Annotated in this window: 76 protein-coding genes, 3 tRNA genes and 1 rRNA gene (1 of these 80 only partly in view); 8 read left to right on the forward strand and 72 right to left on the reverse strand. The window is 41.0% G+C overall.

The window, feature by feature from the left end; translation table 11 throughout:
• The 9 genes from asnS to yaaA form a co-directional block, all read right to left on the reverse strand.
• A protein-coding gene (gene asnS, locus QK890_RS18325) for an asparagine--tRNA ligase (protein ID WP_005782430.1) crosses the window boundary here: on the reverse strand, window positions 1-1228 show its 5' portion. 176 nt of this gene lie to the left of the window's left edge; 1228 of the gene's 1404 nt are visible here — the first part of the coding sequence; it begins with the start codon at window positions 1226-1228; its stop codon lies off the left edge, out of view.
• A 107-nt stretch (window positions 1229-1335) separates the two neighbouring features.
• On the reverse strand, window positions 1336-2736 hold the full coding sequence (locus tag QK890_RS18330; protein ID WP_005782428.1) for a pseudouridine synthase: 1401 nt from the start codon (window positions 2734-2736) through the stop codon (window positions 1336-1338).
• Window positions 2737-2817: 81 nt separating this feature from the next.
• On the reverse strand, window positions 2818-4164 hold the full coding sequence (gene purB / locus QK890_RS18335) for an adenylosuccinate lyase (protein WP_005821980.1): 1347 nt from the start codon (window positions 4162-4164) through the stop codon (window positions 2818-2820).
• Between the two features lie 227 nt (window positions 4165-4391).
• Window positions 4392-6278 carry a beta-galactosidase family protein gene (locus QK890_RS18340; protein ID WP_005811179.1) on the reverse strand — a complete coding sequence of 629 codons (1887 nt, stop codon included), beginning with the start codon at window positions 6276-6278 and terminating at the stop codon, window positions 4392-4394.
• A 168-nt stretch (window positions 6279-6446) separates the two neighbouring features.
• Window positions 6447-6521: transfer RNA gene (locus QK890_RS18345), tRNA-Val, on the reverse strand.
• Between the two features lie 50 nt (window positions 6522-6571).
• Window positions 6572-6646: transfer RNA gene (locus tag QK890_RS18350), tRNA-Val, on the reverse strand.
• Between the two features lie 29 nt (window positions 6647-6675).
• Window positions 6676-6750 (reverse strand) — tRNA-Val (locus tag QK890_RS18355).
• Between the two features lie 686 nt (window positions 6751-7436).
• Window positions 7437-7997 (reverse strand): sugar O-acetyltransferase, encoded by a 561-nt coding sequence (locus QK890_RS18360; protein ID WP_217738110.1) that lies wholly within the window; start codon window positions 7995-7997, stop codon window positions 7437-7439.
• A 5-nt stretch (window positions 7998-8002) separates the two neighbouring features.
• The gene (yaaA, locus tag QK890_RS18365; RefSeq protein ID WP_234191244.1) at window positions 8003-8776 is read right to left on the reverse strand and encodes a peroxide stress protein YaaA; all 774 of its coding nucleotides are present in this window, start codon (window positions 8774-8776) and stop codon (window positions 8003-8005) included.
• 121 nt (window positions 8777-8897) lie between these two features.
• Here yaaA and QK890_RS18370 point away from each other — a divergent pair, with 121 nt between their 5' ends.
• Window positions 8898-11117 (forward strand): beta-N-acetylglucosaminidase, encoded by a 2220-nt coding sequence (locus QK890_RS18370; protein ID WP_234191249.1) that lies wholly within the window; start codon window positions 8898-8900, stop codon window positions 11115-11117.
• A gap of 194 nt (window positions 11118-11311) precedes the next feature.
• Here the strand turns inward: QK890_RS18370 and QK890_RS18375 are convergent, their stop codons facing one another.
• The 11 genes from QK890_RS18375 to carB form a co-directional block, all read right to left on the reverse strand.
• Window positions 11312-11695, reverse strand: a complete 384-nt coding sequence (locus QK890_RS18375; protein ID WP_220576108.1) for a hypothetical protein — start codon at window positions 11693-11695, stop codon at window positions 11312-11314.
• Between the two features lie 14 nt (window positions 11696-11709).
• Window positions 11710-13368, reverse strand: coding sequence for a FimB/Mfa2 family fimbrial subunit (locus QK890_RS18380; protein WP_234164587.1), 1659 nt, complete (start codon window positions 13366-13368; stop codon window positions 11710-11712).
• Window positions 13369-13401: 33 nt separating this feature from the next.
• Entirely contained in the window at window positions 13402-16038 is a 2637-nt protein-coding gene (locus QK890_RS18385) for a BACON domain-containing carbohydrate-binding protein (protein WP_044301753.1), read from the reverse strand.
• Window positions 15977-18439: a Calx-beta domain-containing protein gene (locus QK890_RS18390; RefSeq protein ID WP_005811193.1), complete on the reverse strand. Its 2463-nt coding sequence runs from the start codon at window positions 18437-18439 to the stop codon at window positions 15977-15979. Before QK890_RS18390 ends, QK890_RS18385 begins: the two co-directional genes overlap by 62 nt.
• Window positions 18440-18462: 23 nt before the next feature.
• Window positions 18463-20313: an OmpA family protein gene (locus QK890_RS18395; RefSeq protein WP_032541016.1), complete on the reverse strand. Its 1851-nt coding sequence runs from the start codon at window positions 20311-20313 to the stop codon at window positions 18463-18465.
• 24 nt (window positions 20314-20337) lie between these two features.
• Entirely contained in the window at window positions 20338-20934 is a 597-nt protein-coding gene (locus QK890_RS18400) for a DUF3575 domain-containing protein (protein WP_005811199.1), read from the reverse strand.
• A gap of 29 nt (window positions 20935-20963) precedes the next feature.
• Complete coding sequence (locus QK890_RS18405) at window positions 20964-21875, reverse strand: FimB/Mfa2 family fimbrial subunit (protein ID WP_005782402.1); 912 nt, start codon at window positions 21873-21875, stop codon at window positions 20964-20966.
• A 110-nt stretch (window positions 21876-21985) separates the two neighbouring features.
• Window positions 21986-23239, reverse strand: a complete 1254-nt coding sequence (locus QK890_RS18410) for a FimB/Mfa2 family fimbrial subunit (protein ID WP_032536213.1) — start codon at window positions 23237-23239, stop codon at window positions 21986-21988.
• A gap of 394 nt (window positions 23240-23633) precedes the next feature.
• Window positions 23634-24578: a Tsr15 family tyrosine-type DNA invertase gene (locus QK890_RS18415; RefSeq protein ID WP_032541014.1), complete on the reverse strand. Its 945-nt coding sequence runs from the start codon at window positions 24576-24578 to the stop codon at window positions 23634-23636.
• 216 nt (window positions 24579-24794) lie between these two features.
• Window positions 24795-25223 carry a polymer-forming cytoskeletal protein gene (locus QK890_RS18420; RefSeq protein WP_005811209.1) on the reverse strand — a complete coding sequence of 143 codons (429 nt, stop codon included), beginning with the start codon at window positions 25221-25223 and terminating at the stop codon, window positions 24795-24797.
• A gap of 198 nt (window positions 25224-25421) precedes the next feature.
• On the reverse strand, window positions 25422-28643 hold the full coding sequence (gene carB / locus QK890_RS18425) for a carbamoyl-phosphate synthase (glutamine-hydrolyzing) large subunit (RefSeq protein WP_005811211.1): 3222 nt from the start codon (window positions 28641-28643) through the stop codon (window positions 25422-25424).
• Window positions 28644-28966: 323 nt separating this feature from the next.
• On the opposite strand from carB, the gene trpS reads away from it, so the two are divergent.
• Entirely contained in the window at window positions 28967-30058 is a 1092-nt protein-coding gene (trpS, locus tag QK890_RS18430; protein ID WP_005782386.1) for a tryptophan--tRNA ligase, read from the forward strand.
• A 67-nt stretch (window positions 30059-30125) separates the two neighbouring features.
• On the opposite strand, the gene QK890_RS18435 is transcribed toward trpS, so the two are convergent.
• The 22 genes from QK890_RS18435 to QK890_RS18540 all read right to left on the reverse strand — a co-directional run bounded on the left by QK890_RS18435 (window position 30126) and on the right by QK890_RS18540 (window position 52489).
• Window positions 30126-31313 (reverse strand): OmpA family protein, encoded by a 1188-nt coding sequence (locus tag QK890_RS18435; protein ID WP_005811214.1) that lies wholly within the window; start codon window positions 31311-31313, stop codon window positions 30126-30128.
• Between the two features lie 169 nt (window positions 31314-31482).
• On the reverse strand, window positions 31483-32802 hold the full coding sequence (locus QK890_RS18440; protein WP_032531427.1) for an HlyD family secretion protein: 1320 nt from the start codon (window positions 32800-32802) through the stop codon (window positions 31483-31485).
• 2 nt (window positions 32803-32804) lie between these two features.
• Window positions 32805-35015: a peptidase domain-containing ABC transporter gene (locus QK890_RS18445; RefSeq protein ID WP_022011532.1), complete on the reverse strand. Its 2211-nt coding sequence runs from the start codon at window positions 35013-35015 to the stop codon at window positions 32805-32807.
• 35 nt (window positions 35016-35050) lie between these two features.
• Window positions 35051-35434, reverse strand: coding sequence for a hypothetical protein (locus QK890_RS18450; RefSeq protein ID WP_233481206.1), 384 nt, complete (start codon window positions 35432-35434; stop codon window positions 35051-35053).
• A complete protein-coding gene (locus tag QK890_RS18455; RefSeq protein WP_233481207.1) occupies window positions 35410-35649 on the reverse strand; it encodes a hypothetical protein in 240 nt (79 codons plus the stop codon). The genes QK890_RS18450 and QK890_RS18455 overlap by 25 nt, the downstream gene beginning before the upstream one ends.
• Before the next feature lie 12 nt (window positions 35650-35661).
• A complete protein-coding gene (locus QK890_RS18460; RefSeq protein ID WP_234191250.1) occupies window positions 35662-36327 on the reverse strand; it encodes a sulfotransferase family 2 domain-containing protein in 666 nt (221 codons plus the stop codon).
• A gap of 67 nt (window positions 36328-36394) precedes the next feature.
• Complete coding sequence (locus QK890_RS18465; RefSeq protein ID WP_032541012.1) at window positions 36395-37390, reverse strand: glycosyltransferase; 996 nt, start codon at window positions 37388-37390, stop codon at window positions 36395-36397.
• Window positions 37387-38274, reverse strand: a complete 888-nt coding sequence (locus QK890_RS18470; RefSeq protein WP_032541011.1) for a glycosyltransferase family 10 — start codon at window positions 38272-38274, stop codon at window positions 37387-37389. Before QK890_RS18470 ends, QK890_RS18465 begins: the two co-directional genes overlap by 4 nt.
• A gap of 7 nt (window positions 38275-38281) precedes the next feature.
• Window positions 38282-40798 carry a hypothetical protein gene (locus QK890_RS18475; RefSeq protein ID WP_032541010.1) on the reverse strand — a complete coding sequence of 839 codons (2517 nt, stop codon included), beginning with the start codon at window positions 40796-40798 and terminating at the stop codon, window positions 38282-38284.
• 11 nt (window positions 40799-40809) lie between these two features.
• On the reverse strand, window positions 40810-41481 hold the full coding sequence (locus QK890_RS18480) for an acylneuraminate cytidylyltransferase family protein (RefSeq protein WP_032541009.1): 672 nt from the start codon (window positions 41479-41481) through the stop codon (window positions 40810-40812).
• A gap of 13 nt (window positions 41482-41494) precedes the next feature.
• A complete protein-coding gene (locus tag QK890_RS18485) occupies window positions 41495-42736 on the reverse strand; it encodes a TIGR04150 pseudo-rSAM protein (protein WP_032541008.1) in 1242 nt (413 codons plus the stop codon).
• A 13-nt stretch (window positions 42737-42749) separates the two neighbouring features.
• Window positions 42750-43997 (reverse strand): radical SAM peptide maturase, encoded by a 1248-nt coding sequence (locus tag QK890_RS18490; protein ID WP_032534069.1) that lies wholly within the window; start codon window positions 43995-43997, stop codon window positions 42750-42752.
• A 3-nt stretch (window positions 43998-44000) separates the two neighbouring features.
• Window positions 44001-45320 (reverse strand): radical SAM protein, encoded by a 1320-nt coding sequence (locus QK890_RS18495; RefSeq protein ID WP_010993585.1) that lies wholly within the window; start codon window positions 45318-45320, stop codon window positions 44001-44003.
• Window positions 45321-45350: 30 nt separating this feature from the next.
• Entirely contained in the window at window positions 45351-46607 is a 1257-nt protein-coding gene (locus QK890_RS18500) for a PDZ domain-containing protein (RefSeq protein WP_032534071.1), read from the reverse strand.
• A gap of 122 nt (window positions 46608-46729) precedes the next feature.
• Window positions 46730-47041, reverse strand: coding sequence for a TIGR04149 family rSAM-modified RiPP (locus QK890_RS18505; RefSeq protein ID WP_010993587.1), 312 nt, complete (start codon window positions 47039-47041; stop codon window positions 46730-46732).
• A 143-nt stretch (window positions 47042-47184) separates the two neighbouring features.
• On the reverse strand, window positions 47185-48414 hold the full coding sequence (locus QK890_RS18510; protein WP_032534081.1) for a tight junction protein ZO-3: 1230 nt from the start codon (window positions 48412-48414) through the stop codon (window positions 47185-47187).
• Between the two features lie 72 nt (window positions 48415-48486).
• Window positions 48487-48780, reverse strand: coding sequence for a TIGR04149 family rSAM-modified RiPP (locus QK890_RS18515; protein WP_010993589.1), 294 nt, complete (start codon window positions 48778-48780; stop codon window positions 48487-48489).
• A 278-nt stretch (window positions 48781-49058) separates the two neighbouring features.
• On the reverse strand, window positions 49059-50288 hold the full coding sequence (locus QK890_RS18520) for a TIGR04157 family glycosyltransferase (protein ID WP_032541007.1): 1230 nt from the start codon (window positions 50286-50288) through the stop codon (window positions 49059-49061).
• On the reverse strand, window positions 50285-50935 hold the full coding sequence (locus QK890_RS18525; protein WP_010993591.1) for a hypothetical protein: 651 nt from the start codon (window positions 50933-50935) through the stop codon (window positions 50285-50287). Before QK890_RS18525 ends, QK890_RS18520 begins: the two co-directional genes overlap by 4 nt.
• 13 nt (window positions 50936-50948) lie before the next feature.
• Complete coding sequence (locus QK890_RS18530; RefSeq protein WP_010993592.1) at window positions 50949-51716, reverse strand: galactosyltransferase-related protein; 768 nt, start codon at window positions 51714-51716, stop codon at window positions 50949-50951.
• Window positions 51713-52345: a hypothetical protein gene (locus QK890_RS18535; RefSeq protein WP_032529683.1), complete on the reverse strand. Its 633-nt coding sequence runs from the start codon at window positions 52343-52345 to the stop codon at window positions 51713-51715. Before QK890_RS18535 ends, QK890_RS18530 begins: the two co-directional genes overlap by 4 nt.
• A gap of 12 nt (window positions 52346-52357) precedes the next feature.
• Window positions 52358-52489 (reverse strand): hypothetical protein, encoded by a 132-nt coding sequence (locus QK890_RS18540; protein WP_255469918.1) that lies wholly within the window; start codon window positions 52487-52489, stop codon window positions 52358-52360.
• A gap of 189 nt (window positions 52490-52678) precedes the next feature.
• On the opposite strand from QK890_RS18540, the gene QK890_RS18545 reads away from it, so the two are divergent.
• The 3 genes from QK890_RS18545 to QK890_RS18555 are packed head-to-tail and all read left to right on the forward strand — an operon-like array spanning window position 52679 to window position 56785.
• Entirely contained in the window at window positions 52679-54037 is a 1359-nt protein-coding gene (locus tag QK890_RS18545) for a sensor histidine kinase KdpD (protein ID WP_032541006.1), read from the forward strand.
• 10 nt (window positions 54038-54047) lie between these two features.
• Window positions 54048-54710 carry a response regulator transcription factor gene (locus QK890_RS18550; RefSeq protein WP_014299476.1) on the forward strand — a complete coding sequence of 221 codons (663 nt, stop codon included), beginning with the start codon at window positions 54048-54050 and terminating at the stop codon, window positions 54708-54710.
• A 38-nt stretch (window positions 54711-54748) separates the two neighbouring features.
• Complete coding sequence (locus tag QK890_RS18555) at window positions 54749-56785, forward strand: glycosyltransferase (protein ID WP_101603904.1); 2037 nt, start codon at window positions 54749-54751, stop codon at window positions 56783-56785.
• 305 nt (window positions 56786-57090) lie between these two features.
• On the opposite strand, the gene QK890_RS18560 is transcribed toward QK890_RS18555, so the two are convergent.
• The 22 genes from QK890_RS18560 to tig form a co-directional block, all read right to left on the reverse strand.
• On the reverse strand, window positions 57091-57966 hold the full coding sequence (locus QK890_RS18560; RefSeq protein ID WP_032541170.1) for a thiopeptide-type bacteriocin biosynthesis protein: 876 nt from the start codon (window positions 57964-57966) through the stop codon (window positions 57091-57093).
• An 8-nt stretch (window positions 57967-57974) separates the two neighbouring features.
• The gene (locus QK890_RS18565; protein ID WP_080715649.1) at window positions 57975-60137 is read right to left on the reverse strand and encodes a lantibiotic dehydratase family protein; all 2163 of its coding nucleotides are present in this window, start codon (window positions 60135-60137) and stop codon (window positions 57975-57977) included.
• Window position 60138: 1 nt separating this feature from the next.
• The gene (locus tag QK890_RS18570; RefSeq protein ID WP_080715648.1) at window positions 60139-61347 is read right to left on the reverse strand and encodes a lanthionine synthetase C family protein; all 1209 of its coding nucleotides are present in this window, start codon (window positions 61345-61347) and stop codon (window positions 60139-60141) included.
• A complete protein-coding gene (locus QK890_RS18575; RefSeq protein WP_032541167.1) occupies window positions 61298-63070 on the reverse strand; it encodes a S41 family peptidase in 1773 nt (590 codons plus the stop codon). The genes QK890_RS18570 and QK890_RS18575 overlap by 50 nt, the downstream gene beginning before the upstream one ends.
• 66 nt (window positions 63071-63136) lie before the next feature.
• A complete protein-coding gene (locus QK890_RS18580; protein ID WP_005782335.1) occupies window positions 63137-63370 on the reverse strand; it encodes a TIGR04149 family rSAM-modified RiPP in 234 nt (77 codons plus the stop codon).
• A 709-nt stretch (window positions 63371-64079) separates the two neighbouring features.
• The gene (locus QK890_RS18585; RefSeq protein ID WP_233481210.1) at window positions 64080-64460 is read right to left on the reverse strand and encodes a hypothetical protein; all 381 of its coding nucleotides are present in this window, start codon (window positions 64458-64460) and stop codon (window positions 64080-64082) included.
• On the reverse strand, window positions 64393-65343 hold the full coding sequence (locus QK890_RS18590; RefSeq protein WP_233481211.1) for a 6-bladed beta-propeller: 951 nt from the start codon (window positions 65341-65343) through the stop codon (window positions 64393-64395). The genes QK890_RS18585 and QK890_RS18590 overlap by 68 nt, the downstream gene beginning before the upstream one ends.
• 206 nt (window positions 65344-65549) lie before the next feature.
• Complete coding sequence (locus tag QK890_RS18595; protein WP_032541166.1) at window positions 65550-66758, reverse strand: 6-bladed beta-propeller; 1209 nt, start codon at window positions 66756-66758, stop codon at window positions 65550-65552.
• A gap of 102 nt (window positions 66759-66860) precedes the next feature.
• Window positions 66861-68105: a 6-bladed beta-propeller gene (locus tag QK890_RS18600; protein WP_032541165.1), complete on the reverse strand. Its 1245-nt coding sequence runs from the start codon at window positions 68103-68105 to the stop codon at window positions 66861-66863.
• Between the two features lie 21 nt (window positions 68106-68126).
• Window positions 68127-69356: a 6-bladed beta-propeller gene (locus tag QK890_RS18605; protein ID WP_032541164.1), complete on the reverse strand. Its 1230-nt coding sequence runs from the start codon at window positions 69354-69356 to the stop codon at window positions 68127-68129.
• Window positions 69357-69629: 273 nt separating this feature from the next.
• Window positions 69630-70856, reverse strand: coding sequence for a 6-bladed beta-propeller (locus tag QK890_RS18610; RefSeq protein WP_032541163.1), 1227 nt, complete (start codon window positions 70854-70856; stop codon window positions 69630-69632).
• A 371-nt stretch (window positions 70857-71227) separates the two neighbouring features.
• On the reverse strand, window positions 71228-73108 hold the full coding sequence (gene mutL, locus QK890_RS18615; RefSeq protein WP_005782324.1) for a DNA mismatch repair endonuclease MutL: 1881 nt from the start codon (window positions 73106-73108) through the stop codon (window positions 71228-71230).
• Window positions 73109-73143: 35 nt separating this feature from the next.
• Complete coding sequence (locus QK890_RS18620; protein WP_005782322.1) at window positions 73144-73440, reverse strand: hypothetical protein; 297 nt, start codon at window positions 73438-73440, stop codon at window positions 73144-73146.
• A gap of 2 nt (window positions 73441-73442) precedes the next feature.
• Window positions 73443-75146, reverse strand: a complete 1704-nt coding sequence (locus QK890_RS18625) for an OstA-like protein (protein WP_032541162.1) — start codon at window positions 75144-75146, stop codon at window positions 73443-73445.
• A 12-nt stretch (window positions 75147-75158) separates the two neighbouring features.
• Entirely contained in the window at window positions 75159-76529 is a 1371-nt protein-coding gene (locus QK890_RS18630; protein WP_005811273.1) for a peptidylprolyl isomerase, read from the reverse strand.
• 9 nt (window positions 76530-76538) lie between these two features.
• Window positions 76539-77381: a peptidylprolyl isomerase gene (locus tag QK890_RS18635; RefSeq protein ID WP_005811274.1), complete on the reverse strand. Its 843-nt coding sequence runs from the start codon at window positions 77379-77381 to the stop codon at window positions 76539-76541.
• A 56-nt stretch (window positions 77382-77437) separates the two neighbouring features.
• Window positions 77438-78991 (reverse strand): peptidylprolyl isomerase, encoded by a 1554-nt coding sequence (locus tag QK890_RS18640; RefSeq protein ID WP_220576093.1) that lies wholly within the window; start codon window positions 78989-78991, stop codon window positions 77438-77440.
• Between the two features lie 187 nt (window positions 78992-79178).
• Window positions 79179-80654: an IMP dehydrogenase gene (guaB, locus tag QK890_RS18645; RefSeq protein WP_005811276.1), complete on the reverse strand. Its 1476-nt coding sequence runs from the start codon at window positions 80652-80654 to the stop codon at window positions 79179-79181.
• 87 nt (window positions 80655-80741) lie between these two features.
• On the reverse strand, window positions 80742-82922 hold the full coding sequence (recQ, locus tag QK890_RS18650) for a DNA helicase RecQ (protein ID WP_005811277.1): 2181 nt from the start codon (window positions 82920-82922) through the stop codon (window positions 80742-80744).
• Window positions 82923-83093: 171 nt separating this feature from the next.
• Window positions 83094-84341 (reverse strand): ATP-dependent Clp protease ATP-binding subunit ClpX, encoded by a 1248-nt coding sequence (gene clpX / locus QK890_RS18655; RefSeq protein ID WP_250712297.1) that lies wholly within the window; start codon window positions 84339-84341, stop codon window positions 83094-83096.
• A 2-nt stretch (window positions 84342-84343) separates the two neighbouring features.
• Window positions 84344-85006, reverse strand: a complete 663-nt coding sequence (clpP, locus tag QK890_RS18660) for an ATP-dependent Clp endopeptidase proteolytic subunit ClpP (protein ID WP_005782306.1) — start codon at window positions 85004-85006, stop codon at window positions 84344-84346.
• 139 nt (window positions 85007-85145) lie between these two features.
• Window positions 85146-86501 (reverse strand): trigger factor, encoded by a 1356-nt coding sequence (gene tig, locus QK890_RS18665; RefSeq protein ID WP_005782303.1) that lies wholly within the window; start codon window positions 86499-86501, stop codon window positions 85146-85148.
• A gap of 1239 nt (window positions 86502-87740) precedes the next feature.
• Between tig and QK890_RS18670 the strand changes: the two genes are divergently transcribed.
• Complete coding sequence (locus QK890_RS18670; protein WP_005811280.1) at window positions 87741-87986, forward strand: RNA-binding protein; 246 nt, start codon at window positions 87741-87743, stop codon at window positions 87984-87986.
• A 117-nt stretch (window positions 87987-88103) separates the two neighbouring features.
• Here the strand turns inward: QK890_RS18670 and lptB are convergent, their stop codons facing one another.
• On the reverse strand, window positions 88104-88865 hold the full coding sequence (gene lptB / locus QK890_RS18675) for an LPS export ABC transporter ATP-binding protein (RefSeq protein WP_005811281.1): 762 nt from the start codon (window positions 88863-88865) through the stop codon (window positions 88104-88106).
• A gap of 75 nt (window positions 88866-88940) precedes the next feature.
• Between lptB and QK890_RS18680 the strand changes: the two genes are divergently transcribed.
• Together QK890_RS18680 and QK890_RS18685 are read left to right on the forward strand one after the other, a co-directional pair.
• On the forward strand, window positions 88941-89684 hold the full coding sequence (locus QK890_RS18680; protein WP_005782292.1) for an ABC transporter permease: 744 nt from the start codon (window positions 88941-88943) through the stop codon (window positions 89682-89684).
• Window positions 89681-90451: an ABC transporter ATP-binding protein gene (locus QK890_RS18685; RefSeq protein ID WP_005782291.1), complete on the forward strand. Its 771-nt coding sequence runs from the start codon at window positions 89681-89683 to the stop codon at window positions 90449-90451. The genes QK890_RS18680 and QK890_RS18685 overlap by 4 nt, the downstream gene beginning before the upstream one ends.
• A 232-nt stretch (window positions 90452-90683) precedes the next feature.
• On the opposite strand, the gene QK890_RS18690 is transcribed toward QK890_RS18685, so the two are convergent.
• The 7 genes from QK890_RS18690 to rrf all read right to left on the reverse strand — a co-directional run bounded on the left by QK890_RS18690 (window position 90684) and on the right by rrf (window position 96118).
• Window positions 90684-91331 (reverse strand): response regulator transcription factor, encoded by a 648-nt coding sequence (locus QK890_RS18690; protein ID WP_005782290.1) that lies wholly within the window; start codon window positions 91329-91331, stop codon window positions 90684-90686.
• 176 nt (window positions 91332-91507) lie between these two features.
• Window positions 91508-92821 (reverse strand): ribosome biogenesis GTPase Der, encoded by a 1314-nt coding sequence (gene der / locus QK890_RS18695; protein ID WP_005782289.1) that lies wholly within the window; start codon window positions 92819-92821, stop codon window positions 91508-91510.
• 52 nt (window positions 92822-92873) lie between these two features.
• Complete coding sequence (gene era / locus QK890_RS18700; RefSeq protein ID WP_005782288.1) at window positions 92874-93755, reverse strand: GTPase Era; 882 nt, start codon at window positions 93753-93755, stop codon at window positions 92874-92876.
• A gap of 87 nt (window positions 93756-93842) precedes the next feature.
• On the reverse strand, window positions 93843-94847 hold the full coding sequence (locus tag QK890_RS18705; protein WP_005811282.1) for a beta-ketoacyl-ACP synthase III: 1005 nt from the start codon (window positions 94845-94847) through the stop codon (window positions 93843-93845).
• Window positions 94848-94945: 98 nt separating this feature from the next.
• A complete protein-coding gene (gene rpmF / locus QK890_RS18710; protein ID WP_002562387.1) occupies window positions 94946-95131 on the reverse strand; it encodes a 50S ribosomal protein L32 in 186 nt (61 codons plus the stop codon).
• Window positions 95132-95144: 13 nt separating this feature from the next.
• Window positions 95145-95720, reverse strand: coding sequence for a DUF177 domain-containing protein (locus QK890_RS18715; RefSeq protein WP_005782286.1), 576 nt, complete (start codon window positions 95718-95720; stop codon window positions 95145-95147).
• A 287-nt stretch (window positions 95721-96007) separates the two neighbouring features.
• Window positions 96008-96118, reverse strand: a 5S ribosomal RNA gene (gene rrf, locus QK890_RS18720).
• Window positions 96119-96125: the final 7 nt, after the last annotated feature.

Here is a 96125-nt window from a genome sequence, read left to right on the forward strand (position 1 = left end):
CTTCGATACGTGTCATCAACTTATTGTAATCCGACTCACGCTCCGAACCACCGATAATCTCCCCGATCTTCGGGAAAAGCACATCCATGGCGCGTACAGTTTTGCCGTCTTCATTCTGTTTCATATAGAATGCCTTTATTTCCTTTGGATAGTCGGTCAAGATCACCGGACGTTTAAAGTGGTCTTCCACCAGATAACGTTCATGTTCAGAAGCCAGGTCAACTCCCCAATAAACCGGGAACTCAAACTTATGCCCTTTGGCAACAGCTTCTTCCAGGATCTTGATACCTTCCGTATATGGCAAACGCACAAAGTCTTCTTTCAGTACACCTTCCAGACGTTCTATCAACCCCTTATCGAACATATCGTTCAGGAACTTCACATCGTCGGCACAGTTATCCAAAGCCCACTTCACACAATATTTAATGAACTCTTCAGCTAAATCCATATTCTCCTGAATTTCATTGAAAGCCACTTCCGGTTCGATCATCCAGAACTCGGCCAAATGGCGCGGAGTGTTAGAATTTTCTGCACGGAAAGTAGGACCGAACGTATAGATAGCTCCGAGAGCAGTGGCAGCCAATTCGCCTTCAAGCTGACCGGAAACAGTCAAGCTGGCCTGTTTGCCAAAGAAGTCGTCATCGTATATGATAGAGCCGTTTTCATCTTTTTTCAGGTCATACAAGTTCATGGTAGTCACTTGGAACATCTGTCCTGCACCTTCACAGTCAGATCCCGTAATGATGGGGGTATGAAAATAGAAGAATCCCTTTTCATGAAAGAATTTATGGATGGCAATAGCCATATTATGACGAATACGGAATACTGCTCCAAAAGTATTGGTACGTGGACGCAAATGAGCAATCTCACGCAAGAACTCCATTGAGTGACCTTTCTTCTGTAGCGGATATGTATTGTCACAAGCACCCAGCACTTCAATCTCACGAGCTTGCACTTCAGCCTTCTGACCGGAACCTACCGACTCCGTCAATACACCGTTCACGCTCAGACAAGCGCCGGTAGTGATTTGCTTCAGCATCTCTTCATTAAAGTTTGCCAGATCGACTACGACCTGCACATTATTTATTGTAGAACCGTCATTCAGTGCGATAAAGTTAACTTGTTTGCTACCTCTGCGGGTGCGAACCCATCCTTTCACATTGACCATAGCGCCAAAATCTTCACGCTTTATCAGGTCGACAATTTTTGTTCTACTAATCTTTTCCATAAAACTATTTTATATACATTATTATATATAGTAGTCAGAAGCCAGTAGCTGGAGAACAACAAACACCAGACTATCGGCTTCCGACTACCATCTTTTAAATTCCTTTATTATTCAAAAGATCCCATCCGGAGGAAGTTTACTTCCTGTTCCGTAAGGTAACGCCACTCACCGCGACGCAATCCTTTCTTAGTCAGTCCGGCAAAGAATACACGGTCGAGTTTCACCACCTTGTAGCCTAATGATTCAAATATACGGCGTACAATACGGTTCTTTCCCGAGTGGATCTCGATACCCACCTGATCGCGTTTCACTTCATCGGAATAGCTGATAGCATCTGCATGAATCTCGCCGTCTTCCAACTGGATACCGGCTGCAATCTGATCCATATCCGCCTTTGTCAGGTTCTTGTCCAGATATACATGATAAATCTTCTTCTTCAGGTATTTCGGATGTGTCAACTTCGATGCCAAATCACCGTCATTGGTCAGCAGCAATACACCTGTTGTGTTACGGTCCAGACGTCCTACCGGGTAAATACGTTCAGCACAAGCTCCTTTCACCAGATCCATAACAGTCAGACGAGCCTGAGGATCATCCGAAGTAGTCACACAATCTTTCGGTTTATTCAGCAACACGTACACTTTGCGTTCAATACTGACTGTTTCGTCATGGAACTTCACCACATCGGCACGCTTGATCTTTGTACCCAATTCTGTAACGACTTCGCCATTAACAGAAACCACACCTGCTGTGATAAACTCATCTGCTTCACGACGAGAGCAAACTCCCGCATTGGCCAGAAACTTATTCAGACGAATCGGCTCATTCGGATCAACAAACTGTTCTTTGTATTCAATCTGTTTCTTCTTACTGTATTTAGCATTCGGATCGTAATCTCCCGTACGGCGCACCGGACGTGAGAACCCTTGCGATCTGTTATCGTTATTGAATCTCGGACGATAAGGACGGTCGCCACCTTCACGATTGTATGAAGGACGTTGCGGACGGTCTCCATAAGAACGCTGCGGACGGTCGCCACCTTCGCTGTTAAAGCGCGGACGGTAAGGACGGTCGCCACCTTCACGGTTGTATGAAGGACGTTGCGGACGGTCGCCATAAGAACGCTGCGGACGGTCACCACCTTCGCTGTTAAAGCGCGGGCGGTAAGGACGGTCGCCACCTTCACGGTTGTATGAAGGACGTTGAGGACGGTCGCCATAAGAACGCTGCGGACGATCACCACCTTCGCTGTTAAAGCGCGGGCGGTAAGGACGGTCGCCACCTTCACGGTTGTATGAAGGACGTTGAGGGCGGTCGCCATAAGAACGCTGCGGACGATCTTCACTATTACTATTAAATCTCGGACGATAAGGACGGTCGCCACCTTCACGATTGTATGAAGGACGATTGTATCCACCTTCTCTGTTATAACTTCTGTTACCATCACGGCCGGCGTCTGTATTCTCGCTCTTGGAGTCTTCGCGCCATTCTTCGTTTTCTGTGCTCATTTTCTTATTCAAATAAAAATTAAACTTTTGGCCTCACGGCCTGATTTCAAACACTTATATTATATATAACAATAATCACCCTTAAATTCCCGTATACGAATGGGGAGTGATTACTCTTAATTCTTTTTTTATTTCTTCACTGACATCCAGTCCTTCGATAAACTCCTTGATCGAAGCTTCTGTAATAGCCTGATTGGTACGAGTCAATGCCTTCAGGGCTTCGTACGGATGCGGGTAAGCCTCACGACGAAGAATAGTCTGAATAGCCTCAGCCACTACACTCCAACAGTTATCGAGGTCACGGCAGATTGCGGTCTCGTTCAGCAACAGCTTGCGCAATCCCTTCAACGAACTCTGGATAGCGATCACAATATGTCCGAACGGAGTACCTACATTACGCAATACGGTAGAATCCGTCAAGTCACGCTGCAAACGTGATACGGGAAGTTTCACTGCGAGGTGTTCCAGAATAGCATTAGCCATACCCAAGTTACCCTCCGCATTTTCAAAGTCAATCGGATTCACCTTATGCGGCATTGCGCTCGATCCTACCTCTCCGGCCTTGATTTTCTGCTTGAAATATTCCATTGAGATATATTGCCAGAAGTCACGGTTCATATCAATCATTACCGTATTAATACGTTTCATGGCATCGAAGATAGCCGACAGGTTATCATAATTTGAAATCTGTGTTGTATATTCTTCGCGTTCCAATCCCAGTTTCTCTGCAACAAAGCGATTTCCGAATGCTTTCCAATCATATTCGGGATAAGCCACATGGTGTGCATTATAATTTCCGGTTGCACCACCGAACTTAGCTGTTACAGGACATGCCTTCAGAGTTGCCAACTGGCGTTCCAGCCGGTAAACAAAAACCATGACTTCTTTACCCAAGCGTGTCGGAGATGCCGGCTGACCGTGAGTTTTGGCAAGCATCGGAATAGTTTCCCATTCGGCAGCATATGTCTTCAACTGAGCAATCAGTTCCTCAATCAGCGGATAATAAACCTGCTCCAACGCCTCTTTGATAGAGAGAGGAATTGAAGTGTTGTTAATATCCTGCGAGGTCAGTCCGAAATGGATAAATTCCTTGTATTTGTCCAACCCGCCTAACTTATCAAACTCTTCTTTCAGGAAATACTCTACGGCCTTTACATCGTGATTGGTCACACTTTCAATATCTTTAATGCGCTGTGCATCGGCTTCCGTAAAATTACGATAGATATTGCGTAATGACTCGAACACACTCTTATCAATTCCTTTCAGTTGCGGCAACGGAAGTTCACACAAAGTAATAAAATACTCTACTTCTACCTGCACGCGGTATTTAATCAACGCATATTCGGAAAAATATGCCGCTAAAGCTTCAGCCTTGCCTCTATATCGGCCGTCAATCGGAGATATGGCCGTAAGTAAATCAAGTTTCATATTGTCGTTTAGATAATTATCAGGTTGCAAAATTAACTCTTTTTCCTGAGTTATAAGGCATAAGGAGTGAGAAAGTTTGTATAAAAGAGACTAAAATAACGATGAGTGATCTATGACAAACGGTGAACAGCCCGCATTATAATATTGCCGCAAGCAGTTCACCGTTCCTCATTTATCGTTGATCACTTATTATTCCGTGTCGATCACAGTCCGTCAATCATTCATCATCAATTATTCAGTTTCATCAGCACCGGTGTCTTCACCGTCTTCACCTCGGCCTGAGGAACTTCATTCAATTGTTCAAAAATAACAATCTTATTTGTTCCTTTCTTCAACCACACTCCCGGGATATAAAGGGTTTGCTGCGGTCCCACCTTCCAATAACGCCCGATGTTGACACCATTTACAAAGATGATACCTTTTCCCCAATTTTCCATATCGATAAATGTATCTCCGACGTTATCCAACGTAAAGGTCCCTTCATAAAGCACCGGACAACCTTTCAGTTTTGCGGCCTCAGCAGGCACATTCGCATGTGCATCAGCTTTCAGTTTTGCCAGGTCGGGCATTTCGCTCATCGGCAACTGATACATATCCCACTCACCTGTAATTTCCTTACCCGCTATCTTGACCGGACTAATGATACCCTTGGTATTATGCACAATTTCACTACCATAATTAATACGTCCCATATTTTCAACCAGTATCTGCAAAGTAGCATTAAACGGCACCTCAATCTCCATTGAATAAGTCTTGGTATTCCGGTTCAACACACCTACCTGCTCTCCATCCACATACACAACCGCATAGTCACGCAGTCCCGGTATCTCAAGCGTTCCACTGATAGGTTGATTAAAATGACGGGTATATAACACATATCCATACCCTTGATTCAACTGCTCAAAAGTCAAAGGAGTATCGGCCGACACCGGCTTTTGCTTTTCGGCGAATGCCAATACATCAGCAACTTTGGTCAATTTGATAGAGGGGATCTCAATAACCGGATTTGGAGCCGGAGCCTCGGGAACCGTGTATTTAACGTATTTTCTGATCACGTTACGGATTGAATCATACTTCGGAGTCACCCAACCAGCTTCACTGATAGGAGCATCATAATCATAACTGGTCAGATCCGGCTGAATATCACGTTTCTTATCATAATTAGCACCACTTGTAAAGCCGAAATTAGTTCCTCCATGCACCATATAGAAATTGAAAGATACGTCATTCTGCAGATATTTCTCGGTCTGACGTGCAATTCCGGAAGCACCCACCTGTGGAAACGGTTCCGCCCAATGCGACAACCAACCCGGATAGAACTCAGCAACCATATACGGTCCCTTACCATCATGATATTGATTAACCACCTTTTTCAAGTTCTCAATATCACTTTCGCCATTCGCTGTAGGCAAGGCACCCGGTGTAGCTCCGCCTTCAAAAAGCCAGCTGCCATCAGAGGTAAACAAGGGTACATTAAATCCTGCGTCAGCCAATTGCTGTTTAATTTTGGCATTATAAGCACGATGCTCTTCCAAAGGTATATCTTTTCGTTGGGCAACGTACGAACCAAACTCGTTCTCACACTGCACCATCACGATCGGGCCACCTTTTGTGCACTGCAAATCGCCCACTTCCTTATAAAGCCGGTCAATATATGCCTTTGTATATTTCAGAAACTCCGGATTATCTCTCCTGATTTCCATTCCTTTCACATTCTGCAGCCACCAGGGATAGCCGCCAAATTCCCACTCGGCACAAACATAAGGGCCGGGGCGTAAAATAACCATCATTCCCTCTTCACCGGCTGTTTTTATAAACTCGGCCAAATTCTTGTCACCGGTAAAATCCCACTTCCCCGGCTCCGGTTCATGAAGATTCCAGAAAACATAAGTCGCAACCGTATTCAACCCCATACCTTTCATCATCTGTAAACGATGACGCCAATATTGATGAGGGATACGGGCATAGTGCATTTCACCAGAAAGAACAGGTGTCACTTTTCCATTACGATAGAAATGTCCGTCTTTGATTTCAAACGCAGACTTTGACTGCGAGAATGCACATAATGGCATGATAGCCAATAGCAAAAGTAAATAAATAGATTTTGTTCGCATGGTAGCATTAATAGGTTTGTTGATGAAGCAAAGTAAAGAAATAAATCACTTTTTCACCAACTTTCCCGTCGTTTTCTTATAAAAAATAACTTGAATTAATACACCGCAACCAGATCAGCCATAAAAAAGAAAGTCCTCACAGAAATATTCTGCAAGGACTCTATGTTGTGGGCGTTGACGGATTCGAACCGCCGACCCTCTGCTTGTAAGGCAGATGCTCTGAACCAGCTGAGCTAAACGCCCGATGTATCTTTCTCAAAGAATATATAGCAAAATTGAATCTCTTTTCAATGTGGGCGTTGACGGATTCGAACCGCCGACCCTCTGCTTGTAAGGCAGATGCTCTGAACCAGCTGAGCTAAACGCCCATATATTCTTCTTCGAAAGTGTTCGGCTGTGGGCGTTGACGGATTCGAACCGCCGACCCTCTGCTTGTAAGGCAGATGCTCTGAACCAGCTGAGCTAAACGCCCGTACACTTTCCTTTTAAAAGCGATGCAAAGGTATCGCTTTTCTCGAAATCTACAAATTATTTACGATCTTTTTTTTCAAAAAGTTTCCAACATCATCAGTAAGTCTCTGTTTTTCAAACAATAGAATCCATTTTGTTTTACTTCGTTTGTTTTCTCAGTAACTATAGGATTCTTCTTCAAATTAGGTGGTAAATTCTTTATTTCTTTATTTTCAAGTTGATAATTGTCCTCTTTGCTTGCTTTAATAGGAAAAAACAGACACCGGCTGAATAAGATTGCTCAAGTCTCGGAAGTGAATTTACGCCGTCCGGACCGGTATCTTCATCCTTATACCTTTCTTCAATTAACATTGTTAACGCCTTTTGCAGGTTGTCAGGTTCTTATGCGTAAATAACAAGTCTTTTGCATTTAAAGAACTTGTTATTCACATCCAAAGAACAAGCTTTAACTCTGTGTTAAAACAAAGTTTTTGAGGATAGAAATCTTACTTTTTAAAGATATTGATTTTCAGATGGTTTATTCTAAGATTCGCTTCTTCATCTCACGGATGGACTCTTCGGGGGAAAGCCGGGATACTTGCTTTTTTGTCAACTATAAACGAGGGCTTACACTTCCGAAAACTGAATTAGATTTCCATGAGTAAAAGAAAACTTACCACCAAATTTTGAAGAAGAACCTAACTTAGGTTATCCGTCCGATGCCTGCCGCCGAATAACACGTGCGGGATTGCCTACCGCCACACAATCATCCGGTATATCTTTTGTAACCACGCTACCGGCTCCAATCACGCAACGGTCACCTATCGTCACCCCAGGGCAAATGACCGCTCCGCCCCCAATCCAGCAATCTTCACCAATAGTAACCGGATAAGCATATTCCTTGGGATTACGGCGTTCCAGATAGTCCATCGGATGATGTGGAGTATAGATTTGCACACACGGACCTATCAGTGTATGACTTCCGATAGTGATGAATGCTCCGTCAAGGAAGGTACAATTGGCATTAACAAATACATGTTCGCCCAGACGGATGCCGTCACCATGGTCACAATGAAAAGGCGGGCAAATAACAGAGGTAGGCGGAAGGTCGGGCACCAGCTCCTCAAGTAACTCCGTGTAAGTATCGTCATACGTACTCAGTCCCCGCATCTGTGCCAATAACTTTTTAGCATGCTCAAACCGTACCTGCAACTCGGGTGCTGACATATCAGCCAGTTCGCCACTACGCATTTTTTCTATTTCAGTCATTTGGATTATTCTGTTTTTCCGTTCGTAAATACATATTTCTTTTCATCCGAAAGCTGTTCGTTGAACTCAAATCCTTCCCAAGCAAATGTTTTCAACTGGTCAACGGATTCTATCCGGTTTTTCAGGATGTAACGAGTCATCTCTCCCCTCGACATTTTAGTGTAGACCACTACTGTAGCCAGTTTCCCGTTTTTCCAGACGTGAAACTCAGGAGTCACCACACGGCTCTCTCTCTCCACCCGTTTCCAATCAAAAAGTCCCCGCATCTCGTCACTCGCCAGATTACAAAGTATCCCACCGGCTTTTTTAATATCTTCTATAAACAAGTCGGTAAGAACCGGCTTCCAATACTCAAACATGGTTCGGGTACCGGGTTCGGGCAATCGGACATCTCCTTCGAGCCTGTAAGGTCGAATCACGTCGAGAGGACGCAGCAGCCCATAGCAAAACGAAGTCAACCTCAAATGGTCCTGAGCATATCGGAAATCTTCATCCGAAAAATCTTTGGGAGAAAGTCTTTTAAAAACAATCCCGGTATAAGCCAACAGCGCAGGCAGCTCCCGAGTCGCTTCGGAATGAAAGTCCTGATAGCGCTTATAATTCTCAACAGCAATCTTAGCATTTACCCGCAACAGGCGCTCCAACTCTCCGACAGAGAATTGAGACATTTGCAAAGCTACCTCCGCTGCCTCCTTCCGGAAGCGGGGAAATGTGGTGAGAGGCGTTTTCACTTTCGAAACGTCACTCATGGTTTTGGCGCAAGATAAAAGTATCAGCATAGGCTTCTTTCCTTATTTCAATGTTTCAAAGGAACAAAATTAATAGAAAAACGGGAGTATGCACTTTTTTTCTTACTTTTGTACTGTCACTAAAACCTGAAAAACTAACATTTTACCTAAAATGAAGATTAAACGACTCTACTTACTGGGAGCCTGGCTCCTTTTGGGCGTCAGTGCTTCGGCCCAGAACACAAGTATTCAACCACAACCACAACAGATTCTTTCGGAAACGCAGGCTCTGAGTCTGCCGGATACCTATCTGATTGTCGGAGAAACAGAAGCAAACCCGCATGCCGTCAGTGCACTGAAAGCTTTACTTGCCGGAAAAAAGACAGATAAGGACGGAATTCGCATCTATATCGGTGAAAAAGGGGATAAAGCTATCCGTAAATTCGCCCGGCAAATTCCCAATCAGAAAGAAGGATATTATTTAGCTGTCAACGACAAAGAAATCGTATTGGTCGGACAAGACGAACGGGGAACCTTCTATGCTTTGCAAACCCTATCACAACTGCTGAACAATAACCAATTGCCTGTAGTTGAAATCAAGGACTATCCTTCCATCCGCTTCCGCGGTGTAGTCGAAGGATTCTATGGAACTCCATGGAGCCACGAAGCCCGTCTCCGTCAGTTGAAATTCTACGGAGAAAATAAGATGAATACCTATATCTATGGTCCTAAAGACGACCCGTATCACAGTTCCCCCAACTGGCGCTTGCCTTATCCGGAAAAAGAGGCGCTTCAGTTACAGGAGTTGGTAAAAGTGGCCAATGAAAACGAAGTGGACTTTGTATGGGCCATTCACCCGGGACAAGATATCAAATGGAATCAGGAAGACCGTGATCTGCTGCTGGCTAAATTCGAGAAGATGTATGATCTGGGAGTACGTTCGTTCGCAGTATTCTTCGATGATATTTCGGGGGAAGGAACCAACCCAAACAAACAGGCTGAACTACTGAACTACATTGACGAGAAATTTGTAAAGGCCAAACCGGACGTTACCCCGCTGGTCATGTGCCCTACCGAATATAACAAAAGCTGGTCGAACCCGAAAGGTAATTACCTGACTACTTTGGGTGAGAAACTGAACCCTTCTATCCAGATTATGTGGACGGGCGACCGTGTGATTTCCGACATAACCAAAGATGGTATTGCCTGGATCAACAAGCGCATCAAGCGCCCGGCGTATATCTGGTGGAATTTTCCGGTATCCGATTACGTACGCGACCATTTGCTGCTCGGACCGGTTTACGGCAACGACACCCAGATTGCCGATCAGATGTCAGGCTTCGTCACCAACCCGATGGAACATGCCGAAGCATCTAAAATAGCAATTTACAGTGTAGCCAGTTATGCATGGAATCCGGAAAAATATGACAGCGAACAGACATGGAAAGATGCCATACGCACCATTTTGCCGAGTGCTGCGGAGGAACTGGAATTCTTCGCAGCACACAACTCTGACCTGGGTCCGAACGGACATAAATACCGCCGGGACGAATCGGTTGAATTACAGCCTGTAGCTAAGCTTTTTCTCGACAGCTATCTGAAAAACGGCTCGTATACCGAAGCAGACTTCAACTCCTTGAAAGCAACCTTCGGCAAGATGACAGAGTCCGGTGATATTCTGATGACCAACACCGAAAACCAACCTTTGATTGCAGAAATGATGCCTTGGCTCCGTCAATTCAAATTATTGGGTGAAACCGGACAAGAAGTATTGTCTATGGTCAAAGCTTACAAAGAAGGCGACAACTCACTTTTTATCCGGAAGTACCGCCATGTGAAAGCACTGCAACAACAGATGTTCCAAGTGGACCAGACTTATAACCAAAACCCTTACCAGCCGGGTGTAAAAACAGCAACTAAAGTGATCAAACCACTGATCGACCAAACGTTCACTACGGTGACCGAATGCTATAACAAGCAAAACGGTACACAGCTGGATGCCGCAACGGACTATATGCCTCACAAACTGACGAGTGACGTAGAGCAACTACGCAATCAGCCGTTACAGATCAAAACAAACCGTATATTGGTATCGCCTGCCAACGAAGTAATCAAATGGGGAGCGGGACGTACGTTGACCATCGAACTGGATCAAGCCTATCCGGGACAGAGCCTGGATATAGATTTCGGCAAACCGGATGTAGCCGCCTGGGGACGACTTGAAGTTTCAGCCGATGGCAAAGAATGGCAAAAAGCTGACTTCAAACAGGAAAAGAACCGGATCACGCTTAACCTGAAACAAGCTCCGGTGAAAGCTGTCCGTTTCAGCAATACCGGCAATACGGAACAAGAAGTTTATCTTCGCCGTTTTATCATTACTCTGGACAAATAAAAACTTATTCAATCTGTGTAAAAAGCCCCTTCCGGTATTTTCGCTAAAATACGGAAGGGGCGCACACAAACAAAACAAACAATAATTCATCAACAGCCTTCACAGGCTATACCGATGAATATCACTAAAGATAGCATACAAAGAGTATGCTCGTGAAAAAGCTGCCTTTTCAAGGCTACAGAGGATAAGATTAATCATTCAGCATGTCCATTTACCTTCGTACAAGAGCTTTCTCTTTCCTGTAATACACGAAATTTCATTTGCTGCTGTTCCCGCCAGTAGTAAAAACCTCCACACGAAATTTTGCATAAAACAACATATTCAGTTTTACGCTTCCGCATCAGACGCAATAGAGGTGTACATAAAAACTTATCCGGTTCGGAAACACGCACCCTGATTGTTTTTCGTCCGGAAGTAGTTCCGTCCGGACAGGGCAACCAGTCTATATCAAGTATGCCCAGAAGAGAATAACAATAAAAGGCAGAATGTTCATAGGCATACCATGCTCCTTCTTCCTGATACAGGAAAATACAATCAACATTCTGTGCTTCTATTTGCAATATCTCTTCCAGGGTCATACTACCGCAACGTTCTATTGAATAACTACTATCTTACGGGCTACAGTTTCCCCGCCGGAGGCGGAAGTCATCAGTACAGTCCCTCTCCTGTTCGCTCCGAAAGCTACGTGCAAATAAGCATGCGAACTATATTTGCTACTGAGTTCCGACACCATACCGTCTCCCGGAAATGCTCCGGGAGATGCGGCGGATGGGTGCAGAAAGAGCCAGCCGGCAGACGTCGGATTCAATACCCGGACCGTCCAGTTACGGTCGGTTGAACCAACCAAATCGAAAACAAACGAATCGGTATCTTTCTGGTCCGATATAATGGGATTCCAACTGACACGAACCGGCTGAGACAGATTATCACACGTCATAGTCAAGGTTGTAGATACGGCACTATTGGCCGGTGAGGTAAAATCTCCTGTTATTTTATACTTATTACTTCCTAAAGCTTGTGCAGACAGATTGGTCAGCCAATTACAATCGGCAGGTAGGGTCAGAACCGGCTGAACACCACGGCTGGAATATACGGTACAAATATCTACGCCCGTCGCCGATGTAGTCACACCTGTTTTTCCATATAGGCTGAATACATTATTAGACGATGCCATACGGTATTCACCGTCGGCCACAATACAGGGCAAATCCGTGTCTTCATCCGTCAACTCCACTTTCAGAGCATTCGAAGGTGCAGAAGCCACAGCAATATCCGGATTTTCATATCCCGGACCATTGACGCCCACCACCGTAACAATATAACGGTGGTTACGTACAATGTTCAGAGGAGCTCCGTTGTTACCGGTCATTACTACCTTATAATAGCCTTTTTTTCCCTTATACCGGGCTGCAATGACTACTCCCATATAGTCGGAAGCCGAACAATTGCGCTCATAAATGTATAAAGATGGTTCCGCACCATTAACCCAACCCTTACGATAATCCAGATAGGTTCCACCGGTAACCGGATTTGCGGTAACGGGAGTGTTAACTTCTCCTGTGCAATCGGTCGGAGCCAGAAAGCCATGACAGGCTCCCTGATGTACGGTAATTCCTTCGATGACAAAATCATCCAGTTCGGTATTTACACCCCCACTACCCTTCTTCACTTGTATACAGGCAGTGGAACGCAACAGTTTCACACCCTCTGCTTTCGTCACGATATTGATTCCGTTGAGAGCAAAACGTCCCCACATGACCAAAGGCATCACATGGTTTAACAATGTGCTCTCTCCTTCATTCACATGTTCGAGCGAGGCTGTCTGCAAAGAAGAGATAGCCGCATTTTCTGCCATACCCGGAGTTATATCACCAAAGTTCAAGCGATCCGAAGTGCCATCAGCACTCCGCCCGTTTGCAACCAGATGAATGATACGCCGTTCCGAAGTGGCATCCAAACGGACTGTGAAATTAATCCCCGTTCCGGTAACAACCAACCTGTCATTCTCTACTTTGACACGCTCCATAAACTTTGCGTCTTTGTCGAATATCAGCAAGTCTACGTTCTTAATATCGGTATCCGTATACGGGCCACCGGCACGAGTAAGCGTATTCACTGACTCCGGCTGCGGCAAGGTTACCGAAACAGCAACATCTATCTTCCCATAAGCGGGTTTCTGTTCCTCTTCCTCATGACTACACGAGACAAACAGAAGGGCAACCAGTATACCTATTATATATTGTATTTTCATACTATAGCGCATTTTCATTGTTTACACTAAAATCTATTTCCTCTCCCCCTGATAATTATCGGAATAGGTATTCACGATTACGGGAGTCCAGAAGGGCTTTTCTTCCGGTCGGAACGGCACCTTTACCGAATGAGATGAGCGAGTATTGGCAGGGGCAGCAGCAAGTACTGTTACAGATGCCGAATGTTTAATACGGTCATATACAATTGTTGCAACTTTTGTATAACCTCCTTGATCATACGTTCCATTACCTCCGGTAGTAGTAATAAGTACCCGATAAGTATCATTATACAACCTTTCACCACCTTCATTATAATAATTATATTTATTATAATCCCCGGTTTCAGCAGTTCCTTTAGACATTGTTCCTCCTTTATAGGCAGTCATTTCAAAAGTCATAGGAGCAGGTGCTATCCCTGAACTATACCATGTTGCATAAACATCCAATTTTATTTTTCGGGGAGAGTTTACATCGCCTTCCAATACAGGGGCATTAAAAAATGCAGTTTCTCCCTGTCCTTGACGTGCATCACCACCCCACTGTAGCAGCAGTTTGCCATTATAATTAACAGTCTGATTCTTGCTCCATCCAACAGGCTTTTTATCATAAGAAGAATTATTACTTCCATCACCAGATACATTATTACCTTGGAATTCAACCGCAATATCCACATCAGCCCCATCCCACATAAATTTAACAACAAAATAGTCGAAAGGAGGAATTGTCACTATAATATCCTGGTGTACTTTAACCGTAACCTGATAATCCGGGCAATCGGCATGATGGAAAGTTAATGATCCGTCACGAGCCTCATCGGAAGGTTCACGGTCGGTTGTCATAGTCAGCACTTGCGTTAACGGATTCCATCTCAAATCACTATGAATCCAAGACTCCCATGAATCGAAAATAATATTTCTACTACCACCCAACACAGTCACATCTTGTGAATTAGTAACTGCAGTCTGCGCTGAACCTGTTGGAGCAAGTGCATTTATTACCCCATCATCCACATGGATATAGCAGTTCATTAACGAAATCGTATCCGTATCAAGCGTTGTTTTATTCTTCACAACAATCTGACCATCTCCATAACAAGTATCAAAATCATCCGGCTTAATCGTCGAAGTACGTGTAAAGTTGACTGTGGTATTTCCTTTCACCCCACTCTGTATGTCTGAAGTCGCTTTGGGACTACTACCTAAGAATATCCAGTCACCTCCAATACTCTTAACCTCCACCGAGCGATTTTCATGTGCTTTAGGACAAAATATAAGTTTATGTTCACTAACTTTGATTGTACCTCTATCCGGTCTTTGTGTAACCGGTATTTTCTTGGTCACATTATTTGCTTTAATGGTAATATACGAAGTACGCGGATGATTATCCACATAGCTATCCAGATCAGCAGTAATTTCCACCGCATTCCCATCCAACTTTTTCACCGAAGTAATCCACGTGGCCTCAGGTGCCTTCTCCACTGTATATTCCCGGGCATTGGTATTTACATGTATCGTGTCTTTGAATGCCAGCCCAACGGAAGCTTTATCCGTATAAAGCTGGGTCTGTGACAAATCGGCTTCCAACTGTGTATCTTGCCAGTTCAATATCTCAGTAGAGACATCGAGCTTTCCACCAAGGAAAATGCGTACCAACAAAATTCCGTTTACTCGTGGAACCCGAGGAATTACCACATCCGTCTTCTCGAAACGTGTACCTCCTTCACTGGCCAGATCGACACTCAGTTTAAGATGGCTGGTAGTCGTGTCTGTCGGAAGCGCATTCAGATAATCAGTTCCTTTATGGGCCGGCACAATAAACCGAAGCGTATCACTATACTGATGACCCGCCATTGCAGTATTATTATGTATAGTAAAGGTACCGGTCATAGGTTCCGCACTCACAGTAGGGTTGTTTTTATTGGGGTATAACCCTCCTTCCCAATTAAGAGTCGTAGGCACATTACTCAATTTCATCGTGTGGGTGCCATTGATATCCAGTCCTCCGGCATCAGCTATCACGACTTTGACCAATGCAACGTTCCGTGAAAGTAATGCTGTTTCGGAAGCGACATTATCCTGACCGGCAATAACCTGCTGTCCGGTAATATAAGCCGTACGCAACTCAGGCATAGACGGCAAATTTCCACCGGAGGAACGGGTTTCCCACATTTTCAGTGATGAACGCCCCTGGCCACGGACAGGCTGAACCAATTCACTGTTTATATCCCTGTCGGCACTGACCAACGTAATATCCCACGTACCTGCCGCAACCGGCATGGTAAGGCGGTCTGCAGCGTAAGTCACATCCGGCACTTTCTGCCTGAACTGTCCGGCAGCAGCCCCATCTCCATCAAACAGATAGACTTGCGTATTATTGATAATATCAGCAGAAGCTCTCGTCATCCTGAAAACCAATGAAGGATTACCATTGGTTCCCCCTGGCGATTCCCTGTCATCCGTACAAGCAAACGCCAGAAAAAGCAGCAAGCCCATCAACCCTGTATATATTCTTTTTCCTGTCATAGTTCTTTTTTCATCCATTTTCTTCTGAGCAGACAAGAAGACCTTGCATTTGAAATGCAAGGCACTCTTATCCCTAAGAATCATTTTATTTCCGGATCGTAAACTCTGCCATACGTTCTGCGTCAGACACACTGATCGGCTGTGCACCCGTAGGCTGGTTTACAGATTTGATTTTCAGTTTCACCTGTTTTTCCAAAGCATCCGTACTGAACAATACTACTCCATTCACATTAGCCGAACTATGGTTGCCGTCTCCACTGATGCGTAGGTCATGCAGGTTGGTAAAGACAAAGTCTTTTCCTTCTTTTGCCGTAGCATCGGGCAATGTCACACAGTTAACAATAATATCACTACCTGTGGCATTAGTCAGTAAGGCTCCGTCTGAAGCACGCAACAGCGAAACGGTGAAGAAGCCCGACACCACATTATTATTTACTCTGTGGTCGCCAAGTGAAGTTATGGCCAGGCGTGCCGGCTGATCAACAACAATTCCGCTGCAACTCAACAATTCACCATCAAAAGCGACATTGGAACCACTCAGGCTATGTACTTTATTGAAATTCACCACCACGGTTTTAGGAAGTTCATAGCGGGTATCCTCCAATGTTCTGACATTAAAAGATGACTTTTGCGAACCATTGGCAAATATCACTCTCGGCGTCAATCCCATATCGAAATCAAGCGCATCGGCTGTGCCTTCCCCATAAATGCCATCCACTATAATATTGGCTCCCGTTGCATTAGTCAAAGGAGTTCCGTCGGTCTTAAATAATCCCAGTTCATATAAAATATCTTTGGATCCCTCTTCTCCGCGCTCCGTACGTACCAACTTTACAACCGCCTGCTGATCTTCGATAACCGCTTTTCCTACAGGCTTCACCAGATAACTCTGCTGAACATCCGACAATAGCAATTCAAAGTCCTTCACACCTTCGATCAGATCATTCGCCTTTACCGGAACCTCAATATCCTGTTTCACCAGATAGCGGTCAGCCGTTCCGCGTGAGGGAGTGAAAGAGAGCTTTCCCTTCACCGGAGTAAAGTTATTGGCCGTTGTAGCCGATGCTTCGCGAGTGGCATAACCTACACTCACAGGAACAGGCGCTCCCTCTTTCGTGGTGGCATATCCGGTCAGTGTCACAGTAAACACAGCGGTGGCTGTTCCGTTTACCGGCTTGGTTATTTTCACGTCCGAGACATAGAGTCCATGTCCGAGCTTGACAAGACGGCTACCACTACCCAGAAAAAGTAACTCCCCGGATGATGCAGTCAAGGCCTGACGGTAAATGGTAGGTTTATTATCCGTCACATAACGGTCAAACTCTTTCTCACCCGTAGCAGAATACATACAAACCCGGCCCTCATCCGAAGACAGCAGCAACACTTCACCGTTGTTAGTCACCTTAATCTTATCAAAGTTACCATCAATCGTTCGGTCAAACTCAGCTTTTCCTGTCGGCAATATACGGACAAATGTTCCTCTGCGTGCGTTGACGTCATAAGTGGTTACCACTGATTCGCCGGTAGTCCGGTTCATACCCACACCTCTCACACTTCCGTTCGAGGTACCCGAGTACAAAGCTGTTCCGTCATTTCGCAATAAAGCGTAATATCCTTTATTACCACTGCCTCCTACTAATATATTACCATTGCGGGCCACCCGTAGATGGTTGAGCGTTGCCAATCCCTGGTTGGCAGGTATCAGTGTTTTAGCAAAAACAATATCACCTTCCGGACGAATCTTATAAATAATACCTCCATCTGTCGATGAATTACCGGTAACAATCACCGAACCGTCATTGATATTGGCGTTCAGGCCTGTCACTATAAATCGTTTAGCCGGAATGGCAGTCACATAATAAGGTTTCCCTTTATCATCTAACCGGACCACCACCGTCTGTTCTTTTTCTCTGTCTCCGGAGAAAGCCGCACAGATATATTCAGTCGTGTTGCCCAACACCTCAAACTGGTCACAATAGCCACTTCCGGTGTTCTTATACTGATAAATCACTCTACCCGATTTATCTACTTTCAAGAGAATACCTTGCCGACCGCTTCCTCCTTTCGGCTCCATACCGGAAAGTATCAATGATCCGCTTCGTAGCAGGGCACCTTTCAGAAACTCGCTTCCTTGTCCTCCCGCATAAATATTGGTAACAATATGACCACTACGGTCTAATATGACCGCCCGTCCGCTCAGCGTCACATTATCCTTTCTGCCTTTTGTATTCATCACAGCAGATTGTCCGACAAGCAGGATACGATTGTCCTCCAACTCTGTCAGCTCATTAACAGCAGTAAACCCGGCCAACGGTAACGAAAAGAGTACCTCACCTTCTCTTCCTATCCAGGTCAGATTGTACTTCTGTCCCTCTTTGCCTACCATAGCCACTTCGTCACCGGCCAACGGGCATACCAGTTGTATCTGGTTCTTATCGCCATATTTCTTATCGAAAACCACCGGCATATATTGGGCTCTTACCTGCAGACAGGCCATGATGCTCAGCAGGAACAGTATCCACACTCTATGAATTCTTGTCTTCTTCATATATCGTTTACTTTTTTATATTTCTACCTCTTATTATATATTTCGACACGCCTTGCCCGACGGTTCACTTGTATCCAGTCGATACCTCCCTCCGGCCAGCGATGATACTCAATTTCCTCTTTCACCTCTTCCGGAGAAAGTTTTATCCTACCATGGGCCTGTATACCGAAACGTACATTTAAACCATGATTGCGCAGGAACTCTGCAACACTCTCTGCCCTTCGTTCTGACAATGAATAGTTATAACTGTCACTTCCTATCTCATCGGCAAAACCATCGAACCTCAGTTCCGAAAACTGGTAGGTACCCATTTCATTGATAAACTGCTCAAGCCTCCGTACAGATTCATCGGTCAGTTCATCCGAATCGAAATCAAAATAAAGAGTCATCAGCAAACCTTCAGGTGCATATTGCTTCAATGCAACAGACTCCGGAGAAACTGTTTCCGTAGCTCCGTTCAACAACAAAGCGCCACCCAAAATCGCATTCTCCTCACTCATCCCGTAAAAGGGCATCCCCTGCTGAGTACCTAAATCTTCTACCGTACGGAGATAATAAATATCATCTCTTGAAGCCATCTCACGATCGGATACAAAATAAGCAGTTCGTAAATCGAGCGGACACATATAATAATCGTTGAAGACGGAATTTACCGGATGGGGAAAATGACTGATACTGCCCGGCACTACCCCATCCTTATCATAATAAGCACTGAACAGGTCATAACCACCGAATCCCGGCAGCCCGTTAGACGAAAAGATGAGACGTCCTTTATAGATTACAGGAAAGATCTCATCACCTTCCGTGTTGACATCCGGTCCCAGATTTACAGGGGTTCCCCATGTCCGGGCCTCGTCATCCCAATGAACAACATACAAGTCAAACCCTCCGTATCCTCCCGGCATGTCGGAAGTGAACAATAATGATCTACCTTCATTGAATAAGTAAGGATGGGCATACGAAGACATCTCCTCCTGTGGAAAAGCCGGAACATACTTCGTAAACCGTTTCTTTTTATTCTTTAGCACAGAATAGAACAACTTTGTACGGAAAGGGCGTAGTTTCCGGTCTGCCATCTCCACTGTTGTCTTCTCTTTATCGTACTCAATGACTGTAGCTACCATTGACTTCATATCCGGCGAAAAGGTCACCGGACCATTCTGCAAGTCAGCAGGTATCTTCCGAAAATATCCATAATATCTCGGAGGTTTCTGAGCCTCGGCACCGGGTTCACCGGTTTCGTCAAGTGCATAATAGTGAGTACGATGAAAGAACAACTTTCCCGGATCATTGAATTTACTGTAGCTAATGGCATAAAACGGCTGCTCACCATAATTTCCAACCCAAAATTCAGCATTCGGTGTATTCAGTGATAAACGTTTTGCCGAAAATCCGGGGTCTTCCTGAACCGAATGGCGCATGGCAAGTGCCTCTAACGTATTCTGATAACGCTGATAGCGACTATATATATCCTTATAGGCATTATCCAGGCAGATAGCTTCTGCTTTGCGGGCCTGTCCCTGAAAGCGCAAGGCATCTATATAGTCACAGACATCATCTACCCCGAGCAGATCCGGACGCAACCCCATTGCTTTATCATAATGTTCTGAGGCGCGACCGTATTCCCTCACCATGAAATACAAACGTGCTGTTTTGAGATGAAGCGCAGCCTGACTGTCCTCATCTTTTTCACGCCTGATAGCCGTTTCGTACTGGGCCATCGCTTTATCAAATTTCTGCCTGATAAAATTACGGTCTGCCCGCCGTTCTATCCGCCCTATCTTCCGCTCCTGCGCAACGGAAGGCATAGTTCCTCCCATTAAAAAAAGGAATGCGGCAGCCGACAGGAGAATCTGTATCTTCTTCTTTCTCATTTCAGCAACTTTTTATCAGTAACATTAGCGGAATATATTATAAGTAAGATTTACACCAAACTTAGTCGGACCAATCCATCTCTTGGTTTTCTTACGTTCCAAAGGGAAATTTACATACTCTCCGCCCAAATAATATTTATTATATTGGAGGTGCGCATATCCCAGCCCAATATTCAGATCCAGCCCCCAACGAGAGTTGAAAGCAAATTTATATCCGGTTGAGATACCACCTGACACTCCCCAGCCTTTACGACGATAACTCTGTAACGGATCATTATGCTTCAACAAACCAATATTAAAGTTACCGTACATGGCATAAGGACCTATGTAAAATCCATCCCACGAATCATTAGTATAGAAGTTACGCGGATTCACATAATAGCGCAATTCAACACTGCTTTGGAGTGCCCGAAACACTTCTTCATGTTTCTTGAATAAATACGGCATCCATAGCACTTCACCGTTCACCGTGAGTTGCCTCGTCAATGTATACTCAAAGCCAACGTTAGGCGAACCGGTCAGCCAAAAAGGAATATTCACTTTGACACTTTGTGCCTGTACTCCGCTGATTAAGCAAAATAAAACGGCGACACTCAAAATATGTCGTATAACTGATTTCATTCTAATTCTCTTTTATATGTATATATGTATCATTCCATGTCCGTATCTCCACTCTCGATATCTTCGTTCCATCCTACAACCGATATCTTAATAACGGTATAAGATTCGATTTCAATAATTATACGTTTACCATGCAATAGCCGTAACGGCAATCCTGTCTCCCTTTCCGTAACTTCCACGGGCAAATGGTTGACAACTGCTCCATTTTCATCGAGAAATGTATAATTCAACCTCATCGGTTCATTCTCCACAGAAGGAATAAAACGATGATCTACCTCTAATACATCGGCTTTCTCCTGTACGGGTAATGTTCCGAAATGAAACATTTTATCCTCAGGAGTCAATCGGCCGGTCAGAGTATCATTTTTGAGGTATTGCATCACAGGTGCTCCTTCCGCAAGCAATTGTACCTTCTTTATATGCGATACATCACCGGGAAATTTCTTAAACCGAACCGTTATACGTCCGGTATAGCGTTCCAGTGCTGCGGTATCGGTCTGTAAAATGCCCGGATGTACAATTGCGGGTACGAACTTCTGGAATAATATATCCGAAGGCTGTACATATCTGTTCGGTCCGGTAGAACTGCTTTTCAGAATAAAAGCAGAAGCATCCAGATGTTGCCCGTCCACAAACGTAAGACTGTCCGTATTGGTATAACAGTATACTTTATATTCGCCGGGAGTTAACCTAAAACTAAACAAGCCCGCCTCCATGCGCGGATCTTTATCCCATGGAGAGGTTGCATAACGTGCGCCGACCAATGTTCCGGCATCGTTATAGACCAGCACTCGACAATCACTGACAGTCTTGTTCAGAACCTCGGGTACAAAAACCTGATAATTCGTTTCATCTTCAAAATAATCATATGTACACGACGCAAGCGAAAGTAAGACTGCTACACCAGTAAATAATACTATGAGAAGTCTGTTTTTTCTCATGTTCTATAGTTTATTTCATTATCCTCCCCCGAGGCCCTCAGGAGCAGCAAACACACCCTCTTGCTTCCTGCTCCCAGACCATGACTCCAAGGGGAGTAAAAAGAAAGTTTTTACATTATAATATCTGAATTTACAATATTGCTATCCCAAGGTGTAGGAGCCCCTACAGTAATTGTCAGGCCACCATATTCCGTAGGAGTTACAGGTACAGTCGTACTTCCGCCGGTACGTAAAGTCAGGTTTACTTCACGAATCACATTCGGTACAAAATTCTCTTTAACCACTCCGGACCAATAAACGGTAGCTTCATCGGAAAGTGCAGTACCATCTCCCAAAATATGTCCGGCTTTACCACGTCCTGATACCACTATAAAATACTGACGCTGTCTGTCAGCCGTACCGGTAGTTGCAGAATCATTAACGCGTCCACCATTATTGGGGAATACAACCACATCTCTCCACATCGTGAAGTTTCCGTTTAAAATCGTTCCTCCAGGGTTATAACCGGATCCGGGCTCAGCCGTTTTAAAGACTTCACCATCCGAAATAGACAATATGTTAGTAGCAGTCGAGGTAGCACTTACTCCTCCGTCATTCCCTGCCATCACTTTCAGATAATCCGGCAAGCGATAAATCATAATAGAAGCGTCTTGTGTAAAGTCAACCCCTTTGGCGGTATTCTCATTATTCGTATTTCCTTCTTTATCCTTTACGTTCAGACGGACACGCATCAAAGAGACTTCACGTTTCAAAGCAATCGGAGATGGAGTTGCAGTAGCATCCGAAGAAATGACTACACCTGAAACAGCTCCCATAAAAATCTCGGCAGGTTCCGTATAGGCCGTATTGCCTGCCAAGGCAGCAGAACAAAAAGTAGGGAATGCACCTGGCTTATATTTCATCACCATGTTCTGCACCTGTTTCTGACGTACATTCCACATTCCCCATTCTACAGGAGTTGTGCCCCCATCCAAATAGGTATTGATAGCATCCGCTGAACTTTTCGCATTTGCTATAGCAACCATCGTATATGTACCAGCAGGCACATCTGTATAAGTAAAAGTAGTATTCCCGTCTGTTGGATTAACTACATCTGAAAACCGCACGATATTGCTTGCGTCATACAGCAAAATCTGCACCTGACGGATTTTACTCCACGATGTTTCCGGCACTGCAGTAGATTGCGCAGCTCTCGTCTTACCTCCTTGTTCCATACTTGTTCCTTCAAAGTTCAACTTAACTATAAAGTTAGTCTTCGAGTTCCCACCAGGAACTTCTCCTGAAGGAAGTTCATTGTGCTCTGAACAAGCACTCATGGCCATTGCAGCGAGCAAAGACCATAAAAACACAGATTTCTTTTTCATAAATAATTCACTTTAGTTTCTACTTAATATTTGATTCAGACAGAATGTTGGTTTCTTATCTCAATCGATCTGCCCGTTACTTCGTAGGTAACGGGTCTACACAAATTCCAAGACAAAGAGGCGTCTTTCAAGGAGTTGTTTTTACTAAAATGAATCTTTACGGTCTCAAAAAAGACAATAAAATCCTTTCCCATCTTTCAACCTGAAAAATGGAAGAATCTTTTGTTGTCTTTTTCGAAGAACAACCCAATAAAAATGTTCAGTTATTTAATATCTATTGCAAAAATAATTGTTTTATTATGCGTATTTCAAAAAATATATTTAAATTTGCCGCCGATATCACCTTCCGTTACCTACGAAGTAACGGATAATATTTCAACTAATAATCAACTGATTAGCTTCTAATATTTTTATCTATTCCTCTTTTCTTCTTCGATAAAATATATGTAATAAGAGAACGATTCATCCGGTTTACCTCATCATCCCTGTAAGGTTGAAAATAAGTCTCAGTCACTTTCACCGAAGAATGCCCCATAGCATTACAAATCAAATTTGAATTATAATTCTGCCGGAGTGCCGTAGTCGCCCAGGTATGACGTGCCACATAAGTACTTAGCCGTTCCCTGATTCCCAAGGTATTTGCCACCTGTGTCAGGCGATGGTTCAGAAGACGCAACATACGGGTATATTGCCCATATTCATTCTCACCGGGATTTTGGATAATAGGAAAAAGATAAGGTGAATCCGGAATCGCATACATATACCTCCGTATAATTTCCATTGCCTCTTTGCCCACCACCACAGTCAGTTTACGACTGGTTTTGCGCCGGTGATACGTAATTACATTTCCCTGTAAATCGCATCTGCGCAAAAAAGCAAGATCTACAAACGGCATCCCGCGAAGCAGAAACAAAAGAACAAACAAATCCCGGCTGAAAGCTAATTTTTCCGGCAATGGTTTCTGGTCCGTCATCAGTTTACATATCACCTCCGGCGAAACAGCCCTTTTTACGGGACAGTCAATTCCGGTATGCACTTTATTGAAAAGACGTGGCACATAAGTTGCCACTCCCCGCTCCAGCGCCTGATTATACACAGATCTCAGCATACGCATGTAAGTAGAAATAGTGTTCCATTTAAGTTGATCAGCCAGCAGTTTCTGTTCAAACAAAGCTAACCATTCGGGAGTCAGTTGGCTAAAGGTGATTTCACGTCCATTCATAAATTTTTTCAGTCGATTTAAAGTGCTCTGATATACATGGGCAGTACCATTACGTTGCTCTTTTTTCAGTTCGACTATTCGCTTCTCCATAAATCGAGTCAAAAGTTCTTTTTTCATTTTAAGTCTGTTAAGATTACAAATTAGATTATTGCAAGCTTTTGCTTATCCATTTCATATATCAGACTGATATTTCAACAAATTGCAAAAAGCGTAGTGCCATAACAAACCAACTGCATAATTATCTCTTTTTTTTAGATAACTTTGCAGCCTTCGAAAAAATTTTAACCACAATTGGAATAGACAAAACCGATTCTTCTCAAGAAGCCGTTTCAATCATTTCTCAGTATTCACAGTCTCAGGCTTCGCAACCTGACTTGTCACAAGTGTATTTTTCTCAGTAGTATTACAAGTACCGTTAAATCTGGCTTTCGATTCTATTTCAAGTTTACATGTATAAACATCGCCATTCATTGTACATCCCGATTTCATAACCAAATCTTCTGCCACCTGAATATCTCCCTGTAACATCCCGTGTAACACAGCACCGGTACACGTCACATTTCCTTTGATTCTTCCCTGAGGACCAATCACTACTTTCCCTTTACAGGAAACATTTCCTTCTATTATTCCATCTAAACGCAAATCCCCTTCTACCGTGATTGCTCCTTTCACCATTGTTCCCAATGCTATTGTAGTCAGTTTATCAATACCGACTTTCACAGTCTTTACAGAATAATCTTCATTCTTTTTCTTTCCAAACATATTAAAATCTGAATTATGTAAATTAAAAAAGGACGAACATTCTTCTGATACCAAATATTAAGTAGATTACAAATATAAGTTAATTATAAGACAGGCAGAAGAAAAAGACGAGAAAAAGACAACAGGTCACTATAAAAAGGGGAGAAACTGTTTCCAAGTTTCCCCCCTCTCCCTTATTATTTATCGCTACGGACAGTACTATTTATATTCCTGCCAGCTCTTTATCTGAATATCTTCAAGCTTCAAATCACAGAATGCTTCGATAAATGCACTCGCCAGACGCGCGTTGGTTATCAATGGGATATTATGATCGATCGCGCCACGACGGATACGATAACCATTTGTCAGCTCACGTTTCGAATGATTCTTGGGAATATTCACAATCAAGTCGAACTTATGGTCGGCAATCATCTTCATCACATTGTTCTCGGCCCCCGGTTTTTCATCCGGCCAGTAAACCGGAGTAGTATCTACACCATGTGCATTCAGAAAAGCAGCAGTTCCGGCTGTTGCATAAATCTTATATCCCTGGTTGAACAACATGCGGCTTGCTTCCAGCAAATCGACTTTCGACTTCATTGCACCTGAAGAGAACATCACTCCCTTTTCAGGAATTTTAAAGCCGGTAGCAATCATTGCATTCAGCAGTGCTTCAGAAAAGTCGTCACCAATGCAGCCCACCTCACCGGTAGACGACATATCTACACCTAAAACCGGATCGGCTTTGTGCAAACGTGAGAAAGAGAATTGAGAAGCTTTCACTCCAATCCAGTCGATATCAAATGCCGACTTATCGGGACGGCTGTATGGAGCGTCGAGCATAATGCGGGTAGCAGTCTCGATAAAGTTACGTTTCAACACCTTAGAAACGAACGGGAAACTACGTGAAGCACGTAAGTTACATTCGATAACTTTAACTTCGTTGTTGCGAGCCAGGAATTGAATATTGAACGGTCCCGAAATATTAAGCTCTTTCGCAATCTGGCGGCTGATTTTCTTAATGCGGCGCGCTGTTGCAAAATAGATTTTCTGTGCCGGGAATACCAGCGTAGCGTCACCCGAGTGCACTCCGGCAAACTCGATATGTTCTGAGATAGCATATTCTACCACTTCTCCATTCTGTGCCACTGCGTCGAATTCAATTTCCTTGGTATTCTCAAGGAACTGAGAAACAACTACCGGATACTCTTTCGATACCTCAGCAGCCATCTTCAAGAAGTTCTCCAACTCCTCGTCATCATAGCAAACATTCATTGCAGCACCCGACAATACATAAGACGGACGAACCAGCACCGGATAACCTACTTTCTCCACAAACCCTTTCACATCTTCCAAGCTGGTCAGCTCCTGCCATGCCGGCTGGTCGATACCCAACTGATCAAGCATTGCAGAGAACTTATTACGGTTTTCTGCCCGGTCGATAGAAACAGGAGAAGTACCCAATACCGGAACAGACTGACGATACAGTTTCATGGCAAGGTTATTCGGAATCTGTCCACCTACGGATACAATCACACCGCGAGGTTGTTCCAGATCGATCACGTCGAGCACACGTTCGAACGAAAGTTCGTCGAAGTACAGACGATCACACATATCATAATCAGTAGACACCGTTTCGGGATTATAATTGATCATAATCGATTTATATCCCAGTTTGCGAGCAGTCTGCACAGCATTTACCGAACACCAGTCGAACTCAACCGAGCTACCAATGCGATAAGCACCCGATCCTAACACAACTACTGACTTTTCATTTTTATAATAGTTCACATCATAACCCTGAACCGCATAAGTCATATAAAGGTAGTTTGTCAGTTCCGGATGTTCGGAAGCAATGGTATTGATGCGTTTCACGGCCGGAAGGATACCCAGTTCTTTACGACGGGCACGTACCATCAGGTTCTCTTTCTCCATATTTCCTGCCGGATTCAACACAAAGCGCGCAATCTGGAAGTCAGAGAAGCCCAGCACTTTGGCCTCCCTCAATACGTCTGCAGGAATATCCTCTACCTTATCATAAGCAGACAACTTCGCTTTATAGTCAACGATATTTTTCAGTTTGCCCAAGAACCACGGGTCAATCTTTGTCAGTTCATGGATACGCTCTATCGTATAGCCATCTTCCATGGCCTGAGCCAGAGCGAAAACACGTAAATCCGTCGGGTGAGAAAGCTCCTTATCCAGATCCTCAAAATGCACATCGTCGTTACCGACAAACCCATGCATACCTTGACCGATCATGCGAAGACCTTTCTGGATAATCTCTTCAAACGAACGGCCTATCGACATGATTTCACCAACCGATTTCATGCTTGAACCAATCTCACGAGATACACCGGCAAATTTAGTCAAGTCCCAACGAGGAATTTTACAAATATAGTAATCAAGTTGCGGAGCCACATATGCCGAGTTGGGAGTGCCCATCTCACCTATCTGATCGAGTGTGTAGCCTAATGCCACCTTAGCGGCCACAAATGCCAGCGGATAGCCGGTTGCCTTCGAGGCCAAAGCCGAAGAACGGCTCAGACGTGCATTCACCTCAATCACACGATAATCATCCGTATCCGAATTGAATGCATACTGAATGTTACATTCACCTACAATACCCAGATGGCGGATACATTTAGTTGAAAGTTCCTGCAACATTTTCAGTTCCTTGTCATCCAATGAGCAAGTCGGAGCTACCACGATCGATTCGCCGGTATGAATACCCAGCGGGTCAAAGTTTTCCATGCTTGCTACCGTAAAACAGTGGTCATTCGCATCACGGATCACCTCAAACTCAATTTCTTTCCATCCTTTCAACGACTCTTCCACCAGAATCTGTTTAGAGAAAGCAAATGAGCTCTCAGCCAATTTGAGGAATTCCTCTTCATTGGCACAAATACCACTTCCGAGTCCTCCCAGCGCGTAAGCCGAACGAACCATCACCGGATAACCAATGCGACGTGCAGCAGCAATAGCATCTTCCATGCTTTCTACAGCCTGGCTGACCGGAGTTTTCATATCAATCTCGTTGAGCTTCTTCACAAACAGGTCACGGTCTTCCGTATACATGATAGCCTCAACCGAAGTACCCAATACTTTCACACCATATTTATCCAGAATACCTTGTGTATAAAGCTCTGCACCGCAGTTCAAGGCAGTCTGTCCGCCGAATGCGAGAAGAATGCCGTCGGGACGTTCTTTCTTAATAATCTCCTCTACAAAATAAGTAGTCACGGGAAGGAAATACACCTTATCAGCAATTCCCTCGGAAGTCTGAATGGTTGCGATGTTCGGGTTGACCAATACCGAATTGATGCCTTCTTCTTTCAAGGCCTTCAGTGCCTGTGAACCGGAATAATCAAACTCTCCGGCTTGTCCGATTTTGAGTGCGCCTGAACCCAAAACAAGGACTTTTTTCATTTCCTTTTCCATTTCTTTTATTGTCATTATAAGTTGTTATTTCTACGTATCCGCACAAAAAAAATGCGTTACCCTCAATAAAGGACTAACGCATTACCAAAGAACTAAATATCGTTTTTGGAGAAAAGAGAAGAAGTAGGCTGATTCCGGGTGAAATACACTCGAACGGAGATAATACTTGCTTCTGATTTCCTGTTGATTCATTGCTATTTCAAAGTTTGTGCAAAGTAACGACTTATTTCTATAATTACAAAGGAATCTGGTAAGAATATTCGTTTTATTTGTTACTTCAGCTGATTCTGACTATCTTTGTCCTTCGATTAAAAATAAAAATAATGGGAAAAGAAAAAATCATATTGACAGGTGACCGTCCTACCGGAAAACTCCATATCGGACACTACGTAGGTTCACTGAAACGAAGAGTCGAACTACAGAATTCCGGCTTGTTTGACAAAACTTTCATCTTCATCGCCGATGCGCAGGCATTGACCGATAACATCGATAACCCCGAAAAAGTACGCCAAAACGTAATTGAAGTAGCCCTCGATTATCTGGCTTGCGGACTCGATCCGGAAAAGTCGACAATCTTCATCCAGTCCCAGATTCCGGAACTGTGCGAATTGACATTCTATTATATGGATCTCGTCACCGTATCACGCCTGCAACGTAACCCTACCGTGAAGACGGAAATACAGATGCGCAACTTCGAAACCAGCATTCCTGTAGGTTTCTTTACTTATCCCATCAGCCAAGCTGCCGATATCACTGCCTTCCGTGCCACTACAGTACCGGTAGGTGAAGATCAGGAGCCCATGATCGAGCAGGCCAGAGAAATTGTCCGCCGTTTCAATTATATCTACGGAGAAACATTAGTCGAACCGGAAATTCTTCTGCCGGACAACGCAGCCTGCCTGCGCCTGCCGGGTACCGATGGAAAAGCCAAAATGAGTAAATCGTTAGGCAACTGCATTTACCTTTCCGAAGAAGCGGACGAGGTACAGAAGAAAGTAATGAGCATGTTCACCGACCCCGATCACTTACGGGTGCAAGACCCGGGAAAAATCGAAGGTAATACCGTATTTACATATTTGGATGCCTTCTGCCGTCCCGAACATTTCGAACGTTATCTGCCCGACTATCCGAGCCTCGATGAACTGAAAGCTCATTATCAACGCGGCGGCCTGGGAGATGTAAAGGTGAAACGCTTCCTCAACGCTATTATGCAAGAAGAACTGGAACCTATCCGTAATCGCCGGAAAGAATTTGAGAAAGACATTCCTGCCATCTACGAAATGTTGAGAAAAGGCTGTGAAGTGGCAAGAGCTGCCGCTGCCGATACGTTATCCGATGTTCGTAAGGCCATGAAGATAAACTATTTCGATGATGCCGAACTGATTAACGAACAAGTAAAGCGATTCAATAAATAAAAAAAGAAACGCCCTGTTACCAGTCCGGCAACAGGGCGCTTTCTTTTAAAGAAGGTTGAGTCTGAATTTATTTAGCAGACTCTACTAATACAACGCGGTTTAGGTAAATAGGTTTACCGAATTTATCCACACCACCTCCGGCATCAACTTTCAAGCGGCTGGAATCTACTCCGTATTTCTTAACCAATGCATTGACAACAGCCTGAGCACGTTTCTGGCTCAACTCCTTATTGAATGCAGGAGTACCGGTTGCCGAGTCAGCATATCCGTATACGGTATATTGTGTATCCGGGAATTCTTTCATCTTAGCAGCCAGATAAGACAAGTTCATCTCTTCACGCGGAGACAGTTCAGAAGAACCGATTGTGAAGAATACAGTACGCGGAGCAATATTAGCATCCGTTACAACTACTTGTTCGGCAACTTCTGCCACCGGCTGGTTCTGTGCATCAACCAACTGCTGTTGCAGTGACTGGTTGGCAGCAGCCATTTCATTCATCTGGCGACGCATATTGGCCAATTCTATTTCAGAGATAATCTGTGGCATCGGACGGGCAAATCCACGGGCCGGGAAGCGGTAAGTCAGACCTGCAGTCAGGCTGGCAACGCCATCATACCCATGTTTTCCACCAATTTCTCCGTCAAACTTATCTTCAGCCAGCATACCACCGATTTCGATATTGATATCTACCGCACTCGATACGCGGAAACGGTTGATAATACCTGCGTTCATAGCAAATGCCTCACGATGAGGTTTAGAGTATGAATGAGTAAAACCGGCTCCCAAATAAGGGATAATTTCATATACACGGTGAGAGTTGTATCCGCCAAACAGAGCATTCAAATTGAACATCACGTCACCGTGAAGATTCATATAGTTGAATTTCTGTTTATAATACCCATTGGCCAGTTTACCACTCTTCACAAAATCGGCTGTTTCCGAATGGGCAAAGCCGCGCCCCTGCAAGCCACTGTACTGCAATCGCAATCCCAACCCGGGAGTAAACCATTTACCGACAGCCACATTCAATGTCGGACTGATACGGTCTCTGAACTTTCCGGCATGGTCGTTGTCACCAAACATGGCTTCGGCACCGCCACCGATAGAAAAGAACCAGTTATCCCAGAAGGAGTTAGTGATCACTTGATATTTGTCTTGTACCTGGATAACTTCGTATCCCGTAATCGTAGTTTGTTGCGCTGAAGCAACAGATGTAACGCCGGCTAAAGCCAGCAGCATTAGAATCTTTTTCATATACCTTAATAGTTAAAGTGGTTATTACAAATCTTCCTATTTATTATTGAAACTATTTAAATAACACCAACGAAACTAAAAGGTTTTGGATAAATGAAAATTTCCGAAGCATTTTCTACAAAGATCCGGAGATACACCTTATTATATATAGCTCCAAAGCTACTTTGACCTATTTTTGTTCCATGAAAATTTTTCGTAGCGGCATAATCAATCTTTCCAGCAGCCGAAGATCGTCCGTGATAATTTCCGCACTTCCCTTCATCTCACGAGTCAACGGCAGCATCTTTCCATAGTTGGTTGTCAACCCATCCGGCAAAGCAATATCGACCACATACATGCCTTCCGCCGTCGGCAGAGGCGAAACACTTCTCACCTCCCCCCTTACATAACCAAACTCCTGGTCCGGATAATTATTCAGACGCAAATTCACACGCTGTCCGGCCTTTACTTTACCCGATCCCTGTAAAGGCAGCAATGCCGTCCCTACAGGCAAGGATTCCTCTTTCGGGGCAACCACAAAAACGGTAGCCCCCGACTCCACATACTGATTCACGCTCCACACATTCAGAAAAGTAACTTTTCCTCCGACCGGACTTCGAAGCAGGTAATGTTGTTCCCACGCCACAAGCTGACCCAACAACTGATCCGTAGCATTTCTCAGATTCACCTCCTGCGTCTGCTGCTCTTCAAACGCCTGTTTTTCCAGATCAAGCAATGCCTCTTCCGATTGCTCTATCTGCATATCTACCTGAGTTAACTGCATACGGGCCGATTCCTTTGACTGAAGGCTTTGCAAGTAGCGACTGCCGGACTGTTCAAACTCCGTAATAATCATCGCCTTACGATGATAAAGAATCGAATCTCTTGCATATGAGGCATGAGCTAAAGCATATTCTTTCTCTATCAGAAAATATTGCCTCCGAACCTGATCATAATATTTCTTCTGTGTAGCCAGCAATTCTTTCTGTGACTGCAACTTCTTTGCATAATATCCTAACTCTTTCATACGAACCACCTCGGAGAGGGTACTCACAAATCCTGCATAAGCCGACTGTATCTCACCCAGCCGCCAGCGGTCGGTCTCCGAAAGCAGAAAAAGGTTTTTCCCCGATTCCGGTGTATATCCTTCCTGCTTCCACTTCTGCATCTTCCCCTTCAAAGAAAACACATCCACCGCACGAGCCGTATTCTCTATTACACCCAAATTCATATCCGGCTTCACCTCCTGGCCGTTCTGTACATACAGGTCCGCCAATCTACCGGCCGAACGTGCCATTACATAAGATGGAGGCTCCTGTGTACTCACCGTCACCTCTGCAGTTATCACATCCGGATATTTAAACCAATAGCTGCCTGCCACCAACACCACTACGATGATAAACAATACCGTAATGCCACTACGCAGAATCCACGCCGGAACACGGTTCATCACCTCCTGTACCTCTTCACTGCGAAGCTCGATTTCTTTATGTGTGTGCTCCTTTTCCATACCTAACTTCCTAACTCCAGCTGATTCTTTACCAACTGATAATACAATCCTTTCTTCTCCGTCAGTTCCCGGTGAGTGCCCTCTTCAGCCACAGCACCTTTATCCAGCACCACGATCTTATCCGCATCACGAACCGTACTCAAACGATGTGCTACCACTACAACCGTCTTACCCCGATAGAATGTATGGAGGTGTTCCATAATCTCACGCTCGTTATTGGCATCCAGTGCATTCGTCGCCTCATCGAAAAACAGGAACTCCGGATTCTTATAAACCGCACGGGCTATCAGCAGGCGCTGTCGCTGTCCCTGACTGATGCCGTTCCCCTCCATTCCGATCTTCGTATTATAGCCCAAAGGAAGAGAATCGATAAAATCACGGATATTGGCAACCGTCACAGCATGGCGCAAACGTTCCACATCCACCTGCTCCTCACCAACAGCAATGTTGTTCGCAATCGTATCAGAGAAAATAAAGCCATCCTGCATCACCGAACCACTCTTCGCACGCCAGAGATGCGGATTCACCACATCCAGAGGAGTCTCACCTATTTTGATATCCCCCTTATTCGGAGTATAAAAACCGAGCATCAACTTAATCAGTGTAGTCTTACCACTACCACTCGCCCCCACGATCGCTGTCACTTTATGTTCGGGTATATCCAGATTCACATCTTTCAGCACATAGTCACGGTCCGCCCCGTCATAGCTAAACGACAGATTTTCAATACGAATATCACGCCGATCCGGAAGAACCGTCAGTTTTGAAGTGATATCCTGTTCTTCATCTTTCTGACCGTGAATCTCGTTCAAGCGTTCCAGACTGATCTTTGCATCCTGAAGTTGTTGGGCAAAGCCGATAAAAGAGCCGATGGGGCCACTCAGCTGACCGATGATATACGTCAAAGACATCATCATACCCAGAGTCATATCCCCTTCCACAACCGATTTGGCAGCAATAAAGGAAATTACGATATTCGTTGTCTGATTAAAAAAGACAGAGCCCACTTGCTGAACCTGCCCCAATGCCAGTCCCTTCACGCTGATCTTGAAAAGCTTCACCTGAATGCGCTCCCACTGCCAGCGCTTTTGCTTCTCGCAGTTGTTCAGCTTGATTTCCTGCATGGCAGTCACCAGCTGAATCAAACTGCTCTGTTCGCCCGCCGCCTGGGCAAAACGCCGGATATCCAGTTCGCGCCGGTACTTCATGAACACAAGAATCCAGCAGATATAGAGTGAATTGCCTACCAGAAAGATGGCAAGAATACCCAGATTATAATAAGCCAATACAAAAGCAAAAATAAAGAAGTTTACGAAAGAGAAAAGCGTACTGATGGATGAGCCTGTCAGAAAGCTCTCGATACGTCCGTGGTCACCGATACGCTGCATAATGTCACCGATCATCTTCGTATCGAAATAATGGAGCGGTAGTTTCATCAACTTTGCCAGGAAGTCAGAGATCAGCGAGATGTTGATACGTGTGTTCATGTGAAGCATGATCCAGCTACGGATAAACTCGACCGAAAGTTGCGAAACGGAGATTACCAGCTGTGCAATCAGGATCAGAGTGATAAAGTTCAGGTTACCGTCACGGATACCCACATCCACCAACGACTGTGTCAGAAATGGGAAGATAAGTTGCAGCAAGCTCGCTGTCAGCATTCCCAGAACCAGTTGAATCAGTTGTTTACGATAAGGAGACAAATATTTAAGAAAGAAACGAAGACTGCGACTGCCGGACTCTTCCTCGTCTCCCTGCCCTTGGAATTCCGGGCCCGGTTCAAGCGCAAGTGCAGCTCCTTTCTCTTCTCCATTCACCTTGGTAGACAACCAACACTTTTTAAATTCTTCCTCACTGTACGAAATCAACTGACGTGCCGGATCAGCGATATAGAAACGGTAGCCACTGCGCTTCTTCTTTATATCATAACAGACCACAAAGTGGTTCTGGTTCCAATGCAGGATGCAAGGCAACGGTACGTCCTCTTTCAGTTGCTCCAAAGAGATACGGACCCCCGAAGTACGGAAACCGATGGATTCCGCCGCATCACTGATGCCCAACATGGAAACTCCTTCACGGGTAATAAAAGAACGTGCACGGAGGGTCTGCAGGGAATAGCTCTTACCATAGTACTTCGCAATCATGCGAAGGCAGGAAGGGCCGCAATCCATAGCGTCCAACTGGAGGTAATGAGGAAAAGAACTTAGCTTCATTTATTCATAATATTAGTCTACGTAGCAAAAATACATCACATATCCGGAATATAATGCGCTTCTCCGGGAATTTTTTTCACAAATTCCCGGAAAGGATAATTTATCTGTTTCCCGTTCAGAAAATTCAGCAGCAAAAGCATGCCCTTATACTGCCTTTTCTTTAAAACTCTTTCACAAGCATTGCTCAAATCAAACAAATAGGTTTCTTCTCTGATCCGTACACTTTTATCCCCCGAAGACAATCGAAGCAGGACATACCACGCAATGCCCTCCAGTCCCGTAGCTAAAGAGTAGTCATCCAAACGCCTGACATCATATTCCATCACTTTCTTATCAATCTTATTCCGTTCTTCATTGCCGGCATCTTCCACAAATCCCCTCCGGACAAGATATTCTACCCCCAACCTATGCCAGCCCATCCGAAAGACAGACCGACCGGCATACCCAAGCGAACATACTCCATCACTTCATCCAGCAACTCTTCGGCAAATTCTCCAAAAATTCGCGATTCGGCAACATGAGAATAATGAAAAAAGAAAAGACAATATCCCATCTTTCCATAAAACAGCCCTATGTCAGTTTGTCTGTAGGAGAAATAAAGTGATTTTGCTATCTTTTCTATCTGTGCATCCATAACATTTCTTTTTTAATAACTGACAGGTATTTCATAGTCGAGGCGATAAAGTTCTTTTATCCGTGCTATCTGTTTCTCATCTCTCAGTTCAAACTGAACGGATGTCGCATTCGACCTCTCCTCAGGTATATCAACTCCTTTCTCTTCTAAGAAACAGTTTAATTTACTGAGTGGTACGATACAGTCCACATCAGCAGAAGTATAAAAATCAGATTGCCTGCGTATATGTTCATCCTGCCACAACGGATTTGTCTTCCCCAATTCAAACTCAACAAACGAAAGAAAGCGTTCAAAAGAATGATCCTGATAAAGATTACACATATACATATAACGGTTAAAAGTACGTTCAAGTATAAAATATTTATAAGCAGAAATCAGTCTTTCCACCGGATCCCTCCAAACCGCTACCTTCAAATACGATTTATGCTCCCTTTCATAACCAGACATCTCAGAAACCGGTACCAAAAAACGTTCGGGTTTTACCCGGGCGATATAAAAATGAGTCTGATCTTCCGTATCAGGAATCATACCTATAGACGCATAGATAGCTATATTCTCCCAAAAAGTGAGTCCACATTTCGAGATAAGGACAAAAGCCATACGATGCTTCTCTACAAGACAAAAGTTGCATCCGAAGAAGTCTAATGGTGGTTTGTTTAGCATTGCAATATCTTTCATGATATACTACGATTTTCGATGTCCAACATACATACAATAAAGTGATTCAGTTCCCTGCCATAGCCCCTTATCCTTCCATCGTCTGGAGCCGGTCATAGTACAGTTTCATCCTGTTCAGTATCTCCTCACTATACCATCTTCCAAGAGACTCTTGCCGACTGAGTTCCTCACAAACACGAAGCATTTCTCCCGCCCTATCGTACAAAGTAGTATAAGTTCCGTCCGGATGCAATGTACAGGCGGTAGAATATATCTGCAGCAACCTTACATAGAGCGCTTCTTTTGCCTCTCTATGTTTTTTCTCAAACAAATGTTTACGGCTATATTCCAGTAACTTCTCAATAATCAATTGAATGGAAGCAATCCGCCTACCCGCTGCTGTCGCTGTCATAATCGATCCTTCCCGTTGCCGGTAATAATAAAAATCAATATCGGCAACCGTCATTTTCTGAGCGGTTGTCAGCACCTGCGGAGTCCATAATTCATCCTCATGAATCAGCCCCGGCTCAAAGCGAAAACCGTTTTGCTCAATAAAATCTCTCCGATATAAATAGTTGTACACCATAGGGACATAACATCTGCAATCCATCACTCTTGAGAAATACGTACTTCCAGACACCACGGTTCCCGCCGCAAACAACTCCCTGCTCCTTCTTTCCCAACTTCGCACCTGCCCATCCGGATGTACCGCCAATGTATTTCCTGAGACAATGTCTGACCGGGTCTTCGCAGCTATAGTACAAAGCACCTGCAAAGCATTCTCTGCCAGCCAGTCGTCACTGTCCAGAAATGCCAGATAATGCCCGGATGCATATTCTATTCCGGTATTCCGTGCAGCAGAAAGTCCTTGATTCGCCTGTTCCACATAAACGCAACGAGCATCCTTACCCGCATACTCCCGCAGCAACTCTCCGGAATTATCCGTCGATCCGTCGTTCACCAGAATGATCTCAATATCCGTCAAAGTCTGCTTCTCCAAAGAGTACAGACATTCCCCCAGAAAAAGTTCCGTATTATAGACCGGAACCACCACCGAAACTACCGGTCTTTTTACCTCCTTCATATCCCTCTCAATTTTAGTTCGTGTATTTTTTGGCAAAGCCTGGTTAACGGATTACTCCGGACTTGCTCTAACTTATTTGTGAACGACAATAATAAAGGCCGCTTCCTCCATGCATGAAAACGTTCATACAATGCCTCGTCATCATAGCATTGATTCATAAAAACAGCTACTCCCTCAGGAGAATCAAAAGCCGACACATCCAGAAAGCAATTTTCTCCCGGAGCAAACTCCCGGATATTGGGAGCTCCCAGATAGACCGGAACAGTACCGGCCAACAAAGGATTGAAAAATTTTTCCGTTACATAATCCTTCCCTATCGCATTCTCAAAACTTATTACGAACTGATAATCCCCAATCACACTAAGAAGTGTATCCCGCCCTCGGTCCTCAACAGGTAATTCACAATTATGGTATAGTTTCCCATACGAATCGATGTCGGTATACTGCATCAATTGCTTAAGATACTCTTGCCGGTGACTCCGGTTCATATCGCTCGAGATAAACATACATGCCTTCTTATAAGGCTTTTTCCTCCGTGCCGCAACCAGCATCTTCCCATAATCCGGTTCATAATAAGGATACACAATATCATCCTCCTGATGATACCCCATCCACAAATCAAAACTCTCTCTGAACTCGGGATCCTTGGTCCAACTATAATTCTCTTCACATTCCAGATTCCATCCCACCCAAATCTGTCCTTCCCGCTTATCGATTTCATCCTCCATCACCGAAGGTAAATCGGGCAAATGGAAAACCACGGCATCCGCCTTTGAAAGGAGGTTGCGATCAGTCGTTATCACACAGCCCTCGGGTAAGTCTTCCTTCCGGAACTCAAGTGGAAATCCCCACATCGTATTATAAAAAAGAATCAATATATCCATCCACCATCTATCTTTTATCAAGCTGCGAAACACATTTATCTGCCACTACTCGTCCTCCCCCTTTCAACATCCTCCACGGAATCCTTCCTTTACCCGTCATAAAGAAATAAGCGAATACCGGTTCCGCCCAACGTACGGTAACAAAAGGTTTATATCTCTGTTGTAAACTCCTGTACGACAGCTTCACAAAGGTGCCCAAAGGTATAAACCGCTCCGGATGTTTCCGGTAAGACTGCCGATAGCCCTCTTCATGCTCCTTCATCAGGGCACGCAAATGAAACCAACAAAAGCCGACATCCAATATTTCATTCGGACAGCGCATCACTTCCAGTCCCCGATGACGGCCATCCGGCTTCGTTTCCGTCACATACCTGAATATCCGGTCCGCAGACACCTCAAAAAAGAAAGTATCACGCACGCCATTAAACGGAGGGAGTATCTCTTTGCTATCAGGCTCCGGATGTTCCTGCCCCAACCCTACCATCCACTCCCGGTCTTTCCGGAACAAGTTAATGCCCGACATCGAGACAGGCACTTTATACCGAATGATCATCTTCTCCAGATAAGAAGCATACAACGCATGTGTCCACAACGCAATTCGTTCCAGCCACCTGAACGGTCGCATCTCTATACGGTTGAAAGAGTCCAGATAAGCCCGATACAGGTTGTAAGAGATGCATTCCGCCACGTTGAACCTCACTTTTTTATCAGAACGGTAAGCATCACAGATATGTTTCAGCCGATCCGTAAAATAAACCTGATCGGCATCGATCTTCACTGCGTACCGATAGCTTGCTTTCGACAATGCATAGTTGCAATAACCTGCCAACGTATGGATAGAGTCGGGCGGCAACAGCTTTGCCTTCTCAAACTCCTCCTCATCCAGATCGATCGGATATACAGACGGCTGATACTCAAAGACCCTGATTTTATCCGGATATTGTGCCGCCTTCTGCCTGAGAATCTCCGGCGTACGATCCGTACAATCATGATAGACAGCTATCAACTCATCCAATCCGTCGATACACGAATCAATGCACATCTCCAAAAAATCCTCACAATTCTTACAACGCAATACCCCCGATACCCCGACGGGCCGTTCGCATGTCAAAGTATCCGTATCAACCACATAAATCTCCTTCAAAGTAACAGGAGGCATTTTTTCTTTAATAAACCCGACCATATTCCGGAGAGTTTCTTCTCCTGTTGCCTGAAACCACAGAGGTTGCCCCTTCTCCATCCTCTGTTCAAAATCTCCATAATTCTCCAATATCCGGGACAAACCGCCGGTCAACTCCTCTTTCGTTTTCGCTATCATCCCCAGCCCCTCGGCTTCCACATCCGGAGAATACCGCGATCCCTCGGTCGGATCGTACACCAACGGGACAGCACCATGCGCCACTCCCTCCATTAAAGAAGAAGAATAGTGTGCCACCCCTACCCGTGTGCGGGCAAATACCTCTGCCAGCTTTCTATCCGTTACCATTTCTATATTAGGAATCTGCTCCCATTCCATGCGTACCTCCTCACCTATCCTGAACTCAGGATGTTCACGCACCAGAAACCGCCGGGCGGGAAATTCCGCAGCAACCGTCCCTATCAGACAGATCATCTCTTGAAGATACTTTTTGTCACTCAGAAAAAAAGGTCCCTGCAAGAAAAAAGTAACACACTCCTTTTTCGTCTCATTACGTGGTTCCACCTGATACATATAGCCCGTCGGAACAAAGTCCGGCAGCGGATTATGCTTCTCCCACAAAGTCCGGAAGCCTTCCCCCCACATCAGATAGTACCGGTAAGGCATCCTCCTGAAAGCAGTGTGCATCAATGACGGCCATCCCTGCTGGATACACAAGGTCGGTATTCCATAATCACGTCCTATGGTGGCAAGCAATAACTGCTGGTAATGGCAGCCTTCCAGAAAAATCAATCCTTTAGGTTGCAAGATCCTCATCAATATATCAAATGTATTCGCATATTGAAAAATCAAGGGAAACCACTCTTTCAGGAATGGATTAACCAATGGAGCTGTTTTGGTAAATTCAAGAGTAATGGCCGTTACAAAGTCCGGCAACTCCGTTTCATCCGGAATCTCATATTCCGACAAGAGCAACACCGGTTCTTCCAGACGTTCAATCAACGGAGTCAGATAAGCCAATTGACGGGCATTATAAATATAGATCACCAACTGCCCGCCATAAGGTGCCAGTGCTTCATACCATTCATGGTCGTAGATTTTGTATTCCTCTTCCTGTCGCTCCCATTCTTCCACCTGCTTATCTGCCAGTATCTCCTTTACGCTACCCAATGCTTCCCGACAGCTCTTTCCTTCTTTACGTAACCGGTCGTACTCCTCTCTATGCCATGTGAACTGCCAGAATAGTAAATTGATCAAAGGCACGCCCACATCATGCCTCCCCATTTTCAGCCAATACTCTTTCTCTTCCCTCAAATGGTTCACGTAGTCAGACAGCACCCTATCCAGTACTTCATAATACTCCACATAATAGTCCCGTCTATCCATATCTTTTTTTATTAAAGCCCGGTTTCAATATAATGTTCAGCCAGTCTCCAGTCCGCTTCTTCATCAATATCTATCACCCCTGCAGGCCCGATCTCCACCACCTTCACAACTCCCGAAAGAAGCTGCCCGGAGTCCAGTATTCTCCCCACCGTAGAAGCATAGAAAGCTCCCGACTCTATCAGAAAACCTTTGTACTCCTGTCGGCGAGGTTTGGTTTCGAATGAATAGTCCAAAGGTCTCCCCTCATCACTCCAACGAAACTTCTTCAAACGGCAACAGGCAACATAGGAATCCGCCTCACCCCTTTTCATCTCTTCTGCAAGCCCCCTTAGTTCTTGTGCAGTCGTAAAAGGAGAAGTAGCCTGTAACAAAATAAAATCATCATTCCGGTCCGGCTTACAAAAATAGAAAAATTCCTGTACAACTTCCAGACTGGGAGCCTCATCCCTTGCACTCCACTCACTGCGCCTGAATATCCGTACAACTTCTTTGTAACGGCCTCGTATCAAACTTTCCATTTCATCACAATTTGTCGCTACACATACCTCGTCCGCTATGCCGGAAGCAAGGATGGTATCGATAATCCAACATACCAGAGGTTTGTCTCCCAGCATACGCAGGTTCTTACCGGGGATACCTCTACTCCCTTTGCGAACCGGAACAAAACAGAAAGTACGATCCATAAGCTATTATCATTTATGGTTTCACATGACAGAGGTTCGGTTTTCCAATAGCCAATTCATAATTAGAGGGCGAAGGACACAGCCATTGGTAAATGCAGTCACAGCAAGGATAATCATTTCGTATTTTCCGCCATGCTGTATTATCAAGCATTTCTTTGTTAACAATATCAATCAAACTATCTTTATAGATATTTCCCAAAACTAAACTATTCAAATTAGCATATACGTCTCCATTAACAGAGATTGATAACGAACCGAAAAAATGTGAATTCATTTTTTGATGAGCAAAAATTTGGCTCATTGAGTATTGAGATTGCAGGATATCCCCTTTATCCATATAAACATATTTTTCAAAATAATCCAAATTACATCCTACATAGGTAGAATGTATTGAATAGTCATTAATAGCATATTTATGTACAATCTCCTCCGCCTTAGCATATTCATCTATTTGCGTAACATAAAAATGAATCTTTATTTGTAAATCTCCTAATAAAAAGATACAATTTCGCAGTAATTCTTCTTCCATGGGAAAAGGAACAATCACATCATAAAAAAAATCTGAATCTAAGATTTTATTACCCACAAAATCAGCATAATGACTCCAAATATGAATTTGACCTTTAAAACCTGATAATAAAAAAGGAATATCATTATAATTAGGATACTTCCAAATATTTCCACCAAATAAATTCAACCGACCTACCACTCCATATCGAATTTGTGCTATAATAGACTTCAAAGCAGAGATATCAAGAACTTGAGACGTCTCTGTTTCTGCTACGCGACAGCACAAATTTTGCTGTGAATATTTACTGCAATATAAACAATGATGATCACAAACATTATAAAGAAAAACATTTATTTCTAACAAATTAAACAAAATATCTTCTCCTATACCCCTATCTTCTATTTGCTGTAATTTATCCACATCACATTGTAAATTAAGAATAGGCATCATTTGTATCGGTTTATCGGGAAAAGATGCCACATCTATAACACCTCCCATTTCCTTTAACACAAAACCAGATATAAAATTTGAGTAACATAGCTCTGTCAACATTTTCCCTTCACAAAACACCGCACCAAGATTATCTCTTTTATGTAACTGTCGTAATAGCCCTATTACATTCTCATTTTCCACCTCTAAATACTCCCAATTCTTAGTATTATATAATAGAGCCTTCTTACCCTTTATACAACAATATACATAAGGCGCAATTACCAGCCAATAATTCTTATCTACTTGAAACATATTATACCCTATTTTATTCAACCATCACATTTTCCATAATTCGATAATATTCTTCCGGATGCTTTCTTAGAAAATCTATTTGTTTTGTTTTATAGATTTCAAAAGCTTGTTTACTAGTAAATCCATAGCAAACAGGACAAGTATCCAAGTTATTAAGATTGAAAATACATTGTATACAAGATTCTGCTTTGTAACATTTACTACATTGATTTTCCATTTTAGCATAATAAGTATTATACTTATCTGCAATTGCTTCTAAATCAAGTTCAACACCGCTATCTGCCGTTACCTTTCCCAATGCAAATTGTTGTCCTATGCGTTCGCAAGGTAAAATCTTACCAGTAACAGTGACAAACATTCTTTTACCAAAAGGGATACAAGTACCGGTAGGAATTGTTTTTTTAGGTTTACCATATTGCAAATCAACATAACTTCGAAAAACAAACCCACTATACTGATGGAGAAAATTGGTAAGAGTCTGATAAGTAGCTGATTTTAGAAACATATCCTGCTCTATTTTTTCATAATTCTCTGCTTGGTGTAAACTTTCTTGTGAATTACGATACGTTTTTTGGAAAAGTTCTACCTTATCCGGTCGAATCCCCATATTATTCAACTCTCCAATACTGGGTACTTTATTGTAACGAGTTTTAAAGAAGTGATAAATAGAAGTAACCGAATTACGATTATGTAATACAGCATTAAAATTTACTTTTCTTTCAAAGAACTCAGGGTATTTATTTCGTAAAACATCTATATTTCTGATAATATTGGGATATGCAGGATCACCCACCTTATTCACTCTATAGGAAGTGCCATATTCATCACCATCCAAACTGATAAGCAAATTGAAATCATGTGCCACCAAAAAATCCATATGACGTTCAAGCAACAAAGCATTCGTTGTCATTGAAAAAGTAAAATTGCGATATTGGCAATGCAGTTTTTCAATATACGTCACCACCGATTCAATAAATGGCATATTTAATAAAGGTTCTCCCCCATAGAAACTGATATATACGTTACGTTTAGCTGACGTATTATATTCTGAGCCCCATAAATCAACTAAATAATCAATTAATTTCAAAGAAGCGGACAAACTAATTGTGCTATTTTCACGCTTATCATAATCATTATAAAATTCACCATACGCACAATACTTACAACACAGATTACAAGCATCTGTCACTTCAAAAGTCAGCTGACGCAGGTTAGCTAATTGATACTTAATATCATCAACTGTAATATATTTTTTTTTCATCGATTATATTAAATTTCTTTGTTTTGCCATTTCTATTACAAAAGAAGACAAACTGTATTCAACGTTATCATATACACAAGTAAGCTGTTTACAATTTATAAGTGCATCGTAATTTTTTTGTATACATGGTCCCATACACAAAGGTAAAACTCGACAATTTTCACAACGTTCATTCTCAAATGTAGCCTTTACAAACATCTTACTCAATATTCCATCGTTCCAATCAATCTCTCCAGATTTTAACAAATGGCCAAGAGTTAGTTCTTCCCCATAATCACGTGCTGTACATTTAAAAATTCTACCATCGTAATTGACAACATAATGATTGATACTATCCGCATAACAACACTTATATCTAAATGGCCTATATGCCCAAAAACGCGAACGAAAACCAGCCTTCTCAAATTCAACTTTTGCCTTCTCTAATAACTTTCGCATTTCTTCTGTACATGAAATCTGCCACACTCTCTGAAAATCTACAGTAATGCACTTTATACTTTTTTCCGTAAAATCATTTATTATATCTTTTATATTCTTCAAAGTTTGTTTATCATAATTTACACGCAAACAAATTGAAACATCTGGAATTACCTCAGAAAGCAAATTAATATTGTCAACCACATCTCTATAAGTACCATGTTTATCAGAATAACGTTTAATCAGGTTCTGGCGGCACTCATTACCATCAATAGATATCTGAAAGAAATCAAAGTTCATGTCCTTCATATATCGAATTCTATCTTCACTCAATAAAGTAGCATTAGTAGTAATTTGTTGCCTAAATTTCACATTATTCTGTAATAAAATTGGGAATACTGAATCTGATATCTTTTTGATTACTTCATCAAAATACATTAGGGGCTCTCCACCAAACCAATCCAATAAAATTGAATTTGCTTTTTTTTGTGTCACTAATAAATTAATGTGCTTAATCAAATTATCAACTATTTCATCGCTCATTCGTTCTCTATCATATTTTGCCCCAGCATATGCAACAGAACAATACCAGCACTTTAAATTACAATCTAAAGTCGGATTTATTGTAAGATGATAATCCCGATTCATAAATATACATCGCTTATTTTGTAATTTCAAATACGCCAACTCATCAAAATCTGGACTTATAATAAATCCTGACCTCTGAAAAGCAGAATACAATTCAGGAAATTTCTGTCGAAATGTAGGCAAATGTTCCATCAAAGTCTCAATTATAGAATAATCCTTAAGACTAATTGGTAGTATCCTGTTAGTAAGCGAATTATAGAGCAGGATTCCATTATAGTATTCTATTTCAATATTGTATCTACTAGCTTTATCATTCATATCATTACCTATCTAATATTATTATTTCATTCAATCACCTTGAACCTCTTTTTTATCAATAACCACCGGTATCTTATAAGATTTACCTTGACGGACAATATCGTATATCAATGTGTCTTGCCGGCTTAGCTCCGCATCCTCTTCCAAAGAGATCATTTTAATAGGAATTTCATTTATAGCAATAATTTCATCACCTTCTAACAAGCCAGATTCTTTAACATAATTACCTTCATAATCGGCAATTTTAGTAATAATAATTTTTCCATGGCTATTCATACGGGATGACATGTGGAATCGTTTCTTCCGAGGGTTGACCACTCGTTCGTAATTCTTTATTGGCTGCAAACCTAATCTTTGTGATTTCATGTCGAAAAAAACATTAAATCTTTTAAGAAAATTCAGACCAATAAGATAATCACAAGGTACTTGATTAGGTTGATCAAATATATAAATCCGCAAAGAATCAAGTTGTATGCCACTAAACAAAGTAACATTTACATTATGATGACTATAATATCCAGATGGTGCCTGCGTCCAAACGGCATTCTTTTTCTTAGAAAAAAAGGACAATTCAGAAGCTTGAGCCATCAGAGCTATGTCTTGTGGCATACCTGTATCTACAAGATAAGTATGAGTAAGCATCAGTGTGTCTCCATCAGCACATCTAATATTTAAAGGCAGATTAACATAAAAAAGTGAGCTTTTATCATTTCCTCTTACAAAAGGAATCAGAATACAATTCTTAGGCATAATAAAATCTTGAAATGAATGGATAGCCATATAATTATGTTCAAAGTTAAACTCCCATATATTAACAGTATCATTTTGTGGAATATTAAACAAACCATCTGATTGAGTACCTCCCATGTAATCTCTCCAATTATAAACTAACATTTTATCATATATCAAATTGGAATTCCCTACTTTTATAGTCGGAACAATTGTATACATAGATGCGGGCATACGTAATACAGACCATGCACACCCATATGGAGCAATAGTGTCAGGAGACAAATTCGATAAGATAGAAGGGTGAGCTGAACAAAAAGTAGAGTCAACAATAAAAGCTCCCAAAGAAGCCCCACTATCAAATGCCAAATTTGAAACAATGCTATCATTAAATAACACGGGAAGCACTATCTTTCTATCTAAAGAATCAATTGTAAAGTAAGTTCTTGCATCTCTTTTATTCCCTTTGGATATTTTCGTACAACTACCTAAAACAGTAGCTTGCAAAAAAAGAAAAACAATACACTTTATCAGCCCATTGCCTATAATTAACTTCATATTCTTTAATTTAGCTTTCCACAAGAGTAATACTGCTGAAAGTTAATTTCAGCAGTATTACAAAATAAAGGACTACGCTCAATTGTTCATACAAACAAATATAAACGCCCAATCAATTATTTTCATATACCACACGAGTGTCCTTGAGTCGCCCCACAAAGAGCATCTTGAGGCATAACAGGAAAATCCGGAAATTTCGGAAATTCCGGTTTGGGGTCAGTAGTAGAACAACATGGATGAGAACCATCTGATGTATACCCATGAGCATTATTGGCACTATCATTAGCACTAGTACTAGAGCCACCGGGTTTACCTTCATAATTGCAACCACATTGGCAGCACCCAATAGTACCACCTCCCAAAACACGACACATCTCACGTTCATTCAATTCAGCTTTTGAAGCTTCATTCAGTTTCAGTTTTCTTAATTTCATACTTTAATCATTTTAAAATCAATATTTAATGTTCTTCGTAAAAATCACATAGATTTCCAATGTTACAGGTATTTGTTAGAACAAAAAAGAAAGAAACTTAATAGTCCAATATATAACAAACAAGCCATATTCAACAATATATTTCAATCACCTTGTATTTCTTCTTTATTAACAGCTACAACTATTTTAAGAATCTTCTCTTTACGAATAACTTCATATAATAATGTATCTTGCTTTTCAAACAAACGATGATTTTTATAAAGATAATCTTCATAATTTTTTCCATTCACAGTTTTAATTTCATCGCCTTCTCTTAACCCAGCAGCTTTATAATAATTGTCCTTAGAATCAGCGACCCTAGTAATGATCCACCTCCCATATCTATTTTTTTCAACCAAAATATGAAATCGCTGATGCAAAGGATTAACAACACGAGTAAAATTAGGTATTGGCTGAAAACCAATTCTTTGATGTTTCATATCAAAGAAAACATTAAATCTTTTAAGAAAATTCTGCCCAATCAAATAATTAGATGGCGCTCTATTAATAAAATCAAAAGTATAAACTCGTAATGAATCCATTCTCAAAGTATCAGCTAAAATAGCATCTACAGGACAATAGCGATGATATCTATTTAGATATTTAGTCCAAACAACATCCTCCTGTTTATTAAAGAAAGAAAACTCATTAGCTTCTTGCATTAAGACGATATCCCAAGCCATTCCCGTATCTATCATGAACATACGATTTATCATTAATGTGTCACTACTAGCACATTCCATCTTAATAGGTAATCTGACATAGAGTAAATTAGGATATTCTTTTTTTCTAACTAATGGAAATATCAAACTATTATCAGGCATTCGATAATTCTGCGCCAAATGAATCTCCATATAATTATGCTCAAAGTTCAGCTCCCACACATGCATAGTATCGTTAGGAGGGATATTAAACATTCCTTCTGAAGAACTATTCATATACCATTTCCAATTCATAATTTGAGTAACATCATATTTCAAAGACACCTTTCCAACCCTAACAATTGGGGCATTAGAATAAATAGAACAAGTGACAAGAAAGTTAGCCCAACCAGAGCCATTTCGTAATTGCGCATCTGAAAACAAACGATGTTTAATACTAGAATGTGTTGCACAAAACATCGAGTCTAACACAAATTGTCCTCCAGTATCAAATCCTAAGCGAGCCGTGATACTGTCATTCAATTGCACAGGTAAAACTATCTGCCTATCTTTTGGATTTATACAAAAATATACCTTTCCCCCACCATTTATAATCTCTGTATATTGTTGAGGATAACCACAACTCACACAAATTATGAAAAACAAAAATACAGAACACAATCCTTTATTCATTGGAAACATATAATTATTAAGAACAGTACTATTAAATATTTCATATAACAGTACCGTTCTATTTTACCCTATTTAAAAATGTCCACAAAGAGCATCTTGGGGATTCCAAAATGGCGGTGGTGTTATTTCAGGAAATTCCGGTTTGGGGTCAGTAGTAGAACAACATGGATGAGAACCATCTGATGTATACCCATGAGCATTATTGGCACTATCATTAGCACTAGTACTAGAGCCACCGGGTTTACCTTCATAATTGCAACCACATTGGCAGCACCCAGGAGTACCACCTCCCAAAACACGACACATCTCACGTTCATTCAATTCAGCTTTTGAAGCTTCATTCAGTTTTAGTTTTCTTAATTTCATACTTTAATCATTTTAAAATCAACATTTAATATTCTTCGTAAAAATCACATAGATTTCCAATGTTACAGGTATTTGTTAGAACGAAGAAAAAGAGCCAAACAAATACCTTAGTAACTCAAATTATTTTTCCCCAACATCCAGATTGTGATGGAAAAAGTAAAGCGTAAAACATAAGTCAACTCTCTCATATACATTCTTTTTTAATTTCTATTTTGAATCGTCACAAGATCACCACATAATAGTATTCAAAAAACTAAATCAAAGACAGCAATTTATTCTTAACTATAAAAAGACTCAAATGCCATCCTCATTTTTTCTAATGAAAAAGCATCTTTATATCGACACCTATTTAACTTACCAACCTCTCTCGCCCAACAATCATCCGTTACTATTTTCAATAAACATTTCGACAGTTCTTCAACTGATAACCTTAATTCATTTTGATCTTCCTTTAATATCAATCTGCACTCTACATTTTGATGATGAATCATTTCACTCAATCCTGTGGTATTAGTGATAATTAATGGTAATCCATGCATCATCATTTCTATGGCTACATAACTGCATTGCTCATGAAAAGACGGCATCACTCCAACATCTGCAATTTGATAAAATTCATATAATTTCTGTTTACTAATTTTCCCTATAAAAGTAATCCTACTCCAAATGTCTGCAGACATCTGTAAATACCTACTATAATTCCCGTCTCCCACTATTAACAAACGAGTGTTCGAACTCTTTTTTATCACCTTTGCGAAAGCTTCTATCAAATAGTCAACCCCTTTTATATCATCCAAACGTCCTACAAATAGAATTAATTTCTCTCCTTCTCCAAAAAATAAATCTCTTTTTCTTTGCATTCTCTCCACTTCATCCAAGAAGATAGCCTGATCAATTAAACCATTGTATATCAACGTTAGTTTACATTCTTCAATTCCATAAAATTCATTCAGCAACATCTTAGTATATTGAGCCAAGCATATTATCCTATCTACTTTTCTGTAAAGAGATACTTCTTGCTTATATTCGTCATATATGTATTTTTCTTCCTCAGTTCTATCGTTCTCAGCTTTATCCAAAACAGTTTGTAACCTCTTTATATTCCCTTTCAAAGTGAAGCACCAGTTCAAATAATGTAAAGTCAACACAAATTGGCTGGTAGGATATATTTTCTTCAACAAGTCAACCAATGGTTCATGATGTAAATAATTAAAATGAAATACATTATCTTCACTTGAATCTACATACAATGCCAACAAGAAAGCAACACTTCTATAATATCGTTGAATTTCTTTCTCACTCCTCCAATCATACACTTTAGGAAAAGTTAGATAACGAACATTATTATCTTTTTTTTCAGTAAGTATCCCATCCTCTGAGTTCATACTAACTACAGTCAAACGCAAAGAATCAATACTGCTAAGACAGTTTATAACTTGAATTATATATGTCCCAATACCATATTGTGCCGCACGACTATCACTATTTATCAAATATATATGCCTCATCGCAATAAGTATTTTAATCCTTCAACCCACAACAAAGCTTCTTTCTTCTCTCCGCCAGTTCTCTGTGACGTTATCTTTCCCAGAACAACGAGATACCAATCATCTATTTGTTTACCCACTAAATAGTCTAACAATAAAGAAATTCCAGGATGGCAGACTTTATTCGGAACATTCTCACAAACACCTCTTAAATCATCCAAATACATCTTATCGAATGGTTTTTGCAAATATCTCTCAGATGACAATAAGCGTATTAACACATACCACGCCAACCCTTCTATCCCCGTATCAAATGAATAGTCTTTTACACGTCGTAAGTCACGTTCCATTATTTTATTATCAAGTTCTGTTAAGATATCATTAGAACCACATTCAACAAATCCTTTCTGCATAAAATACTCTAATCCCCATCCAATTCCTAATAAGCCATTTCGAATCCCCCATGGAGTATCTATTCTAATATCATCATACACATCCCCAATCAGTTCATTTGCATAGTCACTATAAAGCGAATCTCCACAAAAATGAGCATAATGAAAAAAGAAAAGTGAAATGCCTATTTTGCCACGCAATAGCCCTAAATCCTTACAACAGGCACTATATAGTATCTGATAATTAGCTATTTGTCTCAATAATTGTCCATTCATCTCAACTATATTTTTACCAGGATTTAACATATGCACGTAATTCATTCTGACCCATGCTACAAACTTTTATAAATTCCATTCGATTAATAAAAGCTAACTTTTCTATAGAATATCTGGAGTTCTCTCCCCTAGGATGCCATAAGTGGTATAATGGTCCTCCATTTGTCCAATGTACAGATTCTCCCAATATTTCCATCCTTCGAATACGCTCAGCATCTTCAGGTCCCCAACTGATAAAACGTTCATTATCTCCCCCATATCTCAAATACTTTTCACGATCTACAACAAAAACTCCCCCACAGGAAGGACGCCACATCAAACGAGCATACATATCATCATGCGAAACTAAATGATCATACCTTTGTCCAGAAAGTATATATGCTTCACTTTGTTTTTTTGAAAGCATTTTTACCACTCCATTATATGGTATACTCATCACATATTTTCGTTCTATAATTGCTTGTATTGAGGCCTCCAACTGCGACAAAGAAAATATAATATCAGCATCCCAAATAGCAACTATAGGAGTAGAAATTTCTCTTAATAATAAGTTAACATACCTCGTTTTGTGATAAACTAAATTTTCATCACGTTCATAAGTATAAGTAATTTTACTACAGATATCATCAGGGAACTGACACTCTTCACTTCCTGCATCCCAAACATGTACCCTCATCCCAGACGAGGATATATAGTGTAATAAGGCTAAAAGATTTCTCTTCCTCTCCCAACTGTCTATCCTCACAGGAATTCCAATAGTAATTTGCTCCAAATAACTCATAGATTGTACCTATTCATACATTTTTCGATTAGAACTGATACTTTTGTCCGATAAAAACCTGTAGGGTATAAGTCAAACAAAAAATCAAGTAAATCATCAATAGATTCGTTTGTATATTCCAATCTTTCCTCCAACCAATCAATCAAATAAATAAGATACTCTTTCAGGAAAGCACTTGAAACCGTATCACCTTTCAAAAATGTTGGAATAATCCTAATTAGAATATATCGTCCTAAACCTACAATTCCGTTATTTAATGAAAGTCCCGACATACCATAGGCATGTATACAGCGTGCAGCACATTGATCTATATCCTTTAAGACTTCATCAGCATCACCTTCCATATAACCATTTTGAATCAGATATTCAATCCCCCAACCAATCCCCCATAAACCACTACCAAAAGAAATAGGTATAGACGAATCAAGATGTTCATAAATCTCATCAAGGAGTTCACAACCAACATCTTCACATGTCAACTCACCGGAAAGGCGTGCATAGCGAAAAAGAGCAATGGCGATCCCCATTTTTCCGTTAATAAGTCCGAGGCAGGACGTTCTACGTCCTACCTGAATAAGATCCTCTATAGGTAAATACCCTTGACCAGATATAAATATCTGATTTTGCATATTTATATAGAGTTACTTAGGAGAATCTATGGGATCTTCTTCAGAAGCTTTTATACTAGCAATCCAAATCCATTCACCATTTATTTCAACCCATACTCCTCCACCTTTAATAACCTGCATTTCATCTGTTGTTAATTTATCCATAATATTTGTTTTTAAGATTTTTTCAAAGGTCACAAAAAGCAGACATATTTACATCACGTATCTCACGAAAAACGAACTATTATGTTAATAAATATAAATTTAAAAACAATTACTTAAAGTTACAATAATTCTTTCCATAAAAATCAAATACAAAAACTATCTTTACAATATGAGAAAAGCAAATATAAGATGAAGCAAAAAATAGTAATCTGCGTCGTAACCATTGGCACCTTGGCTATCCTAATATTACAAGGATTTTGGCTTATGAATATGTACACACAATATCGCAAAGATGTAAGCGAACAAATGCTATCAAAATACCAATTAGCTATAGAATTGGAACTAGGAATGCGTTCCTCTGCCAAAGCCAAAGAACAAATGTATGAATTTACTCCTAAAAAAGTAATTCCTACAAAAAAGCTACATGAATATACAGGGGATACCATTAAGCTAACAGATGCAATTCAGCAAAACGTTGGTAATAACTTTGCCGAAATATTCAGCCAAATTTATCAAACCGTATTAATAACAAAAGGAAAATTTATCAATATCAACGATTTAGATTCAATTTACGAACAAGAACTTAAAAAACAGAAGCTACAAACGCAACATGTATTCATACTTTACAATAACGAAGGACGTTGCATCTCCTTTTCAGGAGACACCTTGCAATTTGTAGGAAATACCCATATCCTAAGCGCAATACAACCTATTGGAGCAAAATCACTACAGAGCCTAAAACTATTGGTAAACTTACCACCCAACTTAATATTAGACCGAATGGCCAGTGCACTCATTATTTCTTTTCTATTGGCTATCCTTATTATAGCATGTCTACTATACCAATTAATTATCATTAGAAGACGAGACAATTTATTATATAAACGCGCTGCCGCCATTAATGGAGTTATTCACGATTTAAAGTCACCTTTAAATGCCACTCACGCTATATTGCTTTACTTTGCACAAGTTGAAGAAAATAAAGATAAACTGGAATTATTAAAAAGTGGAAAAGCACGCATTGAGCGACTAGGAAATATTATTGAATCATTGCTATTAGTAGCCAAAAGCCAGAAACAAGAGATAGTTATAAATAAAAAGGAAATAAATATAATTCAAATTATTTATAAGGTTATCGAAGATATCAAATTGTGCTTCATCAACAAGCAATTCAATATTAAAGTCAACAATCATCTAAAAGAAACTAATATTTATGTCGATGAAATTGGAATAAGTAGTGTGTTTACCAATTTGATCGAAAATGCATTAAAATACTCCGATAATAATACTCAAATAGATATAACTCTATCAGCGTCACTTAGCGAATTATACATTGACATTAGTGATGACGGATATGGAATACCCGCAAAAGAGCATAAAAAAATATTCAATCAATTCTATCAAACTCCGAATTCGCGGAAAAATGATGGTTATGGAATTGGCTTAGCATACGTAAAAAAGATAATTGAAGCACACCATGGAAGCATCAGTTTAAAGAATAATTCCCAGAAAGGAACAACTTTTCTAATCAAATTACCAATCAATTAATAATTAATATATGAAAAAGAAAATTCTGTTAGTAGATGACGATGGACTTATAACCCAAACATATACTTATATACTGAAACAAAATGGATATGAGGCAGAATCTTTGAACTCTTTAAAAGAAATAAAGAGTTTAATAAATGAATGGACACCGGATATTATAATATTAGATGTGAAAATAGGCAATAAGAATAGCATCGACTTTTTGCCTGAACTTAAAAAGATAATTCCACAAGTCCCGGTAATATTCATTTCATCACATACACAAGGATCTGAAATAAAAAGAGCCATAGAAGCAGGAGGAGAACATTATATCAAGAAACCTCTCGATATTGATGAATTAGAAGCCTATATAAACAAACTACTACCAAATCCACAAGAATGGTTTCTGACCAAAGAAGGGTATAGACTAAATTTAATCACACGAGACTTTTTTTTCAAAACAGCAAAAATCGCCAGATTCTCAAACAAAGAAGTTATCCTATTTAAGCTATTATACTTAAATAAAGGAAGAGTGCTAAGCCGTAATCAAATAATGGACGAACTATGGCCCAATGGTAACGGTGGTATAGACGGTAGCCTCAATAATCTAATCTCAAGTATTCGCAAGTATTTAACAACATACGGATATCTTACAATAGAGACAATAACCAACGAAGGGTATTATATAAAATAATAACCTCGATAAATCAACTCATTAATAAAAATCTATTTATGAAATACACAAATAAAAAAATATCAGTCATACTACATGTACATAACAGTAGCAAACAGACAAAAGCTTCCATCAAAAGTATATTATCACAATCTTTTAGTGAATTTGAATTTATTATCATCACTACTCCTTCTAATAAAAAGATTAATCAATATATTCAAACCTGCAATGATGAACGCATTGTTATCCTAAACACCACACAACATAGTAACTATTATACATCTCTCAACCACGGAATAAAACGGGCAAAAGGAAAATATATAACAATAATAAGAAGTAACCATATAGCTCTATCCAATAAACTTCAAATTCAATACGACTACTTAGAGCAGCATAATGAATTAATAGCCGTAGGATCCAATTTCTACAATAAAGATAATAAACTTATAAAATACACACCAGTATCACACAGTGATATACAAATTCATTTATTAAAGAATAACCATATTTCAATCTCCTCACTAATGATAAGGACAAACATAATATATAAACTTAGGGGATACAATGAAGTATACAAACATTCTGCAGATTACAACCTGTATTGCCGCTTAGTAGAAGCCGGAAAAATAGAAATTCTCACACTTCCTCTAAGTATACATGCATATTATGAAAAAAGAAATATAATAGAAGATTACCACATTCGAAAACAATATCAAAAAACATTCACTAATAAATATAAAGTAGAAAATCAATTCCCAATAATGGAGAGTGATCTGGGATTTCCTAAAATGGGTAGAATAATCGGACTGTATACATTTACACAATACACGTCAAACCATAAATATGCGAAATTGGCAGATACCTTAATCGATAAATTGTTCAACAATATCACTACAACACTTCCTCTTACATTAGAGTATGGATTATTAGGTATTGGCTGTGGAATTATCTATTTATTAAGAAATAACCTAGTCGAAGGAGAAGAAGATGATATTTTATCTCAAGTTGATGATTCCATGGTCCATGAATTACTTTATCAAAGCAGTAATAAAAAAATAGACTGGTATGGAATTATGCGATATTCACGTTTAAGATTACAAGGCTACAAAGAAAGTAAAAATAGAATCATATTTCAACAACACGTTATCTATGCAATAGATAGTATGATGCGTAGAATAAACAAACAAAAATTAAATAAATCCATAAGAGCAGAACTCTATGAACTCTATAAAATGAAAATATATCCAGAAAAGACTAAAGTTGCTTTTAAAACAGATATTAATAACCAAGTAATATCAACGATACAACTTAAACCATTATCAGCATGTGAAGGTACTACTTTTATCATCCCAATTCGAATTGATTCTGATGAAAGAAAAAGAAATTTAGACATGGTACTAAATGAATTATCCAAAATACAGAATACGAGGATCATTATTACCGAAGGAGATTGTACTCCTCGATACATCCCGCCTCAAATAGCCAATGTCACATATCAATTCGTTAAAGATACCAACCCAGTATTTCATCGAACCAAATATTTAAATCTAATGTTAAGAATTGCACAAACAGAAATTATCGGAATCTGGGACGCGGATGTTATAATCCCACAAAAGCAAATACTCATCGCAATCAATGCCATTCGTGAGTCAAAAGCTATTCTAAGTTTTCCATATGAGGGAAATTTTCATATGATCCCACCTCAAACAACTATCAACTTTATTACAAGCCGTTCTTTTAGTCTATTAAAAAAAGAATCTCAAAATCTATTACCTCAAGGTTTATATGCTGTAGGTGGAGCTCTATTTGTAAACAGGACGGCATATCTAAATATAGGAGGAGAAAATGAAAAATTCTATGGTTGGGGGCCGGAAGACGCAGAAAGGGTAAAACGAATAGAAATATTGGGATATCCTATATATCGGGCTAAAGGTAAATTATTTCATCTATACCATCCAAGAAATGAAAATTCACGGTTCTACAATGAGCAAATAGAAATACAAAACAGAAGTGAATTTTTAAAAATATCGAACATGACAAAGCAAGAATTATTACAATACATATCAACATGGAATAAAATAGCTAGAAATTATTAACTAAAACCAATGAAATATTAGTAAGAAAAGGTATAAATCATCATAAACAATACAACCTCAAATTTAAATATATAATAAATATTTCAGCATTGATAGTCCCCCAAATTTTTTTTTTGGGGGGGGGGGGGAGGACAATAAAGAAAGCTATAAAAAATTCAGACTACAACAAACACTTACATAAACAATTCACTTCTAAAATAAAAAATCCTAACAATCAAGCGCATAATTATCATATCCACTATAGATAGCTAAAAAACAATCTATATAAACAAAGTAAATCTCCCAACAAGCTCATAATTTTACAATCACTTTCTGTTATATTTCTCTTTTGCAATCTCACTACAATAGAACCTATTCATAAAATCATAAATAACCAACTCTTGTAAACGATTCCTAGAACAAAACAATCTATTCAGCATCATATGAATATAACTTGTAAATAAGTAAATTACATTCTCTTCCTTACTAATTTTCAAATAGAACAAATCTATCAAAGGTTTTAACTTTTTAGACCTTTCTTCAACATAACAACATAAGTCCGCAAATTTTCTATCATTAATTTCATCTCTTAATACAGATTCTACAACCTTCTTTTTAGAACGAAAAAGAGAATTCAACTGTTTCGAATTATACTCATTAAAACCAAACTCTTTCTTAAATGAGCCAGCCATCCGTTGGGTTAGATTCTGTTTTGAAATAGTATCCAACAACATATCTGTCATAAATTTATCTACCATTTTCAAAGCAATCATCCATCTGTAATTTTCATCTGAATAGCCATTGATTTTTCTAACAACAAACAAAGCGCATTCGCTATCTAAACAAAAAAACGACTCAGATATTTCAATCAATGAATTTCCATATCGTTCCAACTCACGATTATAAGTATCTAACTGGATCTTCCAAATCACTCCATCTTCTATCAAATTCGAAAATCGATTTGCAAATAAAGATAAAATTATTCCTACACAATCCTCTTTTTCAGCAAGCAACCTTAATCTCAAATGAAAATCTTCATCAACGTAACGAATAAAGAACCACTTTTTAATCAGTTTGTTTCTTTTGAGCTCTTTAATAAAGAGAAATAGACTATGCGACAACAATTTATCAGCTGTTTTAGCTCCTGTATATATTTTCACATATACCCATTCACTGCCTGGAATAAAAAGTCTTTGTACCATCAATATATTTAACTTTTATAAAATGCAACAATACATTCGTTTACATACACTCCATTTTCTCCTTTAACAACTGCATTTTCTGGCTCGAAAATGAATTCTTTTAAGCTAATAATATCACGGTGCTTTATTATCATAAAAAGTGATTTCACACTGACAAGATCACCCCAATCAATAAACAATTCATTGTCTCCATCTGGCATTACCACATAAACCGGAAGTGATATTTGTGTACGCCATCGTATAATTTCGTCTAACAATAAAGCCTCATCTGCTATTTTAAAAAGATATTTTATATCTACCACTTTTATATTCCAAGAAGCTAATGAAAGTATTGTATTTTTATATCTTACTCTTGGGCGAAAAGGCAGTTGTTTTTCTAAAATTCCCCAATTAAAAAACAAAGAATTACGGCCATAAGGATGCTGCATGTCACACAAAAAACGGTAAACAGGCATTGAATGACTCCGAAAATTGTGCGCATTTGTCAAACGGGGCACAATCTCTTTATTTAATCTTTTAGAGCGAAGATGCAACTTCCCATTTCTCACAGAAAGTAATAAATCTGACACATATAACATCTTATCTTTAGGTAAATCAGAGTCTGACATATAAGCCAATTCATACTCACGAATATGAGGACGCATCAAAATGTTTCCTGTCCTAGATTCCGGTAAATAAACTAGTTCAGCCAAAATACTATCAGGCGACAATTGTTGCTCCTCACAAGCAATATTTTTTACAAAGCCCTTTATTCTTTCATCAACATGAGCAAAACGAGACAAAAGAATGGCTCCACAACTACCTGAAAAGAAATTAGCCTGTATTAATAATCCATTTTTCTCTGAACGAATCATATTAAACATAGTATACATAGTAGATGGTAAATCATCCCAATTAGGAGTACCGTCAATGTCTTTATCTATAAGCACAATCTCTTTTCCACCATTCGTCAAAGTTTCTACCATCTTGCCAAGTAGCAATATCTCCAATGAGCTCATAGAAGCATTTCCTAAGGTATTTTTAAGGAATGGCAGTTCAAGTTCTTCTATCAAAGGAGCTTCATCACCATCCATACTTTTAGATGGATACCCTAAGCCCAACTCCGGATCTAATACTTCCATTAAAGGAACTTCTCTTTCTTCATATCTGTAAAAAAAGTCTTCTTGGAACTTCTTCAGCACCTCATTCTGACGTAAAGGAGTTAGTTTATTAAGAAACTCCATAGTTGATTTTAATTCTACAATTACTTTCTCTCCCAAGATAGACTGCGATAGATTCTTTACCATATCAACTTGGAAAAGATATTGTTTTTCATAAGGTACATTTATCAATTTTATATTATTAATAATCTCAGCATATGTGCTGATTTCCACACTCTCATTCAAATCCATTGAATCCAGTCGCCTTTTTAAACCTTTGAGGTTATTTAACAAGGAAACTTCGCAATTCGTTGATTCAAGTAGGCTAATAATACGTTTAAAATAGTCATCACCAGTTAATGATTGATATAGTTCCCCAACAAGTATTTGCGAATTAATCAACTCATGTACATAGTGCCGAGCCTCTTCATTTGTTATTTCATCACACACCAGACTCGCAATAAGTTCATTCAACTTAATTCCATTAGAAGATAATTTCAAGATTTTATTCAAATAAGAGGTACTATCTATTTCTTGCAATTGATATTTACGATTTCCATCCGTATGGAAACATTCTACATAACGATATTTATGCTTTAAACGATATAAACTATTATTAGGATAATAATAAATGCCTTCAGAAATAGAGCTGTGTCTCAGCAAAGTGTTATATAACAAAGACAAATAATACATATCCAATCTTGTTTTCCGTTTCAAAGAATTGTCTACTTGAATACTTGTCTCACTTCCAATCTCTCCTATACTACAGCCTGCAAATAAACCAAAAGGAGTACAACGAGTCATCATTCGACATAAATAACGTTCTATAGAATATCTGATCCGATTATATTCTTTCCCTTTATCGATACTACCATCCAACAACTTACATAATTCGTCATAAAGAATTGGCGATGCTAAATATATTGACTCCAAGACTAACTTGTCCTGTACTTTTACAATCCAATTATCCCTCACACAATCAAAATAGCATAAAGGAGTGCGCAACACAAAATTATTAAAACATCTATACATTTCAATCCAATAAAAGTAAATCTTCCCAAGACATATCCTGTTCTGATAAAAAGGATAATATAACCAAGCCTATGCCTGCAACACCATTCAATAAATCCAAAGATTTTTTTTCTCCGTCTGATTTATAACCAACAATACCATCCTCATACTTTGACATATTTAAAGTTTCACTTAACCAATATAATGAAGTTTCCCTAAAAATATCCAAATGAGTTTCTTGATACATTTTTTTAAAGATTAAGGCTATTCCAGCAGTACCATGACATATACTCGCATCAATTACATAGTTATCTTCTAAGTCTTTTCGATTTGCCGAAAACTTAAAAATCTCAATTGCCTTATTCCCTACAACAGTATTTTTTGTAACCTGAGAATATTTCCAAAGAGCTAAAGCAACACCTAAATCACCATAACACCAACCAAGTCGACTTTCAACGGGATATTGACGAAAAGTATATTGAGGTAAAGCAAAAGTAGGAAATAATGATATACTATTATTATTCTTTATTTCTTGAGACAGAATAAACCATGTACTCTTTTCCAACAACTGAGAAATTACTGGATCACATATCCCCAACTTACACGCATTCGATAAAAACAGACTGGTTCCAGACATCCCATGAGCTAATCCAATATTATATTTATTACCAATTTTATATTCCCAGGTATATGTATCATTCACAATTATCTTACTATAATTCAATATTTCAACAACCTGCTTAAGCACTTCTAAAACACTTATTTTAGCCGATCTACGCAACAAATAATTAGACACTCCTATAGAGCCATGTAAAAAGTCAAAATAATTATTTGAAGATTCAAACAAAGCTTGTTCACACAAGTAATTATCAAATTTTTCAATTAATTCAATATTCTCTTGATCTATAAAACCTTCATTAACCAAATGCAAAACGGCACTACAAATTCCACTGATACCACCACAAAAAGCAGGATAAAAATAATCGTTCATACCATCTACAGAGCGAGATAAAAACTCCATAGCTTTATCTGCATATAATTCGTCTTCTTTATACTTTGAATAATGAAATAGAAGGACAGCTATCCCTGCATTACCTGTCAATAGTCCTGGGGATGTACAATGTTCGTCGTTAACATTAAGCAAATATTGAATTATATCATCAAGTTTTAATTGCAAAAGTCTAGTTAGTTCCACCTTTTGCGATAATAACAGCCCTTTCATACGCAACATCAATTCTATCTTTAATACTTTGAATACTAGGTTCTGCAATACAATCAATACGTACTCCAACTCGTTGAGTTGGAGAAAAATCCGGATAATAAATCCCTATCCCAGAATAAGTAGTTAGCACCTTTCCAGGAAATGTAAAAAGTGAAACATTGCCATCAGACCCCGAAGTTGAATTGCCAACCGTTATTGAACGTGGATTAACTTGTAAAGCCATCGTTAAATATTCAGAGAAACTTCGTGTCCATTCATTGACTAAAATTATAATTCGACCTTTATAATAGTTCTCACTACCTATTTTGCTGGAAGAAGATCGGTGATACCTCAACATACCTGGAAAACGAGTATCCGAATATGTTGAATAAGCAAAAAATGAGTTGGGAGGAACAAACATTTTAGTTAATGGCGAAATTATATCGGTATAAGGATAAGATCTCAAATCTAGAATAATGGCAGATGCAGTTTTAATGGCATCATAATTATCATAAATATTATCAACAGAAGCGGAACGTAAATTCAAATATGCAATACTATCATTTACCCAATGATACAATGGAAGCTTTTCATTATTCCTATCAATTAGTCTTTCTTTTTGAAATAAATCGTATGCAGAATAGTTGTCTGATTTAGTTCTTAAAGTCTCCCCATCTCTAAGCAACGTGAATACAGTAGCAGAATCATATTGAGACAAAATAGCATTACAAATAAACATTTGGTCAGACCAATAGTTTCCTCCACAAACAAATTCCTTTAGGCTATCAGCTAACTGATGAATATCCCGTCCGTCAACTTTCAAAACAATATCACCGATTTCAAAAGCACCTTTATCGTAAGCCGGAATCCGGATTTGATTGATTACAAATGTATCATTAATCAAACTCATTCTGAAATTAGGTCGATAGGGGCCAAATACAAGTCCATCAATTGTTGCCGGATAAGAAGCATGGGTGTCACGTAGCCGATTGGTTAATCGATATATTTCCAAATGATATTTCTTGGGCAAATCCGCTTTTTCGAAAAGTGGTATAGACTCATATAAGATTCGGTCCCAGTCACCCTCAATACTATTTTTATAAACATAAAAATAGTTTATCAAATTCCAATATTGAAAGAGTCCAACCAAACGCATATCTCTTTTAGGGAAAGAGGCATATTCCAATTCATCAATTAGGGCAATGTTACCGATAGATTTATTAAAAACAAAGCGATTTCTACGTCCGGAGTGAGAATAAAACATGGCTTCAAGTTTTTTCTTAATTCTATAATCGAGACATATAGTATCATCCATCCATTCGTTATTTATTAAGACATAATCATTTAAATCAGGATATGGATTTTTATTTTTCGATTGAGAAATCGCTGGGTATTCAATCAGACTATCCAATATTGCACAATATTTATCCTTAGAATCCGCCCTTTTCACCCTGGGAATATTAGCAAGTAACAGGCTATCCATTTGACTAACAGAAAGACGGGCATCTTCACGGTAATACTTTATAAATCCCCAAATTTTACACAAATAAAACAAGCGGGCATTAGCATCAAAGACTGTTGGCACAAAGCTATCTATTCTTTTTTTTTCTTTAAATATAGAATCAGTATATAAATTTATTTCCGAGCTAAACCTATAACAAAAATTCAACCATCGAACATATTTATAAATAGGAATTACAAGTAAACCTACCAATATTAGAATAAATACATATCTTTTCTTTATGTTTTTCATAATTCTAAGTAAAAGGAAAAATAAAAGTTCCTTAGAATAGACAACGGCCTACTCTAAGGAACTTTATTAAATACCATAACACCAACACCAAGAATCACTCTTACTTAGACAATTTGGACCATCATCATGACCAATAGTTGGAATATCACAATTTCCTCGTGTAAGGCAAGCAACTGTTTCAGTAGTTGGATTACCACATACGGTTGAAGTCGTATATCCTCCTTTTAAATCAGATAGATTTTGTTGATCCAATTTCGCGATCGTTTCTTTCTTCAATGTTAATTTCTTTAATTTTTTCATAAGTAAACAATACAAAATTACTCTTACTCTTTTAGCTTTTCAGATTCCGCTTCTATATCGTTTCATACCATAATAGACCCTTTCAATACTCATAAAGATGATATTTAATTCTATGTTTTAACACAAAAAAGTATAGTTATTCAGAAATCTAATGTATATATTTTCGTTCTCAAAGATATATTACAAATATCGACTAAATAAAAGTCATTAATATCATACATGTCATTAAAAGCAAAGCCAAAAGTTAAAATAGCACAATAAGGCATATTTAAACGCTTTCCAGAAAAGAATAGAAAACAGCCATCAGTAATAATCAAACAAACAGATTTCATATAGTCCCAGACTGTCATCCCAATTAACATTGTTAATGCTATTTTTTAGAGCATTCTATTCTCGGATGCAAAGAACAAGTCTTTTGCATTTAAAAGAGCTGTTCCTTATCATCAAAAGACTTGCTTTAACAGTGTGTTAAAACAGCTCTTCTAATCGCCCAAAACAAATAGAGTAAACTAACTGATTTTTAATATAATAGAGTTTTAAAAAACTCTATATTCTAATAAATTCGCAAACAGGACATAAAAGAGATACTCGCCAATTTAACAACTAAGAAAGGTGCTTAATCTGATGTATTTATTCGCAATACATGCCTATTTACTGCTATCTCATAATTAAGTAGTCTTTTGCCAGACCAGCCCATCATAGCTCCCCTTCAATTTTTTAACTTGTAAATGGCAATAATCGGATTGTCATCTTCTCCCATTTCATCAAGAAGACGCATTAATTCGACTTTCTTCTCCGGGAATTTAACTTTGGCATCTTTTATCGTTGCCTTCAGTTTATCTACCTGAACTACATCAATAATCGAATAAACATGTCGATCATCAATATAGCGGAATCCGCCCATATTAACACCACCGTCTATGTCATTTGTTATCCCGGGAGTATATAGTGCAAACCAACCACCTATCTTATCAGAAGATTGGCTCCAACTCTTCACATCTCCCGTTTGCTTATTGAAGAAACTATACCACCACCTTTTTCCATAAACATAAGTAAGCAACAAAAAATCTTTGGTCTCTGCGATAGCCATAGTTTTCTCGCCTGCTTTGCCGACTTATTTGATACTCGGAAACAGGTAACTTATACCGTCCCAAATTTAAATGATAACGGGGAAAGATGGAGTCCAGACTTACTCCATAGATTGTATCGTTAATTACAGAATAAGCATTATAGGAATTATCATAAAACCAATGCCGTGGTCTATCAATCATCACAAACTGAGGACAATTCGTATAAAAACTCGATCCGAGATAAGGGCTTTGATTTGTCACAACAGTACCATCAGCTCCTACAATACAAACAGTAGAAACATATTGAGGAAAGAGTTGACCTTCCGGTATAAAACCAGGATAACAAACAATGTTATTATTCAAAAGATCAAAATCAGCAGATGCACTCATCAATGCCTCAAAATCTTTGGACGGAACTATCTTTTGAATAAATTGATTATCATGTACCCGATATACAAAAAAACCACTACGATAAGCAGCTTTTACATATACAAGACTATCCGTAGCTGAAAAACCAAGTATTGTATTTGTTTCTCCCGGCCCTTGTCCCAACTTTCCGAGTGAACGAATATAAGTTCCATCTCTACTAAACATTTTTATTAAAGAATTCTCTCCATCACTCTTTACAAAAAGGAAGTGAGGAGTTAATTGTATTTTAGAAATATAGCCTATCAGCGATTGATCGGTTGTTTCAGGTTTAATATATTCCACATCCTCCATAAACAGACTCATCGACAGCTCTTCACCACAGTCGGAAAGATGATCAGCTAAATTGATTTCACGAAAGGCCTCTACGTGGAACTGCGTATCACTGGCAACAGATGATTGATCATTGTTCTTCCTGCTCTGGCAAGCAATAAAGATACAAAACAGACCTAATATACAACTCAAAGACTTATGCATATCATTAATTCATATCGTTTATGAAAAATCACTAATCAACATCGTAATCTAATCCTTCAAAACATGAACGCCCCAAACAGTACATTCTGCATCTTTATAAAAGAAATTTCTTCCAAGGTGTAAAATCCTTATCTGTCAAGAATCGATTTTAGCCTTTCTTTATCATAATGGCCAAACCATATTCTCTAACTTTGCATTGATTTTACTTATTTATATTTACAGATCATCAATATATCATTGTCATCTATACTCAATCGGGATGCAATATCCTTCAGCTCCCCCTTCAACCCGCCCGCTTGATATTGCTCAATAAGCCTTTCCGCCCCAAACATACTTATACCATAATTTTCTCTATCAGCAGACTGAAGCATCATAGTCGGCACAGGCCTTTCTATATCGGAGGAATAATTAGAATCATACATTCTCCATTCCGCAATCTTGCCTGTATGCCTGTTTAACACAAGCTCAGGAGCATCCGCCATAGGAGACATGGGAGCAGAAGGATTATAATACATCGGAATTATTCTAAAATACAAGTATGAATCGGTGTATAATTCACAAGCGACAATGACCGGTGAATCTGACGCATATACCGAAGGAGTCTGCACGGCGATAGGAACCAGCTTGTGATGACGATAGCTGTAAATAGTATCCAAAGCATAGTCGGCAATCAAGAAAGCATCTCCATTTTTTATCAACGGGGTTATGAGAAAAAGGACCTGATCTCTATAAGCACCTCCGGGAAACTTGACGATCTCTGTATGCACCTTCTCACTGATAGGTTTATCCACAGCAATCCCGATGGAAGACATCTCTCCGCTCTGTTTATCGATCAGATAGTAAGGATGCGTATCCACCTTTTTCTTTTTGCGAAAGTCATAAAACCGATTATAACCTATCAGATAATCCTTATCATAATTATACAGATCGATAAATGTGCAATCCTTCATAGGCAAAGCATGGCTACGTTTATACCGTCCATCAAAAGAATAAATATATATCTTTTTCCTGAACGAATCATAGATGTATATTTCTTGCATGCCAAAATCGGCATCCCATGCGGTTATAGAACTGTACTCTTCAGCAGATCCTCCTCGCCGGTTAAAAGTCCACAAGTACCTCCCTTTTCTATTAAAGAAAAAGATATTGCCATTATCAACACCACTTGCGACAGTTATATAATCATCTGAAATCCGAAAAGCGGAACAATCCGACGCAAGCAGTGAATTTCGTGTCGTTTCTAAAGGAACATACTCTACATCGGCAACATCATGTATATTCACTTTCTCAACAGGATATTCACAAGTAACATCTATGACACACAAAGAGGAATCCATGTCATTAGAAACCTTTTCTTTAGTATGAGAGCAACTACATGAAATGAGAAGCAGAAGCCATAAATAGATTTTATCCATAAACCTAAATTTTACAAGTATTATTATACTTACTGATTACATCCAAAGAATCTCAGGTTACATACCGTTATACCAGATCTTTCGTCTAAAATATATTCCGTTTCAGTCTTTCAATTTATAGAAAGCAATAATCGGATTGTCATCCTCTCCCATTTCATCAAGAAGCTTCAATAATTCGGCCTGCTTCTCAGGGAACTTGACCTTAGCTTCAGCGATGTTGCGCCTCACCTGATCCAAATTGTCCGGTGTGATTGCGAAGTAAAGACAGTTTTCGCCTACATTATAGAAGTCTTTGAACGATTGAGAACCGTCAACATCATTCGTTATTCCCTGTGCATCAAGTATGTACCAATGGACAGCTTTAAAAGGAGTTTGCTCCCAAGAATCGATCTTCTCCGTTTTTTTATCGTATCGGCTGAACCACATCTTTTTATTAAACCAAAAGCTAAAAAGAAGACATTCTTTAGTTTCATAAACACTTTTCATTAGAACAAAATCTCCCCAACCATAATCACGAGTAGGATCATATCTTCCGGAAGGCAATTTATATTTTCCAAGAGAAAGATGGTAACGGGGAAAAATAGAATCGCAAGTAATGCCGTAGATCGTATCATTAATAAACGAATAAACGTTACTTCTTCCACGATAGAGCCAAGATGGATCAGAAGATAATTGTACTATTTCCTTATCACCAGAAGATAAGTAAGGGATTTGCTCCATCAATGTCTCCCCTTTTCCATTCGCAACACAAGCGCTTATGAATGTCTTACTATTATCAGGCGAATAAACAGTACCGGGATAATAAACCAAACAATCTCCCACTACATCGATGGCCCTACTAAAAAAAACAGGCCATTTTAAAGGAATTTCCTTGACGAAGCTGTTATCCCGCATATCATAGACTGTCAGGCTACCATTACGGCTGAACGGATAAATAAATACCAAACTGTCACTGACTGTGAAAAAGTCAATATTAGCTATCTCTCCGGGGCCCTGACCTACACGACCGATTTTACGGATAAACTTTCCCGAAGTATCAAACATCATGACATGATTCTGATTTCTTGAATAAATAAAGACAAACTTCTCCGTCCGCTTTAGCTGCTTTATATCACCGACTAATATATTATTCTGCGTTTCCAGCTTCACATACTCTACATCTTTCACGATGTCACTCAGCAGTAAAGGCTTGCCACAATCTTTCAGGTTGTTAGCAAGATCAATGTCTTTAAAGGTTTCCTCAGCCGATAAAGCGTTATCATCCACCATATCTGGAGAAGAAGGCTTGCTGCCACAAGCAGCAAGAAAAAACAATACCAAAAACAATGCGATACAATCTAACTTCATAGGACGATAATTTATAGGTTACTAATAGTTGGATTTAAGTTTCCCAATCATAAGAATGTCATTATCATTTTCGTGTAAACTATTTCTTAGATTAGTGACTCGTTTACGTATTTCAGGCTTTAAATCAGTTTGGGCAAGAACTTTATCTAAAGCATCCATCAGTCCAAGAGGTTCGTAAGAGATACAGACATAACCGTTCTGCATTACCAAATAAGGATAAGATAAACCTAAAAGAGGATCAGTAAAGCGATCAATGCGCCGTACATTGCCATCTTTTTTCGAAACGCAAACATTAAATGTAGTCAGACGGACGGGAGAAGCACTTGAAGAAGTATTATTAGGATATAATGTAACACGTGCCCAATAGCTTTGGGGTATTTCATATAAAATAGTCGCAACTCTTCGATTTGCAGCAACAACATAATCTAATGTAAAACAAGGTATTATTATATTCCTTTTAGTATCATAATGATACAAGGTATCAGGACGAGTACGTAACCCCGGATCTTCAAATATTGAAAAAGAAATCGCATCCACATTCCGACATGCCACTAAGCCATTACTGTAATCTCCAATTAAACCGTAATGATTTACAGGAATCCGATGCACGATATCACCCTCCCTATTTTGCACCCAGCACACATTGTTACTAATTGCAAAATTGGAGTTCTCATTCTCAGAAAATGGCAAACCCACTACAGTTACATGCTTTTTATCATGGTCCATCCAAATACAAGGCTTATGTACTATTTCCTTGAAATGGATAGCTTCATCTGACAGATAATTCCCCTTCAGGTCATAAGTAAGTATTTTATTTGCTCTTCCTGCACCTAAGTAAATACGTTTTTGCTTTTCATCTATCATACAGGAATGTATCGTTTTGTACTCTCCAGGACCCTGTCCTATACCACCAATATCCGCCACGTATTGACCTTTACGCGTAAACAACTTAATAGGAGATATAGCGTCTGGATTCAGCAAGATATAATTATCTGTCACAAAGATCCCAAATGGATAAGTTTTAACAAGAGCCTCATCCCTATTCTCTAATTTAATGACTTCATATGACTCCACTAAATCACTCAAAGACATCACTGTCCCTTCTGCTTTCTCCACCATGTGCAAATCGACAGAACGGAAAGTAGAATCTTTTATTATATCCCCCTCTTTGGATACAGATGAAGAGCAGGAAGCAAACATTGCAACCGAAAAAAGAAAGAGAAGCGGATATAAAAGGTATCTTGTCTTCATATAAAAATAGATTTTGGCTGAAAGTAAAAAACTACTTTTCACAAAGCATACTACAAGATACGAATTATTCGTAGAATGTTATTCTATTAAGGATATGTTAAAAAGCATCTCCTTCAAAATTCTTCAGTCTTTCAATTTGTAAATGGCAATAATTGGATTATCATCCTCGTGGACATTTTGCACGATCTATCAATATCACATATACTTGAGAACCTTCAGTGGTTCGCCTGATAGCATTTAGAGATACAATCGAAATTTATAAATTACTTATAGTTATTGTTTCAGTTTTCCAATGATAAGAATGTCATTATCATTCTCGTGCAGACTATTTCGTAAATCGGTGGCCCGTTTACGTACGTCAGACTCCAAATCTGTTTGGGTAAGAACTTTATCTAAAGCATCCATCAGTTCAAGAGGATCATAAGAGATACAAATATATCCATTATTCATCATCAAAAAAAGATGAGATAAACCTAAAAGAGGATCAGTAAAGCGATCAATGCGCCGTACATTGCCATCTTTTTTCGAAACGCAAACATTAAAGGCTGGTAAACGAACAGAAGAAACACTTGAGGAAAGATTATTAGGATATAAAGTGACTTGCGCCCAATAACTCCTTGAAGTTTCATATAAAACAGTGCAAGCACTTTGATTTTCAGAAACAACATGATCTATTGTAAAGCATGGAGTTATTATATTCTTTACCGCATCATAGTGATACAAAGTATCAGGACGAGTACGCAACATGGGTACTTCAGAAATAGAAAAAGAAATCGCATCCACATTCCGACGTGCCACTAAAGCATTACTGTAATCTCCAATTAAACCGTAATGATTTACAGGAATCCGATGCACGATATCATCCTCCCTATTTTGCACCCAGCACACATTCTTACTAATTGCAAAGTTCGAGTTCACATTAGCAGAAAAGGGTAAAGTAACCACAACTACGTTTTTTTTATCATAGTCCACCCATATCTGAGACTTATGTACTATTTCCCCGAAACGAATAACCTCATCCGGCAGATAATTCCCCTTTAAATCATAGACAAGCACCTTGTCGGTTCTTCCCGGACCCAAATAAATACGGTTTTCTTTCTCATCCACCAACCATGAAAATAAATATAAATACTCTCCCGGACCTTGACCTACTCCGCCAATATCAGCCACATATCGTCCCTTGCGCGTAAATAGCTTAACAGGAGATACAACGTCAGCAGGTCGCAACAAGATATAATTATCCGTCACATATACACCATATGGATAGGTTTTAATAAGCGCCTCATCCCTATTGTCCAATCTAATGATTTCGTATGATTCCATTAAATCACCCAAAGACATCACTGTCCCTTTTGTCTTCTCTATTATACGCAAATCAACAGAACGAAAGGCGGAATCTTCTATTATATCCCTCTCTTTGGGTACAGATAAAGAGCAGGAAGCAAACATTGCAACCGAAAAAAGAAAGAGAAACGGATAAAAAAAATATCTTGCCTTCATATAAAATAGATTTTAGTTTAAAACAAAAACATACTGTTCTAAAAAGCATGCTGAAATATACGAACTATTCGTAGAGTGTTATTCTTTTAGGAACATGTTTATTAACACTATTAACAAGATTTTCAGGTGATGAATAGGGTGCGAACAGGTTCTTAACTTCCCGGATGTACGAAGTTAATATCCTCCCTGTACGAAGTTAACTTTAACACAATGTTAAAGTTAACTTCGTACAGGGAGGATATTAATAGCATATTCTGCTGGTTATTAATCTATTAGGAAAGAGATGTAATAAACAGATAAAATCTGTCGATCGTGTGAGACAGAGTGGAGTCGACGTAATACTTACTCTGATAAGTACAGAAGAATGATGATCACCGGAAAAGTTTATCGATCTCTTCTTCTTTTATGGTAGTCAACACCACACGACCATCCGGCGTATAGTTGGGCGAAGGACAGGCAAACAGATTATCGACCAAACTGACCATCTCTTCATTACTCAGCACCTGCCCATAGACAATGGCAGCCGCGCGGGCAAGGGTCAACGCAAGGATATCCTGAATTTCTTCTTTGACATCGTTGCCTTTCTCCATAGCGGTATGCAACATGCTGCGCACCAAATCGACCGGATTCAGTCCGTCGATGCCTGAAGGTACTCCGTTAATGGCATAACTGCCTCCACCAAGATCGCTGAGATCGAAACCTACCGCAGATAAATCGTCCATAATGTCTTGCAATACGGCTGCCTCAGAAGCCGGAAGTTGCAGAATTTCGGGGAAGAGAACGCCTTGTGAGAATCCCTGCTTCTGCTGAATCTGGGCACGATAACGGTCAAAGAGCACCCGAACATGGGCCCGGTGCTGATCGATCAGCATCAATCCGGACTTTACAGAAGTAAGAATGAAACGTCCCTTGAACTGCAAGTGCTGGGTCCCCTTCTCCATTATGGCCGACTCACCGGCATAAAGAGTTGCAGGAGCGGCTGTAACAATACTTTCCTCTTCAATTACCGCAAATTCTTCCGGTTCGGGATCGGGTTCGGCGAAAGGCTGATTCATCTTACTGGCTTTCTCAAGACCACCGTACAAATCTTCCCAGTCCACTTTCGGACGGGAGTAATTGCCACCGCCGGAAGAGGGCACCGAAGGTTTGAATGGATTGAAATCGGAATTGAAATGCACCTTAGGCGGCGCAGGAGGCAAGTTCTGTTCAAATGCAGGGATATCAGGCATGTCTTCCGTATCGAAATCGATAGAAGGGACGGCATTGAACTTGCCCAACGACTCTTTTACCGAGGCAGAAAGAATCTGCCAGATAGCCTGTTCGTTCTCAAATTTGATCTCTGTTTTGGTAGGATGGATATTGACATCGATGTTGGCAGGATCGACTTCAAAATAGATGAAATAAGAAATCTGTTCGCCTGCGGGAATCAACTGTTCGTAAGCATCCATCACCGCTTTATGGAAGTAAGGATGACGCATGTAACGGCCATTCACAAAGAAATACTGATGGGCACCTTTCTTACGGGCTGTTTCGGGCTTGGCCACATAACCTGAAACCTTCACCATCGTAGTGTTCACTTCCACACTGAGCAATTGCTGATTGAGCTTCTTACCAAAAATAGAAAGAATACGTTGCCGCAAATGGCAGGCGGGAAGATTGAACAGTTCGGAGTCATTGCTATACAGTGAGAAAGCAACCTCAGGATGTACCAGGGCAATACGTTCAAATTCGGCCAGAATATTACTCAACTCGGTAGAGTTGGCCTTCAGGAACTTACGCCGGGCAGGAATATTGAAAAAAAGGTTCTTAATGGAAAAGTTGCTTCCTTTGGGACAAGACACTGCTTCCTGACTCTCCACTTTGGAGCCCGCAATGATAATCCTGGTCCCTAACTCTTCGGATTCGGGACGAGTCTTCAGCTCTACCTGAGCAACGGCGGCAATGGAAGCCAGCGCTTCACCACGAAAGCCCATCGTGCGAAGAGCAAACAGATCGGATGCCTCGCGGATCTTTGAGGTGGCATGCCGCTCGAAAGAGAGGCGTGCATCGGTTTCGGACATTCCCTTACCGTCATCAATCACCTGTATACAGGTCTTGCCTGCATCGGTAACCAATACATGAATATTTTGTGCCTCAGCATCGATGGCATTCTCGACTAACTCTTTGATGACAGATGCCGGACGTTGTATCACCTCTCCGGCAGCTATCTGGTTGGCAACCGAATCGGGTAATAAATGAATGATATCGCTCATAATAGATTTAGCTTTGACTGATTAATTTATAGGACTTAGAAAGACCAGCTACCGGTCTGCAAATAATGCCATAGAAAAATAAGCAGGGCAATGATAGCCAGAATGACACCCAAATGAGCAGGCTTACGCCCACTCTCCTTACGACGCTTCAGATGTGTGGTGCCTTCGATGAACTTTCCGCGAATATCTTCCGGAGAAAATTCTTTTTCGGGTAACATTCCCAAATCACGCTTGGCATCTTCTTCCATTTTCGTCAATTTTTCTTTCCGCTCGTCCACATAGATATATTGATGATTGAATCCACGCGGCTTTCGTACATTGAACATTCCCATAGCTATTTCATATTAATTATTTCACGTTTAGGACCACTGATGACCTTGCGCTCTGTTTTACGTAAAGCCTCACCTGCCTTTTTCCCTCTCCAGTTGAAAATGTCTTCCTTATTCAAGGGACGGACATAATCAAACCAACTGAAAGTGGGCAATTTCATTTTGTCGGGCGGAATCTGATCCATTGGATAAAGCACGCAATTAGACTGAGGACTCATAACCATTTTTTTCATTTTTCTATCTCTAAGAAACAAATTAAGCAAACTTGTTTCAGAGGTATTCATACCAATCATCGTACTGTCCTTTTCCTCGGGATAATAAATTAATAGTACATTCCCTATCACATCTATTTTGCGTGCCTCACCCTCGGCAAAGTAGGCTTTGATCTCTTTTCCTGAGATCTGATTAAAATGAATGGAGTCTTTCTGTTCCACCGTGAGCGCCTGATTGATGATATGAGCCCAATCAATCGTACTGTCGTTCATATATACCTTAACCTCTTCTCCCAGCAGTTGTTGCCCTTCGTTCCAAATAATAGGATCGCGATACATGGTAAGGCAAGAGTCTTTCGTATTAAAGACCAAAGAATCGCAAACGCCTTGCAGATCAGCGCTGTACATACGTACCTTATGAAAAGCGCGCATCTCACGGAAAAGGGAGTCGGTGTCGAGATTATAGCTATTCATCAGTAACGTATCGGCATGCATAAAGAGGCTGTCACCCCGTGAATAATCCACGGCAACAGCTCGCTTGGTGGCAAGAGCATTCTGCTTCAACTCGTCATAATAACAATAATCACCGGTAAGCATGTTCTTATTGACAGTGTCGTTCATCTGGACATTATCGAACGCCTCACCATAACCCGCTTTACGGTCATAGAAAAGGCTGTCACCGGTCAACTTCTTACCTTCATTGGTCAAAACCGAACGGTCGAGCAGTTCGGCTTGTCCGGAAACGGTATTGTAAATGCCCCGCTCGGAATAGATATGGTTCTGATCGCTGACAATATTGGAGGGTCCCAGAATGGTGGCAATCTTAGTATTCGTACTATACTTCAGGGTGTCGGAAGTAAGCACGAAACGGGGATTCACGAGCTTGACATCATGGTTGAAAACAGAAAGTTTAGTGGCAGGACTGTACTCACCCCAGTCGGAAGTCAACACATTTTCTTCATCCATCAACGTACCCCCATCAAAATAGTAACCCAAATTGTACAAACGGTCATAATTCAGGCTGTCTGTCAACAAGGTAGTATTCCGGTTGATCATTTTCACATTCTCACGCAGTTGCGCTATCTGAGTCATGCCGTCATAAAACAAATAGTCACCATAGATGAAAAGAGTATCTCCCTGCTCCATACGCACATTGCTGAATGCTTCGAATGAATTCGTTTTTTCGTAAATCAAGGCACTGTCACAATACATGTACATGCTGTCGTGACGCAACTTGACCGAGCCAATCAACACCTGTACATCAGGGCGGGCCAGTTTATCAGCTTGTCCCTGATCGGCATGGAGCAAGTCGACACGGGTCTTTTTATTTCCCGTTGGCTTTTCCGGTTCAGCCTTCTTCTCCTGTTGTGGCTTCTTGTCGTGCTGCGGTTTCTTGTCCTGGGCCACCAGAAAACATACGGCAAACAGGCATAGAATACCCGCTAAGAGAAATCTATGCCTGCCGTGGAATTTATGTTCTTTGTTTAATCTAAACATATCAAATCAGGATCAGTCTTTTTTAATCCAGCCCGGATATTTAAAGTCACAACGCTGCCATGCCGGATTAATACGCACATACGTATGTTTTTGTTTTTCAACAATCCATTTTTGCAACGCCTCTTCACGACGTTTGTCGAGCACAATCTCTTTCAGGTTCTGGTAGTCATCGGTGATAGTGGCCTTGTGTCCATTGATGCGTGCCTTCAGCTTAACAATAGCACAAACTTCCTTACCATCTTTGGGGTTGACCATAGTGAAGGCTTTGGAGATCTCACCGATATTCATCTTATCTACCACTTTAGCTATCTCCTGCGGCAAATCCTGCATCTCGAATTTAGCAGTCTGATTCATCGGATTCTGCATCAGACCGTGATTGTTGCGTGTGTCTTTATCCTGAGACAAAGCAGCGGCTGCCTGATCGAATGTAAACTTATCGCTACGAATATCGTTGGCAATGGAGTCAAGACGTGCATTGGCTTCATTCAACTCCTTATCCGATACTTTGGGCTTCAACAGGATATGACGGGTATTGATACGGTCGCCACGTTTCTCGATCAACTGGATGATATGGAAACCATACTCGGACTCTACGATCTTAGATATCTTCTTGGTGTCCTGCAAGTTGAAAGCGACATTAGCGTATTCGGGCACCATCTGACCTTTACCCATAAAACCGGTTTCACCACCTTTGATGGCAGAACCGCGGTCCTCGGAATACAACAGGGCAAGCGTAGAAAAATCACTTTCGCCTTTATTGATACGGTCGGTATATTCACGCAAGCGTCTTTTCACATCCTCTATTTCAGAGATGGGCACTTTAGGTTGCTGTGTGATGATCTGCACCTCTACCTGAGTAGGGACATAAGGGATACTGTCCTGAGGAAGATCCTTAAAGTAGCGGCGCACTTCGGCCGGAGTCACTTTGATATCACCTACCAGCTTCTGCTGCATTCTCTGTACAATCAATCCGTCACGGGCATTCTCGCGCATGGCTTCGCGGATCTGCGTAGAAGTCTTGTTAAACTCAGCTTCCATCCTTTCTCTGCTACCCAAAGCCTGAATATAGTTATTGATCTGATAATCGACACGCTGTATCACTTCCGATTCAGGAACTTCGATACTATCGAGCACAGCCTGGTGCATATAAAGTTTCTGTACCGCCAACTCTTCGGGAATCACACAATAAGGATCACCATCAAACTTACGCCCCTCATACAAAGCGGCCAGTCGTGCTTCTTCCACATCGGACTTCAGGATGGCTTCGTCACCAACGACCCAAACCACTTCGTCAATCACATTGTCCTGCGCATAGGATGCCACGTTAGCAACCAGTGCCAGGGCAAACATAACAACAAATTTAAAGTTCACAAACTTCTTCATTCTGTGTATTTAATAATTTATAATCTTCTTTCTTTTTACTGCACGTTCGTACAAGTCGTCCTTTACTTGTTTCATAAAATCAACCCGCTTGATATTGACAAGCATATCTTTAACTTTCGGTTGGGCAAACTCGTAAGGTTCCTGTTCGCCTGCCACACGAAAATCGCTGATATTCAGAAAATAGTAGAATGCCGTATCTTTCAGTTCGATATGACGGTTCTTATCCATATAGGCTTCCGGGGATTCCGCTTTCAACGGGATCATATCAAGTACATCGGCCACCCGCACCCATTTATCATAAAAATACTCATACTTCACAGCATTCTGCAAACTATACTTCTCCAAATGCTCAACGGCATCCTGAGTCTCCGTCTTATACCACTTACGGACATTTCCCAGTTGGGGAGCGGTAAGGGGAACCTTGATAAACAGACCTTTCATCAACGGACGGTCCAGTTTAAACAGTTCTTTGTTCTTTTCGTAATAGTCTGCTATTTCCTGTTCGGGGATCTCGCCCGACAATTTCTGGCTGATTAGTTCTTGTTGATAAGTATGCATGATCAATGCTTTCCGGTAATTTGCGACCAACTTATCGATTTCGCCGTTGTCAGGGATATTGCTTTGCGCCTGGTTAAACAACAAAACGTCTTCAACCCAGCTACGAATGTAGTGCTCGGCGAAAAGAAGACTGTCATCTTTCGACAAACCAGCGGGGAACACGGCCTGAAGGTCCTCTTTGTACAAAAAGTTTCCATCGACCTCTACCAAAGGAGTCTGTCCTTTGTGATCATGCTTGTCAGTACACGACACACAGAAAAGGAGAGAGATTAGCAGAAGGCCCGTTTTTCGCATTGTCAACTGAATTATACTTAATTTAAGGTACGAAGATAATACAATAATTCGTTGCTTCAGTGATTATTAACCGTTTTTAAAACCTCTTGGTTAATTTCAACCTTAGCGGAAGCCCTGAGACGCTCTGCCCAAAGTGCATCCAGATGATTCTGATAATCTTCGATCAAACGGGAAACAATCTCTTTGTAGGACTCCGGACCTTTCTTTTTCTCACCCAAAACAACGGTAAAAGGATAGGACTTTAATGGTTCGAAGTCTCCTTTTTTAAACACTAACTTATCGACAAAAACATTGTCACCTTCGGCAAAGGTCCCTTGTTCTATCCGGATGACAGCCGGTGAAGCAGAGGTATTAAATGTCAGGCGAATGGCATCTTTCCACTCTTCTTCCGGAAGTTTTTTCAGAAATTTACGGGCGCTCTTCAGCGTTTTCTTATGGGTTCCGTGCAACACCGCACCTCTGTAGCGGGGTGAATCCCAGTTGTAATCGGTCCGGTGCTCCTTGAAGAAGTTCTTCAGTGCAACAGAATCTGCCAGGCTGACCTGATGGGTTTCCCGGCGGGTAATAGCGGCCAGCAGCAAATGATCACGATGTTCTTGCAGTGTCCTGCGGAACTCAGGATGTTTCTGCTCAAGGCGACTGTTCTCATAATCGAGAATTGATTTTACCACAAAAGCATCCAACTGCCTCTTTGTCCCCATGGGATGGGCAGCGGCAAACCGCTCAAAGTCCTTCCCTGTAAAGTTTTTACCGTCCAGCGTAAAAAGAGTACGGGAGGTCTTGCCTTGAGAAAGCAACTCTTCCATCGCCGCTTTGTCCGGAGTATACCGATAGCTCTCCTTCAGTTTGTTTACCAGGATTTCGGTTCCTTTATCCGCACCCGGACGATGGGACAGTTTACGGATTAGTCTGTCCCGTATCTGTTCAAATGGAGGGAGTTCGCGTCTGCCCGTTACTTTGACGATATGAAGTCCTTTAGGAGTAAAAAACGGCTGGGAATATTCGCCATCCTTCAAAGAGAAAGCGACCTCCTCAAATTCCTGTGGTGTCTGCAACCAACTGATCCAGGATTCTGCCTTATCATCAGAATATTGGTCTACCAGAGTCTTGAAATCGGCATCGGGATTTGTCTTCAATACATTGTAAAGAGAATCCATTAAAGCCTGCGCCTCCCGCAAATGATGGGGCAGGGCCGTCTGGGGAAGATAACGGAAAATATGCATAACCCGGACCTCGCCGGCTATGGAGCGGCTCTTCATCTGATCGTAAAGCTTTCTGGCACAGGCTTCCTCTGCAGACGAATCTGTAAGATAGGATTTAGATAATGAACGATGGTAGTTGTCCATCTCCGCACGAAAGGCAGAGAGAGTATCCAACCCCGCTCTCTGTGCCGCGTGCAGTTTCAACTTCTTATCGACAAAGAGATCAACACAAACCTTCAAGGCTTCTTTCCCGGATACTCCCGAAGGCTTATTCCGATGATAGAAAGACTCAAACTCCGAGCGGGAAATGTCTTGTCCATTGATCCGCATCAACACAGGATCTTGCCGGGCATAGCCGGCAATAAACCCAAACAAACAGGTCAGTGCACCAACCAGAATCTTCTTCATACCATTCTACGTTGAGATATTCATATCGGAATAAAATAAATCGAGTTCACTACAAAGGACACGGATTAACACAGATTGATAATTTATCTCATTGATATTGAAGATTAAAAAGTTCTGTGTTAATCCATGTAATCTGTGGTGGAACAGCAACCAGACGGCAACGGCCAAACGCCCGATAAACAGGCTGTTATTCCGGACGACTGTAATTAGGCGATTCGCTTGTAATCGTCACATCGTGCGGATGGCTTTCCATTACTCCGGCATTGGTGATGCGAGTAAACTTGGCATCATGCAGTTTCTCGATATCAGGAGCACCGCAATATCCCATACCGGCACGCAAACCACCGGTCAGCTGATAAATCACTTCATATAAAGTTCCTTTATAAGGCACACGGGCAGCAATGCCTTCCGGAACCAACTTCTTCACATCCATCTCGCCACTTTGGAAATAGCGGTCTTTCGAACCATTTTCCATCGCTTCGAGAGAACCCATACCACGGTATGACTTAAACTTACGTCCATTGAAGATAATCGTCTCGCCCGGACTTTCTTCTGTACCGGCAACCAATGAACCGATCATCACACAGTATCCTCCGGCAGCCAGAGCTTTCACCACATCACCCGAATAGCGGAGTCCGCCATCGGCAATCAAAGGGATACCTGTACCTTTCAAGGCTTTGGCTACATCATAAACAGCCGAAAGTTGCGGTACGCCTACACCGGCAACCACACGTGTCGTACAAATGGAACCCGGGCCGATACCTACTTTTACACCGTCAGCCCCGGCTTCCACCAAGGCCTTGGCTGCATCGCCCGTAGCAATGTTACCAACCACAATATCAATATTGGGATAACGTTTTTTCGCTTCGCGCAAGGTGTCGATCACTCCCTTTGAGTGTCCGTGAGCCGTATCGATCACGATGGCATCCGCACCGGCATCCACCAACGCCTGCATACGGTCGAAAGTGTCGGCAGTCACACCTACACCGGCAGCTACACGCAGACGGCCTTTCGAATCTTTGCAAGCCATAGGTTTATCTTTGGCTTTTGTAATATCTTTGTAAGTAACCAGCCCGATCAGTTTTCCTTCTTTATCGACTACCGGCAGCTTCTCAATCTTATGGTGTTGCAGAATTTGCGCAGCTGCTTCCAGATCGGTAGACTGATTGGTGGTAACCAGATTTTCTTTTGTCATCACCTCGTCGATACGTTTATCCATGTTACGTTCGAAACGAAGGTCACGATTCGTTACAATACCAACCAAATATCTATTGTCATCCACTACCGGAATGCCGCCGATTTTGTATTCGGACATCAGGGCGAGAGCATCACGTACGGTAGACCCTTGCTTAATAGTCACAGGATCGTAAATCATACCGTTTTCAGCACGCTTCACAGTAGCCACCTGCTTAGCCTGTTCCTTAATGGACATATTCTTATGGATCACGCCAATTCCCCCCTCGCGCGCAATGGCAATGGCCATCTTGGCTTCGGTAACCGTGTCCATGGCGGCAGTTACAAACGGAATCTTTAACTCAATGTTTTTTGAAAACTTTGTCGAGAGATCGACAGTGCGTGGTAAAACTTCAGAATAAGCGGGGATCAACAATACGTCGTCATAAGTTAATCCATCCATTACAATCTTATCGGCAATAAATGACATAGGGCTATGCGTTTAAAAATTATTGCGTGCAAATATACAGTTTTTATTCAAGACTGCATAAGTACACGCAAGTTTTTTTTCGCTTTTTTAATTAGCCATTTCGGAGATAAACTTGATACGAACCAGACGGACTTCTTCTTCGGTAAATTCGTCCCCGAGTTCATCAAGAGCGTCGTCAATCTTATCTGTTGTCGACTCTTTGAAGTAATCGTAGATGTCGAGCATGTGATCTTCGTCCATGATCTCATCCAGGAAGTAGTCGATATTCAACTTAGTACCCGAATAAACGATCGCTTCCACTTCATCCAGCAATTCGCTGAACTCAATGCCCTTGGAAAGCGCGATATCATCCAGAGCCACTTTACGGTCGATGGCTTGAATAATGGCCACTTTCATCTTCGACTTGTTGGCGACAGTGCGTACCCGTAAGTCCTCCGGACGTTCAATCTCATTCTCTTCGCAATGTCTCTTAATCAGCTTGCAGAATTCTTCGCCGTAACGTTTGGCTTTTCCGGCACCTACGCCCGGGATATTCTGAAGTTCTTCGAGCGTCACAGGATAGATAGTAGCCATCGCTTCAAGAGAGGGATCCTGGAAAATCACGTAAGGAGGCACTTCCAGTTTCTTCGATAACTTTTTCCGGAGATCTTTCAGCATAGAATAAAGAACCGGATCGACTGCGCACGAACCTCCACCTCTTGCCGGTGTTTCTTCTTCCACTTCTTCAAAGTCATTGTCCTCGGTAATCTTGAATGACTTGGGATGTTTAAGGAATTTCTTTCCTGCATCGGTCACTTTCAGCAAACCGTAGTTTTCTACATCCTTACTCAGATAACCGGCTATCAACGCCTGACGAATCACGGCATTCCAGGTTTTGTCTTCTTCTCCCATTCCTGATCCGAACACTTCCAGATCTTCATGTAAGTGTGCCTGAACTTCAGACGTTTCGCGTCCCTGCAGGACATCAATAATATAATCTGCCTTAAAATTTTCTTTTACCGCTATGATTGTTTCGATCACAGCACACAATAATTCTTGAGCCTCCACTTGTTTTTTAGGGTTTAAACAGTTGTCACAATTTCCACAATTTTCTTCCGTGTACTCTTCGCCGAAATAATGTAGTAATGTCTTACGGCGGCAAACGGAAGATTCAGCATACGCAGCAGTTTCCAACAGAAGCTGCTTGCCAATTTCTTGTTCTGCCACAGGTTTGCCTTGCATGAACTTCTCGAGTTTCTGCAAGTCTTTGTTTGTATAAAAGGTAATGCACTGGCCTTCTCCGCCGTCTCTTCCGGCGCGGCCTGTTTCCTGGTAATACCCCTCCAGGCTCTTTGGTATATCATAGTGGATGACGTATCGCACATCGGGCTTATCAATTCCCATTCCAAATGCGATAGTAGCTACAATTACGTCGATCTTTTCCATCAGGAAATTGTCCTGATTCTGCGTTCGCGTTGCCGAATCCATACCTGCATGATATGCACGGGCATTGATCCCGTTGGCTTGAAGTATCTCAGCAAGCTCTTCTACCTTCTTCCGGCTCAGGCAATAAATGATGCCCGATTTTTCCGGATTGTTCTTGATGAACTTTATGATGTCCTTATCTACATTCTGAGTTTTAGGACGTACCTCGTAATACAGATTCGGACGGTTGAACGAAGACTTGAAGACGTGTGCATCCACCATTCCCAAGTTCTTCTGAATATCGTGCTGCACCTTCGGCGTGGCCGTTGCGGTCAGCGCAATAAGAGGTGCTTTTCCTATTTCATTAATAATCGGACGTATCCTGCGATATTCCGGGCGGAAGTCGTGTCCCCATTCGGAAATACAATGTGCTTCGTCGACAGCATAGAATGAAATCTTTACTGACCGCAGAAACTCCACATTCTCTTCTTTCGTCAACGACTCGGGAGCAACGTATAACAGTTTTGTTTTTCCGGCAAGAATGTCAGACCTCACCTGATCAATCGCACCCTTGTTCAAAGAAGAATTAATGAAATGAGCCACACCGTCTTCTTCACTGAAGTTGCGCATCGCATCTACCTGATTCTTCATCAGCGCGATCAGCGGAGAAATCACAATGGCCGTACCTTCCATTAATAAAGAAGGCAACTGATAGCACAGAGATTTTCCACCGCCGGTAGGCATCAGCACAAAGGTATCATTACCATCAAGCAAATTCTGGATGATCGGCTCCTGGTTCCCCTTGAAATTATCAAATCCGAAATACTTTTTCAGTTGGTCTGTCAAATTAATCTTCCCTGCCATCTTAATATAGGTTGTTTTATTCAGTTCATGGTTTAACTTAAAAACACTCGCTTTGCTTGGAAAGCGCTCTAACAAAGTTATAAACAACTTCTTAAATATCAAGCATAATCAGACTAATATTTTTCAAGAAAAAACGGACCTCACCTCCATTATTGCCCTTACCTTTTGATTTTAAGCAGTTTGCAATCTCGCAAGATTTGCTTTTTCGAGCTGATGCTTCGCATAATCCAGTGTCACTTCATATTCTTTCTGGTTTTCAGAAGGAATCTCGAACATGACATCCATCATAATTGTCTCCACGATAGAGCGCAATCCGCGGGCACCCAGTTTATACTCCACTGCCTTGTCGACGATATATTCGAAGACTTCGGGCTGGAAGATCAACTGCACACCATCCATTTCGAACAACTTGATGTATTGTTTGATAATGGAATTCTTGGGTTCGGTCAGAATGGCACGAAGTGCATTCCGGTCGAGCGGGTTCAGATAGGTCAGCACCGGCAAACGGCCGATAATCTCCGGAATCAGTCCGAATGACTTCAAATCCTGCGGTGCGATGTATTGCATCATGTTGTTTTTGTCGATAGTAGCCGTCTTACGGGAAGCATTGTATCCTACGACATGGGTGTTGAGACGCTGGGCAATCTTTTTCTCGATGCCGTCAAACGCTCCTCCACAGATGAAAAGGATGTTTTTCGTGTTTACGGGAATCATCTTCTGGTCGGGATGCTTACGTCCTCCCTGAGGCGGGACGTTGACCACAGAGCCTTCGAGCAGTTTAAGCAATCCCTGCTGTACGCCTTCACCGCTGACATCACGCGTGATGGAGGGGTTGTCTCCCTTACGGGCAATCTTGTCTATCTCGTCGATGAAGACAATGCCTTGTTCTGCCTCGGGCACATTGTAATCGGCCACCTGAAGCAGACGGGTGAGGATACTCTCGATATCTTCGCCTACATAACCGGCTTCGGTCAACACGGTCGCATCCACTATCGTAAAGGGTACATGCAACAGTTTGGCTATGGTACGCGCCAAAAGGGTTTTACCGGTTCCGGTGCTGCCCACCATAATGATGTTCGACTTTTCAATCTCCACATCATCACCGCTGTCTTTCTGCAACAGACGTTTGTAGTGGTTATATACCGATACGGCAAGAAAACGTTTGGCATCGTCCTGGCCAATCACGTACTGGTCGAGGAAATTCTTTATTTCTACCGGTTTGGGTAGTTCCTTTAAATTGAGTCGGGTAGCTCCCGCGCTCTGTTTGCCGGCTCCCATGGCTTCCTGAGTAATCTCATAAGCCTGGGTCGCACAGCTGTCGCAAATGTAGCCGTTCATCCCTGTAATCAGGAATCCGACTTCATTCTCCGAACGGCCGCAAAAGCTACACCTTTTTTTATTATTCTTTGATTCAGCCATGTTTATTTCTTAATCAACACTTCGTCAATCATACCATATTCTTTTGCTTCCTGGGCGGTCATCCAGTAATCACGGTCCGAATCGGCCCATACCTTGTCAAAAGAAGTACCCGAATGATCGGCAATAATGGTATAAAGTTCTTTCTTTAATTTTTGTATTTCGCGGGCAGTGATTTCAATATCCGAGGCTTGTCCCTGCGCGCCACCCATCGGCTGATGAATCATCACACGTGAGTGAGGCAGCGCCGAACGTTTGCCTTTGGCACCGGCCACCAACAGTACAGAAGCCATAGAAGCTGCCATACCGGTACAGATTGTAGCCACATCACTCGAGATGAACTGCATCGTATCATAAATACCCAGCCCGGCATAAACCGATCCGCCCGGAGAGTTGATATAGATTGAGATATCTTTACCCGGATCTACCGAATCAAGATACAGCAACTGTGCTTGCAGCGTATTGGCCGTATAGTCATCAATCTGTGTACCGAGGAAGATAATGCGGTCCATCATCAGACGTGAGAACACGTCGAGCTGAGTGACATTCAGTTGTCTTTCTTCCAGAATATAGGGATTCAAATACCCGGCTTGCGATTTAATCACATCGTCCAGCACCATTGCATTCATACCTAAATGCTTGGTTGCGTATTTTCTAAAATCATCCATTGTTTTACGTTCCTTTCTATTATTAATAATGTAACTGCAAAGAAACAAAAAAGAACACAGAGACACAAAAAAACACAGAGTTATAATTCTATAAAAACTCTGTGTTTCTGTGACTTTATGTCCTGTTCAAAAGAAGAGCTTATTCAAACATCTTATTGAATTCTTCCATTGAAACGGTTTTGTTCTCCAATGTAACCTTGCCTTTCAGTGCAGCGGCCAATTTGGTTTCTACTACGCGGTTCACCAAACCGTCGATGCTTTCTTTCTTTTTCAGCATCTCTTTTGCGTAGTTTTCGAGGATATCATCGGGTATAGTCAGCATACCGTATTGAGCAAACTGAGCTTTTGTAGCTTCTTTCGCCATGTTGATCACGTCGTCCTGCTCTACCTTGATATCATTTTCTTTCACCAACTGTTCCTTAATCAGGTGCCATGTCAGTTCTTCGATGCTCTTATCGTAGTTTTCGTTTACGAATTCTTCGCCTTTGTCTTTGTTGTTCATCAACATAACGCGTTTCAGCAGTGCATCCGGGAATTCCAGCTTACCTACTTTGTCTGCCAATACCTTGCGGACATCGATCAGGAATTTATAATCGCTATCGGCAACGAACTGGGCTGCGATGCTTTCTTTTACTTTAGCACGGAATTCTTCTTCTGTCTTCACTGCGTCTTTGCCGAATACCTGATCGAAGAGTTCCTGATTCAGTTCACCGTTTACGAAACGGGTCACTTCTTCTACCTGGAAGCTGAAGTTCGATTTTACTTCGGCAGCAGCTTCTTTGTCGATCTTCAGCAGTGATGCGATTTCAACAGCATTGCCTTCGTAAGCAGCATCCGGATTGAATACCAGTACGTCGTTTACTTTAGCGTTTGCGAAGATAGCCTTCTGCTCGTCGTTCTTCATGTACGAAGGCATCATTACAGCACCTTCTACCTGAATACCACCTTCTTTCGTGTTGCCTTCTTCATCAAGTTCGGCCAACAGACCTTTCAGCATATCGTTTTCTTCGTATGCCTCTACTTGTTCGTATTTTCCGTTACGTTGAGTATAAGCTTTAATCTGGTTTTCTACCATTTCGTCAGTTACCTCGATTGTATAGTAGTCTACCTTGTCCTGGCTGCTAACCTCAGCTTTGAACTCCGGAGCTAAAGCGATATCGAATACAAATTCAAATTCTTCCATTGTATCGAAATCGATATCCGGCTGCTTTTCTTCGTTAGGCATCGGTTCGCCAAGGATGTTTACGTTATTCTCCTTAATGTATTCGTATACTTTCTCAGAAAGCAATTTGTTCACCTCGTCGGCAATGACTGACTTACCATACATCTTCTTCACCAAGCTCATAGGAACCATGCCCGGACGGAATCCCGGAACCTGAGCTTTCTGACGGATGTTCTTCAACGATTTGTCTACCTGAGGCTGGTAGTCAGCTTTTTCAAGCTTCACGGTAAGCAATGCGCTTACTTTGTCAATGTTTTGTAATGAAACGTTCATTCTGACAATTATTTATTTGATTTATACTTTATTCTATACTCAAACGAGGGTGCAAAATTAGTGCTAATCTTTCAAATTTCAAAAAACATTGCAGAATTATTTCATTTGCAGAGAATCGCCATTTCGGACGAAAGCAGCCGGACATACGGCAGAAAAGACATTAATCCGTTTTCAAAAGAACCCGTTTTACTTTTTATTAACCAAAAAAGAAGAAAACAAAAAGACAGACCCGGACGGAAAAGTCCGGAACAGAGGCCGGCAAAGCAGTAAAGTTCAACACAACCGGATGTGGATAAGGAGGTCGGAAACCGGTTCATTGCTTACGGAGTGCTACCACAAATATCAATTATAGCAACAATCGGAGATTATACTGTCAAAAGGATCAAAAATCCTTCTTTCCGCTGACTCGGCTTTTCGTTTCTCCGCTCCATCCGGAGGAAATAGAGCTCCGGAAGGTGGCTTTTTGCCTCCCAAAGCCTGCCTCTTCCGGAAACAAAACCTGTGTTTTACTGAAAAGCAAGCTTCTTTTTGCGGAAAAGACGGGTACATTTGCCCCGAAAGACGTTAGCATTTCCGGAAAACGCTTACTTCTTTTCCGGATTTCTTTAAATGTTTTCCCCAATTGCATATATTGTTTCGGAAAAAGAAGCTTCCGAACTCTTTTTTCACTCTGGTTGCTCTCCGCGAAACGACGCGGCCGGACTATCGGAAGAACAAGTATTTGACATAAAAAAGTACATGATGCATCAAGAGGATATGTTTCTCTTTCAGTCTGTCCAGAAACCGGTCATCGGGTAAACAAAAAGATAATGGCTAAACTGGCTGGAAGACGTTTTTTCTGACCTAGACGAATGGTCCTCCGAAATAAACAAATATGAGAGGATACGATTGTCATTTTGACAAAATGCTATCAAACTTCCGCCACCTTCACCGTAACACCGGGAAGTCAGTATCTTCTTTACAACTTATGTTTTCCAACTTCATCCTAATATCTCTCCAATCCGTTAAATTTCATAGGTTTCGCACACAAAAAAAGAGAAAAAGTTATTGCAATTCCGGATTTTATGTGTTTCTTTGTTGCGGAAAGATGATCGATTAGTTTCTCGATTTCGATTACAAGGTTTTTACTCCCGTCGACAAGACGCTTTTGTAAACTCTCTGTTTCTTTAATCTTTTTATTATTAAATCATCTTCCGGAGAGTTTTTTATTTCATTTATTTTATTTTTATCATTTTCATTATGAACATTTATGTTGGAAACCTTAACTACCGTGTTAAGGAAGCAGATCTGCAACAAGTTATGGAAGACTACGGAAAAGTAACTTCTTGTAAAGTAATCATCGATCGCGAAACAGGCAGATCAAAAGGTTTTGGTTTCGTAGAAATGGATGACGATGCAGCTGCAACAAAAGCTATCGCAGAATTAAACGGAGCGGAATACGAAGGCCGTACTATGGTACTCAAAGAAGCCAGACCGAGAGATTAACGATAGGAGAAAGAATTAAAAAGAAACCTTTTACCAGAAGAACCGGTAAAAGGTTTTTTTTATGTATTCTATGTTCAAGCGGCTCCCCCCGATACACAGGAGAACGGAAACAGCAGACTAATCTTTCAACTGGAAGTCTTTGCGCCGCAAAACGAAACTGTTACTCAGATATTTCTCACGCACAATCTTATTCTCAGCCAACTCCTCAGGGGTACCCTGAAACAGAATTTTTCCTTCGAACAGCAGATAGGCACGATCGGTAATACTCAATGTTTCCTGTACGTTATGGTCGGTAATCAGGATACCGATGTTTTTATCTTTCAACTTCCATACAATCTGCTGGATATCTTCTACGGCAATCGGGTCTACCCCGGCAAAGGGTTCATCGAGCATGATGAATTTGGGGTCGATAGCCAGACAACGCGCGATCTCCGTACGGCGGCGCTCACCACCCGACAACTGGGTACCTTTATTCTTCCGCACTTTCTGCAAACGAAACTCGGCAATCAAACTTTCGAGCTTATCTTTCTGATAATCGAGAGGTTTATTAGTCATCTCAAGCACGGAAGCAATGTTGTCCTCCACCGTCATCTGGCGGAAGACCGAAGCCTCCTGAGCCAGATATCCGATACCGGTCTGGGCACGTTTATAAACAGGATATTTCGTTATTTCAAGATCGTCCAGGAAAATACGGCCTTCATTCGGGGTAATCAATCCTACGGTCATGTAGAACGAAGTGGTCTTACCGGCACCATTCGGCCCCAGCAAACCTACAATCTCACCCTGCTTCACATTGATGGAAACATGGCTCACTACCGTACGCTTACCGTACTTTTTCACCAAGTCTTCGGTACGAAGCACCATCTTGCTTTCTTTCATATCCTTTGTTATTTTGCGGCAAATGTAGCAAAAATAAGCCGAAAAAACGTACATTTGCAAACAAATATACGAGTTATGATTAAAGCATTAAGAACCGTCGGCAGATACATGATGCTTATGGGACGGACTTTTTCACGTCCCGAGCGCATGCGTATGTTCTTCCGGCAATATATCAAAGAGATAGAGCAACTGGGGGTAAACTCTATCGGCATCGTGCTGTTGATTTCATTCTTCATCGGCGCGGTGATTACCATCCAGATTAAACTAAACATCGAAAGCCCATGGATGCCCCGCTGGACGGTGGGATACGTCACTCGTGAGATTCTTTTGCTTGAGTTCTCCTCCTCCATCATGTGTCTGATCCTGGCCGGTAAAGTGGGATCGAACATCGCTTCCGAACTGGGTACAATGCGTGTGACACAGCAGATTGATGCACTCGAAATCATGGGAGTGAATTCCGCCAACTATCTGATATTACCCAAAATCACGGCAATGGTTACCATGATTCCTATTCTGGTGACCTTCAGCATCTTTGCAGGTATCATCGGAGCATTCGCCACCTGCTGGTTCGGCGGTATTATGACGGCCACCGACCTTGAATACGGACTCCAGTATATGTTTGTAGAATGGTTTGTGTGGTGCGGCATCATCAAGTCACTGTTTTTTGCCTTTATCATTGCCAGTGTATCCTCTTTTTTCGGCTATACCGTAGAGGGCGGCTCGATAGAAGTGGGAAAGGCATCTACCGATTCGGTGGTTTCCAGCAGCGTACTGATTTTGTTTGCCGACCTGGTATTAACTAAACTTTTAATGGGATGATCGAAGTAAAAGGACTCTATAAATCATTCGAAGGTAAAACGGTATTGCATAATATAGATGCCTCTTTCGAAAACGGAAAAACCAGCCTGATTATCGGTCAGAGCGGTTCGGGTAAGACGGTATTGATGAAGTGCATCGTCGGATTGCTGACACCGGAAAAGGGCGAAGTACTCTATGACGGACGCAACTTTCTGGCAATGGGTAAAAAAGAAAAGAAACATTTGCGACGCGAAATGGGAATGATTTTCCAAAGCGCGGCTTTGTTCGACTCCATGTCCGTTTTAGATAACGTAATGTTCCCTCTCAACATGTTCGGTACCGATACATTGCGCGAACAAACCAAACGGGCCATGTTCTGCCTCGATCGGGTCAACCTGACAGAAGCTAAAGATAAATTTCCCGGCGAAATCAGTGGCGGTATGCAGAAACGTGTAGCTATCGCACGGGCCATTGCGCTGAACCCGCAGTATCTCTTCTGCGATGAACCGAACTCAGGACTCGACCCGAAAACCTCTTTGGTAATAGACGACCTGATTCACGATATTACCCGGGAGTACAACATGACCACCATCATCAATACTCACGACATGAACTCGGTAATGGGTATTGGCGAAAAGATTATCTATATTTATCAGGGAACCAAAGAGTGGGAAGGTACGAAAGACGACATCTTCACTTCGACCAACGAACAGCTGAACAATTTCATTTTCGCTTCCGACCTGCTACGTAAAGTAAAGGATGTAGAAATACAAAACCTCGAAGGCTGATCTTCTCAACAGATTGAAATAGAAGGGCTCATGAATCATCGCAACTCATGAGCCCACTTTTTGTTATAAAAAAACCAGTTAATAGAATCGACATATATCATCACGACATATTGACTGTCCCAAAGTTCTCAATAAAACTTAAAAAGAGAATAATTCCAATTACACATCAAAGATAACAAAAAAAATGCAGCAAAACATCACCGAAAACCGTGACAAATTGAAATAAATAGAATCATCCAATCTCTATCCATCCTTTTGCCATAGCTTTCACTACCATATCGATAGCGTTCTTTGCACAAAACTTTTGTATTAGCCTTTTACGAAATGTTTCGACAGTATTTTCTGAAATCTTCAATTCAGCCGCAACTTCATGCGTATTACATCCCCTTGCGACAGCTTTCAGTACATCAAGCTCGCGCTTTGTGGGTATATCTTTAGGATGAATTTGTACAGGACTGAGGCTTAACCTCTGACGAATGGACTTAAACCGCGGACATGCATAAGAATCACCTGCAAGCACGCTCTTCACGGCATTTCCTATTTCCATAGCTTCGGATGATTTAAGGATCACGGCATTCACTTTCTGACGAATCAAACGGTTGATAATCCAGATTTCTTCATGCATAGTACTAATAATAATACGTGCACTCTCATTAATCTCACGAATCATATCAACCAAATCGAATCCTGATATATCGGGGAGGCTTACATCCAAAACATAGATGTCGTAGTCTCTCTCCCCAATCAATTCGGCAGCTCTCGTTCCCGAAGTCACCGCATCGGCAACTTTAACCCCCGGCACTAACTCAAGCATGCGTTGCATCCCTTCAAGAATCAGTGCATGATCGTCAACCAATAGTATTTCTGCCTTCGTTTCCATGTAGCCTCTGTCTGTATTTATGGTTTGTTTCTTTTTGCTCTGTACAAATATAAATAAAAAGAGTTATATAAGAAACAAAAAGAATCAATTATTTCAAAAATGATGGGCAAAAAGAAAGCCGGAATTATGATAATCCGGCTTTTACATTTATATATCAATACTATTCGACACAAAAATCACTTCTGTCTGATATAAATATTGATAGGCGTTCCACTCAGATCCCACTTTTCACGCATCTTGTTCTCCAGGAATCTTCTATAAGGCTCTTTCACGTACTGTGGAAGATTAGCAAAGAAGACAAACGAGGGTACCTGCGTATTAGGCAGCTGAGTAACGTACTTAATCTTGATATATTTTCCCTTAGTCGCAGGAGGCGGATAAGCTTCGATCAACGGAAGCATCTCTTCGTTCAGGCGAGCTGTCGGAATTTTAATCATACGGTTCTCGTAAACTTTACGTGCCTCTTCAAGCACCTTGAGAATTCTCTGTTTTGTCAATGCCGATGCAAACACAATAGGGAAATCAACAAAAGGAGCAAAACGTGAACGAATGGCTTCTTCAAAAGTCTTCATTACTTTATCAGTCTTGTTTTCTACAAGATCCCACTTATTCACGACTACCACTAACCCTTTTGAGTTTTTCTGAATCAACGAGAATATATTCAAATCCTGGCTTTCTATACCACGGGTCGCATCCACCATCAGAATACATACATCGGCCCCCTCTATGGCACGAATAGAACGGACAACCGAATAATATTCGAGATCCTCGTTTACCTTATTCTTTTTACGAATGCCGGCTGTATCTACCAGATAGAAATCGAAGCCAAACTTATTGTAACGAGTGTAAATAGAATCGCGGGTTGTTCCGGCTATTTCTGTAACAATATTACGTTCTTCCCCGATAAAAGCATTCACAATAGACGATTTACCGGCATTAGGACGTCCCACCACAGCGAAACGAGGGATGTCTTCATCCAGAATCTCATCGGATTCTTTCTTGAATTTACTAACAATCAAGTCCATCAGATCTCCTGTACCACTACCACTAATCGCAGAGATACAATAAGGATCGCCCAATCCCAACCGATAAAACTCAGGAGCATTGTATCGCAGCTCATGATTATCCGTCTTGTTGGCCACCATGATGACCGGACTTTTGGCACGGCGTAATATGGCAGCTACCTGCATATCCAAATCTGTCACTCCATTTGTCACATCCACCACAAACAGAATCACATCCGCTTCATCCACTGCCATCAATACCTGCTTGCGGATTTCCTCTTCGAATATATCGTCAGAGTTTACTACCCATCCACCGGTATCAACAACAGAAAACTCTCGCCCTAACCATTCGGATTTACCATACTGCCTATCACGGGTAGTACCCGCTTCATCGTTCACAATTGCCTGACGGGTTTTCGTCAAACGATTAAATAAGGTAGACTTGCCCACATTGGGTCGTCCTACGATTGCAACTAAATTTCCCATAGTTTACACACTTTATTTTTGCGACTATCACAGTCGTATGAATTTTCTTTTTTTAATCTAACTGATAACCAAAATTCCGCAATTCCTTGTCAGAGCTGCGCCAATCTTTGTCTACTTTCACATAGGTTTCCAGAAAAACAGTTTTTCCGAAAAAACGTTCCAGATCCCGCCGTGCCTCTGTAGCAACTTTCTTCAGGGCTTTACCCTGTTTTCCTATAATAATCCCTTTCTGAGAATCACGCTCTACATAAATCACGGCATGAATGTGTATCTTCTTCGCATCTTCTTTGAATTGCTCCACCACCACCTCTACCGAGTACGGAATCTCTTTATCATAGTACAACAGGATCTTCTCACGGATAATCTCGTTGACAAAGAAACGGGCCGGCTTATCAGTCCACTGGTCCTTATCAAAATAAGGAGGTGAGTCAGGCAAAAGTTCTTTGATCCGCTTCATCACATAGTCCACATTGAACTTTGTAGCTGCCGAAATCGGAATAATCTCAGCTTGTGGAAGCAACTCTTTCCAGTCTTCCACCAGCTTCACCAGCTTTTCCTGGTCAGTCAAGTCAATCTTGTTAATCAATAACAAAACCGGAGCAGTCTGCTGACGCACTTTCTGAATAAATTCATTATTCTTATCAGGAGTTTCAATCACGTCTGTCACATAAAGCAAGACATCTGCATCCGCTAATGCTGAAGTCGAAAAGTTCAGCATAGATTCCTGCAACTTATAATTAGGTTTCAACACCCCCGGAGTATCCGAAAAAACAATCTGCATATCATCCGTATTATAGATACCCATAATCCGGTGACGAGTAGTCTGCGCCTTAAACGTAGCAATTGAAATACGTTCGCCTACCAACACATTCATCAGTGTCGACTTACCCACATTGGGATTTCCTACTATATTCACAAAACCAGCTTTATGCATCGCCTTCCATTTATTGATTTAGACAAAAAAACGCATCGAATCGAAATAAGATGCGTTTTATGTGATTTATATTAGCAACTTTCGTTACTATTCTTTTTTCCCGTCGTAACCCCATTTCACATACACGGCACCCCAAGTAAATCCGGCACCAAACGCAGTGAAAATAATGTTATCGCCTTTCTTAAGTTTCTCTTCAAAATCCCAGATACACAATGGCAGCGTACCCGCACTCGTATTACCGTAATGCTGAATATCCACCAGAACTTTCTCCATCGGAACTTCCATGCGATGAGCTACCGCTTCGATGATGCGCATATTGGCTTGATGGGGAACAATCCAGTCAATGTTATCTTTTGTCAGCCCGTTCTTTTCTGCTATAGCTGCACTGACATCAGACATATTAGAGACAGCGTACTTGAACACAGTTCTACCTTCCTGATGAATATAATGCATTTTATTGTCAACCGTGAAATAAGAAGGAGGACAAACCGAACCACCCGCTTTCATGTGGAGGAAAGGCAATCCCTTACCATCAGTTCTCAATATAGCATCCATAATTCCCAAGTCTTCCGTGGTCGGTTCAAGCATAAAAGCTGCCGCTCCATCACCGAAGATAGGGCATGTTGCACGTTCTGTGTAATCCACCATTGATGACATTTTATCGGCACCAACAATGATTACTTTTTTATATCGTCCCGAACGAATAAAATTGGCAGCTGTTTCCATCAGATACAAGAATCCGCTACAAGCAGCCTGTAGATCGAAAGCAAAAGCATTTTTTAGTCCGAGTTTATCACAAAGAATAGAAGCTGTTGAGGGGAAATGATAGTCAGGAGTAGTAGTTGCAACGATAACTAAATCAATGTCATCAGGATTTGAACCCGTTTTTTTCATCAACTGTTTAGCTGCCTTACGGGCCATATACGAAGTACCTAATCCCTCTTCGTTCAGTATTCGTCTTTCTTTTACTCCGATACGAGTCATAATCCACTCGTCATTGGTATCCACCATCTTAGATATCTCGTCGTTTGTCAAGACATAATCAGGTACATATCCTCCGACTCCTGTGATTACTGCATTTATTTTTTCCATCAATTCTGTTTTAATTTAGCAATACATCTAATACTTAAAGCAGCCGGAGAGCATTGCTCTCTGGCTGTTTGATAAGTATAAGCTTATTCAGACTGCAATTATACAGCAGCTTCTTTTTCAATTGCCAACTTACCTCTGTAGTATCCGCAAGCGCCGCATACTGTGTGGTAAACATGCCATTCACCGCAGTTCGGGCAAATAGCCAATGTAGGAGCTACTGCTTTATCATGAGTTCTTCTCTTTGCAGTTCTTGTTTTTGATTGTCTTCTCTTAGGATGTGCCATTTTCTTTTAAACTTTAATTATTATCTAATATTTTTTTTAATTCATTCCAGCGCGGATCAATCTGTTCCTCCGCTTCATCTTCCACAACGATATCCTCACCAGCGCCAAAAGATTCTTCTGCATCGTCATCACCACTTGTTCTAAGATGCTTGTTCAGCTTACTGGTCACAGCTTTATTGCATTTACCGGGAGCATGCACATGCTTCATCGGGATAGCCAAAGCTATAAACTCGTACATAAACCAAGCTACATTGATCTCCCCTTCTTCCTCAGGGATCACAATCAGATTATCTCCCTCTTCAGCATATTCACGGCCAAATTTTACCATCAACTTATCTGAGGAAGTAACCGGCTGTTCCATCTCATCCAAACAACGGTCACATGGTACCCATACGATACCTTCTGTCTGGAAGCTCAATTCAAAAGCACGAGAGGTCTTTTTAACCGTCAACTCTACGTTGACTTTACCTTTCTGAACTTCAGGGCCATCAATATGAGCGAAAAAAAGATTGTCAAGTAGAAACTCATACTTACATGAGTCTGCTTGCATTCCTTTCAAATCAATTTTGTATTTATCAAACTTTCCCAAAGCTTCTTTTTTTTAATCGTTGCAAAGGTACAAAAAAAGCCCAAACGTTATGTACTACTTAACTAATTTTCATCTGAATCTTAAGTAGGTAGACATAATTCGGGCGACAAAGATACGAATAATAATCCTCATAACATACAAATTATCAGTAAATATTCGTATTTTAAGTAGTATTTTATTTATAAACGAGTGCATCAGTTCGGTTGTTATCCTCCCTCCTTCTTTTCCTACGTCTATAAACAAGTCATCCCCTCGTGTCTTCTGACCCGAGGGGATGAACTCTCTGAAAACGGCGACTACCTACTCTCCCACTGTTACGCAGTACCATCGGCGTGATCAGGCTTAACTTCTCTGTTCGGAATGGGAAGAGGTGGAACCCTGATGCTATAGTCACCTGAATAAGGC

Source organism: Bacteroides sp. NGMCC 1.200775, assembly GCF_040798045.1.
Taxonomy (GTDB): Bacteria; Bacteroidota; Bacteroidia; order Bacteroidales; family Bacteroidaceae; genus Bacteroides; species Bacteroides hominis.

Excerpts from the sequence above, each read along its gene's own strand:
- QK890_RS18360 (WP_217738110.1), bottom strand. The coding sequence starts at position 7,997 with ATGACTGAAATAGAAAAAATGCGTAGTGGCGAACTGGCTGATATGTCA.
- QK890_RS18480 (WP_032541009.1), bottom strand. The coding sequence starts at position 41,481 with ATGGATCGTACTTTCTGTTTTGTTCCGGTTCGCAAAGGGAGTAGAGGT.
- QK890_RS18630 (WP_005811273.1), bottom strand. The coding sequence starts at position 76,529 with ATGAAGAAGTTTGTGAACTTTAAATTTGTTGTTATGTTTGCCCTGGCA.
- QK890_RS18370 (WP_234191249.1), top strand. The coding sequence starts at position 8,898 with ATGAAGATTAAACGACTCTACTTACTGGGAGCCTGGCTCCTTTTGGGC.
- QK890_RS18635 (WP_005811274.1), bottom strand. The coding sequence starts at position 77,381 with ATGCGAAAAACGGGCCTTCTGCTAATCTCTCTCCTTTTCTGTGTGTCG.
- QK890_RS18475 (WP_032541010.1), bottom strand. The coding sequence starts at position 40,798 with ATGGATAGACGGGACTATTATGTGGAGTATTATGAAGTACTGGATAGG.
- QK890_RS18445 (WP_022011532.1), bottom strand. The coding sequence starts at position 35,015 with ATGAAGCTAAGTTCTTTTCCTCATTACCTCCAGTTGGACGCTATGGAT.
- QK890_RS18575 (WP_032541167.1), bottom strand. The coding sequence starts at position 63,070 with ATGAAAAACATAAAGAAAAGATATGTATTTATTCTAATATTGGTAGGT.
- QK890_RS18520 (WP_032541007.1), bottom strand. The coding sequence starts at position 50,288 with ATGAGGCATATATATTTGATAAATAGTGATAGTCGTGCGGCACAATAT.
- QK890_RS18570 (WP_080715648.1), bottom strand. The coding sequence starts at position 61,347 with ATGTTGCGTATGAAAGGGCTGTTATTATCGCAAAAGGTGGAACTAACT.
- clpP (WP_005782306.1), bottom strand. The coding sequence starts at position 85,006 with ATGGATGATTTTAGAAAATACGCAACCAAGCATTTAGGTATGAATGCA.
- QK890_RS18605 (WP_032541164.1), bottom strand. The coding sequence starts at position 69,356 with ATGAAGACAAGATACCTTTTATATCCGCTTCTCTTTCTTTTTTCGGTT.
- QK890_RS18490 (WP_032534069.1), bottom strand. The coding sequence starts at position 43,997 with ATGAAAAAAAAATATATTACAGTTGATGATATTAAGTATCAATTAGCT.
- QK890_RS18400 (WP_005811199.1), bottom strand. The coding sequence starts at position 20,934 with ATGAAATCAGTTATACGACATATTTTGAGTGTCGCCGTTTTATTTTGC.
- QK890_RS18550 (WP_014299476.1), top strand. The coding sequence starts at position 54,048 with ATGAAAAAGAAAATTCTGTTAGTAGATGACGATGGACTTATAACCCAA.
- QK890_RS18435 (WP_005811214.1), bottom strand. The coding sequence starts at position 31,313 with ATGAAAAAGATTCTAATGCTGCTGGCTTTAGCCGGCGTTACATCTGTT.
- QK890_RS18460 (WP_234191250.1), bottom strand. The coding sequence starts at position 36,327 with ATGAAAGATATTGCAATGCTAAACAAACCACCATTAGACTTCTTCGGA.
- recQ (WP_005811277.1), bottom strand. The coding sequence starts at position 82,922 with ATGGCAGGGAAGATTAATTTGACAGACCAACTGAAAAAGTATTTCGGA.
- QK890_RS18590 (WP_233481211.1), bottom strand. The coding sequence starts at position 65,343 with ATGCATAAGTCTTTGAGTTGTATATTAGGTCTGTTTTGTATCTTTATT.
- QK890_RS18705 (WP_005811282.1), bottom strand. The coding sequence starts at position 94,847 with ATGGAAAAAATAAATGCAGTAATCACAGGAGTCGGAGGATATGTACCT.
- QK890_RS18375 (WP_220576108.1), bottom strand. The coding sequence starts at position 11,695 with ATGACCCTGGAAGAGATATTGCAAATAGAAGCACAGAATGTTGATTGT.
- lptB (WP_005811281.1), bottom strand. The coding sequence starts at position 88,865 with ATGAAAGAAAGCAAGATGGTGCTTCGTACCGAAGACTTGGTGAAAAAG.
- QK890_RS18530 (WP_010993592.1), bottom strand. The coding sequence starts at position 51,716 with ATGAGTTATTTGGAGCAAATTACTATTGGAATTCCTGTGAGGATAGAC.
- QK890_RS18690 (WP_005782290.1), bottom strand. The coding sequence starts at position 91,331 with ATGGAAACGAAGGCAGAAATACTATTGGTTGACGATCATGCACTGATT.
- trpS (WP_005782386.1), top strand. The coding sequence starts at position 28,967 with ATGGGAAAAGAAAAAATCATATTGACAGGTGACCGTCCTACCGGAAAA.
- QK890_RS18485 (WP_032541008.1), bottom strand. The coding sequence starts at position 42,736 with ATGTTTCAAGTAGATAAGAATTATTGGCTGGTAATTGCGCCTTATGTA.
- der (WP_005782289.1), bottom strand. The coding sequence starts at position 92,821 with ATGGGAAATTTAGTTGCAATCGTAGGACGACCCAATGTGGGCAAGTCT.
- QK890_RS18470 (WP_032541011.1), bottom strand. The coding sequence starts at position 38,274 with ATGGATATATTGATTCTTTTTTATAATACGATGTGGGGATTTCCACTT.
- tig (WP_005782303.1), bottom strand. The coding sequence starts at position 86,501 with ATGAACGTTTCATTACAAAACATTGACAAAGTAAGCGCATTGCTTACC.
- QK890_RS18680 (WP_005782292.1), top strand. The coding sequence starts at position 88,941 with ATGATTAAAGCATTAAGAACCGTCGGCAGATACATGATGCTTATGGGA.
- QK890_RS18500 (WP_032534071.1), bottom strand. The coding sequence starts at position 46,607 with ATGAAGTTAATTATAGGCAATGGGCTGATAAAGTGTATTGTTTTTCTT.
- QK890_RS18625 (WP_032541162.1), bottom strand. The coding sequence starts at position 75,146 with ATGTTTAGATTAAACAAAGAACATAAATTCCACGGCAGGCATAGATTT.
- QK890_RS18450 (WP_233481206.1), bottom strand. The coding sequence starts at position 35,434 with ATGGGCTGGCATAGGTTGGGGGTAGAATATCTTGTCCGGAGGGGATTT.
- clpX (WP_250712297.1), bottom strand. The coding sequence starts at position 84,341 with ATGGCTGAATCAAAGAATAATAAAAAAAGGTGTAGCTTTTGCGGCCGT.
- era (WP_005782288.1), bottom strand. The coding sequence starts at position 93,755 with ATGCATAAAGCTGGTTTTGTGAATATAGTAGGAAATCCCAATGTGGGT.
- guaB (WP_005811276.1), bottom strand. The coding sequence starts at position 80,654 with ATGTCATTTATTGCCGATAAGATTGTAATGGATGGATTAACTTATGAC.
- QK890_RS18515 (WP_010993589.1), bottom strand. The coding sequence starts at position 48,780 with ATGAAATTAAGAAAACTAAAACTGAATGAAGCTTCAAAAGCTGAATTG.
- QK890_RS18420 (WP_005811209.1), bottom strand. The coding sequence starts at position 25,223 with ATGTTTGGAAAGAAAAAGAATGAAGATTATTCTGTAAAGACTGTGAAA.
- QK890_RS18340 (WP_005811179.1), bottom strand. The coding sequence starts at position 6,278 with ATGCGAACAAAATCTATTTATTTACTTTTGCTATTGGCTATCATGCCA.
- QK890_RS18620 (WP_005782322.1), bottom strand. The coding sequence starts at position 73,440 with ATGGGAATGTTCAATGTACGAAAGCCGCGTGGATTCAATCATCAATAT.
- QK890_RS18610 (WP_032541163.1), bottom strand. The coding sequence starts at position 70,856 with ATGAAGGCAAGATATTTTTTTTATCCGTTTCTCTTTCTTTTTTCGGTT.
- QK890_RS18595 (WP_032541166.1), bottom strand. The coding sequence starts at position 66,758 with ATGGATAAAATCTATTTATGGCTTCTGCTTCTCATTTCATGTAGTTGC.
- QK890_RS18380 (WP_234164587.1), bottom strand. The coding sequence starts at position 13,368 with ATGAAAATACAATATATAATAGGTATACTGGTTGCCCTTCTGTTTGTC.
- QK890_RS18415 (WP_032541014.1), bottom strand. The coding sequence starts at position 24,578 with ATGAAAAAAGAACTTTTGACTCGATTTATGGAGAAGCGAATAGTCGAA.
- QK890_RS18545 (WP_032541006.1), top strand. The coding sequence starts at position 52,679 with ATGAAGCAAAAAATAGTAATCTGCGTCGTAACCATTGGCACCTTGGCT.
- QK890_RS18505 (WP_010993587.1), bottom strand. The coding sequence starts at position 47,041 with ATGAAATTAAGAAAACTGAAACTGAATGAAGCTTCAAAAGCTGAATTG.
- QK890_RS18455 (WP_233481207.1), bottom strand. The coding sequence starts at position 35,649 with ATGGATGCACAGATAGAAAAGATAGCAAAATCACTTTATTTCTCCTAC.
- QK890_RS18600 (WP_032541165.1), bottom strand. The coding sequence starts at position 68,105 with ATGAAGTTAGATTGTATCGCATTGTTTTTGGTATTGTTTTTTCTTGCT.
- QK890_RS18405 (WP_005782402.1), bottom strand. The coding sequence starts at position 21,875 with ATGAGAAAAAACAGACTTCTCATAGTATTATTTACTGGTGTAGCAGTC.
- carB (WP_005811211.1), bottom strand. The coding sequence starts at position 28,643 with ATGGAAAAGGAAATGAAAAAAGTCCTTGTTTTGGGTTCAGGCGCACTC.
- QK890_RS18410 (WP_032536213.1), bottom strand. The coding sequence starts at position 23,239 with ATGAAAAAGAAATCTGTGTTTTTATGGTCTTTGCTCGCTGCAATGGCC.
- QK890_RS18685 (WP_005782291.1), top strand. The coding sequence starts at position 89,681 with ATGATCGAAGTAAAAGGACTCTATAAATCATTCGAAGGTAAAACGGTA.
- QK890_RS18495 (WP_010993585.1), bottom strand. The coding sequence starts at position 45,320 with ATGAATGATAAAGCTAGTAGATACAATATTGAAATAGAATACTATAAT.
- QK890_RS18670 (WP_005811280.1), top strand. The coding sequence starts at position 87,741 with ATGAACATTTATGTTGGAAACCTTAACTACCGTGTTAAGGAAGCAGAT.
- mutL (WP_005782324.1), bottom strand. The coding sequence starts at position 73,108 with ATGAGCGATATCATTCATTTATTACCCGATTCGGTTGCCAACCAGATA.
- QK890_RS18440 (WP_032531427.1), bottom strand. The coding sequence starts at position 32,802 with ATGGAAAAGGAGCACACACATAAAGAAATCGAGCTTCGCAGTGAAGAG.
- QK890_RS18395 (WP_032541016.1), bottom strand. The coding sequence starts at position 20,313 with ATGAGAAAGAAGAAGATACAGATTCTCCTGTCGGCTGCCGCATTCCTT.
- QK890_RS18565 (WP_080715649.1), bottom strand. The coding sequence starts at position 60,137 with ATGTATAGATGTTTTAATAATTTTGTGTTGCGCACTCCTTTATGCTAT.
- QK890_RS18390 (WP_005811193.1), bottom strand. The coding sequence starts at position 18,439 with ATGAAGAAGACAAGAATTCATAGAGTGTGGATACTGTTCCTGCTGAGC.
- QK890_RS18640 (WP_220576093.1), bottom strand. The coding sequence starts at position 78,991 with ATGAAGAAGATTCTGGTTGGTGCACTGACCTGTTTGTTTGGGTTTATT.
- QK890_RS18555 (WP_101603904.1), top strand. The coding sequence starts at position 54,749 with ATGAAATACACAAATAAAAAAATATCAGTCATACTACATGTACATAAC.
- QK890_RS18510 (WP_032534081.1), bottom strand. The coding sequence starts at position 48,414 with ATGAATAAAGGATTGTGTTCTGTATTTTTGTTTTTCATAATTTGTGTG.
- QK890_RS18465 (WP_032541012.1), bottom strand. The coding sequence starts at position 37,390 with ATGAAGGAGGTAAAAAGACCGGTAGTTTCGGTGGTGGTTCCGGTCTAT.
- QK890_RS18330 (WP_005782428.1), bottom strand. The coding sequence starts at position 2,736 with ATGAGCACAGAAAACGAAGAATGGCGCGAAGACTCCAAGAGCGAGAAT.
- QK890_RS18535 (WP_032529683.1), bottom strand. The coding sequence starts at position 52,345 with ATGCAAAATCAGATATTTATATCTGGTCAAGGGTATTTACCTATAGAG.
- QK890_RS18580 (WP_005782335.1), bottom strand. The coding sequence starts at position 63,370 with ATGAAAAAATTAAAGAAATTAACATTGAAGAAAGAAACGATCGCGAAA.
- QK890_RS18540 (WP_255469918.1), bottom strand. The coding sequence starts at position 52,489 with ATGGATAAATTAACAACAGATGAAATGCAGGTTATTAAAGGTGGAGGA.
- QK890_RS18585 (WP_233481210.1), bottom strand. The coding sequence starts at position 64,460 with ATGGCTATCGCAGAGACCAAAGATTTTTTGTTGCTTACTTATGTTTAT.
- QK890_RS18560 (WP_032541170.1), bottom strand. The coding sequence starts at position 57,966 with ATGGTACAAAGACTTTTTATTCCAGGCAGTGAATGGGTATATGTGAAA.
- purB (WP_005821980.1), bottom strand. The coding sequence starts at position 4,164 with ATGAAACTTGATTTACTTACGGCCATATCTCCGATTGACGGCCGATAT.
- yaaA (WP_234191244.1), bottom strand. The coding sequence starts at position 8,776 with ATGCTGATACTTTTATCTTGCGCCAAAACCATGAGTGACGTTTCGAAA.
- QK890_RS18525 (WP_010993591.1), bottom strand. The coding sequence starts at position 50,935 with ATGAATGGACAATTATTGAGACAAATAGCTAATTATCAGATACTATAT.
- rpmF (WP_002562387.1), bottom strand. The coding sequence starts at position 95,131 with ATGGCACATCCTAAGAGAAGACAATCAAAAACAAGAACTGCAAAGAGA.